This is a genomic window from Stenotrophomonas bentonitica, from assembly GCF_013185915.1.
Lineage (GTDB): Bacteria > Pseudomonadota > Gammaproteobacteria > Xanthomonadales > Xanthomonadaceae > Stenotrophomonas > Stenotrophomonas bentonitica.
Genome location: NZ_JAAZUH010000005.1, coordinates 1 through 88,199, shown reverse-complemented (window position 1 = coordinate 88,199; position 88,199 = coordinate 1). Strand labels below are relative to the sequence as shown.

At 66.8% G+C, this 88,199-nt stretch carries 92 protein-coding genes and 1 tRNA gene; 43 read left to right on the top strand and 50 right to left on the bottom strand.

The genetic code is table 11. The features are described from left to right. Positions 1-104 precede the first annotated feature (104 nt). Positions 105-1,475, bottom strand: coding sequence for a helix-turn-helix domain-containing protein (locus HGB51_RS19955; RefSeq protein ID WP_070208453.1), 1,371 nt, complete (start codon positions 1,473-1,475; stop codon positions 105-107). 113 nt (positions 1,476-1,588) lie between these two features. Here HGB51_RS19955 and HGB51_RS19950 point away from each other — a divergent pair, with 113 nt between their 5' ends. The 5 genes from HGB51_RS19950 to mmsB are packed head-to-tail and all read left to right on the top strand — an operon-like array spanning position 1,589 to position 7,146. Then, positions 1,589-3,094 (top strand): CoA-acylating methylmalonate-semialdehyde dehydrogenase, encoded by a 1,506-nt coding sequence (locus HGB51_RS19950; RefSeq protein WP_070208454.1) that lies wholly within the window; start codon positions 1,589-1,591, stop codon positions 3,092-3,094. Between the two features lie 41 nt (positions 3,095-3,135). Next, on the top strand, positions 3,136-4,290 hold the full coding sequence (locus tag HGB51_RS19945; protein ID WP_484600368.1) for an acyl-CoA dehydrogenase family protein: 1,155 nt from the start codon (positions 3,136-3,138) through the stop codon (positions 4,288-4,290). Beyond that, positions 4,287-5,087 (top strand): enoyl-CoA hydratase, encoded by an 801-nt coding sequence (locus tag HGB51_RS19940; protein ID WP_070208456.1) that lies wholly within the window; start codon positions 4,287-4,289, stop codon positions 5,085-5,087. Before HGB51_RS19945 ends, HGB51_RS19940 begins: the two co-directional genes overlap by 4 nt. Further along, entirely contained in the window at positions 5,084-6,259 is a 1,176-nt protein-coding gene (locus HGB51_RS19935; protein ID WP_070208457.1) for an enoyl-CoA hydratase/isomerase family protein, read from the top strand. The genes HGB51_RS19940 and HGB51_RS19935 overlap by 4 nt, the downstream gene beginning before the upstream one ends. Further along, positions 6,256-7,146, top strand: a complete 891-nt coding sequence (mmsB, locus tag HGB51_RS19930; protein WP_070208458.1) for a 3-hydroxyisobutyrate dehydrogenase — start codon at positions 6,256-6,258, stop codon at positions 7,144-7,146. Before HGB51_RS19935 ends, mmsB begins: the two co-directional genes overlap by 4 nt. Before the next feature lie 90 nt (positions 7,147-7,236). Here the strand turns inward: mmsB and HGB51_RS19925 are convergent, their stop codons facing one another. After that, positions 7,237-7,662 carry an organic hydroperoxide resistance protein gene (locus HGB51_RS19925; protein WP_070208459.1) on the bottom strand — a complete coding sequence of 142 codons (426 nt, stop codon included), beginning with the start codon at positions 7,660-7,662 and terminating at the stop codon, positions 7,237-7,239. A gap of 110 nt (positions 7,663-7,772) precedes the next feature. Here HGB51_RS19925 and HGB51_RS19920 point away from each other — a divergent pair, with 110 nt between their 5' ends. Then, positions 7,773-8,603, top strand: coding sequence for an AraC family transcriptional regulator (locus tag HGB51_RS19920; RefSeq protein ID WP_070208460.1), 831 nt, complete (start codon positions 7,773-7,775; stop codon positions 8,601-8,603). Between the two features lie 12 nt (positions 8,604-8,615). Here HGB51_RS19920 and HGB51_RS19915 read toward each other — a convergent pair whose 3' ends face one another. Beyond that, positions 8,616-9,572, bottom strand: a complete 957-nt coding sequence (locus HGB51_RS19915; RefSeq protein ID WP_070208461.1) for a cation diffusion facilitator family transporter — start codon at positions 9,570-9,572, stop codon at positions 8,616-8,618. A 107-nt stretch (positions 9,573-9,679) separates the two neighbouring features. On the opposite strand from HGB51_RS19915, the gene HGB51_RS19910 reads away from it, so the two are divergent. Beyond that, positions 9,680-10,147, top strand: coding sequence for a hypothetical protein (locus HGB51_RS19910; protein ID WP_070208462.1), 468 nt, complete (start codon positions 9,680-9,682; stop codon positions 10,145-10,147). Positions 10,148-10,173: 26 nt separating this feature from the next. Here the strand turns inward: HGB51_RS19910 and HGB51_RS19905 are convergent, their stop codons facing one another. Further along, entirely contained in the window at positions 10,174-10,470 is a 297-nt protein-coding gene (locus tag HGB51_RS19905) for a helix-turn-helix domain-containing protein (RefSeq protein ID WP_246233714.1), read from the bottom strand. Between the two features lie 185 nt (positions 10,471-10,655). Between HGB51_RS19905 and dusA the strand changes: the two genes are divergently transcribed. The 4 genes from dusA (at position 10,656) to HGB51_RS19885 (ending at position 14,434) form a co-directional block, all read left to right on the top strand. Next, a complete protein-coding gene (gene dusA / locus HGB51_RS19900; RefSeq protein ID WP_070208463.1) occupies positions 10,656-11,669 on the top strand; it encodes a tRNA dihydrouridine(20/20a) synthase DusA in 1,014 nt (337 codons plus the stop codon). A 189-nt stretch (positions 11,670-11,858) separates the two neighbouring features. Beyond that, positions 11,859-12,227 carry a hypothetical protein gene (locus HGB51_RS19895; protein ID WP_070208464.1) on the top strand — a complete coding sequence of 123 codons (369 nt, stop codon included), beginning with the start codon at positions 11,859-11,861 and terminating at the stop codon, positions 12,225-12,227. A 72-nt stretch (positions 12,228-12,299) separates the two neighbouring features. Next, entirely contained in the window at positions 12,300-12,986 is a 687-nt protein-coding gene (locus tag HGB51_RS19890; protein WP_070208465.1) for a response regulator transcription factor, read from the top strand. Between the two features lie 23 nt (positions 12,987-13,009). Further along, entirely contained in the window at positions 13,010-14,434 is a 1,425-nt protein-coding gene (locus HGB51_RS19885; RefSeq protein WP_070208480.1) for an ATP-binding protein, read from the top strand. Between the two features lie 7 nt (positions 14,435-14,441). On the opposite strand, the gene HGB51_RS19880 is transcribed toward HGB51_RS19885, so the two are convergent. Beyond that, the gene (locus tag HGB51_RS19880) at positions 14,442-15,224 is read right to left on the bottom strand and encodes a M90 family metallopeptidase (protein WP_070208466.1); all 783 of its coding nucleotides are present in this window, start codon (positions 15,222-15,224) and stop codon (positions 14,442-14,444) included. Beyond that, complete coding sequence (locus tag HGB51_RS19875; RefSeq protein ID WP_070208467.1) at positions 15,191-15,463, bottom strand: hypothetical protein; 273 nt, start codon at positions 15,461-15,463, stop codon at positions 15,191-15,193. Before HGB51_RS19875 ends, HGB51_RS19880 begins: the two co-directional genes overlap by 34 nt. A gap of 136 nt (positions 15,464-15,599) precedes the next feature. Between HGB51_RS19875 and birA the strand changes: the two genes are divergently transcribed. The 5 genes from birA (at position 15,600) to HGB51_RS19850 (ending at position 19,216) form a co-directional block, all read left to right on the top strand. Further along, positions 15,600-16,565 (top strand): bifunctional biotin--[acetyl-CoA-carboxylase] ligase/biotin operon repressor BirA, encoded by a 966-nt coding sequence (gene birA, locus HGB51_RS19870; RefSeq protein ID WP_070208481.1) that lies wholly within the window; start codon positions 15,600-15,602, stop codon positions 16,563-16,565. Beyond that, positions 16,562-17,299 (top strand): type III pantothenate kinase, encoded by a 738-nt coding sequence (locus HGB51_RS19865; protein WP_070208468.1) that lies wholly within the window; start codon positions 16,562-16,564, stop codon positions 17,297-17,299. Before birA ends, HGB51_RS19865 begins: the two co-directional genes overlap by 4 nt. 9 nt (positions 17,300-17,308) lie before the next feature. Then, a complete protein-coding gene (locus tag HGB51_RS19860; RefSeq protein ID WP_070208469.1) occupies positions 17,309-18,169 on the top strand; it encodes an SPOR domain-containing protein in 861 nt (286 codons plus the stop codon). A gap of 39 nt (positions 18,170-18,208) precedes the next feature. Beyond that, a tRNA-Thr gene (locus HGB51_RS19855) sits at positions 18,209-18,284 on the top strand. Between the two features lie 149 nt (positions 18,285-18,433). Further along, positions 18,434-19,216 carry a DUF3800 domain-containing protein gene (locus HGB51_RS19850; protein ID WP_141739171.1) on the top strand — a complete coding sequence of 261 codons (783 nt, stop codon included), beginning with the start codon at positions 18,434-18,436 and terminating at the stop codon, positions 19,214-19,216. 116 nt (positions 19,217-19,332) lie between these two features. Here HGB51_RS19850 and HGB51_RS19845 read toward each other — a convergent pair whose 3' ends face one another. The 4 genes from HGB51_RS19845 to HGB51_RS19830 all read right to left on the bottom strand — a co-directional run bounded on the left by HGB51_RS19845 (position 19,333) and on the right by HGB51_RS19830 (position 21,763). Next, on the bottom strand, positions 19,333-19,872 hold the full coding sequence (locus tag HGB51_RS19845) for a GTP-binding protein (protein WP_070208471.1): 540 nt from the start codon (positions 19,870-19,872) through the stop codon (positions 19,333-19,335). Further along, positions 19,869-20,819 (bottom strand): hypothetical protein, encoded by a 951-nt coding sequence (locus HGB51_RS19840; RefSeq protein ID WP_070208472.1) that lies wholly within the window; start codon positions 20,817-20,819, stop codon positions 19,869-19,871. Before HGB51_RS19840 ends, HGB51_RS19845 begins: the two co-directional genes overlap by 4 nt. A gap of 55 nt (positions 20,820-20,874) precedes the next feature. Beyond that, on the bottom strand, positions 20,875-21,234 hold the full coding sequence (locus HGB51_RS19835) for a hypothetical protein (protein WP_070208473.1): 360 nt from the start codon (positions 21,232-21,234) through the stop codon (positions 20,875-20,877). Positions 21,235-21,310: 76 nt separating this feature from the next. Then, positions 21,311-21,763: a roadblock/LC7 domain-containing protein gene (locus HGB51_RS19830; protein WP_070208474.1), complete on the bottom strand. Its 453-nt coding sequence runs from the start codon at positions 21,761-21,763 to the stop codon at positions 21,311-21,313. 251 nt (positions 21,764-22,014) lie between these two features. Between HGB51_RS19830 and rocF the strand changes: the two genes are divergently transcribed. The 3 genes from rocF to HGB51_RS19815 all read left to right on the top strand — a co-directional run bounded on the left by rocF (position 22,015) and on the right by HGB51_RS19815 (position 23,674). Next, positions 22,015-22,938: an arginase gene (gene rocF, locus HGB51_RS19825; protein WP_070208475.1), complete on the top strand. Its 924-nt coding sequence runs from the start codon at positions 22,015-22,017 to the stop codon at positions 22,936-22,938. A 171-nt stretch (positions 22,939-23,109) separates the two neighbouring features. Beyond that, a complete protein-coding gene (locus tag HGB51_RS19820; protein ID WP_068848583.1) occupies positions 23,110-23,247 on the top strand; it encodes an entericidin A/B family lipoprotein in 138 nt (45 codons plus the stop codon). Between the two features lie 205 nt (positions 23,248-23,452). Further along, complete coding sequence (locus HGB51_RS19815; protein WP_070208476.1) at positions 23,453-23,674, top strand: CsbD family protein; 222 nt, start codon at positions 23,453-23,455, stop codon at positions 23,672-23,674. A gap of 99 nt (positions 23,675-23,773) precedes the next feature. On the opposite strand, the gene HGB51_RS19810 is transcribed toward HGB51_RS19815, so the two are convergent. Next, complete coding sequence (locus tag HGB51_RS19810) at positions 23,774-24,598, bottom strand: hypothetical protein (protein ID WP_070208477.1); 825 nt, start codon at positions 24,596-24,598, stop codon at positions 23,774-23,776. 109 nt (positions 24,599-24,707) lie between these two features. On the opposite strand from HGB51_RS19810, the gene HGB51_RS19805 reads away from it, so the two are divergent. The 4 genes from HGB51_RS19805 to HGB51_RS19790 all read left to right on the top strand — a co-directional run bounded on the left by HGB51_RS19805 (position 24,708) and on the right by HGB51_RS19790 (position 29,102). Then, positions 24,708-26,006, top strand: a complete 1,299-nt coding sequence (locus tag HGB51_RS19805) for a tryptophan--tRNA ligase (RefSeq protein ID WP_171966945.1) — start codon at positions 24,708-24,710, stop codon at positions 26,004-26,006. Positions 26,007-26,066: 60 nt separating this feature from the next. Next, positions 26,067-26,405, top strand: a complete 339-nt coding sequence (locus HGB51_RS19800) for a hypothetical protein (RefSeq protein WP_070208549.1) — start codon at positions 26,067-26,069, stop codon at positions 26,403-26,405. Between the two features lie 37 nt (positions 26,406-26,442). Next, entirely contained in the window at positions 26,443-27,375 is a 933-nt protein-coding gene (locus tag HGB51_RS19795) for an MBL fold metallo-hydrolase (RefSeq protein WP_070208550.1), read from the top strand. Between the two features lie 74 nt (positions 27,376-27,449). Continuing rightward, positions 27,450-29,102 (top strand): M28 family metallopeptidase, encoded by a 1,653-nt coding sequence (locus tag HGB51_RS19790; protein WP_070208551.1) that lies wholly within the window; start codon positions 27,450-27,452, stop codon positions 29,100-29,102. 64 nt (positions 29,103-29,166) lie between these two features. Here the strand turns inward: HGB51_RS19790 and HGB51_RS19785 are convergent, their stop codons facing one another. Further along, entirely contained in the window at positions 29,167-30,501 is a 1,335-nt protein-coding gene (locus HGB51_RS19785; RefSeq protein ID WP_070208552.1) for an MFS transporter, read from the bottom strand. A 180-nt stretch (positions 30,502-30,681) separates the two neighbouring features. On the opposite strand from HGB51_RS19785, the gene yedA reads away from it, so the two are divergent. From yedA to HGB51_RS19770, 3 genes are all read left to right on the top strand, one after another. Next, on the top strand, positions 30,682-31,584 hold the full coding sequence (gene yedA / locus HGB51_RS19780; RefSeq protein ID WP_070208553.1) for a drug/metabolite exporter YedA: 903 nt from the start codon (positions 30,682-30,684) through the stop codon (positions 31,582-31,584). Next, positions 31,581-32,492 carry an EamA family transporter RarD gene (rarD, locus tag HGB51_RS19775; protein WP_070208554.1) on the top strand — a complete coding sequence of 304 codons (912 nt, stop codon included), beginning with the start codon at positions 31,581-31,583 and terminating at the stop codon, positions 32,490-32,492. The genes yedA and rarD overlap by 4 nt, the downstream gene beginning before the upstream one ends. 104 nt (positions 32,493-32,596) lie before the next feature. After that, the gene (locus tag HGB51_RS19770) at positions 32,597-33,043 is read left to right on the top strand and encodes a hypothetical protein (protein ID WP_070208555.1); all 447 of its coding nucleotides are present in this window, start codon (positions 32,597-32,599) and stop codon (positions 33,041-33,043) included. Here HGB51_RS19770 and HGB51_RS19765 read toward each other — a convergent pair. Next, a complete protein-coding gene (locus tag HGB51_RS19765) occupies positions 33,040-34,569 on the bottom strand; it encodes an MASE1 domain-containing protein (RefSeq protein ID WP_070208556.1) in 1,530 nt (509 codons plus the stop codon). The two genes, HGB51_RS19770 and HGB51_RS19765, sit on opposite strands and share 4 nt — an antisense overlap. 364 nt (positions 34,570-34,933) lie before the next feature. Here HGB51_RS19765 and HGB51_RS19760 point away from each other — a divergent pair, with 364 nt between their 5' ends. After that, positions 34,934-35,800, top strand: coding sequence for a hypothetical protein (locus HGB51_RS19760; protein WP_141739178.1), 867 nt, complete (start codon positions 34,934-34,936; stop codon positions 35,798-35,800). 59 nt (positions 35,801-35,859) lie between these two features. On the opposite strand, the gene HGB51_RS19755 is transcribed toward HGB51_RS19760, so the two are convergent. From HGB51_RS19755 to HGB51_RS19740, 4 genes are all read right to left on the bottom strand, one after another. Continuing rightward, complete coding sequence (locus tag HGB51_RS19755) at positions 35,860-37,170, bottom strand: ABC transporter permease (RefSeq protein WP_070208558.1); 1,311 nt, start codon at positions 37,168-37,170, stop codon at positions 35,860-35,862. An 11-nt stretch (positions 37,171-37,181) separates the two neighbouring features. Next, positions 37,182-38,339, bottom strand: coding sequence for an ABC transporter permease (locus HGB51_RS19750; RefSeq protein ID WP_070208559.1), 1,158 nt, complete (start codon positions 38,337-38,339; stop codon positions 37,182-37,184). 14 nt (positions 38,340-38,353) lie between these two features. After that, a complete protein-coding gene (locus tag HGB51_RS19745) occupies positions 38,354-39,043 on the bottom strand; it encodes an ABC transporter ATP-binding protein (protein WP_070208560.1) in 690 nt (229 codons plus the stop codon). 121 nt (positions 39,044-39,164) lie between these two features. After that, the gene (locus HGB51_RS19740; RefSeq protein ID WP_070208561.1) at positions 39,165-40,412 is read right to left on the bottom strand and encodes an efflux RND transporter periplasmic adaptor subunit; all 1,248 of its coding nucleotides are present in this window, start codon (positions 40,410-40,412) and stop codon (positions 39,165-39,167) included. A gap of 184 nt (positions 40,413-40,596) precedes the next feature. Here HGB51_RS19740 and HGB51_RS19735 point away from each other — a divergent pair, with 184 nt between their 5' ends. Together HGB51_RS19735 and HGB51_RS19730 are read left to right on the top strand one after the other, a co-directional pair. Next, on the top strand, positions 40,597-41,850 hold the full coding sequence (locus HGB51_RS19735) for a sensor histidine kinase (RefSeq protein ID WP_070208562.1): 1,254 nt from the start codon (positions 40,597-40,599) through the stop codon (positions 41,848-41,850). Further along, entirely contained in the window at positions 41,847-42,449 is a 603-nt protein-coding gene (locus HGB51_RS19730) for a response regulator transcription factor (protein ID WP_070208563.1), read from the top strand. The genes HGB51_RS19735 and HGB51_RS19730 overlap by 4 nt, the downstream gene beginning before the upstream one ends. Here the strand turns inward: HGB51_RS19730 and HGB51_RS19725 are convergent. The 9 genes from HGB51_RS19725 to HGB51_RS19685 all read right to left on the bottom strand — a co-directional run bounded on the left by HGB51_RS19725 (position 42,446) and on the right by HGB51_RS19685 (position 50,539). Continuing rightward, positions 42,446-42,988 carry a cytochrome b gene (locus tag HGB51_RS19725; RefSeq protein ID WP_070208564.1) on the bottom strand — a complete coding sequence of 181 codons (543 nt, stop codon included), beginning with the start codon at positions 42,986-42,988 and terminating at the stop codon, positions 42,446-42,448. The two genes, HGB51_RS19730 and HGB51_RS19725, sit on opposite strands and share 4 nt — an antisense overlap. After that, on the bottom strand, positions 42,985-44,091 hold the full coding sequence (locus HGB51_RS19720) for a catalase family peroxidase (RefSeq protein ID WP_070208565.1): 1,107 nt from the start codon (positions 44,089-44,091) through the stop codon (positions 42,985-42,987). Before HGB51_RS19720 ends, HGB51_RS19725 begins: the two co-directional genes overlap by 4 nt. 136 nt (positions 44,092-44,227) lie before the next feature. After that, positions 44,228-45,595: a leucyl aminopeptidase family protein gene (locus HGB51_RS19715; RefSeq protein ID WP_070208566.1), complete on the bottom strand. Its 1,368-nt coding sequence runs from the start codon at positions 45,593-45,595 to the stop codon at positions 44,228-44,230. Next, positions 45,592-46,329, bottom strand: a complete 738-nt coding sequence (locus tag HGB51_RS19710; protein WP_070208567.1) for an HAD family hydrolase — start codon at positions 46,327-46,329, stop codon at positions 45,592-45,594. Before HGB51_RS19710 ends, HGB51_RS19715 begins: the two co-directional genes overlap by 4 nt. 51 nt (positions 46,330-46,380) lie before the next feature. Further along, on the bottom strand, positions 46,381-47,490 hold the full coding sequence (locus tag HGB51_RS19705; protein ID WP_070208568.1) for an AI-2E family transporter: 1,110 nt from the start codon (positions 47,488-47,490) through the stop codon (positions 46,381-46,383). A gap of 138 nt (positions 47,491-47,628) precedes the next feature. Then, on the bottom strand, positions 47,629-48,102 hold the full coding sequence (locus HGB51_RS19700; RefSeq protein ID WP_070208569.1) for a protein sip-5: 474 nt from the start codon (positions 48,100-48,102) through the stop codon (positions 47,629-47,631). Then, positions 48,099-48,602: a hypothetical protein gene (locus tag HGB51_RS19695; protein WP_070208570.1), complete on the bottom strand. Its 504-nt coding sequence runs from the start codon at positions 48,600-48,602 to the stop codon at positions 48,099-48,101. Before HGB51_RS19695 ends, HGB51_RS19700 begins: the two co-directional genes overlap by 4 nt. Positions 48,603-48,608: 6 nt before the next feature. Continuing rightward, positions 48,609-48,974 (bottom strand): hypothetical protein, encoded by a 366-nt coding sequence (locus HGB51_RS19690; protein ID WP_070208571.1) that lies wholly within the window; start codon positions 48,972-48,974, stop codon positions 48,609-48,611. A 137-nt stretch (positions 48,975-49,111) separates the two neighbouring features. After that, positions 49,112-50,539 carry a Do family serine endopeptidase gene (locus HGB51_RS19685; RefSeq protein ID WP_070208572.1) on the bottom strand — a complete coding sequence of 476 codons (1,428 nt, stop codon included), beginning with the start codon at positions 50,537-50,539 and terminating at the stop codon, positions 49,112-49,114. 581 nt (positions 50,540-51,120) lie between these two features. On the opposite strand from HGB51_RS19685, the gene HGB51_RS19680 reads away from it, so the two are divergent. Further along, positions 51,121-52,056: a histone gene (locus HGB51_RS19680; protein WP_171966944.1), complete on the top strand. Its 936-nt coding sequence runs from the start codon at positions 51,121-51,123 to the stop codon at positions 52,054-52,056. A gap of 126 nt (positions 52,057-52,182) precedes the next feature. Then, entirely contained in the window at positions 52,183-52,869 is a 687-nt protein-coding gene (locus HGB51_RS19675) for a hypothetical protein (protein ID WP_070208573.1), read from the top strand. A 48-nt stretch (positions 52,870-52,917) separates the two neighbouring features. On the opposite strand, the gene HGB51_RS19670 is transcribed toward HGB51_RS19675, so the two are convergent. Then, on the bottom strand, positions 52,918-53,283 hold the full coding sequence (locus HGB51_RS19670) for a DUF1428 domain-containing protein (RefSeq protein ID WP_070208574.1): 366 nt from the start codon (positions 53,281-53,283) through the stop codon (positions 52,918-52,920). A 662-nt stretch (positions 53,284-53,945) separates the two neighbouring features. Between HGB51_RS19670 and HGB51_RS19665 the strand changes: the two genes are divergently transcribed. Then, complete coding sequence (locus HGB51_RS19665; RefSeq protein ID WP_070208575.1) at positions 53,946-54,518, top strand: OmpO family porin; 573 nt, start codon at positions 53,946-53,948, stop codon at positions 54,516-54,518. A gap of 116 nt (positions 54,519-54,634) precedes the next feature. After that, positions 54,635-55,060, top strand: a complete 426-nt coding sequence (locus HGB51_RS19660) for an NUDIX domain-containing protein (protein ID WP_343034398.1) — start codon at positions 54,635-54,637, stop codon at positions 55,058-55,060. 96 nt (positions 55,061-55,156) lie between these two features. On the opposite strand, the gene HGB51_RS19655 is transcribed toward HGB51_RS19660, so the two are convergent. Beyond that, positions 55,157-55,546, bottom strand: a complete 390-nt coding sequence (locus HGB51_RS19655) for a DUF6165 family protein (protein WP_070208576.1) — start codon at positions 55,544-55,546, stop codon at positions 55,157-55,159. 186 nt (positions 55,547-55,732) lie between these two features. Here HGB51_RS19655 and HGB51_RS19650 point away from each other — a divergent pair, with 186 nt between their 5' ends. Continuing rightward, entirely contained in the window at positions 55,733-56,428 is a 696-nt protein-coding gene (locus tag HGB51_RS19650) for a TorF family putative porin (RefSeq protein WP_084739048.1), read from the top strand. 1 nt (position 56,429) lies between these two features. Here HGB51_RS19650 and HGB51_RS19645 read toward each other — a convergent pair whose 3' ends face one another. Next, positions 56,430-56,900 carry a YehS family protein gene (locus HGB51_RS19645; protein ID WP_070208577.1) on the bottom strand — a complete coding sequence of 157 codons (471 nt, stop codon included), beginning with the start codon at positions 56,898-56,900 and terminating at the stop codon, positions 56,430-56,432. Positions 56,901-57,059: 159 nt separating this feature from the next. Here HGB51_RS19645 and HGB51_RS19640 point away from each other — a divergent pair, with 159 nt between their 5' ends. Then, entirely contained in the window at positions 57,060-57,563 is a 504-nt protein-coding gene (locus tag HGB51_RS19640) for a hypothetical protein (protein WP_070208578.1), read from the top strand. A gap of 70 nt (positions 57,564-57,633) precedes the next feature. After that, positions 57,634-58,383: an SDR family NAD(P)-dependent oxidoreductase gene (locus HGB51_RS19635; protein ID WP_070208579.1), complete on the top strand. Its 750-nt coding sequence runs from the start codon at positions 57,634-57,636 to the stop codon at positions 58,381-58,383. On the opposite strand, the gene HGB51_RS19630 is transcribed toward HGB51_RS19635, so the two are convergent. The 10 genes from HGB51_RS19630 to HGB51_RS19585 all read right to left on the bottom strand — a co-directional run bounded on the left by HGB51_RS19630 (position 58,380) and on the right by HGB51_RS19585 (position 67,230). Beyond that, on the bottom strand, positions 58,380-58,745 hold the full coding sequence (locus HGB51_RS19630; protein WP_216666937.1) for a VOC family protein: 366 nt from the start codon (positions 58,743-58,745) through the stop codon (positions 58,380-58,382). The two genes, HGB51_RS19635 and HGB51_RS19630, sit on opposite strands and share 4 nt — an antisense overlap. A 122-nt stretch (positions 58,746-58,867) precedes the next feature. Continuing rightward, positions 58,868-59,731, bottom strand: coding sequence for an SPOR domain-containing protein (locus tag HGB51_RS19625; RefSeq protein WP_070208580.1), 864 nt, complete (start codon positions 59,729-59,731; stop codon positions 58,868-58,870). Between the two features lie 18 nt (positions 59,732-59,749). After that, a complete protein-coding gene (argS, locus tag HGB51_RS19620) occupies positions 59,750-61,438 on the bottom strand; it encodes an arginine--tRNA ligase (protein ID WP_070208581.1) in 1,689 nt (562 codons plus the stop codon). A 152-nt stretch (positions 61,439-61,590) separates the two neighbouring features. Next, positions 61,591-62,283 (bottom strand): RadC family protein, encoded by a 693-nt coding sequence (gene radC / locus HGB51_RS19615; RefSeq protein WP_070208582.1) that lies wholly within the window; start codon positions 62,281-62,283, stop codon positions 61,591-61,593. An 82-nt stretch (positions 62,284-62,365) separates the two neighbouring features. After that, positions 62,366-62,716: a hypothetical protein gene (locus tag HGB51_RS19610; protein ID WP_070208583.1), complete on the bottom strand. Its 351-nt coding sequence runs from the start codon at positions 62,714-62,716 to the stop codon at positions 62,366-62,368. A gap of 121 nt (positions 62,717-62,837) precedes the next feature. After that, on the bottom strand, positions 62,838-64,262 hold the full coding sequence (locus HGB51_RS19605; protein WP_141739181.1) for an ankyrin repeat domain-containing protein: 1,425 nt from the start codon (positions 64,260-64,262) through the stop codon (positions 62,838-62,840). A 347-nt stretch (positions 64,263-64,609) separates the two neighbouring features. Then, complete coding sequence (locus HGB51_RS19600) at positions 64,610-65,020, bottom strand: hypothetical protein (protein WP_070208585.1); 411 nt, start codon at positions 65,018-65,020, stop codon at positions 64,610-64,612. Positions 65,021-65,192: 172 nt separating this feature from the next. Continuing rightward, on the bottom strand, positions 65,193-66,092 hold the full coding sequence (locus tag HGB51_RS19595; RefSeq protein ID WP_216666936.1) for an aspartyl protease family protein: 900 nt from the start codon (positions 66,090-66,092) through the stop codon (positions 65,193-65,195). Between the two features lie 149 nt (positions 66,093-66,241). Next, the gene (locus HGB51_RS19590; RefSeq protein ID WP_070208587.1) at positions 66,242-66,646 is read right to left on the bottom strand and encodes a membrane lipoprotein lipid attachment site-containing protein; all 405 of its coding nucleotides are present in this window, start codon (positions 66,644-66,646) and stop codon (positions 66,242-66,244) included. Positions 66,647-66,669: 23 nt separating this feature from the next. Then, positions 66,670-67,230 (bottom strand): hypothetical protein, encoded by a 561-nt coding sequence (locus HGB51_RS19585; RefSeq protein ID WP_070208588.1) that lies wholly within the window; start codon positions 67,228-67,230, stop codon positions 66,670-66,672. Between the two features lie 174 nt (positions 67,231-67,404). Between HGB51_RS19585 and coaBC the strand changes: the two genes are divergently transcribed. Genes coaBC through HGB51_RS19570 form a run of 3 tightly spaced genes read left to right on the top strand, consistent with a single transcriptional unit; the run spans position 67,405 to position 71,486 of the window. Next, positions 67,405-68,658: a bifunctional phosphopantothenoylcysteine decarboxylase/phosphopantothenate--cysteine ligase CoaBC gene (gene coaBC / locus HGB51_RS19580; protein WP_070208589.1), complete on the top strand. Its 1,254-nt coding sequence runs from the start codon at positions 67,405-67,407 to the stop codon at positions 68,656-68,658. Next, positions 68,655-69,128 (top strand): dUTP diphosphatase, encoded by a 474-nt coding sequence (dut, locus tag HGB51_RS19575; RefSeq protein WP_070208590.1) that lies wholly within the window; start codon positions 68,655-68,657, stop codon positions 69,126-69,128. The genes coaBC and dut overlap by 4 nt, the downstream gene beginning before the upstream one ends. A gap of 15 nt (positions 69,129-69,143) precedes the next feature. Next, on the top strand, positions 69,144-71,486 hold the full coding sequence (locus HGB51_RS19570; RefSeq protein WP_070208591.1) for a phosphomannomutase/phosphoglucomutase: 2,343 nt from the start codon (positions 69,144-69,146) through the stop codon (positions 71,484-71,486). A 21-nt stretch (positions 71,487-71,507) separates the two neighbouring features. Here the strand turns inward: HGB51_RS19570 and HGB51_RS19565 are convergent, their stop codons facing one another. From HGB51_RS19565 to pyrE, 8 genes are all read right to left on the bottom strand, one after another. Then, complete coding sequence (locus HGB51_RS19565; protein ID WP_070208592.1) at positions 71,508-72,227, bottom strand: response regulator transcription factor; 720 nt, start codon at positions 72,225-72,227, stop codon at positions 71,508-71,510. Beyond that, positions 72,208-74,868 (bottom strand): sensor histidine kinase, encoded by a 2,661-nt coding sequence (locus HGB51_RS19560; protein ID WP_070208593.1) that lies wholly within the window; start codon positions 74,866-74,868, stop codon positions 72,208-72,210. The genes HGB51_RS19565 and HGB51_RS19560 overlap by 20 nt, the downstream gene beginning before the upstream one ends. After that, entirely contained in the window at positions 74,865-75,506 is a 642-nt protein-coding gene (gene kdpC / locus HGB51_RS19555; protein WP_070208594.1) for a potassium-transporting ATPase subunit KdpC, read from the bottom strand. Before kdpC ends, HGB51_RS19560 begins: the two co-directional genes overlap by 4 nt. Next, positions 75,503-77,554 carry a potassium-transporting ATPase subunit KdpB gene (kdpB, locus tag HGB51_RS19550; RefSeq protein ID WP_070208595.1) on the bottom strand — a complete coding sequence of 684 codons (2,052 nt, stop codon included), beginning with the start codon at positions 77,552-77,554 and terminating at the stop codon, positions 75,503-75,505. Before kdpB ends, kdpC begins: the two co-directional genes overlap by 4 nt. Positions 77,555-77,565: 11 nt before the next feature. After that, on the bottom strand, positions 77,566-79,278 hold the full coding sequence (kdpA, locus tag HGB51_RS19545; RefSeq protein ID WP_171966943.1) for a potassium-transporting ATPase subunit KdpA: 1,713 nt from the start codon (positions 79,276-79,278) through the stop codon (positions 77,566-77,568). A gap of 12 nt (positions 79,279-79,290) precedes the next feature. After that, positions 79,291-79,383, bottom strand: coding sequence for a potassium-transporting ATPase subunit F (locus tag HGB51_RS19540; RefSeq protein ID WP_084739105.1), 93 nt, complete (start codon positions 79,381-79,383; stop codon positions 79,291-79,293). Positions 79,384-79,585: 202 nt separating this feature from the next. Beyond that, the gene (locus tag HGB51_RS19535; RefSeq protein ID WP_070209419.1) at positions 79,586-80,254 is read right to left on the bottom strand and encodes a hypothetical protein; all 669 of its coding nucleotides are present in this window, start codon (positions 80,252-80,254) and stop codon (positions 79,586-79,588) included. A gap of 15 nt (positions 80,255-80,269) precedes the next feature. Further along, on the bottom strand, positions 80,270-80,929 hold the full coding sequence (gene pyrE, locus HGB51_RS19530; RefSeq protein WP_070209418.1) for an orotate phosphoribosyltransferase: 660 nt from the start codon (positions 80,927-80,929) through the stop codon (positions 80,270-80,272). Positions 80,930-81,094: 165 nt separating this feature from the next. On the opposite strand from pyrE, the gene HGB51_RS19525 reads away from it, so the two are divergent. The 3 genes from HGB51_RS19525 (at position 81,095) to HGB51_RS19515 (ending at position 83,517) form a co-directional block, all read left to right on the top strand. Then, entirely contained in the window at positions 81,095-81,895 is an 801-nt protein-coding gene (locus tag HGB51_RS19525; RefSeq protein ID WP_070209417.1) for an exodeoxyribonuclease III, read from the top strand. Beyond that, entirely contained in the window at positions 81,892-83,187 is a 1,296-nt protein-coding gene (locus tag HGB51_RS19520; protein ID WP_070209416.1) for an AmpG family muropeptide MFS transporter, read from the top strand. Before HGB51_RS19525 ends, HGB51_RS19520 begins: the two co-directional genes overlap by 4 nt. Positions 83,188-83,289: 102 nt before the next feature. Then, on the top strand, positions 83,290-83,517 hold the full coding sequence (locus tag HGB51_RS19515) for a hypothetical protein (RefSeq protein WP_070209415.1): 228 nt from the start codon (positions 83,290-83,292) through the stop codon (positions 83,515-83,517). A gap of 111 nt (positions 83,518-83,628) precedes the next feature. On the opposite strand, the gene HGB51_RS19510 is transcribed toward HGB51_RS19515, so the two are convergent. Both HGB51_RS19510 and HGB51_RS19505 read right to left on the bottom strand, forming a co-directional pair. Then, the gene (locus HGB51_RS19510) at positions 83,629-84,753 is read right to left on the bottom strand and encodes an anhydro-N-acetylmuramic acid kinase (protein ID WP_070209422.1); all 1,125 of its coding nucleotides are present in this window, start codon (positions 84,751-84,753) and stop codon (positions 83,629-83,631) included. 72 nt (positions 84,754-84,825) lie between these two features. Continuing rightward, entirely contained in the window at positions 84,826-86,289 is a 1,464-nt protein-coding gene (locus tag HGB51_RS19505; protein ID WP_070209414.1) for a M23 family metallopeptidase, read from the bottom strand. Between the two features lie 166 nt (positions 86,290-86,455). On the opposite strand from HGB51_RS19505, the gene tyrS reads away from it, so the two are divergent. Next, positions 86,456-87,667, top strand: a complete 1,212-nt coding sequence (gene tyrS, locus HGB51_RS19500; RefSeq protein ID WP_070209421.1) for a tyrosine--tRNA ligase — start codon at positions 86,456-86,458, stop codon at positions 87,665-87,667. Positions 87,668-87,952: 285 nt separating this feature from the next. On the opposite strand, the gene HGB51_RS20195 is transcribed toward tyrS, so the two are convergent. After that, a partial coding sequence (locus HGB51_RS20195) for a hypothetical protein (protein ID WP_216666934.1) occupies positions 87,953-88,199 on the bottom strand: 247 nt, incomplete at its 5' end.

The window sequence follows — 88,199 nt, the reverse complement described above, 5'->3', positions numbered from 1 at the left end:
CCATGAAGTTCCAGATGTTGATCAGGGATGTCGTGAACAGCAGGGCCAGATGCCAAACACCCCTTGGAGCCGGCCGGCGGCCGGCACTACAGTTGCCGGGCGGGCTACGCCCGTCCCGGCAACTGCGCAAATGCACGCTGCATGCAATCCTGGCGCGGGCACACCCGGCAACCGGGTCCAATCGACACCGAATTGCCGGGGCTCTGGATATCCAGCCCGCGCGAATAGATCAACCGCTCGGCATGCTGCAGGTCGCAGCCCAGCGCCACCGCAAACGTCTTGCGCGGCTGCCCATGGCCCACCGGCCCACTGCTCACCTGCCGCGCCAGCCAGAAATGCCGGCGCCCATCGGGCATGCGCGCGGTCTGGGTCAACACCCGGCCCGGCTGGTTGAACGCCTCGTACACGATCCACAGCGGACACGAACCGCCCACCTGCGAGAAGTGGAAATCGGTCGCCGAATGCCGCTTGGACACATTGCCGGCACGGTCCACGCGGATGAAGAAGAACGGCAGCCCCGGCGCACTGCGCCGCGCCAGCGTGGTCAGCCGGTGGCATACCGCCTCGAAGCCCACGCCAAACCGATGCGCCAGCGCATCGATGTCGTACGCGCTGTGCTCGGCCGCACGCAGGAACTGCGCGTACGGCATCACCAGCGCACCGGCGAAGTAGTTGGACATGCCGATCCGCGCCTGCGCGATCTGCTCCGGTTCGCGGAAGCCCGCCCGCGCGATCACCGCATCGATCTGCGCCGCATAGCCCAGCAACGCCAGTTCGGCCGCCATCTGGAACGCCTGCTGACCCGCCTCCAAGTAGTCCGGCAGCCACAGCGTGCGGCTGCCGCCGTCGTACACCCGCTTCTCGCGCCCGGCCTGCAGCGGCGCCACCTCCACCAGCACCCCGTGGCGGTCGGCCAGCAGCTGGCGCAGGCGCGGCGCCACATGCCCGGCCACCAGCCCCCATTCGGCGAACAGCTGCTCGGCCAGGTCGTCCAGCTCGGGAATGTGGTTGTGCATGCGGTTGAAGAAGTCGCGCACCTGGTCGCCGGCCGGCAGTGCCTGCCCGGCGTGCGGGTCGCCCAGCTGGAACTCCAGCGCGGCGGCATGCTCGCGCAGCAGCAGGTGGCGGCGGTGCAGGTCGAGCAGGGCGTGGCTGATCTGCGGCAGGTTGCCGGCCATGGCGCGCAGATCGGTGCTGCTGACCTCGTCCAGGCCCAGGTCGCGCAGGGTCTGGCCCAGCGCTTCCTGCAGCGCACCGGGCTCATCCACGTCGAACAGGTCGGTAACGTCGCCCAACACCTCGCGCAGCTTGTGCTGCACCGCTGGAGTGAGCGGGCGCTTGTTGCGCTCGATCTGGTTCAGGTAGCTGGCCGAAAGCCCCAGCGCCCGGGCGAGCTCGGCCTGGCTGTAGCCGCGCTGCTCACGCAGGCGCAGCAGGCGCAGGCCGATCTGGCGTTGGGGGAGCTGGCTATTCACAGAATTAACAGAAATCGTAGCGGGCATTGGCCAGATTAAGCGTAGACAGCCCGGAAAGCGAGTAAGCGTATGTGAATAATGCCAATCACCTTTCGCACCCCGCCGGTATTGCCATGACTGTTGCAGCGCCCCGTATCCGCATGTTGATTGATGGCCAGTTCGTCGAATCGGCCAGCTCGCACTGGCAGAACGTGGTCAATCCGGCCACCCAGGACGTCCTGGCCCAGGTCCCGTTCGCCACCATGAGCGAAGTGGACGCCGCCGTGGCCTCGGCCAAGGAAGCCTTCAAGACCTGGCGCAAGACCCCGATCGGCACCCGCGCGCGCATCTTCCTGAAGTACCAGCAGCTGATCCGCGAGCACATGGGCGAACTGGCCCACATCCTCAGCGCCGAACAGGGCAAGACCGTGCCCGACGCCGAAGGCGACGTGTTCCGCGGCCTGGAAGTGGTCGAGCATGCCGCCGCCATCGGCAACCTGCAGCTCGGCGAGCTGGCCAACAACGTGGCCAACGGCGTGGACACCTACACCCTGCTGCAGCCGCTGGGCGTCTGCGCCGGCATCACCCCGTTCAACTTCCCGGCGATGATTCCGCTGTGGATGTTCCCGATGGCCATCGCCACCGGCAACACCTTCCTGCTCAAGCCGTCCGAACAGGACCCGATGGTCACCATGCGCCTGGTCGAACTGGCGCTGGAAGCAGGCATTCCGAAGGGTGTGCTCAACGTCGTGCACGGCGGCGAAGAGGTGGTCAACGCGATCTGCGACCACCCGGACATCAAGGCCGTTTCGTTCGTGGGTTCCACCCGAGTCGGCACCCACGTGTACAACCGCGCCTCGCTGGCCGGCAAGCGCGTGCAGTGCATGATGGGCGCCAAGAACCACGCCGTGGTGCTGCCGGACGCCAACAAGGAACAGAGCCTCAACGCCATGGTCGGTGCCGCGTTCGGCGCGGCCGGCCAGCGCTGCATGGCGGCTTCCACCCTGGTGCTGGTCGGCGAAGCCCGCGAGTGGGTGCCGGACCTGGTGGCCAAGGCCAAGACCCTCAAGGTCAGCGCCGGTAGCGTCGCCGGTACCGACGTCGGCCCGGTGATCTCCTGCGCTGCGCGCGAGCGCGTTGAAGCGCTGATCGCCTCGGGCGTGGAGCAGGGCGCCAAGCTGGTGCTCGACGGCCGCAACCCGCAGGTGGACGGTTTCGAGAAGGGCAACTTTGTTGGCCCGACCATCTTCGACGGCGTGAAGCCGGGCATGCGCGTGTACGACGAAGAAATCTTCGGGCCGGTGCTGGTCATCCTCGAAGCCGAAACGCTGGACGACGCCATCGAGCTGATCAATTCCAACCCGAACGGCAACGGCACCGCGCTGTTCACCCAGTCCGGCGCTGCTGCACGCCGTTTCCAGGAAGAGATCGACGTCGGCCAGGTCGGCATCAACGTGCCGATCCCGGTGCCGGTGCCGCTGTTCTCGTTCACCGGTTCGCGTGCGTCCAAGCTCGGCGACCTGGGTCCCTACGGCAAGCAGGTGGTCATGTTCTACACCCAGACCAAGACCATCACCGCGCGCTGGTTTGACGAGGAGACCCTGGGTCACGGCGTCAACACCACGATCAGCTTGAAGTAATTGCCTGCAAGGGCACGGAGTATTTTTTTATGAGCAACTCGATGACGACGGAACTCGAAGAAGCGCAGCAGGCCTATAGAGAAGCCGCGCGTGACTTCGCCCAGGCCGAACTGGCGCCGCACGCCGCGCGATGGGATGCGGAGGGCATCTTTCCGCGCGAGGCGATCGCCAAGGCCGGGGAACTCGGGTTCTGTGGCCTGTACATGGACCCCGATATCGGTGGCAGCGGTCTGACCCGTCTGGACGCCGCCGTCGTCATCGAGGAGCTCGCCAATGTGGACCCGTCCACCGGCGCCTTTGTGAGCATTCACAACATGGCCTCGTGGATGGTCTCCAAGTGGGGCACCGACGCACTGCGTGCCGAATGGGGCCAGGCGCTGTCTTCGGGCAGCAAGCTGGCTTCGTACTGCCTGACCGAACCGGGTGCCGGTTCGGACGCGGCCTCGCTCAAGACCACCGCCGTGCGCGATGGCGACCACTTCGTGCTCAACGGTTCCAAGGCCTTCATCTCCGGCGCCGGTGCCACCGAGCTGCTGGTGGTGATGGCGCGTACCGGCGGCCCGGGTGCCAAGGGCGTCAGCGCCATCGCGGTGCCGGCCGACCTGCCGGGCATCAGCTACGGCCGCAAGGAAGAGAAGATGGGCTGGAACAGCCAGCCCACCCGCGGCATCACCTTCGAGAACGTGCGCGTGCCGGTCGGCAACCTGCTCGGCGAAGAGGGCAGTGGTTTCAAGCTCGCCATGAAGGGCCTGGACGGCGGCCGCATCAACATCGCCGCCTGTTCGCTGGGCGCAGCGCAGGGCGCGCTGGACGCCGCACGCCGTTACATGGGCGAGCGTCGCCAGTTCGGCAAGCCGCTGGCCGACTTCCAGGCGCTGCAGTTCAAACTGGCCGACATGGCCACCCAGCTGGTCGCCGCGCGGCAGATGGTGCACACCGCTGCACGCAAGCTCGACGCCGGTGCCAGCGACGCCACCGTGTGGTGCGCGATGGCCAAGCGCTTCGCCACCGACGCCGGTTTCCAGATCTGCAACGACGCGCTGCAGATCCACGGCGGCTACGGCTATATTCGCGAGTACCCGATCGAACGCCTGCTGCGCGACAGCCGCGTGCACCAGATCCTGGAAGGCACCAACGAGATCATGCGCGTGATCGTGGCCCGCCACCTGCTCAACACCGAAGAGGAACTGCGATGATGGATTGGCGCACGCACGAACACGTTGGCCTGAAGGTGGAAGCCGATGGCCACACCGCCGTGGTCACGCTGGACAACCCGCCGGCCCATACCTGGACCGTGCACAGCCTGTCCGCGCTGCGCGACCTGGTCGGTGCGCTCAATGCCGACAACGGCATCTACGCGCTGGTGATCACCGGTGGCGGCGAGAAGTTCTTCTCGGCCGGTGCCGACCTCAAGCAGTTCGCCTCCGGCGACAAGGCGCTGGCCCGCGAAGCCGCACGCCGTTTCGGCGAAGCCTTCGAAGCGCTGTCCGGCTTCCGTGGCGTTTCCATCGCTGCCATCAACGGCTATGCGATGGGCGGCGGGCTGGAATGCGCGCTGGCCTGCGACCTGCGCATCATCGAAGACCACGCCCAGGTCGCGCTGCCGGAGGCCACCGTGGGCCTGCTGCCGTGCGCCGGCGGCACCCAGAACCTGCCGCGCCTGGTGGGCGAGGGTTGGGCCAAGCGCCTGATCCTGCTCGGCGAGCGCATCGACGCCGAGACCGCCGTGCGGATCGGCCTTGCCGAAGAGAAGGTCGGCAAGGGCGAGTCCAAGGCCCTGGCCCTTGAATGGGCGAAGAAGGCCGGCAAGCAGAGCCCGTCCAGCGTGGCCGCGTGCAAGACCCTGGTGCAGTCCACCCGCAGTGGCATGAGCCATGCCTCGGCGCTGGTTGCCGAGCGCGAGGCCTTTGTCGACCTGTTCGACCGCGCCGACCAGGCCGAAGGCGTGAACGCCTTCCTGGAAAAGCGCGCGCCGCAGTGGAAGAACGCATGAGCACGGCCGAGACCGCTGCGGAAGCACCAGTGCTGTTCGAAGAGCAGCGCGCTGCCAACGGCAAGCGCATCGGCATCGCGACGCTCAACGCACCGCGCACCCTCAACGGCTTCTCGCTGCCGATGGCGCACCTGCTGCACGAGCGCCTGACCGCGTGGGCAGCCGACGACGGCATAGCGCTGGTGGTTCTGCAGGGCGCCGGCGAAAAGGCCTTCTGCGCCGGCGGCGACCTGCACAGCCTGTACCAGAGCATGCGCGCCTACCGCGACGCCGGCCACAGCGACGTGCGCGACAACGCCTACGCCGCCGAGTTCTTCGACGTGGAGTACCGCGTCGACTTCGCCATCCATACCTATCCAAAGCCGATCCTGTGCTGGGGCCACGGCATCGTCATGGGCGGCGGTATCGGGCTGATGTCCGGCGCCAGCCATCGCGTGGTCAGCGAGCGCTCGAAGCTGGCGTTCCCGGAAATCACCGTCGGCCTGTTCCCGGACGTCGGTGGCAGCTGGCTGCTGCCGCGCGTACCGGGCAAGGGCGGTCTGTTCCTGGCCCTGACTGGCGCACCGCTCAACGCAGGCGACGCCATCTATGCCGGCCTGGCCGACATCCATATCGCCGAAGCCCAGCGTGCCGACGTGTTCAGCGCGCTGGCGCAGGTGCATTGGAGCGACGACGCCAAGCGCAACCACGAGCAGCTCACCAACCTGCTGCAGCAGCACGCCAGCGACGCCGCTACCGGTCCGCTGCTGCGCAACGCGGCCAGCATCGACGCGCTCTGCGAAGGCGACGACGTGGTCACCGTGGTCAACGCCATCGCCGCACTGCAGACCGAAGATCCGTGGCTGCAGACCGCGCAGGCCACGCTCGCCGCCGGCGCGCCCGGTTCGGCACGCCTGGCGTGGGAGCTGCAGAAGCGGGCGGAAGGTGCATCGCTGGCCGACGTCTATCGCTTCGAATACATCGCCGCACTGCACAGCGCCGCCCACGGCGATTTCGCCGAAGGCATCCGTGCGCTGCTGATCGACAAGGACCGCACCCCGCGCTGGCAGCCGGCCACCCTGGCCGAAGCCACCCCGCAGTGGGCGCAGACCTTCTTCGTTTCGCCCTGGAACGACGCCACGCATCCGCTGGCCGATCTGGGCGCCACCGTTCCTGAAAGGAGCCTTGCATGAGCCGTATTGCATTCATCGGGTTGGGCAACATGGGTGGCCCGATGGCCGCCAACCTGGCCAAGGCCGGTCACGCCGTGCGCGTATTCGATCTGGTGCCGGCCGCCGTGCAGGCTGCCGTCGACGCCGGCGCTACCGCCGCCAGCTCCGCGCTCGACACCCTGACCGACGCCGAAGTGGTGATCTCGATGCTGCCGGCCAGCCGCCACGTCGAAGGCGTGTACCTGGGCGATGACGGCCTGCTGGCCGACATCCCCGGCGGCGCGCTGGTGATCGACTGCAGCACCATTGCCCCGGCCACCGCACGCAAGGTCTCCGAAGCCGCTGCCGCACGCGGCCTGCAGATGCTGGACGCCCCGGTCTCCGGCGGCACCGCCGGCGCCCAGGCCGGCACGCTGACCTTCATCGTCGGCGGCGAAACGGACGCGCTCGAACGCGCCCGCCCGCTGCTGCAGGCGATGGGCAAGAACATCTTCCACGTGGGCGCCAGCGGCGCCGGCCAGGTCGCCAAGCTGTGCAACAACATGGCGCTGGGCGTGATCATGGCGGTCACCGGCGAATCCATCGCACTCGGCGTGGCGCACGGCCTGGACCCGAAGGTGCTGTCGCAGATGATGGCGGTCAGCACCGGCCGCAGCTGGGCCACCGAAGTATGCAACCCGTGGCCGGGCGTGCTGGAAAACGCGCCGGCATCGCGCGGCTACAGCGGCGGCTTCGGCAGCGACCTCATGCTCAAGGACATGGGTCTGGCAGTGGAAGCGGCCATGAGCGTAGGCGCCTCGATCCCGCTGGGCGAGCTGGCGCGCAACCTGTACTCGATGAATCACCAGGCCGGACGCGGCAAGCTGGACTTCTCCAGCGTCGTGCAGCTGGTAACCCCGGAAAAATAACCGGGACGCTTCAAATGCATCCCTGAAACGGGATCCACCGCGGTGGGATGGGCGGATGCATGGTCTTCGACCGGCATCCGCCAATTTTTTTTACACGATGGTCAACGTCACATCGATATTGCCGCGGGTAGCGTTCGAGTACGGGCACACGATGTGCGCCTTCTGCACCAGCTCCTCCACCTGCGCACGGTCCAGGCCCGGCACGTTGATCTGCAGTTCCACCTCAATGCCGAAGCCGGTCGGAATCTGACCGATGCCGACGTTGCCGGTAATGCTGGTCTCAGCCGGCAGCGCGACCTTGGCCTGACCCGCAACGAACTTCAGCGCGCCCAGGAAGCAGGCCGAGTAACCGGCAGCAAACAGCTGCTCCGGATTGGTACCCGGGCCGCCAGCGCCGCCCAGCTCGCGCGGGGTGGACAGCTGCACGTCCAGCACCTTGTCCGACGAGGTGGCGTGGCCTTCGCGGCCGCCGGTGGCGGTGGCATGGGCGGTGTAAAGAACCTTTTCAATCGACATTGGAATCTCCTGGCTGTGAACGGGATGGACCGGTTGGTGAGGTGTACTTTGCGCCTCCCGGGCGGACGTGTGGCAACATAAGGTCCAGAAAACTTGATCTGGAGTCCGAAATGGTCGACCGCCTGCAATCCCTGCTCGGCCGCTTCGCAGTCAACGCCGAGGTCTTCCACGCCGGCGCCCTGTGCGGCATCACCGACCTGCCGGCCGAAGGCGAGCGTGGTCAGCTGCATCTGATCCGTAACGGCCACGTCCGCGTGGAGCATCCCGACGGCAGCGTGCTCGAGATCACCGAGCCCAGCGTGCTGGTCTACCCACGGCCCATGGCGCACCGCTTCCTGACCGACCCGGAGGCCGGCGCCGACTTCGCCTGTGCCCACCTGCAGTTCGAAGGCGGCGGCAACAGCCCGGTCGCAGCCGCGCTGCCGCCGGTGATCTGCCTGCCCCTGCAGGAGCTCTATGGCGGCCAGCCGATCCTCTCGGTCCTGTTCGAAGAAGCCTTCGCCCAGCGCTGCGGCCGCCAAGCGCTGCTCGACCGGCTGTTCGAAGTCGTCCTGATCCAGATCCTGCGCGCGCTGATGGAAAGCGGCCAGCTCCGCGTCGGCCTGCTCGCCGGCATGTCCCACCCCCGCCTGCGCCACGCGCTGGTGGCCATGCACGAAGAGCCCGCCCAGGACTGGACGCTCGAACTGCTCGCCCAACGCGCCGGCATGTCGCGCAGCAACTTCGCCGACAGCTTCCGCGACACCATCGGCAGCACCCCCGGCCACTACCTGCAGGGCTGGCGCACACGCCTGGTCCAGCAGGCGCTGCGTAAAGGCCAGCCACTCAAGCGCATTGCGATTGATGTGGGCTATGGAAGTGAGGCGGCGCTGTCGCGGGCATTCAAGTCGCAGACGGGGCAGTCGCCGCGGCAGTGGAAGCAGGGGCTTCAGGCGGCGTAGCGCGTACCAGGCCTAAATGGTCCACTCGCGGTCAGTGGTGAACATGATCGTCAACCACCGATCGGTCGACTCCTCGCCCAGCGCCTCACCAATCTCATCGCGCAGCTTGTCCCATTCGACCAGCTGTCGCGGCGGGTCGCTCGCTGGTACCACAAAGAACAGCTCGATCTGATCGCCTCGGCCGACCTTCGCCACGTAGCTGCGATGCTCGATGAAGCCGTACTTGGCAACGATTCCGCGTGCCACTTCGTCAACATGGGCCTGCAGGTCGACCGGGGTGATCAGCAGGATGTCCGACAGCGCCTGGCGCACCGTGCCCAGCGGTGCTACCACCACGAACATGCAGACCACCAGCAGGATGGCTGGATCGATGTAAGGCACGATCCACGCCCATTCGGTGTCACCCAGCAACCAGCCGCCCCCGAAGGCCACCAGATAGGCGGCGGACATCGCGGTAGCCACCATCCAGTTCTTCGCATCCAATCGGACGAACTCCGAACCGATGGTCCGGTTGGCGCGGCGGATGAACAACGCCATGGCTGCTTCGGCAATGAGGGAGACTACCGCGAAGATGATCGCCGGTCCCAACGCAATCTGACGGCCCCCGGACATCAGTGCATCCACCGCGTTGACTGCAGCGTACAACGCCGCACAGATCATCAGCGTGCCGCTCACCCCAAGCACGATCGGCTCCAGGTGCCAGAAGCCCATGGTGAAGCGCTGGTTCAAGCGGGATTGCAGCGCGTCCACGTTGGTGGACAAGCTGATAAGCCGCACCACCAGCAGCGATAGCCAGGTCATCACCACATCGATCAGGCCATAGATGCCGTCAAAGATGATGAGCGACGAGTTGGCGAAAAGCCCGAAGGCCACGGCTGTAGCCGCGACCCCGAAAGAGGCTGCGATCGAAAGCCGCAGGACGCCCTGTTCGGTCGAGCTGTCGTAGGTGGAGCGGTTTAGAAAACTCATGGTGAATTCCGGAAAATCCTATCGGGATCCGTGACGACCATCGAAGAGGGAAGGCGACCTTTGAAAGTAGATTGCCCTTCTTTGGTTACACATACCAAGGCGGAGTCATGTATCCATTCTTGAAGCACATCCTGGCAGGCGCCACGCTGATGAGTGCTGCCTCAACGTCGGTTCAAGCGGTCGACTCGGCCCCGGAAATGCAAGTCATGTCATTCAAGGTATCAATCGATGGAAGGGAAGTGATGGCCCCAGTGCTGGGAATGCCCGCCGCGGGCCGTGCGGAAGTATCGATAAGCGACAGTGAAAGTGACCGCTACACGCTGGGCGTCAACCGGATGATGCCCGGTCATTCAGAGGGCAACGTTCCGGATCGACTGCACCTCATGCTCTGGCGGGGCTCGTCACACTCGGGCCAACCCTTGTTGGACCAGGCCATGGATGTGACTGCCAATGGCCCATCAAACAAACCGCGCAGCGTGGAGGTTGTAAACGGGCAGGGCGGCCTCAGAGAGCATGTGCGAATTGAGTTGGTGTCAGTTCTCACCGTGCGAGCTGACAGTTGGCCTCCCCGCTGAATCCAAAAGCGCAGCCTGGAAGCCTATCAGCTGGCTTCTGCAAGAACCCGAAGCGTTTCCTTTGGGTTCTTCATAATGACGTGCAGCAAAGCACGGGCGGGGCCGGTCGGATCCCGGCGGCCCTGCTCCCAGTTCCTAAAAGTGCCCACGTCGACGTGGATGATGCGTGCGAAGTTTTGCTGGGACAGGCCGGTGGCCTTGCGTATTTCGCGGACCTGCACCGGGCTGACATGCAACACCCGCGAGGGCGCACGCTTCCCCTGAAGGATCTCTTCCGCTTGCGTGACGCTGTCCATCAAATCGACGAAGAATTTTTTGGTCAAAGCTGCGGTCCCTGTCGGGGGCGTTCCGGAGGACACGGAGCGCTGTAACGCACAGTACGTCATTGGCGTACATGCGTCATTGACGTACGTCCCACTCCAGCCATCCCCGGCCCGGTTCAGGCCTCCGGTGTAAACTATTGATCGCGCTGGCAAACCCAGCACTTCCTTGCCAGACCCGACACCCCATGACCCTGCCTGCCGCCCCCGCAGACCGCTACGCCGCTTCCCTGCGCCTGTCCGTTGCTCCAATGATGGACTGGACGGACCGCCATTGCCGCGTCTTCCACCGGATACTGGCCCCGGGCGCGCGTCTGTACACGGAAATGGTCCACGCCAACGCCGTGATCCACGGCGACCGCGAGCGCCTGCTGGGCTTTGACGGCAGCGAGCATCCGCTCGCCCTGCAGCTTGGCGGCAGCGATCCGGCCCTGCTTGCGCAGGCGGCGGAAATCGCACAGGACTGGGGCTACGACGAGGTCAATCTCAACTGCGGCTGCCCCTCCGACCGGGTGCAGGCCGGCCGTTTCGGTGCCTGCCTGATGCGCGAACCCACCCTGGTGGCCGAGTGCGTGGCGGCCATGGTCGAGGCGGTCGACATCCCGGTCACGGTGAAATGCCGCCTGGGCGTGGATGAAGACAACGACTACGAAACCTTCGTGAACTTCGTCGATCAGTCCGCCAACGCCGGCAGCGCGATGTTCGTCGTGCACGCCCGCAACGCCTGGCTGAAGGGCCTGTCGCCGAAGGAAAACCGCGAAGTGCCACCGCTGCGCTACGACTGGGCGCACCGCCTCAAGGCCGACCGCCCGGACCTGAAGATTGTCCTCAACGGCGGCCTGGCCACGGTGGAGGCCTCCCAGGCGCAACTGCCGGCGCTGGACGGGGTGATGCTGGGCCGCGCGGCCTACCACGACCCCTACGTGCTGCATCAGCTGGAGGCGGCCCAGACCGGCGCGCCCCTGCAGTCGCGCGAGGCGCTGCTGCGCGCCATGCGCCCCTACATCGAGGCGCAGCTGGAGCGCGGCCTGGCCCTCAAGCACATCACCCGCCACCTGCTGGGCCTGTTCCACGGCCAGCCGGGCGGCCGCGCATTCCGCCAGGTGCTGAGCGAGGGCGCACACCGCCCCGGCGCCGACTGGGCGCTGATCGAGCAGGCGCTCACCATCACCCGCGACCAGGCCGAACGCGTCGCGGCTTGACACCGCCCAGCAAGACCCGGCAAGGTTCACTTAGATGAACGAAGCGAGGCGGGGGTCGGAAAAGTTCAGACCGGATTCACTGCGTAAAACCAAGAATTTGCAAAAGATTCGTAAAGCGCCGGCCCAGGCCGACGGTTGACGATTCACAACTTTTGAACGTTTTGACGCGCTCCGCTAGGATCAGACCTGATGCTCTCCGTGCCCCGCCATCGTCGAATTGCCGTTGCCGCCGTGCTGGCGACCTGTGCCCTTGCTGCCATTGGCAGCGCGGGTGCCCAGGCCCCGCAGCCCGATCCGGCCCGTGGCGAGATGGTGCGGGCGTCCCGTGGTGCCCCGCAGGAGCGGTCCCTGTCCGACGCGGTGCGCCGGGTCCAGCGCACCACCGGCGGCCACATCCTGGGCGCCGAACGGGTGCCATTCGACGGGCGGGACATCAACCGGGTGAAGTACATGGATGACCGGGGCCGGGTCCGCTACATGGACGACCCTGCCCAGCCGCGTTCACAGCCCCGCACGCCGCGTTCGGATATGTCATCACTACGCGGCGATAACCCCTGAACGGGGATAGTTGTCCGCAGTCATCTGTTAGCCACTGGCCCCAGGCCACACCCAGGACACTAGGGAGAGTTCATGCGTATCCTTCTGGTCGAAGACGAAGCCCCGCTGCGGGAAACCCTTGCAGCCCGGCTCAAGCGCGAAGGCTTTGCCGTCGATGCCGCACAGGACGGTGAGGAAGGTCTGTACATGGGCCGCGAAGTGCCGTTCGACGTAGGCATCATCGATCTGGGCCTGCCCAAGATGTCGGGCATGGAACTGATCAAGGCGCTGCGCGACGAGGGCAAGAAGTTCCCGGTGCTGATCCTTACCGCCCGCTCGAGCTGGCAGGACAAGGTCGAAGGGCTCAAGCAGGGCGCCGACGATTACCTCGTCAAGCCGTTCCACGTCGAAGAGCTGCTGGCACGCGTCAACGCGCTGCTGCGCCGCGCTGCCGGCTGGAGCAAGCCCACCCTCGAATGCGGCCCGGTCGCGCTGGATCTCGCCGCGCAGACCGTCAGCGTTGCAGGCAGCAACGTGGACCTCACCAGCTACGAGTACAAGGTGCTCGAATACCTGATGATGCATGCCGGTGAACTGGTCTCCAAGGCCGATCTCACCGAACACATCTACCAGCAGGATTTCGACCGCGACTCGAACGTGCTGGAAGTGTTCATCGGCCGCCTGCGCAAGAAGCTGGATCCGGACGGCGAGCTCAAGCCGATCGAAACCGTGCGTGGCCGTGGTTACCGTTTCGCGATTCCGCGCAGCAACGAGGGCTGAGCCGCTAGTGCGGTGATGGGATGATGTCAGGCCGTCTGTGGTTCTTTAAACGCTGGCGGCCGCGCTCCCTGCAGGCGCGCCAGCTGCTGGCCGCCAGTGTGAGCCTGATCGCCTTCCTGGCGATCGCCGGCTATGCACTGGACGCCGCATTTGCCGACACCGCCCGCGCCAACCTGCGCGAGCGGCTGAAGAACTACGCCACCGCGTACGCGGCCGGCATCGATTTCACCCGCGACCGCTCGCTGTACATCCGCGAGCAGCCGCCGGATCCACGCTTCGACGTGCCCGGCAGCGGGCTGTACCTCCAGGTGGTGATGCCGGACGGCAAGGGCAACTCGATGTCCGCCGAAGGCCCGATGCTGCCCACCGTGGGCGGCGGCCTGCTGGCCCCGCGCCAGGAAGTGTTCGAAGGCCCGCTGCCGATGATCCAGATCGACGGCAGCCAGGGCTCGGTGTACCGCTACGGCCTGGGCCTGGTGTGGGACGCCGACGCCGACCCCGCCACCGAGTTCCCGTACACCATCTACGTTATGGAAGACTCGCGCGCGCTCGGCGCGCAGCTGCGCGTGTTCCGTGGTCGCGTCTGGTTCTGGATGGGCGGCGCTGGCTTGATCCTGCTGCTGTTGCAGACGGTGATCCTGCAGTGGAGCCTGCGCCCGATGCGGCGCGTGATCACCGAGCTGACCAAGGTCCAGCGCGGCGAAACCGAGCGCATGAGCGAACGCCACCCGCGCGAGCTGGAACCGCTCACCGACAGCATCAACGCCTTCATCGAAAGCGAGCGCGAGAACCTCGAGCGCCAGCGCAACACGCTGGCCGACCTGGCGCACAGCCTGAAAACCCCGCTGGCGGTGCTGCGCACGCAGCTGGACAGCGGTGCCCAGGACCAGGACCTACGCGAGGAGTTCGACGTCCAGCTGCGGCGCATGAACAACCTGGTCGGCTACCAGCTGGCGCGCGCGGCATCGTCCGGGCACAAGCTGTTCTCGGCGCCGTTGCCGATCGAGTCCAATGCCGAGGAAATCGTGCGGGGTCTCGAAAAGGTGTACGCCTCCAAGGGCGTGCTGTGCGAGTTCGATATCGACGAGGCCGCGCGCTTCCACGGCGAGCCGGGCGACCTGCAGGAGCTGCTCGGCAACCTGCTGGAGAACGCCTTCAAGTGGGCCAACCGCCGCGTGCTGCTGACCGCCAAGCCGCTTACCGAGCGGGGCGTGCGTCGCGCCGGGTTGCTGCTCTCGGTGGACGATGACGGCCCGGGTATCGCGCCGGAAGACATCGCCAAGGTGCTGCAGCGTGGCGTGCGCGGCGACGAACGCGTGCAGGGCCACGGGATCGGGTTGTCGATCGTGCAGGACCTGATCAAGGACTATCGCGGCGAACTGCAGGTGAAGCGCTCGCCGGAACTGGGTGGCGCGCGGTTTGAAGTGAAGCTGCCGCCGGGCCCCTGATCGGGGTCTAGAAGGCGGGCGGCGCCCCGTAGAACCTGCGCAGATGCGCCGCCACCGCCGGCATTTCCTGCTCCAGAAGGTCCGGCGCAGAAAAGTGGTACTCGGTCGCCACCGCGAAGAACTCATCCGGCGCTTCGGCCGCATACGGGTCGATCACCGTCTCCTGGCCATCGTCCACCTGCGCGCACAGCGCATCGAAGGCCTGCTGGAAATCGGCCGCCCACTGCTTCTGCCAATCGCGCGGCAATGGCGGGGTGCCATCAAGCACCCCGTCCAGCACATCGATCCGATGCGCCATTTCATGCACCACCACGCAGGCGCCTTCATGCGGGTGCTTCAGCTCGGCCTGCACGTCATGCCAGGACAGCAGCAGCGGCCCGTTGTGCGAGACCTGGCCGATGGCCTCTTCTTCCCACTCGTGCAGCACCCCGTCTTCATCCATCTCGCTCTGCGGCACGATGAAGCCTTCGGGGTAGACCAGCACCTGCGACCAGCCGCGCAGTCCCACTTCGCCCAGTTCCAGCAGCGGCAGGCAGCACAGTGCGGCGATCAGCACGGCATCGTCGTCGCCCAGCTGCAGCCCGCCGATCGGCGTGATGGTCTTGTCGTGCAGGAATGCCGCTGACAATTCGCGCAGGCGCTGCCGGCGATCGGCCGGCAAGCCGCGCAGCCACGCGCTGCGCTGGCAGGTGCGCTGCCAGGACGTTTCGGGAATGGGGCGCGGTGCGGACCGCAGCCAGCGCAACAACGACTGGATCAGCGGAACATGCCCGGCAGGAAGCTGTGCCATTTCGGCGCACGCAGGCGCGGAATCACGTCATCGTCGCCGCCACCGCCGGTGCTCACTGGTGCAGCTGCGCTGGGCTTGACCGTGGCCGGCGCCGGGGCTGCCGGTGCCGCAGCCGGGGCCGGGCGCTCGCTTTCCGCTGCCGAATACACGCAACCGCCCCGGCTCGAGCTGGCCAGCGCATCGGACGCGTGCGCGGCAAGGGGAGCCAACAGCAGGATCAGGCAATGGGCGTGGCGCATCGTCAAAGTCCGTGAAGGGGCGAAAACGGTCAATCTTCGATTCTAGCCCGATTCACGGCGTCGATTGGAAGCCCCCCGAAAAGCGCGTTCGGCCGCTTTCCCGCATACTTTTCCCGATCAACCGATGGAAGCTGCCGTGGACGACCGCCAACTGCTGGCCAAACTGGGCGCCGGGCGACTGTCCGGCGACGCGCTGGCGCGCGAGCTGGGCCAGACCCGCGCCGCCATTTGGAAGCGGATTCAAGGACTTAGGGCGGCCGGCATCGAGGTGGATGGGCGTGCCGGCGACGGCTACCAGCTGCAGCAGCGGTTGGACCTGCTGGACGCGGCTGCGATCCTGAATGCGCTGCCCCCCGCGCAGCAGGCCGGGCTGGAAAGCCTGGATGTGTCCTGGTCGGTCGGGTCGACCAATACAGAATTGCTGCGGTGCAGCGCGCCAGAGCGCGGCGCGCGGGTGCTGCTGGCCGAGCGCCAGACCGGCGGCCGCGGCCGACGCGGGCGGGCCTGGGCCTCGCCGTTGGCGGCCCACGTTTACCTGTCGGTGCTGCGCGGTTTCGCCGGTGGCCTGTCGCGACTGGGCGGGCTGAGCCTGGTCGCTGGCGTGGCCGTGGCCGAGGCGCTGCGCGCGCACGGCGTGGCCAACGTGGGCCTGAAGTGGCCCAACGACATCGTGGTCGACGGCCACAAGCTCGGTGGCCTGCTGGTGGAAGGCGGCGGCGAATTCGCCGGCCCGGCACGCGCGGTAATCGGGCTGGGCATCAACGTGCGCATGCCGGCCGCGTTCGCGGTCGAAATCACCCAGCCGTGGACCGACCTGGCCACGCTGCTCGGCGACGAGGTCAGCCGCAATGACGTCGTGGCCTGGCTGCTGACCGCACTGCTGCCGGCGCTGGATGATTTCGAACGCGACGGTCTCGCGCCGTTCCTGCCGCGTTACGCTGCGCTGGACAGTCTGGCCGGACGCAACGTACGGGTGGACGATGGTGGCGTGCTGCATGAAGGGCAGGCACTGGGGCTGGCCGACGATGGCGCGCTGCGCGTGCGCATCGACGGCAGCGAACGCGTGTTCCATGCCGGGGAAGTCAGCGTGAGGGCGCAATGAGCGACTGGTTGTTCGACCTGGGGAATTCCCGTTTCAAGTTCGCACCGCTGCAGGGCAACCGCGCGGGCGATGTGCAGGCGTGGCCGCATGGCGCCGAAGCGATGCCGGCCGATGCGCTCGCGCTGCTGCCCAGCGGCGACACCGCGTATGTGGCCAGCGTGGCCGCTGCGTCGCTCACCGCCAGCATGCTCGAGGTACTGCGCGCACGCTTCAAAGAGGTACGGGTCGCCCGCACCGAAGCCAGTTGCGCCGGCGTGCGCATCGCGTATGCGGATCCGACAAAGTTCGGCGTCGATCGTTACCTGGCGCTGATCGCCGCGGCCGAACGCGGCCAGGCCGTGCTGGTGGCCGGGGTGGGCACCGCGCTCACCATCGACCTGCTCGACGCGGACGGACAGCACCATGGCGGACGCATCGCGGCCTCGCCCACCACCATGCGCGAAGCCCTGCATGCGCGCGCGGTGCAGTTGCCCGCGCTGGGTGGCGACTACAGCGAATTCGCCAATGACACCGCCGATGCGCTGGCCTCCGGCTGCGACGGCGCCGCCGTGGCGTTGATCGAACGCAGCCGCATGCAGGCGGCCACCACGCTGGGCGCGGTGCCGGCGCTGCTGGTCCATGGCGGTGGTGCGCCCGCATTGCTGCCGCTGCTGGGCGACGCGCAGTTCCAGCCGGCGCTGGTGCTGGATGGTCTCGCGCGCTGGGCGGTGCACCAGCCACCGGCGGCGCGGTAGGATCGCCGCATGCTTACCCGTGCCCTGATCGTCGTACTGGCCATCCTCAACGTAGGCGTTGCGCTGTGGTGGATGCTGCGCGGCGACGCTGCGCCCGCACCGCCCGCAGCCCCACCCACCGGCGTGGCGCAACTGCAGCTGCTCGACACGCCGAAGGCCGCCGCGCCGGCAGGCGCGCCAGCAGAAGCCCCGGTTGCCGCAGGTGCCGCATTGACCGACGCCACCCCGGCGGCCACCAACGGCGCTAAAAAGCCGGCCTCCGAAGTAGCGCCGGGCTCTGCCCGGCCGCCTGCACCGCCCGCAACCGCGCCGGTGCAAACTGCCTCCGTGGCTGCTGCTCCCACGGCCGCCCCCGCTGCGCCCACACCCGCGACGCCACCTCCGGCCCCGGCTCCCACCCCCGGCCCGCTTCAATGCATCAGCCTCGGCCCGTTTGCCGATCGCGACACCGCCATGGCTGCCCAGTCCAAGGCCGGCGCGCTGGTCCAGCGCTCGCGCCTGCGTGAGACGGCCAGGCCCGGCGCCAGCAGCACCTACCGGGTGATGATGCCGGCCGCCGCCAGCCGCGAAGAAGCGCAGGCCACGGTCAAGCGCATTGCCGCCGCCGGCATCAGCGATTACTACATCATGGCCCAGGGCGAAGACGCCAACGCCATCGCGCTGGGCCAGTACCGCAACCGCGAAGGCGCCGAACGCCGCCTGGCCGCCCTGAGCGCGGCCGGCTTCAGCGCCCGCCTGGTCGGCGGCAGCCAAGGCAGCGCACAATGGTGGGTCGACGCCGCCCTGGCCAACCAGGCCACCCCCAGCGCCGCCCGCCAGCGCAGCGGTGCCGCCCAGCAACGCTCGCTGGAATGCGCAGGCTTGCGCTAGAATCGCCCTCCGCGCCGGCCACGCCGCCGCGATGCCTTTGCCGGCATAGCTCAGTTGGTAGAGCAACCGCCTTGTAAGCGGTAGGTCCCCAGTTCGAATCCGGGTGTCGGCACCATCTTCCTTGCCTTATCGATAGATGCGCCCTTTGGGCGTTCGTCATTGTGCTGCGAAATTTCGATTGGCGCTTCCCGGGGGCGTCCTCGAAACTCCCCTGTTCAATTCGTCAGTTCGCCACGGGCGAACCAGGGAAGCTGCGTGTACTTGATGTACGTCGACGAGAGCGGCGATCCAGGCATGGTGAACTCACCCAGCAGATACTTCGTGCTGGCAGGAGTGGTCGTACACGAACGGGCCTGGCGGGCCACGCTGGAAGCGCTGGTGGCCTTCCGACTGCGCATCCGCGATCACTTCGAGTTGAAGCTCAGGGAAGAGGTGCATGCAGCTCTATTCGGACTGGGGTCCGAAGATCTGAAGCGGATCGCCAAGCATGATCGTCTGGCCATCCTTCGCCACTATGCCGATCAACTTGCCAGCCTCCCCGCAGTGGATCTGATCCACATCGTGGTGGACAAACAGGGGAAACCGGCCGAATACGACCCCTTTGAGAAGGCATGGCAGGCGCTGATCCAGCGCTTCGAAAACACCATCGCGTTCCAGAACTTCCGCGGACCTGCAGGGACCCAGGAACGCGGAATGGTCTTCGCGGATGGCGATCCACAGAAGAAGCTCACGCAACTGCTTCGAAGAATGCGTCGCCACAACCCTGTACCAAATCAGCAGGGTGGTTACAGATCGCTGGAGCTGGCACGCGTCCTGGAAGACCCGATCTATCGGGATTCGCGGCACTCGTTGATGATCCAGTCCGCAGACCTGTGCGCATACCTGCTCTATCAGCAGCTCGCTCCGAACGGCTACATGCGTAGAAAAGGGGGAATCACTACTTCGACCGCCTCGCCCCAATTCTCTGCAGGGCTGCCAGCGCTCAGAATCCGGAAGGGATCGTCAGGCTTTAGAAAAGAAAAAGGGCACCATTCGGTGCCGGGGTAGATCCTACTGGGCGGACGGGCCGCCGGTCAGATCTGGGTTCAACATACCACGTATTGGACGTTTGACCATTCAATTAAATCAATGGTTTGCCGGAAATTGATAGACAACGCCTAACGTCACTTCGTTTCCGCGTACCGATACGACAGCAGCGACTTCACCAGGAAGGTCACCTGCGTGGCCGAGCGCGCGTCCACGCGCATGACCGGCAGCCGGTGGCTGGCGTCGAACAGCGCATTGCGGAATTCGGGAATGAGCAGGGCGGGGTGTTCGTCCGTACGGGTCACGCCCACCGCCAGGCTTGCGTCCGGTGCGATACGCGAGAACTCCTGCAGCAGCTCCACCGTGGAAGCCACCGGGTCAGGGTGTGCAGCGCTGACCAGCACGATCACGCCGAGCGCGCCTTCGCAGACCATCGGCCACATGAAGTCCAGGTAGCGCTGGCCGGGCACGCCGTACACGTGAAGCAGTTCGCCGTCGTCCAGTTCGATCGAGCTGTAGTCGAGTGCAACGGTGGTTTCCACCTTGTCGCCCATCGCATCGCCGCTCATCGGCATTTCGGTGCTGACCGGCTCCACGTCGGAGATTGCACGCACCGCCGTGGTCTTGCCGGCGCCCATGCTGCCGACGAACACCAGCTTGTTGGCGGGCAGGCTCATGCCGAATTCCCCTGGAACAGGTTCAGTCCGAAACGACGCGCCACCCACGAGAAGAAGCGTGAGTCACCGGCATCGCGGCGGCGGGAAGGAGGTGTCACGGCAGGCTCCTGGTTCAGTGCGAGGCCACTGGCAACAGCAGCGCAGAAGAGGGATTGCACCGTGTGGCGCGGGATCTGGCAAGCGGCGGCGAGTGCATTCGCCTGCCACGGCCGCGCATGCAGGCAGGCGATGGCCAGCAGCCAGGTGCCGGGCACGTCCTCTGCGGTGAGGTCGGGCCAATGGCGCAGCTTCAGTGCGGTGTGCTCGGCCACCGGCGCCAGAAGCTCCGGACGATGGCGCGCAATGCAGAAATACAGCGTTTCGAACGAATGCCGCTGCGGCAGTCGATACGCATACTGGTGCTGGAAGGTGGAGGCATCGATCGCCTCGGCCGACCAAGCGATGTCATCCAGCTGCGCCACGACATCGGCCAACGTGGTCGACGGCGCCAGCGCGATGCTGCGCGTTGCGGTATCCACCAGCACGGTGATGCCGCCGCGTTGCAGCAGGTGCAATGCCGGGCCGCCGGCCGCCGCCAGCTGCAGCAGCAACGGCACGCCCTGCACCGGGCGCTCCACGCTGGGCGCGGCCAGCAGCAGGCTGGACAGTTGTTCGTTGATGGCGCGCACGGTGGCGCCGTGCGGCAGGCGGCCAGGCGCCGGGTCGGCAAAGCGGCGCGCGATGGAAAGGACCGGCACGTTCAATGCGTGCGCTTCGCTGAGCGCGCGCGCCGAATCGGCATGGTCCAGTCCAATCACCAGCAGGTCGCAGCTGTCGGCGGACCACGGCTGCAGCACCACGTCCATGCGCTCGGCGAGCAGCATCGAACTGGCCAGCTTCAGGCGGGTCTGGTGCAGCACGTCCAGCCCTGCGGCGGCGATGCGGAAGGAACGGGTGGGGGTATTCATGGGGGTGTGGCGCAGAACGGGTGCAACGGCCGCGGCGCGGCCGTTGCAGCGTCGATCAGCTGAAGTCCAGGGTCTTTTCGAAGGCCTTCAGTTCGTGGCGCGACATGGCCAGGTTGGCCTTGCTGCGGTCCATCACCACGTACAGGAACAGCAGCGGGTTGCTTTCCAGCGGACGGATCAGGTGGTACTGCGTGGTCAGCGTGATCAGCAGGTCTTCCAGCGTGTCCGACAGGCCCAGCGACTCGGCCACGCGACGCTTGGCACGCACCACTTCGGTGTTGCCGGCCGCAGCCAGTTCCAGGTTGATGTTGCCGCCGCCGACCATGGCCAGGGCCATGCCGCTGTCACCGTCGACCAGGGCGGCGCCGACGAAACCGGCGAGCGAATTGAGCTTTTCCAGATTGAGATTGGGCACGTAAATCCTTTTTACTTCAGGCAGTGGGAGGGGCAGGCGAAGGCCTGCCGGAAGGGCACAACGAAATCGGAGGGGCTCAGGCCGCGCGGTCGCGCAGCACGGCATCAAGACGGTTGGCGCACTCGCGCGCATGGAACAGCAGCACGGCCATGTTGACCTCGTGGCTGGCCACGGCGGTCAGGGTCAGCGGCTTGTCGGCGGTGATGCGGATCAGCACCACGTTGCCCAGCTTGGTGCAGATGGTGGCGTAGTCCGCATCGCTCAGCGCCAGTTCGCGCGACACGGTCTCGCCCAGGGTCAGGAACGAATTGGCCATCGCCGCCAGGCGGCGACCGTCCACGCCCAGCGAGGAATCTTCGGCCACGGCGCGGCCGTCGGCGGTGGAGAGCATCAGCAGGCTCAGCCCGCGTTCGCGCTCGCGCGACTGCTGGAACACCTGTTCGATGGCGGCCACGTCATACAACTGCCGGGCCGGCTGGCTCTCGCCACTGGCATTGCGGACGATCTGGTGGATGGTGCTGCGCTGCACGTACTGCCCCCTGAGACAAAACGAAAGACGGACCAGCCCGTTGCGGGTTAGTCAATCAGTACTGCGAAGAAGTGTGAAATGTAGCACGTAAATTTCGCCAAAACGGGTAACGTAAGATGAACCGCCCGCGCCTTTGCAATGTGTCAAACCATTGACACATAAGGCTTTCACGCCGGACTGCTGCGCCGCCGCGCGTGTTTCGGCGGCACCGTCACTAGACTGGTCTGATTTTCCGTGTGTGTGGAGTCAGCATGAGCAAGCGTCAACCTGCGGTGTCCCTGATCGGCGTGCCGACCGATATCGGTGCCGGCCACCGGGGCGCCAGCATGGGCCCGGAAGCCCTGCGCATCGCCGGCCTCGTCGAAGCGCTGGAGGCGCGCGGCGTGGACGTGCGCGATTGCGGCGACCTGGTGGGCCCGCGCAATCCGTGGACGTTGCCGGTCGAGGGCTACCGCCACCTGGACGAAGTGGTGGAGTGGAACCGCCTGCTGATGGACGCCACCTACGCCGAGCTGCAGGCCGGCCGCCTGCCGATCATGCTCGGCGGCGACCACTGCCTGGGCATCGGCTCGATCACCGCCGTGGCGCGCTGGTGCCGCGAGCAGGGCCGCAGCCTGCGCGTGCTGTGGCTGGATGCGCATTCGGACTTCAATACCAGCGAGGTGACCCCCTCGGGCAACGTGCACGGCATGCCGGTGGCCTGCCTGTGCGGGCTGGGCCCGGACGCGCTGACCCGGCTGGGCGGCGACGCCCCGGCGATCTCGCCGCAGCAGGTACGCCAGATCGGCATCCGCTCGGTGGACCAGGAAGAGAAGCGCCTGATCAAGCAGCACAAGGTCGATGTGTACGACATGCGCTACATCGACGAAGTCGGCATGAAGCGCGCGGTGGAAGCGGCGCTGGAGGGCGTGGATGAAAACACCCACCTGCATGTGAGCTTCGACGTGGACTTCCTGGACCCCAGCATCGCCCCCGGCGTGGGCACCACGGTGCCGGGCGGGGTGAACTACCGCGAGGCGCAGCTGGTGATGGAAATGATCGCCGACACCGGCCGCATGGGCTCGCTGGACATCGTTGAACTCAACCCCATCCTGGACGACCACAACGCCACCGGGTCGCTGGCGGTGGACCTGGTGGAGAGCCTGTTCGGCAAGTCCACCCTGATGCGCGACTGACCTTCCCGGCCGGTTCCCGGCGCGTGGCTGAACAGCCGCGCACCGCGTTCACATCGATTGCACGCGCCAGACCCCAGATTGCACATCACGCGGGGGCAATGCCACCGCGATCTGCCAGAGGCAGGTGGGGCCGGAATTCGGTAGTGACGTTGAACTAATCAGGAGAACCCTATGAAGCGTGTTATTGCACTGATGCTGTTGTCGATGGTTTCGCTGGCCATGCTGTCGGGTTGCAACACCGTTGCCGGCGCCGGCAAGGATGTGCAGAAGGCCGGGCAGTCGGTTGAAGACGCCGCCAAGGGCAACTGATCCAGCGATGCAGCCAGCCCCGTGCTGGCATGCAACGAAGAATGGCCGGGAATTTCCCGGCCATTTTTTTGTGCGATTTCCGCCGCTGCTTCTTCCATTCAATGAAGTGAGCGTGCGCTTCATCCGCGCTTGACCGCCTGAAAACACGCGTTATTGCATCCTGTTTCTGCGGCGACATTGCCGTTGCACTACAGGACGCGAACCCATGAACAAAGACATCATTTCCGGCAAGTGGACGCAGCTGAAGGGTAAGGCGCAGGCAAAGTGGGGCGACCTGACCGATGACGATTTCAAGGTGGCCGAAGGCAATGCCGAATACCTGGCGGGCCGCCTGCAGGAGCGCTATGGCTGGGCGCGCGATCGCGCCGAAAGCGAGGTCAAGGACTTCGAAGCCTCCATGCGCAAGGATTACCCGGATTTCCACTGACCCGCAGCGCGGGCCAGCGCGGTGCAGTACCGCGACGAGGGTATGAAACCGGAACGGGCCGCATCGCGGCCCGTTTTTTTGCGTCCGTACCCGTCCGGCTCAGCGCCAGCCGTAGGCGGGCGGGTCCGGCACGAAGCTGTTGGGAAACGCCTGCGGGCCACGCTCGCCGCCGCGGTAGCGGGCCGGAATGACGCCCCGCGCCACCAGGTTGCGCTCACTGTCATAGCGGATGTCCACGCGCTGCGCTGGCAGGCGGCTGGCGCGTTCGAAGGTGGTGCTGCCCGAATACGACGCTTCGCGCTGGCCGTGGCCAGTGCCCAGCGCGGGCGCCGGTGCAGCAGCCACTGAGCCGCTGGCCCGGGCCGAGGGCATCGCGCTGTCGGCGGCCGCTTCAGCCGATGCCTGCGCCTGCACCCGGCTCTTTTCCCGTGCCACCGGCGGCGCGCGCGGGGTAGGTGGCACCCAGCGCTGGGCCTCGTTGAACACCGCGATGCCGATCACGCCAATGTTGTCCGGGCGCCCGGTACGGTCGGCGTAACTGTTGCCGGGGCTGGTGAACACGAACTGCGTCACATCCCGTTGCGACTTGCGCCAGCCGGTGATGTCCGCGCTCTGCCACGGCTCGAGCACGTAGCCGGTCTGGTCGGGAGAGGCCACCTCGCCGTTGATGACGTTCAGGCCGTCCACCGACAGCACCACCAGCACCCGCTCGGGGCTGTTGTTGCGCAGGCGCACCGCATACGGCGTGCCCTGGCTGCCGGCCACCCAGCGCTGGCCGCGGTGCTGCCAGGTGGGCAGTTCCCGCTGCTGGTCGCGGTCGACCAGGCTCAGGGTGACCGGACCGGCGTCGGCACGCGGCGGAACGGCGGGTTTGAAGCCACACAGGGCCAGCACGGCAAGCAGGGGCAGGGTCAGGCGTTTCATGGCAGGGGCCTTCGCGGTTGGGTATGACCTTCAACGCGCCGGGCCGGCCAACGGGGTTGCGCGCGGGCAGGTAAACTGGGGGCGTTCAACTGCCTGTAATGATTCCCACATGACCACCCGCGTTCTCACCGGTATCACCCCCTCCGGCACCCCCCACCTGGGCAATTATGTCGGCGCGATCCGCCCGGCCATTGCCGCCAGTGCCGCCTCGGACATCGAGAGCTTCTTCTTCCTGGCCGACCTGCACAGCCTGATCAAGGCGCAGGAGCCGGAGCGGACCCAGCGCTCGACCCTGGAGATCGCCGCCAGCTGGCTGGCGTGCGGGCTGGACCCGGACAAGGTCTGGTTCTACCGGCAGAGCGACATTCCGGAAACCACCGAGCTGATGTGGTTCCTCACCGCCATCGCCAGCAAGGGCATCCTCAACCGGGCCCATGCCTACAAGGCGGCGGTGGACAAGAACCGCGAAGAACAGCTGGACGAAGACGCCGGCATCAGCGCGGGGCTGTTCATGTACCCGGTGCTGATGGCCGCCGACATCCTGATCTTCAAGGCCAACCAGGTGCCGGTGGGCCGTGACCAGATCCAGCACATCGAAATGGCGCGCGACTTCGCGCAGCGCTTCAACCACGTGTACGGCAAGGAATACTTCCCGCTGCCGGAGGTGGTGATCGACGAGCAGGTGGCCACCCTGGCAGGCCTGGACGGCCGCAAGATGAGCAAGAGCTACCACAACACCATTCCGCTGTTCGCCCCGCGCGCGGAACTGAAGAAGCTGGTGTTCTCCATCCTGACCGACTCGCGCGCACCGGGCGAGCCCAAGAGCACCGAAGGCTCGGCGCTGTTCCAGATGTACCAGGCCTTCGCCAGCCCGGCGCAGACTGCGGCGTTCGCCCAGGCCTTCGCCGACGGCATCAGCTGGGGCGACGCCAAGCAGCAGCTGTTCGAGCGCATCGACGCCGAACTGACCCCGCTGCGCGAGCGCTACGACGCGCTGATGGCCGAGCCGGAGAAGATCGAAGCGCTGCTGCGTCGTCGCGGCCAGCAGCTGCGCGAGCAGTACGCCATTCCGCTGCTGAAGGAGCTGCGCCACGCCGTGGGCCTGCGCGACCTATCCACTGCCGGCAGCATCGCCGCGGAAGACGGTGGCGTGGCGCGCGCTGCACCGCCGCTGTTCAAGCAGTACCGCGAAAAGGACGGCCGCTTCTACTTCAAGCTGCAGGCCGGCGACGGCACGCTGCTGATCCAGAGCGAAGCCTTCGATTCCCCGCGCGATGCGGGCCAGCTGATCGGCGTGCTCAAGCAGGCCGAGCAGGGCGACCAGCTGCAGAGCGAGCTGTTCAAGCTGGAAGCGGAAGTAGACGTGGTGCTGGCCGCGCTGCAGGAGCTGCGCGACCAGGCCGCCTGATGCGGCGCGTGCGGTAGCCATCGACCGCTGGTCGATGGAATCGTCAACGGAGGAAACACGATGGCCTGGTTGTCGTTGGTGTTGTTCCTGCCCTGGTTCATCCTGCTGGGCACGTTGTACTGGATGTTCCCCCGCCAGCCGCGCGACACCGCGCGGCGCCTGTTCGACAGCGCCGCGCTGGTGCTGGCGTTCGTGCTCAGCATTGCCGCCATGCTGTGGGGCCACCATATCGGTGTGGTGCAGAGCGACGCCGGCCCGATCTGGCGCCAGGTGCTCGCGGTGCTGTATGCCTACGGTGCGTTCCTGGGGGTGATGGTGGCCGCGCTGCTGCTGCGCGGCAGCTGGCTGGCCCAGCGTGCGACCAAAGCCGCATCGAAGTCGGCCGCCGGTTCGCCCTAGACTGGGCAGGCATACCGTTTCAGCCAGGGATGAGCCGATGTACGTGGACCCCAGCATTTTCACCATCGATACCGCGTTCCAGCGCAATGACTTCGACGCCGCCTACCTGATCGTCGAACACGGCCGCGCCGCGTTCATCGACTGCGGCACCGGCCTGGCCGTACCGGCCATGCTTGCCGCGCTGGCACGTGCGGGCTGCACCCCGGAACAGGTGGACTGGCTGGTGCTCACCCATGTGCACCTGGACCATGCCGGCGGCGCCGGCCTGCTCATGCAGCAGCTGCCCAACGCCACGCTGGTGGTGCACCCGCGCGGCGCACCGCACATGATCGACCCCACCCGCCTGGTCGCCGGTGCCACCGAAGTCTATGGCGCCGAGGAAATCGCGCGCAGCTACGGCCCGGTGCTGCCGGTGCCGGCCGCGCGCATCGTGATTGCCGAAGACGGCCACCGCGTCGACCTGGCCGGACGCAGCCTGCTGTGCCTGGACACGCCCGGGCATGCGCGCCACCACCTGTGCGTCTGGGACGAACGCAGCCGCAGCCTGTTCACCGGCGACACCTTCGGCCTGTCCTACCGCGAGCTGGACAGCGCCCGTGGCGCCTTCATCGTGCCCACCTCCTCGCCGGTGCAGTTCGACCCCGAACCGCTCAAGCAGTCCATCGCGCGCCTGCTCGCACTGGAGCCGCAGGCGGTGTATCTCACCCACTACGGTCGCGTGGAGGGCATACCCGCGCTGGCTGCCGACCTGGTGGAGCAGATCGATGCGATGGTGGAGATCGGTCGCCAGTGCGATGAGCGTCCTGATCGCCACCGCTGCCTGGTTTCAGCACTCACCGCGCTGTACCTGGAGCGCGCGCAGGCGCACGGCTGCCGCCTGGACGATGCCGCAGTGGAGCGCATCCTCGCCATGGATATCGAGCTCAACGCACAGGGCCTGGCCTGCTGGCTGGACCGCGACCGGCGCTGAGGCGTGCACGGTAACTGAAGTGTCACGTTACACTTTGGCATTCCGTTCTTTTTCTGGTGTCTGCCGTGAATCCGATGCGCATGCTGCTGTTGTCGTCCTGTCTGTTCGTCGGCGGGCTGGCCCACGCGGCCAATGACCTGCCGGGCGGCGGCATCGACCCCGAAGCGCTGTCGCGTCACGTGCGGATCCTGGCCTCGGACGAGTTCGAAGGGCGCGCCCCGGCCTCGCCCGGCGAAGAGCGCACCGTGCAGTACCTGATCGAGGAATTCCGCAAGTCCGGCCTGCAGCCGGGCGGCCCGGACGGCAGCTGGGTGCAGCCGGTGCCGATGGTGCGTGCCTCGGTCGACGGCCCGGTGCGCGCGGAGCTGCGCCAGAAGGGCAAGGCGCGCGCGCTGGAAAACGGCGTGGATGTGACGATGCAGAGCCTGCGCCCGCAGGCGTCGGTGGACATCAGGAATGCACCGCTGGTGTTCGTCGGCTACGGCATCGACGCGCCCGAGCGCCAGTGGGACGACTACAAGGGCGTGGACCTGCACGGCAAGATCGCCGTCATGCTGATCAACGACGCCGATTTCGAGTCCGAACGCCCCGGCGCCTTCGACGGCAAGGCGGTCACCTACTACGGTCGCTGGACCTACAAGTTCGAGGAAGCGGCGCGGCGTGGCGCGCAGGGCGTGCTGATCGTGCATGAAACCGCCCCGGCGGCGTACGGCTGGGCCACGGTGAAGAGCTCGGGCACCTCGCCGCTGTTCGACATCGAACGCACCCCGGAGCAGGCGCTGGCGCAGCACGTTCCGCTGCGTGGCTGGATGCAGCGCTCGGTGGCCGAGCAGGTGTTCCGCGACGCCGGGCTGGATTTCGAAGCGGAGAAGCGCAAGGCCATGACCCCTGGCTTCCAGCCGGTGGTGCTGGGCGACGCTACGCTGTCGGCGCAGTTCAAAATCAAGCGCGAGCAGGTGGTCACCCGCAACGTGGTGGCCAAGCTGCCGGGCGGCGCGCACGCCGACGAAGCGGTGATCTTCTCCGCGCACTGGGACGCGTTCGGCATCGGCCAGCCCGACGCCAAGGGCGACCGGATCCGCCGTGGCGCGATCGACAACGCCACCGGCGTAGCCACCGTGCTGGAGCTGGGCCGCGTGTTCGCGGCCGGCCCGCAGCCGCAGCGCACGCTGTACTTCGTGGCGCTCACGGCTGAAGAAAAGGGCCTGCTCGGTGCCAACTACTACGCCGCGCATCCGCTGGCGCCGCTGGAAAAGACCGCCGCGGTGATCAACATCGAGATGTTCAGCCCGGACGGCCCCACCCGCGACATTGCCTCGTGGGGCAAGGGCCGCGTCTCGCTGGAAGGGGACCTGGAGCGCGTGGCCAAGGCCCGTGGCCGCAGCTACAGCCCCGACCCGAACCTGGAAGCGGGCTTCTTCTACCGCGCCGACCACTTCGCCTTCGCCCGCCTGGGCGTGCCGGCGATCACCATCGGCCCGGGCCTGGACAAGCTGGAAGGGGGCGTTGAAGCCGGCAAGGCACTGCGCGAGAAGTACTTCGCCGACTGCTACCACCAGGCCTGCGACGCCTGGACCCCCACCTGGGACCCGGCCGGCCACGCCGCCGACACCCTGCTGGTCTACGACCTGGGCGCCGAACTGGCCAACAGCCGCCGCTGGCCGCATTGGGAAGAGGGTTCGGAGTTCCGCAAGACCCGCGAACAAAGCGAAGCCGCCCGCCGGTAACGGAACGCGAAACAAAAAAAAGGCCGGGGCATGCCCCGGCCTTTTTCATTTTTCCGACCCTGAATTATTTCAGGGTGCCATCCAGATAGTTCGGCCCCTTGTTCTTCAGGAAGAACACATACACAACCAGCGACACCGCGATGATCGCCGTGACGTAGATGGCGAAGTCGCCCACCCGGTCGGTCTTCAGCGCGCCCTGGTACAGCAGTGGCGCGGTACCACCGAACAGCGAGTTGGCCATCGCGTAGCCGAAGCCCACGCCCAGCGCACGCACGTGGGTCGGGAACAGCTCGGCCTTCACCACCGCGTTGATCGAGGTGTAACCGGTCAGGATCACGAAGCCAATGGCCAGGGTCAGGAACGCCCACAGCGGGTCATGCTGGTTCGGCAGCTGGGTGATCAGGTACCAGCTGTACAGCACGCCGCCCACGCCGAAGAACACCAGCAGGCTCTTGCGGCCCACGATGTCCGAGAGCCAGCCGCCAATCGGCTGCAGCACCATCAGGAAGGTCAGCACGCCCAGGTTGATCAGCGTGCCGGTCATCACGTCGGTACCGGCAAACGCGCTCTGGATCATCTTCGGGCCGTTCACCGAATAGGTGTAGAAGGCCACGGTGCCGCCGGCGGTGATCAGGAAGCACAGCAGCAGCGGGCGCCACTGGTGCACGAACAGTTCGTACATCGAGCCCGACGCCTTGGCGCGGCCTTCGCGGGCGGCTTCGATGGAGTCTTCCGTCAGCGACTCATCCATCGAACGACGCAGCCAGAACACCACGATGGCGGCCAGGCCACCGATGCCGAACGCGATGCGCCAGCCCCAGGCCGAAATTTCCGGCTTGTCCCAGAACAGCAGCATGGTGAACAGGGTCAGCTGTGCCAGCACGTGGCCACCGACCAGGGTGACGTAGTGGAACGAAGACAGGAAGCCACGGCGGCCCGGCAGCGCGGCCTCGGACATGTAGGTGGCGCTGGTGCCGTACTCGCCACCGGTGGCGAAGCCCTGCAGCAGGCGCGCGAACAGCAGGATCAACGCGGCCCAGCCCCCGATGGTGGCGGCAGTGGGGGTCAGCGCGATCAGGAACGAACAGGCGGCCATCATGGTCACCGACACGGTCAGCGCCAGGCGGCGGCCGTAACGGTCGGCGAAGCGGCCGAAGTACCAGGCGCCGATCGGGCGCATCAGGAAGGTGGCGGCGAAGATCGCCCACACATACATGGTGGAGTTCTTGTCGGCGGCCGAGAAGAACTGGGATTCGAAGTAGACCGCGAACACCGAGTAGACGTAAACGTCATACCACTCGACCAGATTGCCGGCCGAGCCCTTCAGGGTGTTGGAGATCGAACGTTTCAGCGCGGCCTTGTCATTGGCGGGCGCGGAAAGGGTAGGGGAGATGCTCATGCTGGAAAACGGTCCTCACGGTGGAGCGGTGGTTCTAGGCAGTTTTTACCTTACCCCACGTGCATGACCGGTGGGCATTGCACCATGTAACTAGTCCGGGCACGACAGCGTGCCACCAGAAGGCATGCCGCGCCTGCGGCAAAGCCCTAGAATCCCCTCTCCCCCTCCCGCTGGTCCCGTATGGCCGCTACCCCCGCACCCCCGCAGGCCGCTCCCCGCAGTGGCCTGGTCGTCCTGGCCCTGCTGCTGGTGTACGTGGTCTGGGGGTCCACCTACCTGGGCATCCGCTTCGCCCTGGAGGGCGGTGCGCTGCCGTTGACGACAGTCTCCGGGGCCCGGTTCATCGTGGCCGGCAGCCTGATGTACGCCGTGCTGCGCTGGCGCGGCCTGCCCGCGCCGACCGGCCGGCAGTGGCGCAACCTGGTCATCATGGGCCTGACCATGCTGGTGCTGGGCAACGGCATGGTGGTGCTGGCCGAGCGCACCGTCTCCTCCGGTCTGGCCGCCACCGCCGTGGCCTCGGTACCGCTGTGGATGGCCCTGTTCGGTGCCATGCGCGGCCAGCACGCCACCCGCGGCGAGTGGCTGGGCATCGCCATCGGCTTCCTCGGCGTGGTCTGGCTGAATGCGGGAAGCAGCCTCACCGCGTCTCCGCAGGGCTTGATCCTGCTGCTGATCGCCCCGATCGGCTGGGCGTTCGGCTCGGTCTGGGCGCGCGGCCTGGACCTGCCCAGCCCCTTCATGACCGCCGCCGGGCAGATGCTGTGCGGTGGCGTCATGTTGGTCGCGCTCGGCCTGGCCACCGGCGAACGGCCGACCACCTGGCCCAGCATGAATGGGCTTCTGGCCGTGGCGTACCTGTGCATGTTCGGCTCCATCGTGGCCTTCACCGCCTACGTGTGGCTGCTGCAGAACGTGCGCCCGGCGCTGGCCGCCAGCTACGCCTACGTCAATCCGGTGATCGCGGTGCTGCTCGGTGCCCTGATCGGCCATGAGCACTTCGGCCCGCATGACCTGCTGGCCATGGGCGTGATCCTGGCGGGCGTGCTGGTGCTCACCCTGGCCCGGACCCGCCGCAAGTGAGCGCAGTGGAAAGGACGCCCCTGCAGGAACAGCGCCGTGGCCTGGCCATCACCGCCTTCACCTTCACCCTGTGGGGCCTGGTGCCGGTGTACTGGCACCTGCTCAAGGCGGTGCCTTCGCAGCAGATCATCGCCCACCGCATCATCTGGAGCACCGTGCTGGTGGTGGCGTGGCTGCTGATCAGCAACGGCACCGGCTGGTGGAGGCAGATCGCCGCGCAGCCGCGCGCGCTGCCCACGCTGGCGCTGAGCAGCATGGCTATCGCCTTCAACTGGGGCCTGTACATCTGGGCGATCAACGCCGGGCATGTGATCGAAACCAGCCTGGGCTACTTCATCAACCCGCTGGTGAGCGTCGTACTGGGCGTGGTGGTGCTGAAGGAACGCCTGCGCGGCCTGCAGTGGCTGGCCGTGGCCTGCGCCGCGCTCGGCGTGACCTGGCTGACCATCGACGCCGGCACCCCGCCGTGGATCGCACTGGGCCTGGCCTGCTCGTTCGGCCTGTACGGCCTGCTGCGCAAGATGATCTCGGTAGACCCGGTGGCGGGGCTGGGCATCGAAAGTCTGTACCTGTTCCTGCCGGCAATCGGCTTCGCGTTGTGGAGCGAGGCCGGCCACGGCGGCGGCTTCTTCGGCGGCTGGGGCTGGCGCAACGACCTGCTGCTGATCCTCGGAGGCGCGGTCACCGCCCTGCCGTTGATCGGCTTTGCCTATGGCGTAAAGCGCATCCCGCTCTCGCTGGTCGGCATCCTGCAGTACATCGCTCCCAGCCTGGGCCTGTTGCTGGGCGTGTTCTTCTTCCGCGAACCGTTCGACAGCGCGAAGGCGATTGGTTTCGCCGCGATCTGGGTAGGCCTGCTGCTGTTCGTCTCCGACAGCGTGTACCGCTCGCGAAAAATCCCCCGGTAGAGCCACGCCCTGCGTGGCTGCGCCAATTTCCGATTTTGTTCAACGTGCTGCAGAACCCGCGCGCATAGCATCGCGCGCACCAGCCATTGAAGAATCGGAGGTGCATGGTGCTGAAACTGTCTGCGCGTTACCTGTGTCCGCTCATCCTGATGATGACGTCCCCGCTCCCCGCATGGGCGCTGTGCTGCCCCGGCGACATTAAGGACCCCATGTCTGCGAGTAGCGGGATAGGGCAGGTTCAACCGTCCGAGACAAATGTGAGCCTTGATCGGCAGTGGGCCGTTCATACGTTCGAACGTGACGGAGTTGGATACCTGCAGGTCAGTGAACAAGCAGGAGCGGTGCAGTTCATCATCGGGCGATCGGGAACCTACTACTGGGTGCTGCCCGCCGGCCCGACGGACACCAGCATCGCCTTACCTTCGGACCATCGCCCATCCGCGCCGGCGCATGCGCGGGAGGTGTACCGGCATCCCGATTTCAGGCTGCTGGTGAGTGGTTGGGGAAGCGCTGCAAACTGGTGGGTGGAGAACGCCTCCGAGCAGCCCTAGCACGTTGACGGATCAGCGAACGACATCCGGATGCGATTACGAAGGCACTGAACGGTTCCGCCGTAGGCTTGGGTCCGGCCACTTAACCGACCAATCGCCATGGTCACTGTGCTCCTGGATAGCCTGTGCCGAACGTCCGCAGCGCCGATGGTAACCACCACGCCCCGGGTGGTTCCATGGCGACCGCATCTGGCGCGGATCAACAGGTTTCCCTTCTCGTATTCCAGCAGCAGGGAAACCGCCTCTGTCATTGCGCGATAGACGTTGAGCTGAAGATCCAGGTCCAACCGGCAAGGATCGCCTGAAAGATGAAGCCGCTCCAGCCTGGCTGTCTGTTGCCAGGCATCACCGACTCCTCCGATCTGAAGGGCCAGGTAGAGCCCCACATGCTCCATGCTGGTTGGGTAAACCATGCTGGTCTGCTCCCGGAACTTCCTCGAGTGAACGGTTGCAACGTGCAGAAGACTTGAGGCCATGTCGTGGTGTCCGCGAACTTTCAGCCAATCGATGGTCTCGCTCAGCGCGGACTCAAGCCCGTCCCCAATCCGCCTAAGATCCATTGCTCGATTGCGGAGCTCGCGTTCACCCACGCTATTGGAGGTGCGAGCGTTCGAGATGGCCTGCCGGCTGGCGCTCGCATGAAAAGTGCACTGATGGTAGAAGTGCGTGATCCGTGAGCCAAGGGCAAGCAACGCCGTACCTGACAGGGCTGCAATCAGCTGTACGTTGAATGATTCCAGATCAAACGAAGAGGGAAGTCCGGTGACCGGGGTACCAACGCGGACGAAGAGATTCATCAAGGGCATTCCAATGGCTGCCCCCAGCCAGCCCTGCAGGCAGGTCAGCGCGATGACAGGTGCCGCCATTAGAAGTTGAGCAGTCGTTCGTTCGACTGAACCTTGGGGAAGAAGGATCGAGACGAAGCCGCATGCCAGAAGTGCAAGTAAGCCGTATGTGGTCCGTGAGTCCAGAAACGACGGCCAGTCGACATCCATCCGCTGTCTCCACAGCGCCGCCAGTGGCACAACAGTCAGGATCGCTACGTAGTCGCCAAGCGTGCTTCTGAACGCAATTGACGCGATCCCTCCGGCCGGCGGTACGGGCCAAAGGAGATGGGCAATGAGAACCGTGCCTGTTCCGATCAGTACTGCTGAAGCAGTCGCGACCGATAGCATCCATGTATCCGTCTGGCGAGCGATATGTCGCCGATGCAGGTAGACGACCCACGCCGCAGTTGGAAACTGAAACGCGGAGGAGATCAGGACCCAGGAGAGGCCATACTTCTCGATCAGGGGAAGTCTCAGGTGACCATAGTAGGCGTACTCGCCCAGCAACAGGTATGGCCAGAACCGAACAGGGCATAGGATCAACGCTGCGACTCGTATGCCTGCCGGTATGAAAAACTGATCCAGTGAAACCTGCCTGGTCGCCCAGCACGTTGTGGCGAACAGCCCAGCAATCAGCAGCCCTTCGGGCAAGGTTCGTAAGCCTGATCGAAACGCGCCTGAAATCTTCTGTGTCGACATCCACACCCTCCGTAGGTCGGGCGATGTCGCAATTCGTCCGCGACGCACGCCCATTCCGAGGGCGCGAAAGTATCCACGGGGTGCCGCATTCGCAATGAAGATTCGGACTTTTCAGACAAAGACGAGGCCGGTTGTCTGCTTCCATTGAACTGCGTCACACCGTAGGCATGATCCGCGTTCCAAAACGTAGGCGTGAACCCGGTTGCGGCGATGACGTATTGCGCACTCCTGTCATGGAGTGTGGGTTGCATCATTCCGGATGATGCATCCGAGGCGTCGCGTTTCGCCTCATTCCGATAGTCACCCCTTCCGCCTGTTGCTGAACTGCCTGTACCCGCGTGTGCGGGCAATCAGGGAGCAGATGATGAAGAAGGTGTGGTGGTTGCTATTGGCCGCGTTGCCGTATCCGGCAGTGGCGTCGGTGGAGGATCCTCTTGCCCGGCCCTGTTACATGTGCACTGCCAGTGAGATGTATGAGCGTGCAGAGTCGCTTGGGGTCGGACAGCACTACATTTACAACGGCGCGAGTTGGACCAATATCCAGGGCTTCGATGTGACCGAGGTCAATGGCCAACGCGTGGCGACCCATTTCGTGCCGGAGCCATGGATACGCACGCAGTACAACCAGATGATGAGGCTGTACGACGAGAGGCGGGACGAATTCGTTGATCCATGGGGGACGGTATCGTTGCAGCCGCCGGGTGCGCCCCATGTGGCCCTGGAACAGCCGCAAAGCAGTACCATCCTGTGGGGTCATCACGTTGCGGGCGTCAATCCCAGACATCTGGAAGCCCGCGAAACGGCGCGGCGGATGATAACGCGCGCAATTCGCTTCGACTATCTCAACGCGGATACCGAACACGGGCGCGTGCTGCGCATCGAATCCCCGTGGGGAGGGATAACGCCTCTCATCTCCCGCCTCAACATCATTACCGCGTATCTGGGATTCATCGAGTTCTACTTCGACCATGAAACCCGTCGTTGGGAATATCTGGAATCAGGTGACCGTTATGCGCGAATGCAGGAAACGCCAGAGGACTTCCTGCATGCAGACGGTGCGCCGCGCGAGTTTCTGTATCGCAAGGAGTACGCAGCGCTTAGGCCCTTCTTCATGGACCGCGCCAAATGGGCGGGCGTGGAGGTGATCGGCGAGCTGCCCGGCTACGTGGACATGGTCTTTTCCTGCAGTCGCGTCCAAGGAAAGCCCCAGTGCCGGATCGCGAACTACTAGTGGTAGCTACTGCGACGCAACCGACCGTGCCCCCCCCGGGGCACGGTCTCTGCCAGCAATCAGGTCTCCCGCAACGCGGTAGTAATCGGCAGCCGCGCCGCGCGCAGTGCGGGGAACAGCCCGCCCACCAGCCCGATCCCCAGCGCCCACTTCAACCCGCTCCACAGCAGCTCGGGTGAGACCTTGAACTGGAACACCACCTGGCTGAAGTTGCTGCCGATGGTGGAGACGCTGTAGCCGTTGAAGATGGCCCAGGCCACCAGCCCGCCCAACAGGCCGCCGATCAGCGCCAGCAGCATGGTTTCCAGCATGATCGCGGTGACCACCGGCACGCCACGGAAGCCGATGGCGCGCATGGTGGCGATCTCGCGCGCGCGGGTGGCGACCGCCGCGTACATGGTGTTGAGCGCACCGAACACCGCACCCACCGCCATGATCGCGCCGATCACCGTGCCCAGCACCTTGATCAGCGTGTTCAGGCCACCGCCCTGCTTGGCGTAGTACGCCTTGGTGGTTTCCACGTCCAGCTTCAGGCGCGGGTCGGCGGCGACGCCGGCCTTGAACTGCTTGAAGCCTGCCTCACCGTCAGTGCGCACCGTGATCGACTGCCAGGCACTGCGCTGGTAAGTGTTGGCCAGGGTTTCAGCGTCGGTCCACAGCTCCGAATCGTGCGCGTCGCCGGAGTTGAACACCCCGACCACCGTCCACTGCTGGTTGCCCAGGTTGAGCGTCTTGCCCACCTCCAGCCCACGGAACTGTCCCTGCGCACCCTTGCCGACCACGATCTCGCGCAGGCCGGGATTGAAGCGCCGGCCTTCGGTGATCTTGACCTTGTCGTGCACCGCCCAGGCCATCTCGCCCACGCCACGGAACTGCGCGTTGACGTCGGTGCCGTCGCCCTTGGAGACCAGGTTCACCACCTGCGAGAGCTCCGGCGAGATCATCGGCTTGCCCTGCGCGTCCTTGGTCACGCCCGGCACCGTGGACAGCAGCGGCACCTGGTCGCGGGTGATCACCGAATTGGTTTCCGCCTGCGAACCGCCGCGCAGCACGATCGCGGTGCTCTCATCTCCGGTGCTGTTAAGGGTGGCCTGGAAGCCCTGGCCCATCGCCAGCATCGCCACCAGCACGCCGACCACGCCGGCAATGCCCACCACCACCACCGAGGACGCGCCCCAGCGCTGCGGAAGGCTGGCCACGCCGATCCGCGTGGCGGCCAGCGCCAGCCGCCCGCTGCGGGTGAGCAGCAGCCACAGCACCACGGCTGCAACCACCGCCAGCACCGCCGGCCACGGCAGCATGATCCACACCACCAGCGCCACCGCGAGCAGCAGCACCGACAACAGATTGCCCAACCATTGCTTCTTCATGTCGGTTCTCCTCAGCGGCCCGCGAGGGCGTCGACGATCTTCAGCCGCTTGGCGCGCAGCGCCGGCAGCAGGCCCACCACCACGCCGATGACCAGGATCAGCGCCACGCCCATCGCCCAGGTCTGGGTCGGCACGTGCGGCGGCAGCAGGCCCTGTGTCTTCGGCGACAGGATCGGCAGGATGGTGGCAGCCAGGGCCATGCCGATGGCACCGCCCAGCCCGATCAGCAGCACCGCCTCGATCATCACCAGTACCAGCACCGTGCTGTCCTTGAAGCCCAGCGTCTTCAGCGTGGCCAGCTCCGGCACCCGCTCGCGCACCGCCTGGGCCATGGTGTTGCCGGTGAGCAGCAGCAGGGTGAAGAACACCGCGCCCATGATCGAGGTGACGATCAGCCCGATGTCGGCGAACTGCTTCACGAACGCCTGCTGGAAGGCAGACTCGGTCTGGGTCTTGGTTTCATGGTCGGAGTTGGCCGAGATCGCATCGATGGCCTGGGCCACGCGCGAGGCATGGTCCGGGTTGTCCAGGGTGACCGTGAACCAGCTGACCTGGTTCTTGATGTAGTCGTTGGACTCGTCGAAGTACTTCCAGTTCATCATCAGCTGGCGTTCTTCATTGGCCGCCAGGGTGCGGTCCTTGGAGCGGAACACGCCTACCAGCTGCAGCGGCCAGTCGTTGCTGCCCCCGCGCGGGAAGATGGTGGCCTGCAGCGGAATGGTGTCGCCGATCTTCCAGCCGAACTCCTTGGCCAGGGTCTCGCCGACCACCGCGCCGGTACGGGTGTCCTGGAAGGCCTTGAGCTGGTCCGGCGGCAGCTGCAGCTCGCGGTACACGTCGAAGTAGTTCGGCGCCACCGAGAAGTTGGGGAAGAAATTCTTCGGGTCCTGGTAGATGCCGCCGAACCACATGCCCGAGGTCACGTCCTTCACCCCTGGTACTTGGCGCACCTGCGGTTCCAGGCGGATCGGCAGCGACTGGGTGATGGACAGGCGCGAGGCCACGATCAGGCGGTTGGCGCCTTCCACGCTGCCGCCCGAGCTGAAGGCCACGCGCACCGAGTCGAGCATGCCGAACAGCAGGAACGCGGCCACCACCGAAAGCAGGGTCAGCAGGGTCCGCGTCTTGCTGCGGAACAGCTGCGCCCATATGAGCGAGAAATACTTCATCGCAGTGACCTCCGTCAGTGGGCCGCAGGCGCGTCGGCCAGCTCGCCCTTGTCCAGGTGCACCGTATGCGTGGCGTACTCGGCGGCCTTGGGGTCATGGGTGACCATGATGATGGTCTTGCCGTGCTCGCGATTGAGCTGCTGCAGCAGCAACAGGATCTCTTCGGCCGAGGCACGGTCGAGGTCGCCGGTCGGTTCGTCGCAGATCAGGAAGGTCGGGTCGGACACGATCGCGCGGGCGATCGCCACGCGCTGCTGCTGGCCGCCGGAAAGCTCGTTGGGGCGGTGGCTGCGGCGGTCGGCCAGGCCGACCAGGGTCAGCGCGATCTCCGCATTGCGCTTGCGCTGCGCCGCGCCCAGGTGGGTCAGCAGTAGCGGCAGCTCCACGTTCTTCTGCGCGGTAAGCATCGGCATCAGGTTGTAGAACTGGAACACGAAGCCGACGTGGTGGCTGCGCCAGGTGGAGAGCTGGCCGCCGGACATGCGGTCGATGCGCTCGCCTTCGATCTCGATCTCACCGCCGCTGGGCGTGTCCAGCCCGCCGATCAGGTTGAGCAGGGTGGTCTTGCCCGAGCCGGAGGGGCCCATCAGCGCGACGAAGTCGCCCTTCTGGATGTCCAGGTCGATGCCGTGCAGGACCTGCACCTTCTCGGGGCCGCGCTGGTAGGTCTTGGTGATGTTGCGGAGCGAAACCAGGGTGGACATGGGTGGTTCTCCGTAAATCGATGAAGAGGAAAAAGATCGCGGGCAGCCGCCCACGCGCGCGCCGGGACGGCACGGGAATCGCACTAGCTCGGCTCGCGACCAGGTCGCGGCACCGCCCTGCTTACTGCGGTTGCTTTTCCACTACGGCACTGCCGTCGCGCAGTTCCGGGGGTGGGTTGTTGACCACCTGCTCGCCGGCGCTGAGGCCGGCGGTGACCTGGCGGTCGTTGTTGAGGGCCACGCCGACCGTGACCGGCACCTGCTGCACGCGCTTGTCGTCGCCGACCACGAAGGCCACGGTCTTCTGGTCGCGCTCGACCAGCGCCGAGGCCGGTACGCGCACGCCCTTGGGTGCAGCCGCCTGGGTCGGCGCGGCCGCTTCCAGGAAGCTCACCCGCACGCCCATTTCCGGCACGATGCGCGGGTCTTTCACCTTCAATGCGATGCGCACCTTGACCGTGGCCTTGCCGCGGTCGGCGGTGGGAATGATGGCGATCACCTCGGCCGGGATCTTCCATTCCGGGTAGGCGTTGAGGGTGGCTTCCACCGGCATCTTCGGCTGCACGCGGCCGATGAAGGCCTCGCCCACTTCAACTTCGATCTCCAGCGAGTCCATGTCCACGATGGTGCCGATACCGGTACGGGTGAAGCCGCCACCGGCCGACAGCGGCGAGACGATCTCGCCCGGCTGCGCGGCCTTGGCGGTGACCACGCCGGAGAACGGCGCGCGCACGGTGTTGTTGTCCACGCCGAGCTCGGCGATGGCCAGCGCGTCGCCGGCCACGCGGGTATTGCGTTCGGCGGTCTTGAGCTGGGCCCGCAGGCTGTCGCGCTGGGCCATGGCAAGGTCGTACTGCGAACGCGAGACCAGCTGCTGGCCGACCAGCTTCTGCAGGCGACCGGCTTCGGCATCGGCCTGCGCCACCTGCGCCTTCAACCCGGCCAGCTGGCTGCGCGCCGCTTCCAGCTGCGAGGCCGAGAGGCTGCGCTGGGCGTTGGCGTCGATCGGGTCCAGGGTGGCCATCACCTGGCCTTCTTCCACCCGCATGCCTTCCTCGATCATCACCTCGCGGACCTTGCCGGTGATCTTGGCCGAGACCGTGGCCATGCGCCGGGCCACCACGTAGCCGCTGGCGTCGAGCACCGAGCTGCTGGCAGTTCCCTGCTGGATCGCCACCACCGGTACGGTGCTGACCTCGATGGGGCGCTCTCGGCCGAACAGGAACCAGGCGATACCGCCCAGCACCAGCAGCGCGACGATGGCCAGACCGATCCACAAGCCACGGCGGGGCGAGCCCGACGGCGGCGGCGCCGAGGCCTTGTTGCGGTCGATGCGGAGTTCCTTGAGCAGTTCAGCGGATGCGTTCATCGTGAGTCTGGACGTGGAATCGGGCCGAGTGTGACCGCAACCATCGTTGCGGGCAAACCGGCGGGGTGCCGGGTGGGGCACAGGATGCCCGGCAAAGCGGCGCCGCGGGCAGTGACAGCTGTCACCCGCTTGGGGTGATCGGGACCACTGGCCGGGCCGATGGCGACGCGCGAAACTGGGTGCCATGATCGCGCTCGATCCCCACGCCAAGGACGTTCCCGTGCTGCCCAGCTGGCTCTCTTCGCGTTTGCGCCCCGCACCGGACTCGGCCGTGGCTGACAACCTGCGCAGCGGCAAACCGGCCTGGTCCGACGCGGTGCACCTGCTGTGGACCGGCTGGGTGTTCCTGACCCCGATCTTCGGCGGCGGCTTCACCGCCACCTGGGTGTGGCTGACGGTGCTGAGCTACCCGGTGTTCCTGGCGCTGTACGGCCGCCAGCTGCTGGCGCCGCGCAGGCAGGCGCCGCGCCTGGCGTTGGCGATGGTGGCCATGGGCCTGGCGCTGCTGCCGTGGTACCCGTCGGGCATCAGCTATTTCATCTTCGGCTGCGTCACCCTGCGGGTGTGCCGCATCGGCAGCGCCTGGCGTTACCTGGCCCAGCTGGTGGCGCTCAACGCGCTGTTCGTGGGCATCGCGCTATGGGTGGGCTACCAATGGCAGCTGGTGGTGTGGATTCCGGCGATGGCGATGATCATCGGCATCATCATCAACGTGGAAAACACCAACAAGGACCGCGAGGCCGCGCTGCAGCTCTCGCAGGACGAAGTGCGCCGGCTCGCCGCCACCGCCGAGCGCGAGCGCATCGGCCGCGACCTGCACGACCTGCTGGGGCATACCCTGTCGCTGATCACCTTGAAGCTGGAGCTGTCGCGCAAGCTGTTCGACCGCGACCCGGAGCGCGCCCGCGCCGAAGTGACCGAAGCCGAAGCCGTCGCCCGCCAGGCCCTGGCCGAAGTGCGCAGCGCGGTCACCGGGATCCGCGCCAGCGACCTGGCCGCCGAACTGGCGGCCGCGCGGCTGCTGCTGGAGTGCCAGCACGTACACCTGGATTACCCGCCGCCGCCACCGATGCCGGTGGAGATCGAGCGTGGGCTGGCGCTGGTGCTTCGCGAAGCGGCCACCAACATCGTGCGCCACGCGCAGGCGCACCAGGCCTGGGTGGCGTTCGAGCAGGACGGGCGCATGCTGTCCATGCAGATTCGCGATGACGGGCAGGGCGGCGTGCACGAGGATGGCAACGGCCTGACGGGCATGCGCGAGCGGGTGGCGGCATTGCGCGGCACCCTGCTGGTGACCTCGGTGCGCGGGCAGGGCACCACCGTGGCGGTGCAGGTGCCGTTGCCGGCGGCGACGCGCTCGGTGCCGCCGGCGGCTGAAGCATCGCCGGTGGCACCTGTGTCCCTTTCGCTGTCGACATCCTCTACGGTGATCCAATGATCCGCATCGTCCTCGCAGAAGACCAGGCCATGGTGCGCGGCGCGTTGTCGGCGCTGCTGGGGCTGGAGCCGGACATCGAAGTGCTGGGCGCTGCCGCCGATGGGGAAGCAGCGTGGCGGATGCTCCAGCAGCTGAAGCCGGACATCCTGGTCACGGACATCGAAATGCCCGGACTCTCCGGGCTGGAGCTGGCGCAGCGCATCTCGCGGCATGAACTGCCGATCAAGGTGGTGATCGTGACCACCTTCGCGCGCTCGGGGTTTCTGCGCCGCGCGCTGGATGCCGGCGTGTGCGGCTATCTGTTGAAGGACGCACCGGCGGAAAAGCTGGCCGACGCGCTGCGCCAGGTGCAGCACGGCGGCCGAGCCATCGACCCGCAACTGGCGCTGGATGCCTGGTCGCAGGCCGACCCGCTCAACGACCGCGAACGCCAGGTGCTGCGCCTGTCCGGCGACGGCCGCTCGGCCAGCGAGATCGCCACCCAGCTGGGCCTCTCGCACGGCACGGTGCGCAATTATCTGTCCGAGTGCATCGGCAAGCTGGGCGTGGCCAACCGGATCGAGGCGTACCGGTTGGCGCGGCAGAAGGGTTGGCTCTAACGCCGCTCAGGCCCTTTCGCCATCGCCTGGAACACGCCATCGCGGCGTACCCACAGGTGGAACAACGCGGCACTCAAATGCAGCACCACCGTGGCGAACAACACATACGCCAGCACGCTATGCGCACCGCGCAGCGCCGCATACAGCGCCACGTCATGCGGAAGAATCGGCGGCAACAACACCCCCTTCCACATCTGGATCGGATAACCACCGGCCGACAACATCGCCCAGCCCACCAGCGGCATCGCCAGCATCAACCCGTACAGCATCCAATGCGAGGCATGCGCGGCAAACTTCTGCCATGCCGGCAGATCCGCCGGCAGCGGCGGCGGACGATGACGCAGCCGGTTCACCAGCCGCACCACGGCCAGCAGCAGGATCGCGATACCCAACGGCCGGTGCAGGTCCACCAGCATCGGCCGCCAGTGCAGCGAGGCGACCATGGTCACGCCCACGAACAGCATGGTCAGGATCAGCACCGCCATCAGCCAGTGCAGCACCCGCGCAGTCAGATTGAAGTGCCCGTTGTCCGCCTTCATCGACGTGCTCCCCCGGCCGGCGCCGCACCGCTCGCCGTCTCGCGCTCGCGGCGGTTGAACGACTCCGAATACACCGCAGACCGCGCGGCCAGGATCGGGTCATCGGTACCGGCGATCCCGCTCGGCAGGATCAGCGGATCGAAGTTCACGTTATTGCAGGCGCCGTTGGCCTGCGGCTGCATCGCGGTCAGGCTGAGCGTGCCGGCCTTGACCCGGCGGCGGGTATCCGGCCACGGGATGGAAGGATCATTGATCGCATCACCCGGCTCGGCCAGCGTGATCCACATATCCCAACGCACCGGTCCCTGCGCCAGCCGCTGCGCGAACTCGTCGGCCAGGTAATCCACGCTCGCCTGCGCGCGCTGCTCGGGGCTCATCGCCTCGAAGGCAGCCTGCGGCACCATGCTCCAGCGCACTGCCTGTTCTGTACCGTCGGCGGCGGTGAAGCGGAAACTGTTCACCCCGTTGTAATCGGTGTTGGCCCAGCTGGTGGACCACGGCGCAGACTTCGCCCACGCCCCGAACGCACGCGCCGACGGGTACTTCGCGGCAATGGCCGCCTGTTTGGCCGGGTCCGGCTTGCCGGTGGCCGGGTCGGGAATGCCGGCGCGGGTCTGCTCCAGGAACGCCTCAGTAGTGGGCACCGCAAAGAACGGGAAGCTGTTCATGGCGGTGCGCCATTCCTGGCCATCATCGGTGACAAGCTGCAACGCCATGCTGCGCACCCGCGCGCTGGCATCGGCACCATGCGGGTCGCCGCCGCCGATCGAGAGGCGGCCCAGCACCGGCACCTGCTGCTGGCGGAACACCCGCGCCGAGCTGAGCGCGGCGCCGTCCGGCGTGCCCTGGAAGCTGCCGCTCACGCACACGCCCTTGCTGTGCGCGCGGCGGAACCCCGCGTGCTTGGCGCCGGTGGCTTCAATGGTGTCGGTGAAGGTCTGCGCCGTCACCCGGTCGCGCCCGATCCAGCCGGCCAGCCAGGCAAAGGCCAGCACCACCGCACCGGCAATCAGTGCGATCAGGCCGATCCACAACAGCGGCGAATGCGGCGGGCGCGGCGAATCCGGCTCGCGACCGGCGCGGGTATATCGAAAGAGCGACATGAGCCTGCCTTCAAGGTGGGTCACGCGCATGGTGGCAGAACCCCCGCCACACCGATATTCACATTTTCGACAACCTTTAACGGCAGATCCCCGCCGAGGCGGGGATCCGGGTTGTCAGGCATGCCAGGACCGGCGCTTACAGATACCGGCCCTTCAACATGGCCCACGCCGAGCGCAACGCCAGCGCCTCGCCACCGGCCGGGCGGCCCGGGCGCTCGCCGTCGTTCCAGGCGTACACGTCCAGATGCGCCCACACCTGGCCTTCGGCAATGAAGCGCTCCAGATACAGCGCGGCGGTGACCGAACCGGCCATGCGCGAGCCTGCGTTGGCCAGGTCGGCAATGCCGCTGTGCAGGTAACGCAGGTACGGGCGCCACAACGGCATGCGCCACACCGGGTCGCGCGTGGTGTCACCGGCCTGCAGCCACTGCTGGGCCAGCGTGTCGTTGTTGCTGAAGAGCGCCGGCAGGTCCGGACCCAGCGCAATGCGCGCCGCGCCGGTGAGCGTGGCGAAGTCCAGCACGATCTCCGGCTTCTGTTCGCTGGCGTAGGTCAGCGCGTCGCACAGCACCAGCCGGCCTTCGGCGTCGGTGTTGTCGATCTCGATGCTGAGGCCCTTGCGGGTAGCGATCACTTCGCCCGGGCGGAACGCGTCCGGCCCGATCGCGTTTTCCACCGCGGCAATCAGCAGGGTCAGCTGCACCGGCAGGTCCTGCGCCATGATCAGCCCGGCCAGGGCCAGCGCGTGCGCGGCGCCGCCCATGTCCTTCTTCATGTTGCGCATGCCGTCGGCCGGCTTGATGTCCAGGCCGCCGGTGTCGAAGCACACGCCCTTGCCGACCAGCGCCACGTGCGGACGACCGGCCTGCCCCCAGCGCAGTGCGATCAGGCGCGGCGCACGGTGCGAGGCGCGGCCCACCGCGTGGATGGCCGGGAAATTCTGCTCCAGCAGTGCGTCGCCGGTGATCACCTCCACCTGCCCGCCATGCGCGGCGGCCAGTTCACGGGCGGCGTCTTCCAGCTGCTGCGGGCCCATGTCTTCGGTGGGCGTGTTCACCCAGTCGCGCACGCGCAGGCTGGCGGTGATCACATCGCGCACTTCGGCAGCGGGGGTGGCCACCAGCTGCGCCGGGGCGCGGTTGGGCTTGCGGTAGCGTGCGAAGCGGTAGCTGCCCAGGCCCCAGCCCAGGTGCAGCAGGGTTTCAATCGGCGCCGGCAGTGCGTCGGCCAGCTGCCACACGGTGCCTTCGGGCAGCGCGAACGGGGCATGCGCGTAGGCATAGGCATCGCCGCTGTCGCCCACGCCGACGATCGCCCCGGCCAGGCCGTGTTCGCCCGGCAGCAGTACCACGCTGCAGCCGCTGCCGTTGAAGTGCTGCGCGTCCAACCAGGCAACCAGCGCCGGCGCCTGCTGCGCGCGCCATGCCGCGAACTGCTCGCGATTCATTACGTGCAGCAGCAGGGCGTTGGCCGAATCGGTGGTGAAACCGGTGATCTGGGTCATGCGGGGTCGTGCTCCGTTCGTGGCTGCGCCTGCTGCGCCGATGCATTCGCATCGAGCCAGTCGGCCAGCCCGGTCAGGGTGTCGAACTGCAGGTCGGGCTGCAGCGAAGGATGGTGCCAGGTGTGTTCAACGCGGTTGATCCAGCAGCCGCGCAGGCCGGCCTGCATGGCGCCGACCACGTCCATTTCGACATGGTCGCCCACATGCAGCACGTGCGCCGGGGCCACGCCCAGGCGTTCGCAGGCGGCGTGGAAGATGCTGGCGGCCGGCTTGGCCGCGCCGTGTTCGCGCGAGCCCAGCTGGAAGGCGAAGTGGTGGTCCAGCCCGATCCGGGCCAGGTCGGCGTTGCCGTTGCTGAGCGCGGCCACCGGCACGCGGGCGGCGATGCGGGTCAGCGCCTCGATCGCGTCCGGGTAGCACTCCACCTGGTTGCGCGCGGCGTAGAACGCTTCGTAAGCCGGTTCCAGCAGGGCCAGGTCGGCCCCGCTGTTCTCCAGCGCCTCCTGCAGGGTCAACCGGCGCAGCGCGCTGAGGTCGTAGTGCAGGTGCGGGTTATCGCGGAAGGAGCGCTCACGCAGTTCGCGCATCGCCGCCACCGGGTACATCGCGGCGGTGGCGGGGCTGTGCTGGAGCATCCATTCGTACAACACCTGGTCGATGCGGGCGCCGATGGGGGCGAACGGCCACAGGGTGTCGTCGAGGTCGAGGGTGATGGCTAGGACTGGGAAATTCACCCGGCCATTCTACGCCTGTGGGGGCAGCCACGCAGGGCGTGGCTCTACCGGTTACTCCAGCAGCTTGGCCCAGCCCTGGGTGCCCTCGAGCCGCGCCAGCACCAGCTTGATGCAGACCAGCAGCGGGACCGACAGCAGCAGGCCGATCATGCCCCACAGCCAGCCGAACACCATCAGCGCCAGGATCAGGATCAGCGGCGAGATCGCCATCTGCCGGCCCAGCACGATCGGAGTCACCACCTGGCCCTCGATGGTGTGCAGGGCCAGGTAACAGGCCGCAGGCAGCATTGCCTGGAACGGGTCGCTGAACTCCACGAAGCCCATCAGCAGCATCAGGGTCACCCCGATCAACGGCCCCACGTAGGGCGCGAAGTTCAGCAGCGCGGCCACCGTGCCCCACAACAGGGCCTCCTGCAGGCTGATTCCGAGCAGCAGCAGGATCCCGGAGAAAACCAGCCCGACCAGCGCATTGATCACGGTGATGGTCAGCACGTAGCGCGACACCTCGCGCTCGATCGAACGGAGGATGTCGGCGGTGAAACGCTGCTGCTGGCGGCTCGGGAACAGCGCGATGGCGTGCTTCTGCAGGTTCTGCCCGTAGATCATGAAGAACAGGGTCAGCAGCACCACCGCCAGGATCGACGCGGCCAGCCGCGGCGCGCGGGTCAGCACCTTGTAGGGGTCGTCCAGCTGGGTGCGTACCACCTGCACGCGGCGGGCGCTTTCGCCGCCGGCCACGCGTGCGAAGTTCTCTGCCGCCTGGTTGGCCTGCTGCACCGGCTTGGTCAGGTTCTGCACCTGGCGCGCCACCTTGCGCAGCTGCTGCGGCGCTTCCTGCGCCCAGTCCATGGCCGGGCCCACCAGCTGCACGCCCAGCGCGGTGGCGCCGCTCAGGCCGACCCCGATCACCAGCACTGCGGCCAGGAAGCGCGGAATCCACAGGCGGCCCAGCAGGCGCAGGATCGGGTTGCCCACCAGGGCGAAGAACATCGCCAGCAGGATCGGCAGGACGATGTCCTGCGCGGCCCACAAGGTGAAACAGACCGCCAGGAAGGCGAGCACCACCAGCGACATCGGCCCGCGTGGGCGCGGAGTGTGCGGCGGGGCGGGTGGTGCGACGAGGTCACCGTCGGCAGCAGGGGAGGTCACGGGAACGCTCATGCAGGTCGCACGCTGGTTGGGTCACGCATTATTGGGCACGCCCGGTAGGTGCGGCGTGTGTAAAACGCTGGGTAGATCCAGGATGCGGCGAACCGCGCGCCCGGTGGCGCCCTGCCGTTGGCAGGGCGATTGCAGCATCTAACGTTCGGACATGTCCGTCGCCGCTTCCGCCGGCTGCGGCTGCGCCGCCTCCTGCGTGGCGGTCACCTGCGCACGCGGCGTAGCCACGGGCGCAACAGCAGGTGCTGCAGCCCGAACCGGCGCTACGGGGGCCTGGTCCACGGCTTCATCCACCTTGTCGGCCGCCTGCTCGGCGGTCTCGGCCGCGTCACTGGCCTGCATCGAGGCCACTGCTGCCTGCGCGCTGGCCAGCAGATTCGACACCGACCCGATCATCTGCAGCCAACGTGCACCGTGGAAACGGGCGCCGCCCGGTTCCAGCTTGCCGGCCAAAAAGCCGCCAGCCAAACCCACGCTGACGATGCGCAGCGGCGTCCAGCCCTCGCGCCAGGCCTGGCTGAGGGTGAACCAGCTGCACTGGGTCTCGTCGACCCGCACCGAGACCACTTTTTCCGCACGCTTGACGCGGTGGCGCAACGCTTCGAACTTCATGGCGAACGCTCCGTCTGCTCCGGCTGCCCTTCGGCATCCTCGTCGGTGGGCTCGTCGAACAGGCCCAACCGCGCCAGCTGGCGCCGGGTGGCGTGCATGCCGGTGTGGCGGAAGAAGAACGACACCCGCCAGATTGCATAGCCGGTCATGGCCAGGCTGATCAGCGAGGTGATCAGCAGCGAATGGAACCAGGACAGGCCCCACCGCTGCATCAACGCGATCACCGTGCCGGCCAGCAGCAACCAGGCCGAGGCGCCGAACACGATCGCAACCCCGCTCCACGCCAGGGCCCGGCCAAACGCGCTGCGCGCCAAGGCGAACTCGAACGACGCCAACCGACGCAGCGAGCGCAGGGTGTGCTTTGCCGAATCCACCGTGGCGCGGCCGGCCTGGCCAACGTCGCGGATGCTTTCATCCAGGCGCGGGGCGCGCGGCGCCGCATCACCGTCCGGTGGAGGCGTTGCTCCACCTTCCGGCGTCGACTGTGCTTGATCGCTCACGCCGACTTACTTGTCGCCGCCGCTGCGGGCCAGCTTGGCGATGATCCAGCCAGCCGCGAAGGCCACGCCGAACGAAGCCAGCGGGCGCTCACGGATCAGCTCGGCGGCGCTGTCGACCAGGTCCTTGCCCTTGTCCATCAGCGCGTCGACCTGCTCCTTGGCAGCGGCGCCGCCGAATTCAGCAGCGGCCAGGCCGGACAGCGCGGTGTCGGACAGCTCGGCCTTGACGTTGGCCCGGCCGATGCGCAGCTCATCGCCAGCAGCGCCGGTGGCGCCCTTGATCGCACCGCCGGCAGCGCTGGCGGCCGACTTCAGGTGCGAACCGGCTTCGCCCAGGTGTTCCTTGAGGTTTTCGGTATTGGTGGGGCTCATCGTGACTCTCCGTTATGTAATCGATGGGGAAGGTGACCGCGGATGAACCCGTCGGCAACGAATACAAGGTAATAGCACCGGCGGGGTGTAGAGGGTGTCAGCTGGCGTGATCCGCACGCGAAGGCCGGCTGACCGGTTCAGCGCATCACCAGGTCACCGCGCGCGTTGCCCCGCACGATGCGCAGCACCAGCTGCTGCGGTGGCTTCTGGAAATTGGCGCGCCAGCTGGCCAGGTCGGCGAACTCACCCACGCTGGACTGGATGATCAGGTCGCCCGCGGCCAACCCCGAGTTGGCCGCCCGGCTGCCGCGCTTGACCTCGCTGACCATGACGCCGCCGTCGCCGGCCTGGCGCAGCGTTTCGGGCAGGTCGACAAAGGTCGCGCCGGCCAGGCGCGGGTCCAGCAGCTCGCCGGCCACCGCGCGCGCCTGCTCTTTCAGCGTGGCCTTGAGCTGCAGCGGCTTGCCGTCGCGGCGCACGTCCAGGCTCAGCGCGCTGCCCACGGGCTGCAGGCCTTCCACGTTGTGCAGCGCCTGCGCGCTGTCCACCCGCTGGCCGTTGGCCGACACCACAACGTCGCCCGGCTTCAGCCCGGCTGCGGCTGCGCCCGAACCGGCCAGCACGCGGGTGACCAACGCGCCGCGCGCTTCGCTCAGGCCCAGGTTCTGCGCCAGCGCCTGGGTCAGGTTCTGCGCCTCGATCCCGAGCGTGCCGCGCACCACCACGCCGTGCTTGACCAGCTGGTCCACCACGTCGCGCGCCAGGTTGGTGGGAATGGCCAGGCCCAGCCCGATGTTGCCGGCCATGCTGCCCTGCGGATTGAAGCTGGCGGTATTGATGCCGACCAGCTGGCCCTGCAGGTTGACCAGCGCGCCGCCGGAATTGCCCGGGTTGATCGACGCGTCGGTCTGGATGAAGTTCTGGTAGCCCAGCCCGCGGATACCGGTACGGCCGACTGCCGAGACGATGCCCGAGGTGACCGTCTGGCTGAAGCCGAACGGGTTGCCGATCGCCACCACGAAGTCGCCCACGCGCAGCTGCGCGCTGTCGCCCAGCGGCAGCGCGGTGAGCTTGTCGGCCGGAATGCGGATCAGCGCCACGTCGGTGTCGCGGTCCGAACCCAGGAACTCGGCCTTGACCGTGCGCCCGTCGGACAGGGTCACCTGCACGTCGTCGGCGTTGTCGATCACATGGTGGTTGGTCAGCACCAGGCCCTCGGCGGCGTCGATGATGACGCCCGAGCCCAGCGACTCGTTGATCCGCTCCTGCGGCACTTCCGGGAACAGTCGGCGGAAGAACGGGTCGTTGAAGTAGGGGTTGCGCACCCGCACCACCTGCTTGGTGTTGACGCTGACCACCGCCGGCATCACCCGCTCCAGCATCGGCGCCAGCGACGGCACCGGCTGCCCGGCCACCGAAGCCGGCAGCGCGGCCGTGGCCGGAATCGCCAGCGACGCCGGTGCCGCCTCGGCACGGTTGTCCAGGTTGGCATTGATCGCCGAGGCGACGAAGCCACCGAAGGCGGCAGCAAGTGCGAGCGTAAGCAGGGTCGGAAGCGGTCGCATGGGAGTCCGGTGGGTGCGGGGGACGGGTATACGGTAATTCAAGCTGAATGAGTCTGTCTCGGGACGCCTGAAACTGGGGTGAGCGGTAGGGGTGCTAGCGGGTATTACAGGCATCGGTCCGGGTCTGCACGGACGCGACGCGCGGACGATGCGCGGTTGAACCGCAACGGACCGTCGCACCGGTAGGGTCGGTTCCCAAACGACCGCCGATATCGCTGACAGGCCCTTTAACGCATGGACCAAAAACCGGAAACGCGCTTTGCCAACACACGTCCACCTACCTGCAAACCCGCGCACTTGCAGAAAAATTGGCAACAAACCGAGCGCACACAACGACCAATTACGCCGCACGCATCCCCGCATCACCGCACCCGAACACAACCGTCGCCGCGCATCTCCGCAACAACCGCACAGCTGTTTTAAAGCACTTTCCAACAAACCACCTACCCACACCCGCACCCAACCACCCACCTCCCCAACACACCCGCGACTCAAAACCTGCGACAAGACCGTTCCACCACGGACAACTCCGGTATAGCATCGCCAGCGAAATCACTGACCAGGCCCCTCAGGAGGGCAACATGAGCAACGGAAATGGTGTGACCGCGACCCTGTCGCAGGGCGTCGACAGCGTAAAAGAGACGGCCGAGAACGTTGGCGAAACCATCGCCCACACCGCTGAAGAAGTGGTGGCCTCGGTGAAGAAGACCGCCAAGCGCGCCCGCAAGGCCGCCACCACCCAGGTTGCCAAGGTCAAGAAGGCCGTCAAGAAGGCCGAGAAGACCGTCGCCAAGAAGGCTGACAAGGCCGCCAAGTCGGTCGGCAAGACCCTGGCCAGCGCCAAGAAGAAGCTGGAAGCGGCCAAGACCAATGCCAAGGCCGAAGCGGCTGCTCTGAAGAAGCAGGTTGCCAAGAAGAAGGCCGCCGCCGAAAAGTCCGTGACCAAGACCACCAAGGCTGCCAAGAAGGTTGCCGGCAAGAAGGTCGCCACCGCCAAGAAGGCCGTGACCAAGAAGACCGCCGCTGCCAAGAAGGCCGTGACCAAGAAGACTGCCGCCGCCAAGAAGGTCGTGGGCAAGAAGGTCGCCACCGCCAAGAAGGCCGTGACCAAGAAGACCGCCACCGCCAAGAAGGTCGCGGGCAAGAAGGTCGCTACCGCCAAGAAGGCTGTCGCCAAGAAGTCGGCCACCGCCCGCAAGGTCGCTGGCAAGAAGACCGTGGCCGCCAAGAAGGTTGTCGGCAAGAAGGTCGCCACCGCCAAGAAGGCCGTAGCCAAGAAGTCGGCTGCCACCAAGAAGGCCGTTGGCAAGAAGACCGCCACCGCCCGCAAGACCGTCGGCAAGAAGGTCGCTACCGCCAAGAAGGCTGTCGCCCGCAAGTCGGCTGCCACCAAGAAGGCCGTCGGCAAGAAGACCGCCGTGGCCCGCAAGTCGGTCGCCCGCAAGGCCGCTCCGGCCAAGCGCGCCGCCAAGACCGTGGCCCGCAAGGCCCCGGCCAAGCGCGTCGCCCGCAAGTAATAGCGTCAAGCACGGCGCCTGCCTTCGGGCGGGCGCCGTGAGCACCCTGGTGCACACGCCGCGGCGACGCGGTCTCCGGTAAAACGCAGAGGCTTTCCCGCCGGTACGACAGGGAGTCTGCACACCATGCGCAACCTGGATTTCAGCTCCTGGCAGGCCATGCTCTCGACCCTGGTCGGGTTGGCTGTCATTACGCTCATAGGCGTGGGTATCCGCCTGGTCTTCATGCAGACACTGCAGCAGCGCCGCGAGCGCGAGAACCGCCAGATCAACGAGCGGCTGCGTACCCTGATTGCCGCCTACAAGACCCTGGGTGGGTCATTCACCGGGGCACTGCACGTGGACCCGCGCCACCTTCGCGACCTGCGGCAACTCGAAGCAGACAGCGACGAAGGCCTGGACCTCCCGGTCAGTGCCGGCAGCGACCGTGCCCGCCGCATACGCGATGCCGTTGAAGCGGCCCTCTCCGACATCGTGCTGCTCGGCACCGACGAGCAGGTGCGCCTGGCCGCGCATGCCGCCAACGAACTGGCCGAAGGCCGCGCCGTGCCCACCGCCGAACTGGTGGTGTCGCTGCGCGACTTCATCCGCGAAGCCCTCGACCTGGCGCCGATTCCTGCAAGCGTCACCATTCCGCGCCAAGGGCCCGCCCGGCCTGCGCCGGGTGGCGCACGCGGCAACACCGGCGGTGACGATCGCGCCGGCGGAAGAGGGGGTGGCGGTGGAGGGGGAGGAATGGGCGGCGGTGGCGGCGCAGGCATGGGCATGGGCGCGGCCCACCGCCTGGACGACGACAGCAGCCACACCCGCTGACCGGGGCGATGGCTGCATGCGTCGTCGTCGTCGCCGCGTGGCGGCGTGTTACTTCTTGCCGTTCAACTCCACGATCGGGACGAAGCCGGCATAGATCATCCGCTTGCCGTCGAACGGCATCGGATTGTTGGCCGGATCCATGCGCGGGTCGCTCATCATCTTCTCCATGCCGGCATCGCGGGTGGCCTTGTCCGGCCATTCGATCCAGGAGAACACAATGGTCTCATCGTCCTTGGCTTCCACCGCGCGGAAGAAGTCGGTCTGCTTGCCGTGGGTGACATCGTCGCCCCAGCATTCCACGACGCGGGTGGCACCAAACTCGATGAACACCGAATCGCCTTCATTGGCGTGTTTGATGAACTTCTCTTTATTGGCGGTGGGTACGGCCAGTACGAAACCGTCGATATAGGACATCTGCAGCCTCCGGTAACCGGTGCGCCAGAATGGGCACCTTCAATGGGTACGACGCGGGGGAGTGAGGGAAATCGACAATGCGCCCGAGATCCGTCAGATCCGGTGACGACCACGTGTGCACGCGGTGTCATGACCAAGAATCAAGCAGTTGCATGACGGAATCGACCCATTTCCGCCGGTCAGGGTCAGAAAATCCCTAACATTAGTGGGGAACATTCTGATGTTAATGGGCGCCGATTCAGCCCACTATTCAAGGGCCGGGCAGGACGCTCCCCAAGAGACCTGCGGTGTGACGCCCCAGCTGCGTCAGCCGGTGCACTACGGAAAATGGGCGCGTTAGCCGACTACTCCCCAAGAGCGGCTTCCCCAACGCGCGACGCCCCGCAAGGGTATCGTCGTGACCACATTTCCTTCTTCTCCTCGCGTCAATCCTCTTACTGCGTGATATCCATGCGCGGTTCATGCATGCGCGTGCACGCACAAAACACCTGAAAAATGCAGCGCGCGCGTATGCCAGAGCGCGACTGAACCGTTGCCCAAAATCCACGGTGTTGAAAGCGGCGTACTTCAGGGCGCGTTGTGTCGAATAACGGAGAATTTACATTCCCGATGCAGAAGCCGCTTGCGCCACTGCACGAACGAACAAGAAAAGGTGTACCCCCATGAAGACTTCCCTGATTGCCCTGGCGCTGGCCGCCGCCCTGCCGTTCGGCGCTTCCGCTGCCGAAGGCCTGTCCTACAATTACGCCGAAGGCGATTACGTCAAGACCGATGCCGACGGTGGCAAGGCTGACGGTTGGGGTGTAAAGGGTTCGTACGCGTTCCACCCGAACTTCCATGCGTTCGGTGAGTTCAATCAGCAGAAGACCGACATCGGCGACTTCAAGGTCGACCAGTGGCGCGTCGGCGTGGGCTACAACCAGGCCATCGCTGCCAGCACCGATTTCGTGGGCCGCGTTGCCTACAACAAGTTCGACCCGAAGGAAGGCCTGGACTTCAACGGCTACAGCGCTGAAGCCGGTATCCGTACCGCGTTCGGCCAGCACGCCGAAGTCTATGCAATGGCCGGCTACGAGGACTACAGCAAGAAGCACGGCATCAACCCGGATGGCGCCTTCTATGGTCGCCTGGGTGGCCAGGTGAAGTTGAACCAGAACTGGGGCATCAACGGCGACATCAAGATGGATCGCCACGGTGACAAGGAATGGTCGGTCGGCCCGCGCTTCAGCTGGTAAGCGGCGTCTGATCGCTTCGCTACGCGCGGTACCGGCGTAGCGGCAGGGGCCCGGCAGTTTGCCGGGCCTTTTTTATGCGCGCTGGGGCGATAATGCGGCGACTTCCGGAGATCTCCATGTCTGAGTCCATCCCGTTGCAGCAACCCCGCGTCGGCTGCGGCGCCGTCATCCAGCGCGCCGACGGTGCGGTGCTGCTGGTCCAGCGCGGGCGTCAACCCGAACAGGGCCACTGGGGCCTGCCCGGCGGCAAGGTCGACTGGATGGAAAAGGTCGAAGACGCGATGGTGCGCGAAGTGCTGGAGGAGACCGGCCTGCAGGTCAGCGTGGAAAGGCTGCTGTGCGTGGTGGACCATTTCGAGCCCACACTCGGCCAGCACTGGGTCGCCCCGGTCTACCTGGTGCGCGCACCGGCCGACGCACAGGCCCTGCACCTGGAGCCGGAGGCGATCCTCGCGCTGGACTGGTTCCAGCCGGATGCGTTGCCGGCCCCGCTTACGCGGTCCGCTACCGCGGGCCTGGCGCGGCTTTCGACGTCTGGTTGATGCATTCCGGAGCAGCCACGCAGGGCGTGGCTCTACCCGAGGTTGCCTACCGCCGGTAGAGCCACGCCCTGCGTGGCTACGGCGCCCCGGCCTGCATCACTCGCCCTGGTACTGCTTTTCCTCAACCAGCTGCGATCCCGCAATCCGGTTGATCTCGTTCTTCACCTTCACCCGCTCGCCATTGGTGCCATACACCCCGCGCGCCAGCTGGATGAACTGATCGTCGAACACCTGCGCTGCTTCCTTGTCACGCAGCTGGTCCTGGATCACCCACATGCGCTCGTTGATTTCCTTCAGCTGCGTCTTCAGCGCGGCCAGGCCCGGCTGCGCGCCGACCTGTTCCTGCCACAGCGGCAGCAGGCCATCGAGTTCGGTGCGCACGTTCGCCACTTTGCCCGCATCGGTGATGCGCTCGGCCTTGATTTCCAGGATGGTGATCTTGTCGATCAGCTCGCCAATCGATACCGGGGTCAGGATCGCGTCCACGCCATACTCGCTGCAGGTCAGTCAGGGCGGCCATGATAGCGCGGCCCGGCTGAAGGCCTGGTAGGCAGCTTTTACGCCGAATTTGCGCGCCCCGCGCTTGCACCGCATGGCGCCTTTACGCCCCCGCTCACCACACTGTGCGCTTCAACGGCGAGGCCGTTTCCTGGAGTTGCACACGTGGTGGAAATGCTGGATACACGGCGCGCGCTGCGCCGTATGGGTACGCTGGTGGTGGGCCTGGCCCTGAGTGGGTCGGCCCTGGCCGGCGTGAGCGGCAACGCCACGCTGACCTCGGACTATGTCTGGCGCGGCAGCTCGCAGACCCTGGAAGACCCGGCGGTGCAGGCGGGCATCAAACTGGCCGGCGAATCGGGCTGGTACGCCTCGGTGTGGGGCTCCGGGGTGTCGTTCGAACCGGACGCCGGCGCGCGCAGCGAGTTCGACATCGTGGCCGGGTGGAGTGGCCAGCTGGCGCCGGACTGGGCGCTGGACGTGAACCTCACCCATTACCTGTATCCGTCCACCGACGTGGACCTGGACTGGACCGAGCTCAACAGCACCCTGGCCTGGAAAGAGCGGGTGTGGGTCAGCGTGGGCGTGTCGGACGATGCATTGGCCGGTGGTCGTACCGGCACCTACGCCCAGCTCGGTGGGCGGCTGCCCTTGAACGATCAATGGCGCCTGGAAGGCGCGGTCGGCCAGTACTGGCTCGACAGCGCCTACGCAGACGACTACCTGCATGGCCAGCTCAGCGCCATCTGGACCGTGCACGGCCCGTGGGAACTTCGCCTCACCGCCCACGACACCGACCGCGCCGCCAAGCGCCTGTTCGGCAGCAACGCCGGGTCCCGCGTGGAGTTCGCGGTGCAGACCGCGTTCTGAATCAACTGCCGCGAACGCGCAGGGTCAGACCCTTGAGGAAATTGCGCAGCAGCTGGTCGCCACAGGCTCGGAAGTTCTTGTGGTCCGGCTGCCGGAACAGCGCCGACAACTCCGGCTTGGACACCGGGAAACCGGCGCTCTCGAAAATCGCGTGCATGTCCACGTCCTTCAGCTCGAAGGCCACGCGCAACTTCTTCAGCACCAGGTTGTTGGTGATGCGCTTTTCCACCGGGCGCAGCGGCTGGCTTTCATCGCGGCCGCGATTGAGCACGATCAGGCCGTCAAGGAAATGCGCCAGGGTGCGGTCGTCGCAGGCTACGAAGCCTTCTTCGTCTTCCTTGCGCAGCCAGCCGGGCACGTCGGCCTTGTCGACCACGAAGGCCGGGTCGGCGAGGGCACAGATCTCGGCAATCTTGCCGTCGCTGAGATCGAGCATGTAACGGATGCTGCGCAGTACATCGTTGTTGATCATGGGGGACGTCCAATACCGCCATCGCGGCTGCGTGGCTGGCGGCCATTTTACCCCCAGCCGGGCACCCGGCCCGGAAAGCGGTGTCTGGCCTGTCATCTGAGTGCCATGAAAGTGAAGCACAGTGCGCTCCTCAGGCACTTACAGGCAGTGGAGCGGGCAATGCGCAGGTGGCAGGTTCTGGCGGGTGTGGGCATGGTCTGGCTGGCCGCGACGGCCTCGGCGCAGGCCCCGTATGTGGCGATCGAGCAGCGCGTGGACCCGCAGCAGCTGGCCGACGTGGGCCTCACACCGGCCCAGCTGCAGACCCTCAACCGCCTGCTGCGCGAGGCCGAGGCCCGTGCACCGGCGCCGGTGGCGGCCGCCCCGATGGCCCCGGCCGCTGCTCCGGCGCCGCTGCCCGGCGCGCCCACCCCGGCCCCGATGTTCCCCGGCCTGGACGACGGCCCCATCCATGCCAACGTCACCGGCCAGGTCGACGGCTGGCAGCCGGGAACCGTGTTCACCCTGGACAACGGCCAGCAGTGGCAGGTGCTCAAGGGCGAGCTGAAGCTCAAGGCCAGCCGCGCCAACCCGGCCATCGTGGTGGTGCCGGGCATCGCCGGGCGCTGGTTCCTGCAGGTGGACGAAGACCTGCCCAAGGCCCGCGTGTTCCGGATCCGCTGATCCGCCAGCGGGCGCCAACACAGCGGCGCGCAGGGTGCGAAAATGGTCGGGAATTCCACGGAGACCCGCGATGACCCGTACCGCTCTGATCACTGGCGCCACGTCCGGCTTTGGCGCCGCCGCCGTCCATCGTTTCGCCCAGGCCGGCTGGCGGGTCATCGCCACCGGGCGCCGCGCCGAACGGCTGCAGCCGCTGGTCGACGCCTACGGCCCCGAGCGTGTGCACGCCGCCGTGTTCGACGTCCGCGACACCGCCGCGATGGAAGCTGCGCTGGCCGCGCTGCCGGCCGGTTTTGCCGATATCGACCTCCTGGTCAACAACGCCGGCCTGGCTCAGGGCACCGCCCCGGCCCAGAGCGCGTCGCTGGAAGACTGGCGCACCATGATCGACACCAACGTGACCGCGCTGGTCACGCTGACCCACCGCCTGCTGCCGCAGCTGGTGGCGCGCAAGGGCGCGATCATCAACATCAGCTCGGTGGCCGGCGTGTACCCGTACCCGGGCGGCAACGCCTACGGCGGCACCAAGGCGTTCGTCAGCCAGTTCTCGCTGGGCCTGCGCTCGGACCTGCACGGCACCGGCGTGCGCGTGACCACCATCGAACCGGGCATGGCCGAAACCGAATTCACCCTGGTCCGCACCCACGGCAACCAGGCCGCCTCGGACACGCTCTACACCGGTGCGAACCCGATGACCGCCGACGACATCGCCGAGCAGATCCTGTGGGTCGCCAACCTGCCGGCCCACCTCAACATCAACCGTCTCGAAGTGATGCCGGTCAGTCAGTCCTTCGCCGGCTTCCAGGTGGCGCGCGACTAAGCCGCGGTCCACACCGCCAATTCATACCCATCCGGGTCGATGAAATGGAACCGCCGCCCGCCCGGGAAGTCGAACGCCGGCGTGGAAATCTTCGCGCCGGCGCCTTCCACCCGTGCCTCGGTCGCCTCGAGGTCATCCGCATACAGGATGACCAGTGGTCCGCCGCTGCGTACCGGCCCATCGGTGGTGAATCCACCGCGCAACCGTCCGTCGTTGAACTCGGTATAGCCGGGGCCGTAGTCGGTGAAGGTCCAGCCAAACACCGTGCCGTAGAACGCCTTGCTGCGGGCAATGTCGCCCACGTTGAATTCGATGTTGTCGATGCGGCGGTCGTTGCCGTTTGAACTGCCCATGTGCGCCATCCATTTCCCGGGAGCGCCAGCATAGCGTCAAAAGAAAAAGCCCCGCGATGCGGGGCTTTTTCATGGCTCAAGGCCAGATAGGTGAAGCTACGGGCTCGGAGGCCAATGGAGCGATTCTACCGTTACTGCGCCTTGATCGCCATCGCCTGCAAACCAGTGCCATCCAGCTTCTGCTTGGCTTCGGCCAGTTCGCCGGCACTTCCGTACGGCCCCATGCGCACGCGGTAGACCGTCTTGCCGTTGATCTGTGCCGATTCCACCCGTGCAGCCAGGCCGATCATCGCCAGCTTGGCCTTGGTGGCTTCGGCATCACCCGACGCGCCAAAGGCACCGGCCTGCAGGATATAACGCACATTGCTGGCTGCCGGTTGGGCAGCGACTGCGGCCGGCGTGGCTGCAGCCGTGGTCGTCGCTTCCGGCTTGGGAGCGGTGGTCTCTGCAACCGGCTTCGGCGCCGCTGCAGCAGCCGGGCGCTCGGCGACCGGCGCCGGCAACGGGGCCGGTGCTGCGGTGGTCGTGGCTGCGGTTGCGGCCGTAGTCGTCGGTGCCGCTGCGGCGGCCGGTACCGGGCGGCCTTCCAGGGCAGCCTGTGCGCGCTGCGCTTCCGCCTTGGCCTTGCGCTGCTCTTCCGCGCGCGCACTGGCGGCCAGTTCCGCGTCGGACATTTCCACTTCCTTGCCGGGCAGCAGGGTGTAGAAGTCGTACTGCGTCGCCGCCGGCTTGGCCGGTTCGGCAGGCTTGGCCGCACCGGGCTTGGGCAGCTCGGCGCCCACGTCGGTGTCGGCGTCGCTGACCGGGGCCGGCTGCGCGTTCGGGTCCGGCTGCGGGCCTACCCGCAGGAAGCCGTCGCCATCGTTCTTGAACAGGTTCGGTGCCGCCAGGAACACCACGGCCGCAATCGCCACACCGGCCACCAGCCATACCCATCCGGGCGTGCCTTGGCTGGTGTTGCGTCGCGCCTGGCTCTTGCCGCGTCGTGCTGCCATTTACTGCTTCTCCACTGCTTACATTTTTTCCGGGGCGGAAACGCCCAGGATGTTCAGGCCATTGGCCAGCACCTGGCGCGCCGCGCAGGCCAGCGTGAGCTTGGCATTGCGTTCGGCGTCGTCAGCCACCAGCACCTGGGTGCCGTGATACCACGTGTGGAAGGCATGCGCCAATTCACGCAGGTACTGCGCCACCAGGTGCGGTTCCAGCGCCACACCAGCCGCTTCCACCACTTCCGGGAAGCGCGACATTTCCACCATCAGCCACAGCGACGGTTCGTCGGTCAGCGACGCCACCCCGGTCATGCCTTCGGCCGGGGTGTACGACAGCTTCTTTTCCTGCGCCTGGCGCAGCAGGCTGCACACCCGGGCGTGCGCGTACTGTACGTAGAACACCGGGTTGTCGTTGCTCTGCTGGCGGGCCAGGTCGATATCGAAGGTCAGCTGCGAATCGGGCTTGCGTGCGATCAGGAACCAGCGGGTCGCGTCGCGGCCGGCTTCGTCGATCAGGTCGCGCAGGGTCAGGTAGCTGCCGGCACGCTTGGAAAGCTTCACTTCCTCGCCGCCGCGCATCACCGTCACCATCTGGTGCAGCACGTATTCCGGCCAGCCCTTGGGAATGCCCACGTCCAGCGCCTGCAGACCGGCGCGCACGCGTGCCAGCGAACCGTGGTGATCCGCGCCCAGCTCGGTGATCGCGCGCTCGTAGCCGCGCTGCCACTTGCTCAGGTGGTAGGCCACGTCCGGCAGGAAGTAGGTGTAGGTGCCGTCGGACTTGCGCATCACGCGGTCCTTGTCGTCACCGAAGTCGGTCGAACGCAGCCACAGCGCGCCGCCTTCTTCATAGGTATGGCCGGCCGCATTGAGCTGCGCCACGGTCTCTTCGACCTTGCCGTCCTTGTACAGCGAGCTTTCCAGGAAGTAGATGTCGAAATCCACCCCGAACGCGGCCAGGTCCTGGTTCTGCTCGTTGCGCAGGTAGGCCACGGCGAAGCGGCGGATCGCATCCAGGTTGTCCGGGTCGCGCTCGCCCACCACCGAATGGCCTTCCAGCTCCACGGTGGCGCCGGCCAGGTAGGCCTTGGCCACGTCTTCGATGTAGTCGCCGCGGTAGCCGCCTTCCGGCCAGCCGGCGTCGTCGGGCTTGATGCCCTTCGCGCGCGCCTGGGTGGAAAGGGCCAGGTTCTCGATCTGCACGCCGGCGTCGTTGTAGTAGAACTCGCGCTTGGCGTTCCAGCCGTTTACTTCCAGCAGGCGCGCCAGGCTGTCGCCGATCGCCGCCGCGCGGCCATGGCCGACATGCAGCGGACCGGTCGGGTTGGCCGAAACGTATTCCACGCCCACGGTGCGGCCGTTGCCGCTCAGGTTGTGGCCGTATTCGGCGCCTTCCTTCAGCACGCTGGCCGCTTCACGCTGGTATGCGCTGGGGGCCAAGTGGAAGTTGATGAAGCCCGGGCCGGCGATTTCCACGCGCAGCACGTCATCGCTCTTGGGCAGTGCATCGAGCAGCGCCTGAGCCAGGGCGCGCGGATTGCTGCGCGCCGGCTTGGCCAGCAGCATCGCGGCATTGGTGGCGAAATCACCGTGTTCGCGGGTCTTCGGGCGTTCCACCACGAATTCCGGGGTCAGGGTATCGGCCGGCAAGGTGCCGTTGGCGCGCAAGGCTTCAATGCCCTGGCTGATCAGGGCGCGGAGGAGATTTTTCACAAGGCCTGCTTTGGGACTGGAGCGGCGGAATCGGTAATTTTAGCCCAGAAGCCGCCCCGATCCATTGAACCGGGGCAGAGCGGGTGGCAGGGAGGCCCGGGGGGCGGGTTTGTGGGCGCTATTGGGGCCGGGGGCTGAGCAGGCCGTTCAGCTCAGGGGGCGGGGCCGGCCCGCAGCCACCCCCGCTGGGCCATGGAAACCGCCGGGCCATCCCCCACCACGATGTGGTCCACCAGCCGCATGCCCACCAGCGCCAGGGCTTGGTGGAGCTGGTGGGTGATCTGACGGTCGGCCGCCGAAGGTTCAGCCCGCCCGGACGGGTGGTTGTGGCTGACGATCACCGCCGCCGCGTTGTGCAGCAGGGCCCGGCGAACCACCTCGCGCGGGTAGACCGCCGCCTCGTCCACGGTGCCGGTGAAAAGTTCTTCGTAGGCCAGAGTCCGGTTCCGGGTATCCAGGAACAGCGCGGCGAACACTTCCTGCGGGCGCGGGCGCAGCCGCAACTTGAAGAACCGCGCGGCTGAGTCTGGGTCGCAGAAGCTGTCGCCCCGTTCAAGGTCGGACAGGACATGGCGACTGGCCAGCTCCAGTGCGGCGACCAGTTTGCAGGCGCGGGCCGGCCCCATGGTGGGCAGCTTCATCAACGTGGCCGCATCCAGATCGAGCAGTCGGCGCAACGGGCCATGTTCGTCCAGCAGTCGCCGGGCACTCTGCACCGCATCCATCCCGCCACTGCCGCTGCCGATGAACAGCGCGAGCAGTTCGGACTCAGATAGTGCGCGCGGACCGCGCGTCAGCAGCTTCTCGCGAGGTCGGTCGTCCTCGGGCCAGTCTTTGATTGCCATGCCGGCAGTATTCTTTCGCCGACAGGCAAGCAGCCATGGGAAATCGCCGCTCCAGCGGGTGAGGAAATCGCAGTCTGGTCGGTCAGTCGAAGATCACCCACGGGTTCATCTGGTAGTGCGGGAACCAGACGATTCCGTGGCGTTCCAGAAGAATTTTCGACTGCGTAGCCGCTATGAAGTGGCTGCTACCTCGGCCACTGATACCGCTGCAAGCGGCAATATTTTCCGCCTCTGATCGCGCCCCTCGGATTGTCTCGCTGAACTGTGGATCCAGCTCCAGTGGATCTTTCAGGATTCGCTCGCCGGGCGGGCGCTGCGCGATCGCCAGCATGATGCGTTCCCGAAGAAGGGGGGCCATCTCGGCCAGCAGCTTCTTTGCCGCCATCACCGGATAACCGGTAGCCACATGAAACGTCCAGAGCTCATTGTCCATGCGTCCACCGTCTCGGGGTCAGGTTGAAAGTCCAGTACTGCTGCAAGGGGCCGTTCCGTTTTCGGTGATCCGCTTCAGCACATCATCGAACGACCTGCCAAGGTCCAGCCAAAGCGGCTCGTCAGCCCGGCAATTTGAAGTAACGCGCACTCATCTGCCCCACCACGTCCGCCACCGCCTCCACGCTCGGCTGCTGCTCCGGCGAGATCGGCATGAAGATCTCCTCGCGGCAGGCCAGGTCGTCGCCGTCCAGTTGCGAGTAACTGATCCGCAACGTGTTCCAGTTCAACACATCCGGCTGCACCGTCACCACGCCGCTGCGGCTGATCCAGTCCTTGGTCCTGGACAACCGCAGGGTGCGCATCGTGTCGGTGTAATCGGCATACAGCCGCTGCGAGGGAATGGCGGGATGGGGATCGCTGGCCAGGTGCTCGAACAGAGCCTTGTTGAACTCACAGAACCAGGCCGGTCGCTTCCACGCTTCCGGATGATTCAACTCCTGGAGGGCGCGGGCCCACGAAGCGGCCTGGGCGGCGCCTTCGGGCTTGGGCTGCTTCCTGGGTGGCTTGCTGGTGCGTCCGGTCGTTTCCAATGCGGCTGCCTGTCCCTCGAACGCCGTTCCCTTGAAGCGGCGGACGTCGGCTTTCAGGAGTTTGCCCTGAGCGGAGATCGCTTCAGCCAGGACCATCGCCACGTCTTCGTTGCCTGCGTTCAAGGCCAGTGCCAGTGGCGTGCGGCCGCGCTCGTTGGCAGCTGAGGGATCCACGCCCCATTCGAGGAGCAGACGGGTGGCAGCCACGGGATCGCCCAGGCGGTGCCAGGTGGTGGAAAAGCCGCCACGGCTGGCCTTGAGCCCGTCCACGTCGCCGGCTGTGTACATCAGGGCGTTGGAGCCGGCCGGATTGACCACCTGCACGTTGGCGCCGCGCTCGGCAAGGAAGCGCAGGAGGGGCGCACTTCCCATGTACGCGGCCATCAGCACCGGCGTATACATCTGCCGGTGGTCCATGGCTTCAATGCTGGCGCCGGCCTGCAGCAGTGCGTCGACGGCCTGGAAGATGAGCTCCATTTCAGCCGGATCCGCGTCCGGCTCGAACGCACTGTTGAACACCTCGCCACGCATCTCGCGCAGGCCGATCGCGGTGCAGATCGGGGAATCCTTGGTCAGGCGCGGGTTCGCGCCGGCGGCCAGTAACAGGCGCAGCTTCTCCACTGCCTGTGCGGTCGGACCGAAGATGAGGTCCCGGCAGGTGGTGGAAAGCGGGGTGGCGCCACGGCCTGCGGCCTTGTTCGGGTCCGCGCCATGTTCCAGCAGCAGGGAGACCAAGGCCACATGCGCATCGAGGCGTCGCGCCACCCTGGCCTCATCCGGGCCATCGCCGTGCAGCATGCTGTTGTTGCAGACCCAGTACAGGGCGCGTTCGTTGTGGTGCAGCCGGATACGGTCCGGGTGCACGCCCGAACGAGCGAGCCGCTCGATCTCGGCGAAGGCGTCCTCGCAGGTGGGGAAGGCATCCAGAACAACGGGCGAAGACGAAGTGGCCACGAGCATCGATCCTTGATTACGTGGACCAATGTTAGCAATCGGGAGTCGTCAAGTACTGGACAGGATGTCAAGTTCTGCCCCCGACTGTCCTGGTCAGTTCTCCGGAGTTCGGTTCTTTCGCCGCTGGACCTCTTTGCGTGTCTCCACCATTGTCCAGATCGCGAGTCCTACTGCCACCAATGCATAACCGCGGTCGAGGCGACGAGAATTGTTGTCATGCAGATATCAGTCCGCGTCAATGCGCTTCCGTTGCGGCGGGCTCTCGTTGGGGGAATGCAGCAGAGTCCACATGCCGAAGCCTAGGGCGAATGCGGCAATCACCACGGTGGCTGCCACAAGGATTGTTGTCATGGTCGATGCTCCACATCAATTTGCTGGAATTTTGAGATGCGATTGAACAAGCAGTAACTGATGAAGAGTGACCCCAATGCGATAACGCCTACGCAGGCCATGATGGACTGTTGATCAACCGCGTCTCCACCAATCGGTGTTAAACAGAAGAGTACGCCATGAATCGCAATGAAGAAGGCGGCAACGGCGTTCTGGACCGTTTTCCATGACCTATCTGCTCCGATGAGGTGTTCAATCTCGTTGATGTTCGAGATATGGAGAACGAGCCCGAATGCGATGAAGTCCTGTGGAGAAAAGGGTTCGATGCTTCCCTCTTTGGTCACCAGCCAGATCAGGAACCTCGAGAGGATCGGAATCAGGCCCACAAGGACGGTGTAGGAAAGCCACTTTGTCTTGACTGTCTTCATAGCCGACCCTGACTCTGAGAACACGCTCCTCGATAGGATGCGAAGTCTACGAGCGGCTCCCGGTCTGACGTAGGACAGTCGTCGCACTATTAGAAGATTCAATCGCTCCGGAACACGATGTGTCGGAACAGGCGCCGCCGCACGCGTAATGAGCGACAGCTTTACCTTTCGCTCACCGGCAAACGGCCACCACCTGACTTCTCTGGTCGATCAGCACCACCGCGTCTTGCAGCGCACGCGCGCCCACCAGCACTTCCGGGTACTTCGGGGAGACGCGCACCTCAGCCAGGGCGTGGGTCGTCTGCCCCACGCGGATCGGCTGCTGAACCGTCCCACGCCAGCTTTCCAGCTGGCCGTTGGTCAGTTGCGAACGCACCACCTCACCCAAAGGCAGCTCTGAGACCTGTTCGTAAACAGACTGCGGCAGCACGAAGCCGACGTTGGCGCCTGTGTCGAGCTGGGCAACGAAGGTATGTCCGCCTACCGATACCGGAATTCGGAATGCCCGCATATAGGTAAGGGCATTGGCAGCAGCCGGGTCCAGCTTGAGCGTTCGGGTGAACGCCAGGGTCCGGTTCGGGTAATCGATCCGCAGCAGGCCGTCGGCAAAGAAGCCGCGGGCGAGGATTCCGTCGAATGCGGCCTCGGGTGCGTTGCGTGCGTTGTAGTCGCGGGCGATCACTTCCACGTTCCGGTGCACCACCCCACCCAGTTCCAGCTCATCGATCCGCACTGTGGCGACAGCGGCCTTGCTCACGCCATCAGAGGTGGTGGCATCCCCGTGCCACGGCAGCTCAAGCGCCGAGACCAGGCGCATGTCCGCCCGGCCGATGCCGCTGGCGCCGGTGTCCACCGCAAACCGGTAGGGGCCTTGGCCATTGACCCGCGCCTGCACATAGACACGACCGTCTACGCTTTCGAACGGCGTCTGCACCAGTGCGTCTGACATCGATCGATGAGCAAGATGGCAAGTATCACCCAGCTCAGGTGCAACAGGCACAGGGGATGCCCCCGTCACCGAAGCCATCAGCATGAGCAGGGACAAAATCAGGCGGGTCAGTGCAGGGGGCATGGTGCGTTCCTTGCGGCCAAGTCAGGTGTGACGGAGCATGGCGCGATTCCAGTTCACTTGTTCCTGGCGTGCGACGAACAGGCCCTACGGCCGACAGAACCCTGGCTGGAGGGCGCGAGTGCAACCTATCCAGCCAGTCTGGTGCCTGACTACCCTTGTTTCTTTGGCGCGATGTCGACCGAGCCGCAGTAGCCACCCTCCGTCGAGATGTGCGCGACCTGCCGGGCACGGTTGACGGCAACATGGATCTCGCATCGGGAGTCGTACTTCACGTCGCCCCACGACTCGACATGCACCAGTTGCCCGTTTTGCGGACCTGTATATGTGCCAAGCGCCTCGCGCCGCACGTAGGACGTACTCCTGTAATACACCAGAACCACCCATTGCTTCTCGGCCACCGGATCGATCCGGTACGGCGCGCCAAACTGGTCAATGGCTTCACCAACCGGGCGACCCTGCCACGCAGCGTTGGCGCGCATGTCAGGCAAGTTGGGCATGCTGGAGCAGGCGCTCAGAGCGAGCATCAGAAGGGCGGGGGCGAAAATCCTTTTCATTCGCGTATTCCTTGTCGGTCGGTTCACGGCTGGGGCATCCGGGCGAAGGCGTCATCGATCTCTTTCAGGATGGCCGCCCTGGCCTGCTCGCGCCCGAGCACGGTGAAATAGGCCCTCACGGCGTCGATCATCCGCAGCATTTCCATACTGCCGATTGGGATCATCCCCTCGCCCGTGCGCTGTTGCGGCTGGCAGATGAAATCCCGGCTATTTACAAGCCAAGCTTCGGGCTGGGTCTGCCACGCCGATGAAATTTTGACCGGCCGCACCCCGCCCATTGGCCCGTCGATCTCGTCGGCACGCTTGATGCGGACACGTTTCTTCGCGCAGTCGACCTCGATCTCATGGGCCGTCAGGAAACCGTTGCCGGTGTTCTGGTAGACCTTGTGTACACCCAGCGATACGACGCCGCCGGCCCGTTTCGAGATATGGGCGGGATCGGCGTCGGCAACGAAGGCCAGATTGTTCCCGGCGGAGCCTTGACTATGGATGATCCAGTAGTCGCCGTCGGTCTCGATGGCCTGGGCCGCCAGCGGGAAGCACAGCAGCAGGGCAGGCAGCAGGTACCTGGGGGATATACGCATGACGGATCAGTCCTTTGCCGTAAGTGCCAACGAACGTAGGCGGAGGAGGCAGCGGCGTCAACCCGGCGCCCGCCCGCTCATGACAAAAAACACCGTTCTCATGCCCCTGGCGCATCAGGGCCGCAACAGAGCATCGGGTAAGCTACCCGCCTCAGATAGACAGGAATTCCGCAGGTGGCTGACTCCCCCCAGGCTTCCCCGGCGCAGGCGCGCCCGCTGGCAGGCCAGAAGCTGTTGTTGTGCGTGGGTGGCGGCATCGCGGCCTACAAGTCGCTGGAGCTGGTGCGACGCCTGCGCGACGCCGGGGCCCAGGTGCAGGTGGCCATGACCGCCGGCGCCCAGCAGTTCGTGACCCCGCTGAGCTTCCAGGCCCTGTCTGGCCAGCCCACCCGCACCACCCTGTGGGACAGCGCGGCCGAGCAGGCCATGGGCCATATCGAGCTGGCCCGCTGGGCCGACCGCATCGTGGTGGCCCCGGCCACCGCCGACCTGCTGGCGCGCCTGGCCAACGGCCACGCCGACGACCTGGTCACCACCCTGTGCCTGGCCACCACCGCGCCGCTCACCGTGTGCCCGGCCATGAACCACCGCATGTGGCTGCACCCGGCCACCCAGGCCAACATCAGCCTGCTGCGCGAGCGCGGTGCGCAGGTGATCGGCCCGGAAGACGGCCCACTGGCCGAAGGAGAATCCGGCCCCGGCCGGCTGACCGAGCCGCACGCCATCGTGGCGGCGCTGGCCAGCCTGCAGGACCCGGCCGCCCCCGAGGTCGCCCAGGAACTAAAGGGCCTGCGCGTGGTGATCAGCGCCGGTCCCACTTATGAGGACCTGGACCCCGTCCGCTACGTGGGCAACCGCAGCAGCGGCAAGATGGGCTACGCGCTGGCCGCGGCCGCCGTACGCCAGGGCGCCCAGGTGGTGCTGGTCAGCGGCCCGGTGCACCTGGCCACCCCGGCCGGGGTGCAGCGGGTGGACGTGCGCTCGGCCGCGCAGATGCGCAGCGCCGTGCTCGACGCGTTGCCGGCAGACATCTATATAGGGGCGGCAGCGGTGTCGGACTACACACCGCGCCAGATCGCACCCCAGAAGCTGAAGAAGACGGCAGGTACGCAGACGTTGACGCTCGAACTGGTCCGCACCGCCGACATCCTGGCCGAAGTGGCCGCGCAGACCAACGCGCTCAAGCTGGTGGTCGGGTTTGCCGCTGAAACCCATGACGTGGAGAAGTACGCGCGCGGCAAGCTGGTCGACAAGCGATTGGACCTGGTGATCGCCAATCAGGTCGGCATCACAAACGGCGGCTTCGAAAGCGACGAGAATGCAGCGACGGCGTACTGGCAGGGCGGGGAGCAGGTGTTCCCCGGCACCACCAAGGCGCTGCTGGCCGAACAACTGTTGTCCCTGATTGCCCAGAGGTTGCACGCATGACCCAAGCCCCGTCCCTGCAGCCGCTGCAGGTGAAGCTGCTCGATCCACGCTTTGGCGACGACTGGCCCATGCCGGCCTACGCCACCGAAGCCAGCGCCGGCCTCGACCTGCGCGCCGCGCTGGAAACCGAACTGACCCTGCAGCCGGGGGACACCGCGCTGATTCCCAGCGGTATCGCCATCCATATCGAAGACCCGAACCTGTGCGCGGTGGTGTTGCCGCGTTCCGGGCTCGGGCACCGGCACGGCATCGTGCTGGGCAACGGCACCGGCCTGATCGATGCCGACTACCAGGGCCCGCTGCTGATCAGCGCCTGGAACCGCGGCCGCGAGGCCTTCACGCTGCAACCCGGTGACCGTATTGCACAGTTGGTCGTGCTGCCGATTGCACGCGTGGACCTGCAGGTAGTGGATACTTTCACCGACAGCGCCAGGGGAACGGGTGGATTCGGCCATACCGGGGTGCGCTGACAGGGGGTAACACCGATGAGCAAGGCAACGGCGGAAGGACAGCCGCGACTGACAAGCAAGCGTAACGGGCTGGTGCTGGTGGGGCTTCTGGTCCTGATGGCGGTGTGGTTTGCCTGGAGCGGGGTGCGCCAATGGCGACAGGCCTCGACCGGGCAGGCGCTGGAACTGTCCCGCGACGAGATCGTGCAGGGCGTGCAGAACGCGCTCAACGGCCAGACCACGCAGCTGCGGACCTTGGTCAAGAGCGAGCGGGTCAGCACCGCGCTGGCCGCCGGCGACGCCGACGCCACCGCGCTGGCCGTGCGTGAAGGCTGGCCGGGCACCGAGGAGGTCGAGGTGTTCACCACCGATCTCGACCAGGCCTATGCCGACCCGAAAACCTTCGGCTATGCGCGCCTGGCGCTGATGGAAGCGGCCATTGCCGGCGACACCGTCACCGCGCGCGTGGTGCGCGATGCCGGTGGCCAGCGCCTGGGCCTGGCCGTGCCGGTGCAGCTGGGCAGCCAGGGACCTGCGGTCATCTATGTACGCCAGCCGCTGCTGCGCCTGACCGACACCTTCGACAAGGTGCGGGTGCCGTCGGCCGGCTACCTGGCGCTGCGCCAGGGCGGGCACAACATCATCGAACAGGGCGACACCTCGCTGTCGCAGGGCGCCGAAGGCCTGGCCCGGCCGATCGGCAAGACCGGCCTGCGCCTGTCGGCGGCGGTGCCGGACATCGAGCCGGGCCCGCTGGGCCTGGGCGCGATCCCGTCGTTCATCGTGGCCGCGCTGCTGCTGGCCATTGCCGGCATGCTGCAGTTCGGCAAGGGCAAGGTGAAGCTGCCGCGCCGCCGCACCGAGGTGGCCGAAGGCGAGCACGGCCCGACGCTGCGCGAGAGCCTGGAGCTCGACCCCGTGCCGGAAGCGACATCTGCTGCCAATGAGGCCGGCGCGCCGCCGCCGCTGCCCAGCGGTTCCGGCAACGAGGTCGCCGAAGGCATCTTCCGCGCCTACGACATCCGCGGCGTGATCGGTCGCGAGCTCACTCCGCAGGTTGCGGTGCTGATCGGCCAGGCCATCGGCTCGGTGCTGCAGGTGCAGGGGCTGCGTGACATCGTGGTGGGCCGCGACGGCCGCCTGTCCGGCCCGGAACTCAGCGCCAGCCTGATCGAAGGCCTGCGCCGCGCCGGCTGCGACGTCACCGACATCGGCCTGGCCCCGACCCCGGTGGTGTACTTCGCCAGCTATCACCTGCGCGCGGGCAGCTGCGTGGCGGTGACCGGCAGCCACAACCCGCCGGACTACAACGGGTTCAAGATCGTAGTCGGTGGCGAAACCCTCTCGGGCGACGCCATCACCGAGCTGTACCAGCGCATCCGCGACGGCCAGCTGCACGTGGCCGCCACGCCGGGCAGCCTGCAGCAGCGCGACGTCAATGCGGACTACATCCAGCGCATCGCCGACGACGTGCAGCTGGACCGCCCGATCAAGGTGGTGGCCGACGCCGGCAACGGCGTGGCCGGCGAGCTGGCCCAGCCGCTGCTGGAGGCGATCGGTGCCGAAGTCATTCCGCTCTACTGCGACGTGGATGGCACCTTCCCCAACCATCACCCGGACCCGAGCGACCCGGACAACCTGGAAGACCTGATCCAGACCGTGAAGCGTTTCGACGCGGACCTCGGCCTGGCCTTCGACGGCGACGGCGACCGCCTCGGCGTGGTCACCAAGGAAGGAAAGATCATCTACGCCGACCGCCTGCTGATGCTGTTCGCGGCCGACGTGCTGCAGCGCAATCCGGGCGCGCTGGTGATCTACGACGTGAAGTGCAGCGGCAAGCTGTCCGACTACGTGCTGCGCAATGGTGGCAGCCCGATGATGTGGAAGACCGGGCACTCGCTGATCAAGGCCAAGATGCGCGAGACCGACGCCGAGCTGGCCGGCGAGATGAGCGGCCACTTCTTTTTCAAGGAACGCTGGTTCGGGTTCGACGATGGCCTGTATGCCGCCTCGCGCCTGCTGGAGATCCTGGCCCAGCGCGAAGAGACGCCGTCGGAAGTGCTGGACGAGCTGCCCGACAGCGTGTCCACGCCGGAACTGAAGGTGCCGGTGGACACCGGCACGCCGCATGCGCTGGTGTCGCTGTTCGTCACCGCCGCGCAGGCGGACGACTCACCGTTCTTCGGCGCGCGCCTGTCCACCATCGACGGTCTTCGTGCGGACTTCCCGGACGGCTGGGGCCTGGTGCGCGCCTCCAATACCACCCCGGTGCTGGTGCTGCGCTTCGAGGGCAACGACGAGGCGGCGCTGGAACGCATCAAGGCGTTGTTCCGCGAACAGCTGCAGCCGTTGTTGCCTGGGGTTGAGTTGGGGTTCTGAGGAGCCGGCCAGCGGCCGGCACTACCCTTTGAAGCGCAGACCCACGCCCGGTTCGGTAAACAGGTACTTCGAATCGAGCGCGGAGTCGCCCAGCTTGTGGCGCAGCTTGCCCACCAGGATGCGCAGGTAATGCGTGTCGTGCTGGTGGGTCGGCCCCCAGATCTCGGCCAGGATCTGCGGCTGGGTCACCACCCGGCCGGCGTTGCGCAGCAGCAGCGACAGCAACGCATATTCCTTGCGGGTCAGCGCCACCGGCGCACCGTCCAGGTGCACCTCGCGGCGGACCAGGTCGATATGCAGGCGGCCGTCGTCGAACTGCGGCAACACCCCGTCGGCCGACACCGTGCGCGTGCGCAGCAGCGCCCGCACCCGCGCCATCAGCTCCTGGGTGCCGAACGGCTTGGTCACGTAGTCGTTCGCGCCGTTGTCCAGCGCCAGCACCTTTTCGGTTTCGCTGGCGCGCACGGTGAGCATGATCACCGGCACCTGGCTCCACTGGCGCAGCTCGGCCAGCACCTGGTGGCCTTCCATGTCGGGCAGGCCGATATCCAGGATCACCAGGTCCGCGCCTTCGCCTACAAGCTGCTCCAGCCCGTCCTGCCCGGTGGCCGCCTGCAGCACGCGGTAGCCCTGCGCGCGCAGGCTGATCTCCAGGAAGCGGCGGATCTGCGCTTCGTCGTCGATCACCAGCACGCGCGCCGGCGGTACGCCGTGGGAAGCCTCAGGATTCGTCGTGGTCATCGGCAGGGTGCGGTTGCAGCAGCGGGAGCGTGATGCGGATCAGGGTACCGCGTCCGTCGCGGCCCGGCAGCGCCTGCACGCTGCCGCCGTGCGCGCCGATCATGCCCTGGGTGATGGTCAGCCCCAGCCCGGTGCCATGCCGGCCGCGGTCGCCGCGCTCCACGCTGTAGAACATGTCGAAGATGCGCGCGCGCTCCTCATCGGGAATGCCCGGCCCGGCGTCGAGCACGTCGATGCGCAGCTCGCCGTCCACCAGCCGCGCCTGCACCTCCACCGCCGCGCCGGGCGGGGAGAACTTGGCGGCGTTCTCCATTACGTTGAACACCGCCTGTTCCACCAGCGCCGGGTGCACCCAGATCGGTGCCAGCGTGCTGGGAATGTCCAGCTGCAGCCGCACCTCCGGCTGGTAGCGCTGCAGCCGGCGCGCGGCCGAGCCCGCCAGTTCGTCCACCCCGATCCAGTCGCGGTTGATCTTCAGGCCCTCGTGGCCCAGCCGGGTCATGTCCAGCAGGTTCTGGATGTAGCGGTCCAGCCGCTCGCCTTCCACCAGGATGGTGTCCAGCAGCGCCCGCCGGTCGCGTGCGTCCATCGCATCGGCGTAGCTGGAAAGACTGTCGGCCGAACCGATCATCGCCGCCAGCGGCGAGCGCAGGTCGTGCGACACCGATGACAGCAGCGCCGAGCGCAGCCGCTCGGTCTCGTTGCTCACGTGCGCCTTTTCCAGGTCGGCCACCAACCGCGTGCGCAGCGCCGCCTGCGCGATGTCGTCCACCATCGCTTCGGCCAGCTGGCGCTGCTCCGGGGTCAGTCGCGGCGCACTGCGTGGGAAGCGGATGCCGGCCACGCCGATGGTCCGGTCGTCGCCGTCGAGCAATGGCAGGAACCACCATTCCGCGCCGGCCAGGGTGTCGGTGAAGCGGCCGCTGGGCTGGCCATGGCGCTGCGCCCAGTCGGCGGCGGCCAGGTCGGTCTCGCCCGGCGCGGCGCTGCCGCTGGTGCTGGTGTCGGCGCCGATGCGCAGCCAGGCCGGTGCATCCAGCGCCTGTTCCAGCGCCTCGCGCCCGGCCTGCGCCACCTGCTCGTTGCTGGCCGCGCGGGTCAGCTGCCCGCCCAGCACCTGGCGCGCATTGGCATGCCGGTTGGCCGCGCGCAGCGCCACCACCTGCATGCGCAGGCGCGAGGCCAACCGCCCGGCCACCAGCGCCGCGACCAGGAACAGGAACACGGTGATCACGCCCTGGCGCGCGCTGATCGCGAAGGTGAAACGGGGCGAGATGAAGAAGAAGTTGTAGGCCAGGAAGCACAACGCGGCCGCCATCACCGCCGCGCTGGTGCGGCTGCGTGCAGCTACCACCACCACCGCCACGATGAACACCATCGAGAGGTCGTACAGCCCCACCCAGCGCTCGGCCACCAGCGCCACCAGGCAGGCCAGTGCGGTCGCGGTGAGGGCGAGCAGGGAATCGCGGCCGGTACTCAGGGTCGGCATCGAAAGACCATGGCGACGCGCATGCGCGCGCGCCTGGGGGGTGCCGATGATGGTGATCTCGTAGTGCGCGCCGCGCTGGATCAGCTGCTGGGTGAGGGTGCGGTTGAGCATGCGTGCGAACGGCCGCTCGCGGGTCCGGCCCAGCACCAGGGTGGAGACGCTGTTGTGCGCGGCATGGTCGAGCAGGGCGTCGGCAATGCTCGGGCCGTGCAGCAGCTCGGCCTCGCCGCCCAGCCGCCGGGCCAGCGCGAACGCCGCGTCGATCTCGCGGCGGGTACCTTCGTCCTCGCGTCGGCGTTGCACGGTCACCACCGTCCACGGTGCATCGCGGCGCTCAGCGATACGCCGGCCCACCCGCACCAGGTACTCGCTCTGGCCGCCGCCGTCGATTGCCACCAGCACCCGCCGCCGCAGCGGCAGGTTGCCTTCTCCGCGCGCGGCACGGGTTTCGCGCAGGCTGGTGTCGACCCGGTCGGCCGCTTCCTGCATGGCCAGCTCGCGCAGCGCGGTCAGGTTGGCCGGCGAGAAGAACGCCTGCAGCGCCTGTGCGGCCTGCTCGGGCACGTACACCTTGCCCTGCTGCAGGCGCTCGATCAGTTCGCGCGGCGGCAGGTCGACCAGCACGATGTCGTGCAGGCGGTCCAGCACCGCATCGGGCACGGTCTCGCTGACCCGCACCCCGGTGATGCGCATCACCACGTCGTTGAGGCTTTCCAGGTGCTGGATGTTGATCGTGGTCCAGACGTCGATGCCGGCGTCCAGCAGTTCCATCACGTCCTGCCAGCGACGCTCGTGGCGGCTGCCCGGCACGTTGCGGTGGGCCAGTTCGTCCACCAGCACCAGTGCCGGGTGGCGCGCCAGCACCGCGTCCAGGTCCATTTCCTGCAGCGCATGCTGCTGGTAGGCGCGCTGCAGCAGGGGCACCTGCGGCAGGCCGTCCAGCAGCGCGGCCGTTTCCGCGCGGCCATGGGTTTCCACCAGCCCGACCACCACGTCCACGCCCCGGCGCAGCTGCTCGTGCGCGCGCCCGAGCATGCTGTAGGTCTTGCCCACCCCGGGCGCGGCGCCCAGGAACACGGTCAGCTTGCCACCGGCCTCGCGCTGAAGGCTCTCCACCAGTGCATCGGCCTGTCGTGTGCGGGAATCGGTCATGGGTGCAGAGTGTGATCCAACGCCGTATTGAGCTCCATCACATTCACCCGCGGCTGCCCGAACACCCCCCACTGCGGCCCCTCCGTATGCGCGGCCACCAGGGCCTCGACCTGCGCGGCGTCCACTCCCCGCGCACGCGCCACCCGCGCCACCTGCACGGCTGCGGCCTGCGGCGAAATCTCCGGATCCATGCCGGCACCGGACTGGGTCACCAGGTCGCCGGGTACGGCACTGGTGGGCACGCCCTCGCGAAGCGCGACCGCCGCGGTCGCCTCACGCACACGCTCCTGCAGCGCCGGGTTGCTGCGCGCCAGGTTGCTGCCGGCGGCCGCCATCGGATCAAAGCCGGCCGCCGAGGGCCGGGTCTGGAAGTAACCGTTCCCGGCAAACGGCTGCGCGACCAGGCGCGAACCGCGCACCTGGCCGTCGACGACCAGCAGGCTGCCATCGGCCTGTGCGGGGAAGAGGGCGCGGCTGACCGTGGTCGTGCCCACCGCGTAAGCCAGGCCCAGCACCAGCAGGCTGGCCACGCCCAGGCCGAGGGCCGGGCGCAGCGCACCGTGCTGCTGCAGGGAAGCAGACGTGGCGGCGCGGGTGCGCGCCGGACGGGAAAGCGAAACAGCAGCAGAGCGGTTCATGCGCCGAATACCGAGAAGAGGAGGAGGTCGATCAACTTGATGGCTGCGAACGGCAGCAGCACGCCGCCCAGCCCGTACACCAGCATGTTCCGGCGCAGCAGCGCGGTGGCCGTGGCTGGGCGGAAGCGCACGCCGCGCAGCGCCAGCGGAATCAGGGCCGGAATCACCAGCGCGTTGAAGATCAGCGCCGCCAGCACCGCGTTGCGCGGGCTGGACAGCTGCATCACGTTCAACGTCGCCATCGCCGGCAACGTGGCGGCGAACAACGCCGGCAGGATCGCGAAGTACTTGGAGACGTCGTTGGCCAGCGAGAACGTGGTCAACGCACCGCGCGTGATCAGCTGCTGCTTGCCCACTTCCACCACCGCCAGCAGCTTGGTTGGGTCCGAATCCAGGTCCACCATGTTGCCCGCTTCCTTGGCGGCCTGGGTGCCGGAGTTCATCGCCAGGCCGATGTCCGCCTGGGCCAGCGCGGGCGCATCGTTGGTGCCGTCGCCGACCATCGCCACCAGCCGTCCGCCGGCCTGCTCGGCGCGGATCCGGGCCAGTTTGTCCTCCGGGCGCGCCTCGGCGATGTAGTCGTCCACGCCCGCTTCGGCCGCAATGGCCGCGGCCGTGAGCGGATTGTCGCCGGTGATCATCACCGTGCGGATGCCCATCGCACGCAGCTGCGCGAACTTCTCGCGCATGCCGTGCTTGACCACGTCGCTCAGCTCGATCACGCCCAGCACGTGGCGGCCTTCGCACACCACCAGCGGGGTGGCGCCGTTGCGCGCCACCTGTTCCACCCGCCCGGCCAGCTCGGCCGGCACGCTGCCGCCCAGCTCGCGCACATAGGCGGTGATCGCATCGGCCGCGCCCTTGCGGATGCGCCGGCCGCCGCGCAGATCCACGCCGGACATGCGGGTCTGCGCAGTGAAGGCGAGGTATTCCGCTTTGTCAGGCTCGCCCGTGGTGCAGCCCTGCTCACGCGCAAGGCGCACGATGGATTTGCCTTCCGGGGTCGGGTCGGCCAGCGAGGACAGCAGCGCCGCTTCGCGCAGCTGGGTCGCCTCGATCCCGGCCAACGCGTGGAAGTGGCTGGCCTGGCGGTCGCCGTGGGTGATGGTGCCGGTCTTGTCGAGCAGCAGCACGTCTACGTCGCCGGCCACTTCCACCGCCTTGCCGCTCTTGGCCAGGATGTTGGCGGCCAGCGCACGGTTCATGCCGGCGATACCAATGGCCGGCAGCAGGCCGCCGATGGTGGTCGGAATCAGGCACACCAGCAGCGCGATCAGCAGCAGCGGGTCGACCTTCACCCCGACAAACGCACCGATCGCCGGCAGCGTGGCCACCACCACCAGGAAGGTCAGCGTCATCGCCGCCAGCAGCAGGGTCAGGGCCACTTCGTTCGGCGTCTTCTGCCGGTTGGCGCCTTCCACCAGCGCGATCATGCGGTCCAGGAAGCTGTGCCCCGGCTCGGCGGTGATCTTCACGATGATCTGGTCGGAGAGCACCTTGGTGCCGCCGATCACGCCGCTGCGGTCGGTGCCCGCTTCGCGCAGCACCGGGGCCGACTCGCCGGTCACCGCCGCCTCGTTGATGGTGGCCAGCCCGTGCACGATCTCGCCGTCGGCGGGCACCAGTTCGCCGGCACTGACGATCACATGGTCGCCCGGGCGCAGCTCGGCGGCCGGTACCTGGGTCTCACTGGCACCGGCATGCGCGGCCGCAAGGCGGCGTGCGCTCAGGTCCTGGCGCGCACGGCGCAGCGACGCGGCCTGGCCACGGCCACGCGCTTCGGCCACGGCTTCGGCGAAATTGCCGAACAGCACGGTCAGCAGCAGGATCGCGGTCACCGCCAGGCCGAAGCCCAGCGGCGCGTTGCCGGTCAGCGTGACCAGCAGGCTGACCAGCGTGCCCACCATCACCACCGCCATCACCGGGCTGTGCAGCAGGTGGCGCGGCGACAGCTTGACCACCGCATCGCGCAGTGCCCGGCGCAGGCCGGCTGCATCGAGCAGGCGCGGGCGGCGGGAGGAAGAAACATTCAGGGGATAGGTACTCATGGTCTCGCGTCTCAGCGCAGCGTCAGCGACAGGTGGTCGGCAACCGGGCCCAGCACCAGCGCCGGCATGAACTGCAATACGGTCAGGATGACGATCAGCGCGATCAGGGTCAGCGCGAAGGTCGGGGTTTCAATCTGCAGCGTGCCGGCCGATTCCGGCGCACGCCGCTTGGCCGCCAGCTGGGCGCAGACGATCAGCGGAATCACCAGCACCGGGTAGCGGCCCAGCAGCAGCACCAGGGTGCAGCTCAGGTTCCACCACGGCGTGGCATCGCCCAGTCCTTCGAAGCCGGAGCCGTTGTTGGCGAACGCCGACACGTACTCGTAGAACACCTGGCTGACCCCGTGGAAGGCCGGGTTGGAAGTGCCGGTGATCGAGGGAATGGCCAGCGTGATCGCGGTGAAGGCCAGGATGGTGATCGGCTGCAGCAGCACCAGCAGCGCGAGCAGGCGCACCTGCGGGGTTTCCAGCTTGCGGCCGAGCAGTTCCGGGGTACGCCCGGTCATCAGCCCGGCCAGGAACACACCCAGCAGCAGATACACGATGAACTGCTGCAGGCCGCAGCCGATGCCGCCCCAGATCGCGTTGATCAGCATGTTCACCATCGGCACCGCACCGGCCAGCGGGCTGAGCGAATCGTGCATGCCGTTGACCGAACCGTTGGAGACCTGGGTGGTGATCGCCGCCCACAGCCCGGTGCCATCGGCGCCGAAGCGCACTTCCTTGCCTTCCATCAGCAGGGGGCTGGCGGCCGTGGCCGAATGGCCTTCCAGCCACACCGTGGCGGCCACCGACACGCTCGACATCGCCAGCATGCAGCCGAACACCAGCCCGGCCAGTCGCTTGCGCCCGGTGAAGGCGCCGAGCATGAACACCACCGCGATCGGGATCAGCAGGATGCCGATCAGTTCCAGTGCGTTCGACAGCGGGGTCGGGTTCTCCAGCGGCATGCTGCTGTTGGGGCCGTACCAGCCGCCGCCATTGGTGCCCAGCTGCTTGGCCGCGACCATCGCCGCGACCGGGCCCAGCGGCAGTTTCTGGCTGTCCATGCCGGCCGCTGCGTCGATCGGGGTGGCGGTGGGGCCGCCGGCCAGCGTGGAGGGCACGCCCTGGCTGGTCAGCAGCACGGCCCACAGCAGGCACAGCGGCAGCATGAAGCGCACGCACGAACGCACCACGTCGGCGTAGTAGTTGCCGACGTCGATGCGGCGGTCGGCCGGCAGGACAGGGTCGGCGGATTCGCCTTCCGGAGCGGTACCGAACAGCGCCCGCAGCGTGGCCACCACCAGTGCCAGGCCCATCATCGGGGTGACGACCTGCAGGCCGGTGATCGCGGTCATCTGCGAGAAGTACGACAGCTGCGCTTGGCCAGAGTAGTGCTGCTGGTTGGTGTTGGTCAGGAACGAGACCATCGTGTGCAGCGCGGTGTCCCAGCGCATGTTGGGAATCTGGTCGGGGTTGAACGGCAGCCAGGCCTGGGTCATGAACACCGCCTGCACCAGCACGGCAATCACCAGGTTGCTGAGCAGGAAGGCGCCCACGTAGCCACGCCAGGACATGCCGCGCAGCGGGTTCACGCCCAGCACGCGGTACAGCGGCTTCTCAATCCAGGCAAACAGCGCGTCGCCGCGCATCGGCCCACCGCGCATCACCCGGGCCAGGTACAGCCCAAGCGGAAAGGCCAGCACGATGCTGGCCAGCAGGATCAACAGGATCTCGGTCATGGTCGGCTCCGGTCAGAACTTTTCGGGCGCAAGCACGACGTACAGCAGGTAGGCGGCGGCAACGAGCACCAGCACCCCGCACACCAGCGAAAGCCAGGCAGGCAGGGTAGGGCTCGCCGCGGCGGCGGCAGCAACAACAGGCAGGGTCAGGCTCATGGGACGTCCAGGTGGAACCACTCCACGTCAGGCCGTCATGGTGGTCCCCGGGCGCGTAAACGCTCCACGCCCAAGCCGGGCCGTGGGCGTAAAAAGGGCATAAAAAAACGGACGCTTTCGCGTCCGTTCTGTCTTGCATCACGCCCCGCCGTCAGCCGCGCGGGTCGGTCTCCACACCCTTCAACAACCGGTACCGCTGCAGGGTCTCCTCGATCTCCGCATCCAGCGCCTTGCGCTGGTCCAGGTACGAGGCCTGCATGCGCTTCTGGGTCACCAGTTCGGCGTGCCGCAGGCGGATATCCTCGGCCTGCTTCGGCAGCACGGGCTGGCCGGCCAGCTCGCGGTCGCCCGCGCTGCCCAGCAACGTCACCAGCGCGTCGCGCAGGCTGGCCACGTTGTAGTTGGCGGTGTTCACGTTGTTCTCCAGGATCCCGGTGCGCTCCACGAACACACGGCGCAGGTCGGCTTCGTCCTCGTAGGTGGAGAGCATCGCCTGCTCGGTGCGCTTGCGGGTGTCTTCCGCCGCCTGGTCAAGCTGCGCCTGTGCCGCAGCCACGGCGGCATCGGCACGCTCTTCCTCGGTCAGGGTGCGCTCCACGCCACCCTTGCGCAGCCCGCTGCTGACGCTGAACTCCTCGCGCGCGCTGTTCACCGCGTCCTGCGGCAGGGCATCGCTGCAGATCCGCTCACTGCCCTTGTTCCAGCAGTACAGCTTCTTGGCCTTGGCATCGGTGCTGCTGCGCTTGGTCTGCGCCTGTGCGCCGAGCACGGGCGCGGCCAGCAGCAGGCCGATCATGGTGAACGTGGCAATCCTGGACATGGGAGCCCCCTGCTCTCAACGCGTAGGACGGCTGCCGTAGCGGGACCGATAGTCCTCCAGCGGCTGCCGGTACCCGACAAGTTCCGGATTTCCGGAGGCAAAATCAAGCAGGTCGCCCAGCGTGGCCACGGCCACCACCGGAATGCCGGCTTCTTCGGCCACGGCCTGGGCGGCCGAACGGCGGTCTTCTTCCGAGGCGATCTCCTGGCGGTCCAGCGCCACCACGATGCCGGCGGGGGTGCCACCGGCCTGCTTGATGATGGTCAGCGCCTCACGGATGGCGGTGCCGGCGGTGATCACGTCGTCCACGATCAGCACGCGCTTGCCGTTCATGTCCGCGCCGATCAGGTTGCCGCCCTCGCCATGCGCCTTGGCTTCCTTGCGGTTGAAGCTCAGCGGCAGGTCGCGGCCGCGCTGGGCGAACTCGCAGGCGGTGGCGGTGGCCAGCGGAATGCCCTTGTAGGCCGGGCCGAACACAACGTCGAACTTCAGTCCGGTGGCTTCCACCGCATCGGCGTAGCAGGCGGCAAGCTGGGTCATCTTGGCGCCGGAATCGAAACGGCCGGCATTGAAGAAGTAGGGGCTCAGGCGGCCCGACTTGAGGGTGAACTGGCCAAAACGCAGCGCATCGGCGGTCAGCGCCAGCTGCAGGAAACGGTAACGGTGGTCGCTCATCTGAAGCTCTATTCAATTCTCTTGGAGCGCAGATGCTAATGCATCCCTGCCAATTCAGGCTCGTGACCCCCTGCCGCAGGCCGCTGCGATGGCCGGATCCGGCCAGCCGATGGGCCGGGCAACCCGGTATGCTTTGTCGGTTACCGCTCTTGTATCCGGGTCAGCATGCGCATCATCAGTTTCAACGCCAATGGCATCCGTTCCGCCGCCACCAAGGGCTTTCTCGAGTGGTTCCGTGCCCAGGACGCCGACGTGCTGTGCATCCAGGAGACCAAGGCGCAGGAAGACCAGCTGACCGACCCGATGTTCCGTCCGGACGGCCACCACTGCTTCTACCGTGACGCAATCACCAAGAAGGGCTACAGCGGCGTGGCCATCTACAGCAAGCGTGAGCCCGACCAGGTCATCACCTCGCTGGGCTGGGCCCCGTTCGACGACGAAGGCCGCTACATCGAGGCCCGCTACGGCAACCTCAGCGTGGTCTCCTTCTATATCCCCTCGGGCAGCTCGGGCGACCTGCGCCAGGGCTTCAAGTACGAAGTGATGGAATGGCTGCGCCCGATCCTGGCCGAGTGGCTGGCCAGCGGCCGCGACTACGTGCTCTGCGGGGACTGGAACATCGTGCGTTCGGCGCTGGACATCAAGAACTGGAAGTCCAACCAGAAGAACTCCGGCTGCCTGCCGCCCGAGCGCGACTGGCTCAACGGCCAGTGCGTGGACGCCGGCCAGGCGCTGGATGTCGGCGCCGGCCAAGGCTGGACCGACGCCTACCGCCTGCTGCATCCCACCGGCGAGGACTACACCTGGTGGAGCAACCGCGGCGCGGCCCGGGCCAACAACGTGGGCTGGCGCATCGACTACCAGTTCGTCAGCCCCGGCCTGCGCGAGCGCCTGCGCGGCTGCTCGATCTACCGCGATGAGCGCTTCTCCGACCATGCCCCGTTCACGGTGGACTACGCCCCATGAGTGAAGCGGCGGCGCCGGTGTCCTACAAGGGCTGGGCCGGCATCAAGCGCGCGTTCGGCACGCCCTCGGCGCTGACCATGGCGTTCCTGGGCTTTGGCAGCGGCCTGCCGTTCCTGCTGATCGCCTCGCAGACCCTTTCCACCCGCCTGCGTGACGTCGGGCTGGACCTGGGCAGCATCGGCCTGATCAGCCTGGCCAGCTTCTTCTACCTGCTGAAGTTCGTCTGGGCGCCGCTGATCGACCGCTACGCGTTCCCGCTGATCGGCTTCCTCGGCCGCCGCCGTTCCTGGCTGCTGGCCTCGCAGGTCGGCGTCACCGGCGGCCTGTTCGCCCTGGCGTTCGTGCGTCCCGAACTGGGCGTTACCCCGCTGGTGCTGTGGGTGCTGGTGGCCTCGTTCGCCGGCGCCACCCAGGATTCGGTGGTGGACGCGTACCGCATCGAAATCGCGCCGGAGAGCGCGCAGGCCGCGCTCGCCGCCACCTACACGCTGGGCTACCGCATCGGCCTGATCCTCGCCGGTGCCGGCGCCCTGTACCTGGCCCAGTTCGAAGGCTGGATCGTGGCCTACCTGGCCATGGCCTCGCTGATGGTGCTGCCGATCGCCACCACCCTGTTCTGCCGCGAGCCGGCCCAGCCGGAAGTGCGGATGCAGCGCCGCATCGATTTCTTCGGTGCGTTCTGGCAACCCATCGCCAGCTTCTTCACCACCAACGGCGTGGTACTGGCGCTTGTGCTGCTCGCCTTCGTGGGCCTGTACAAGTTCCCCGACCAGGTGATCGGCGTGATGGCCGGCCCGTTTTACCTGGACTCGGGCTTCACCAAGGCGGATATCGCCACGGTGTCCAAGCTGTTCGGGGTCTGGATGGGCATCGGCGGCGCGTTCGTCGGTGGCATCGCGGTGGCGGCCTTCGGCTTCCGTCGCATGTTGCTGGTGGCCGCGCTCGGCGTGGCGCTGTCCAACCTGGCGTTCCTGTTGATGGCGCACAACCCCGGCCAGCTGTGGGCGTTCTACGCCGCACTGAGCGCGGACAACCTGTTCCAGGGTTTTGCCGGCACGGTGCTGGTAGCCTTCATGTCCTCGCTGACCGACCGCAACTTCACCGCCACCCAGTACGCCCTGCTGGTCTCGCTGGCCAACCTGCCCGGCAAGTTCGTGGGCGGCGCCTCCGGCTACATCGTCGAAGCCACCTCCTACAGCACCTTCTTCATCCTCAGCTCGGCCACGGTGCTGCCGACGCTGCTGCTGCTGGTCTGGCTCTGGCCGCGCATCCGCGACCGCAGCAGCACCTGACCATGGCTCCGCCGGGACCCGTGGTTGCCCCACGCCGCTGCGTGGGCCATGATCGACCCCGTGGTGCCGTGGGGGCGGTGCGTTGCCAACAGGGGAAAACACATGGCTGACTTAGTGCTGCGCGACCTGGATCCGCTGCTCAACGAGCGCATCCGCCGGGTTGCCGTCGCGCGCGGCTGGACCCGCGAGCACACCTGCATCGTCCTGCTCGAACAGGGCCTGTTCGCCAGCGAACTGGAAGTCCGCAGCGGCTTCCACGACCCCGAAGTAAACGCCCTGGCCGAAGCCATCGCGGCCCTGCAGGCGCTACCCGACGTCAAAGCCTTCTGACTCCCCCGCTGCGCACGCTGCTTCGGTAGGGTCGCACCCCAGTCGACCGCCGACGCACTCCCCACAACCGATTACGGCATGACCCCGGATCGACACCGGCGCTTCACCGCCTCAAGCCGGATAAATCGCCCCCAAAATCCGCGGCCCGCGCGCCCCGGTAACGCTCGGCAGATTCCCAGGCAGCCCCCGCAAGGTCCGGTGCGCCAACCAAGCAAACCCCATCGCCTCCAGGTAGTCCGGGTCCAGCCCGTGCAGGGCACTGGACTCCACAACCACCTCCGGCAACCGCGCGCTGAGCCGCCGCAGCAGCTGCGGATTGCGCACCCCGCCACCGCACACCAGCACCCGCTTGGCCCCCGGCAGGTTCGCCAGCAATGCATCGGCCACGGTGGCCGCCGTCAACTCCAGCAGGGTCGCCTGCACATCCGCCGGCGCCAGCCCGCGGCCTTCCAGCGCCGCCTCGGCCCACGCCAGATGGAACTGCTCGCGCCCGGTGCTCTTCGGCGGCGGCAGCGCGAACCACGGCTCGGAACGCCACTGCGCCAACACCTCCTCATCGACCCGCCCACTGGCCGCGAACGCCCCGTCCGCATCGAACGGCACCCCGCGATGCCGCTCGCACCACGCATCCATCAACGCATTGGCCGGGCCGGTATCGAACCCGCGCGGGGTTCCCTCGCGCGGAATCAGGGTCAGGTTGGCGATCCCGCCCAGGTTCAACACCGCGCGGTCTTCATCGGCGGTGCCCAGCATGGCCAGGTGGAAGGCCGGCATCAGCGGCGCCCCATGCCCGCCGGCGGCCACGTCGCGGCGGCGGAAATCGGCCACGGTGGTGATCCCGGTCAGCTCGGCAATCCGGTTCGCATCGCCCAGCTGGCAGGTGAAGGCCGGATCGGCCAACGGCCGGTGGCGCACGGTCTGCCCATGCGAACCAATCGCCGCCACCCGGGTCGGGTCCAGCCCGGCCTGTTCCAGCAGCCGGTTGGCAGCGGCCGCGAACGTAATGCCGATCTGCGCGTCGATCCGGCCCAGCGTATCCAGTGAACCCAGCTCGCCGCCTTCGCCCAGCGCCACCAGCTCAGCGCGGAGGGCCGGGTCCCAGGCATGGGTCAGGCCCTGCACGAAGCGGCAGCCGCCGCGCTCGGGAAACTGCACCAGCGCGGCATCGATGCCATCGGCGCTGGTGCCGGACATCAGGCCCAGGTAGAGCGGGGTAGCGGAATCAGGTGCGGTCATGGCCAGGCGGTTCAACAGGGTGCGTGCAGCTTCCGCGCAACCTGTTGCCGCCGTCAATGCACCACCCAGCGATCAGCCGCGGGTGCCCTTGGCCGGCTTGGCGGCGCTGGCCGTGGTGGTCACGGCCTTGTCGGTCTTCGGCGCCGGGCTGGCGTCGGCGTAGATCAGCTTCTCCATGCCCTGGATGCGCGCCAGCGCCGGCGCGGTCTGCGCACGGAAGGCGACCAGCTCGCTGCCCTGCAGCGGCTCCGGCGGTGGCATCGTCACCGACAGCGGGTTGCGGTGCACGCCATTGACGCGGAATTCGTAGTGCAGGTGCGGGCCGGTGGCCAGGCCGGTCGAGCCGACGTAGCCGATCACCGTGCCCTGCGCCACGCGCTGGCCGGTCTTGATCTTGCCGAAGCGCGACATGTGCCCGTACAGGGTGGTGTGGCCCTTGCCGTGGTCAAGGATCACCACGTTGCCGTAGCCGCGCTGCACGCCGGCGAACTGCACGCGTGCATCGCCGGCGGCCATGATCGGGGTACCGGTGCGCGCGGCGTAGTCCACGCCCTTGTGCATGCGCATCTTGCCCAGCACCGGGTGCTTGCGCGCGCCGAAGGTGGAGCTCAGGCGCGCGAACGGGATCGGCATGCGGATGAAGCTCTTCTTCAGCGGGCGGCCGCTGACGTCGAAGTACTCGCTCTTGCCGTTGCGGTCGAAGCGGAAGCCGCTGTAGGTCTTGCCGCCCGAGGTGAAGGTCGCCGCCAGGATCTTGCTGGTGTCCACCTTCTCGCCTTCGCGCCAGGTTTCGTCCATGACCACGCTGAAGCGGTCGCCCGGCTGCAGGTCCTTGGAGAAGTCGATGTCGTACTTGAAGATCTCGTCGGTCATGGTCGCGATCGCCGACGGCGACAGCCCGGCCTTGCGCGCGGCCGCATACAGCGAACTGGTGATCTCGCCGCTGGTCACCACCCGGCGGGTGGAGCTCTCGCGCTTGCTGACCTTCTCGGTGATCTTGCCGTCCTTCAGGCTCAGCTCCACGCGGTTGTCGCCGTCGCGGTCATAGCGGATGGTGCGCAGCTCGCCGGACAGCGGCAGGTCGAAGCCGATCTCGGTACCGGGGCGCAGCTTCACCAGCGAATCGCGCACGCCCGGGTGGTCCAGCACCTGGTGCATCACCGTGGCCGGAATGCCGGCCTCGTCGAACAGGTCGCTCAGGGTCTGGCCGCGCTGCACGCGCAGCACCTGCCAGCTGTCGCCGGGCACCTGCTTCATGCGCTCCTGGGACAGCGGCGGCAACGGCAGGGCGAGCGTGGAATGGCTGAGGGAGTAGGGGGCGTCGATGGTGTGCGAGAAGCCCGGCACGATCGTGGCCACCAGCGCGCCGATGGTGGCGAACAGGCTGGCATGCATCCAGTGGCGGCGGGTCCAACGCTCGTTGAAGGCCGCGGGAAGGTGCTGGCGAAGCTTCCGATGCAGGGCGGTGTCGTGGAGAACGTGAAGGCGTTCCTTGAAGCGCTGCTTGCGCGCTCGGCCTTGATCGGTATTCAGCATCGTCGATAAGTTCCTGGCTGACCCGGATCACGGGCCCAAACGTCGGTAACATAGACAGGTATAAATACCGCGTCAAACCCTTGTGCCTATTGGCTTTTGTGAAGCGCTTGCGGTTAACTTGTACTTAACGTCATTCATGTAAATAAGGCATCGCCGGGAGTTGCACGTGTCCTCGATTGAACAAGCCCTTGCCCAGATCGGCCGTGGCGCCGACGAAGTCCTCAAGATCGAGGAGCTGCGCCAGCGGCTGGAAAGCGGCCGCCCGCTGCGGGTCAAGGCCGGCTTCGACCCCACCGCCCCGGACCTGCACCTGGGCCACACCGTGCTGCTCAACAAGCTGCGCCAGTTCCAGGACCTCGGCCACCAGGTGATCTTCCTGATCGGCGACTTCACCGGGATGATCGGTGACCCCTCCGGCAAGAACGCCACCCGCAAGCCGCTCAGCAAGGACGACGTGCTGGCCAACGCGCGCACCTATGAAGAGCAGGTGTTCAAGGTGCTGGACCGCGAAAAGACCGAAGTGCGCTTCAATTCCGAGTGGTTCGGCAAGATGGGCGCGGCCGACATGATCCGCCTGGCCGGCCAGCACACCGTGGCGCGCATGCTCGAGCGCGACGATTTCGCCAAGCGCTACGCCGCCCAGCAGTCCATTGCCCTGCATGAGTTCCTGTACCCGCTGGTCCAGGGCTACGACTCAGTGGCACTGGAAGCGGACGTCGAACTGGGCGGCACCGACCAGAAGTTCAACCTGCTGATGGGCCGTGGCCTGCAGGAGCACTACGGCCAGAAGCCGCAGATCGTGCTGACCATGCCGCTGCTGGAAGGCCTGGACGGCGTGGCCAAGATGTCCAAGTCGCTCAACAACTACATCGGCATCAGCGAGCCGGCCATCGACATGGTCACCAAGACCATGAAGATCGGCGACGACCTGATGTGGCGCTGGATCGAGCTGCTGTCCTTCGACATCAGCCAGGCCGAGGCCGTCAGCCTGCGTGAGCAGGTCGCCGCCGGCAGCCTCAACCCGCGCGAGATCAAGCTGCGCCTGGCCCGTGAACTGACCACCCGCTTCCATGACGCCGACGCTGCCGAACTGGCCATTGCCGGCTGGAACGCCGCCGTGACCGGGCAGGGCGACGTGACCCTGCTGCCGCTGCAGGAAGTGGCGATTCCGGCCGAGGGCCTGCGTATTGGTGCGTTGCTGACCGCCGCTGGCGTCACCCCGAGCAATTCCGAGGCCTCGCGCAAGCTCAAGGAAGGCGCGGTGAAGGTGGATGGCGTAGTAGTAGCCGACGCCCAGCAGTTGTTCGTGCCCGGCTTTGAAGGCCTGCTGCAGGTCGGCAAGCGCAACTTCGCCCGCGTGTTGCTGGTGGCCGCCTAAGCGCCACAAGGGTTCCGCGCCTTCGAGCGCGGGGCTGGCATGAATGAATGCACAGTTTCGTGAAAAAAAGTCACGGACCCCCTTCACAAACGACCCGGTTCGGGACATACTTTCCCTCCCCCGACGCAGGGGCCACCGCAAGGCGGCAACCGCGAAGGAACAGGACGCCAAGTTCTTCGAAAGAAGGTGTTGACGGAAACGAAAAGCCTGACATAATAGGCGGCTCGCTTCGACGAAAAGACCTTCGGGTTGCAACGACGAAGCAGCATCGGCAACAACGTTTCGCTACGGCGAAACGGCCTTGAAAAAAGGTGTTGACGAAGCGGATTTGCCGGCTATAATGGGCGGCTCGCAACGACGGAAACGTCGGGGCACACGGAGGAAGGCGCTGAGGCCGACTCCAAGGTTCTTTGACAGTATGCGCAGGTATCTTGTGAAGGCGCCTGCAGGAAGGATGTATGTCCATCTTGCAGACGTTTGATCAAGCAACATATCAATTGTTTTAAAGCAAGCGAAACGTTGCCAGCGGTCA

Coding starts and splice junctions, on each gene's coding strand:
- HGB51_RS19950 (WP_070208454.1), top strand. CDS start 1,589: ATGACTGTTGCAGCGCCCCGTATCCGCATGTTGATTGATGGCCAGTTC.
- HGB51_RS19945 (WP_484600368.1), top strand. CDS start 3,136: ATGACGACGGAACTCGAAGAAGCGCAGCAGGCCTATAGAGAAGCCGCG.
- HGB51_RS19940 (WP_070208456.1), top strand. CDS start 4,287: ATGATGGATTGGCGCACGCACGAACACGTTGGCCTGAAGGTGGAAGCC.
- HGB51_RS19935 (WP_070208457.1), top strand. CDS start 5,084: ATGAGCACGGCCGAGACCGCTGCGGAAGCACCAGTGCTGTTCGAAGAG.
- mmsB (WP_070208458.1), top strand. CDS start 6,256: ATGAGCCGTATTGCATTCATCGGGTTGGGCAACATGGGTGGCCCGATG.
- HGB51_RS19925 (WP_070208459.1), bottom strand. CDS start 7,662: ATGTCGATTGAAAAGGTTCTTTACACCGCCCATGCCACCGCCACCGGC.
- HGB51_RS19920 (WP_070208460.1), top strand. CDS start 7,773: ATGGTCGACCGCCTGCAATCCCTGCTCGGCCGCTTCGCAGTCAACGCC.
- HGB51_RS19915 (WP_070208461.1), bottom strand. CDS start 9,572: ATGAGTTTTCTAAACCGCTCCACCTACGACAGCTCGACCGAACAGGGC.
- HGB51_RS19910 (WP_070208462.1), top strand. CDS start 9,680: ATGTATCCATTCTTGAAGCACATCCTGGCAGGCGCCACGCTGATGAGT.
- dusA (WP_070208463.1), top strand. CDS start 10,656: ATGACCCTGCCTGCCGCCCCCGCAGACCGCTACGCCGCTTCCCTGCGC.
- HGB51_RS19895 (WP_070208464.1), top strand. CDS start 11,859: ATGCTCTCCGTGCCCCGCCATCGTCGAATTGCCGTTGCCGCCGTGCTG.
- HGB51_RS19890 (WP_070208465.1), top strand. CDS start 12,300: ATGCGTATCCTTCTGGTCGAAGACGAAGCCCCGCTGCGGGAAACCCTT.
- HGB51_RS19885 (WP_070208480.1), top strand. CDS start 13,010: ATGTCAGGCCGTCTGTGGTTCTTTAAACGCTGGCGGCCGCGCTCCCTG.
- HGB51_RS19880 (WP_070208466.1), bottom strand. CDS start 15,224: ATGGCACAGCTTCCTGCCGGGCATGTTCCGCTGATCCAGTCGTTGTTG.
- HGB51_RS19875 (WP_070208467.1), bottom strand. CDS start 15,463: ATGCGCCACGCCCATTGCCTGATCCTGCTGTTGGCTCCCCTTGCCGCG.
- HGB51_RS19865 (WP_070208468.1), top strand. CDS start 16,562: ATGAGCGACTGGTTGTTCGACCTGGGGAATTCCCGTTTCAAGTTCGCA.
- HGB51_RS19860 (WP_070208469.1), top strand. CDS start 17,309: ATGCTTACCCGTGCCCTGATCGTCGTACTGGCCATCCTCAACGTAGGC.
- HGB51_RS19850 (WP_141739171.1), top strand. CDS start 18,434: ATGTACGTCGACGAGAGCGGCGATCCAGGCATGGTGAACTCACCCAGC.
- HGB51_RS19845 (WP_070208471.1), bottom strand. CDS start 19,872: ATGAGCCTGCCCGCCAACAAGCTGGTGTTCGTCGGCAGCATGGGCGCC.
- HGB51_RS19840 (WP_070208472.1), bottom strand. CDS start 20,819: ATGAATACCCCCACCCGTTCCTTCCGCATCGCCGCCGCAGGGCTGGAC.
- rocF (WP_070208475.1), top strand. CDS start 22,015: ATGAGCAAGCGTCAACCTGCGGTGTCCCTGATCGGCGTGCCGACCGAT.
- HGB51_RS19820 (WP_068848583.1), top strand. CDS start 23,110: ATGAAGCGTGTTATTGCACTGATGCTGTTGTCGATGGTTTCGCTGGCC.
- HGB51_RS19815 (WP_070208476.1), top strand. CDS start 23,453: ATGAACAAAGACATCATTTCCGGCAAGTGGACGCAGCTGAAGGGTAAG.
- HGB51_RS19810 (WP_070208477.1), bottom strand. CDS start 24,598: ATGAAACGCCTGACCCTGCCCCTGCTTGCCGTGCTGGCCCTGTGTGGC.
- HGB51_RS19805 (WP_171966945.1), top strand. CDS start 24,708: ATGACCACCCGCGTTCTCACCGGTATCACCCCCTCCGGCACCCCCCAC.
- HGB51_RS19800 (WP_070208549.1), top strand. CDS start 26,067: ATGGCCTGGTTGTCGTTGGTGTTGTTCCTGCCCTGGTTCATCCTGCTG.
- HGB51_RS19795 (WP_070208550.1), top strand. CDS start 26,443: ATGTACGTGGACCCCAGCATTTTCACCATCGATACCGCGTTCCAGCGC.
- HGB51_RS19790 (WP_070208551.1), top strand. CDS start 27,450: ATGCGCATGCTGCTGTTGTCGTCCTGTCTGTTCGTCGGCGGGCTGGCC.
- HGB51_RS19785 (WP_070208552.1), bottom strand. CDS start 30,501: ATGAGCATCTCCCCTACCCTTTCCGCGCCCGCCAATGACAAGGCCGCG.
- yedA (WP_070208553.1), top strand. CDS start 30,682: ATGGCCGCTACCCCCGCACCCCCGCAGGCCGCTCCCCGCAGTGGCCTG.
- HGB51_RS19770 (WP_070208555.1), top strand. CDS start 32,597: ATGGTGCTGAAACTGTCTGCGCGTTACCTGTGTCCGCTCATCCTGATG.
- HGB51_RS19765 (WP_070208556.1), bottom strand. CDS start 34,569: ATGTCGACACAGAAGATTTCAGGCGCGTTTCGATCAGGCTTACGAACC.
- HGB51_RS19760 (WP_141739178.1), top strand. CDS start 34,934: ATGAAGAAGGTGTGGTGGTTGCTATTGGCCGCGTTGCCGTATCCGGCA.
- HGB51_RS19755 (WP_070208558.1), bottom strand. CDS start 37,170: ATGAAGAAGCAATGGTTGGGCAATCTGTTGTCGGTGCTGCTGCTCGCG.
- HGB51_RS19750 (WP_070208559.1), bottom strand. CDS start 38,339: ATGAAGTATTTCTCGCTCATATGGGCGCAGCTGTTCCGCAGCAAGACG.
- HGB51_RS19745 (WP_070208560.1), bottom strand. CDS start 39,043: ATGTCCACCCTGGTTTCGCTCCGCAACATCACCAAGACCTACCAGCGC.
- HGB51_RS19740 (WP_070208561.1), bottom strand. CDS start 40,412: ATGAACGCATCCGCTGAACTGCTCAAGGAACTCCGCATCGACCGCAAC.
- HGB51_RS19735 (WP_070208562.1), top strand. CDS start 40,597: ATGATCGCGCTCGATCCCCACGCCAAGGACGTTCCCGTGCTGCCCAGC.
- HGB51_RS19730 (WP_070208563.1), top strand. CDS start 41,847: ATGATCCGCATCGTCCTCGCAGAAGACCAGGCCATGGTGCGCGGCGCG.
- HGB51_RS19725 (WP_070208564.1), bottom strand. CDS start 42,988: ATGAAGGCGGACAACGGGCACTTCAATCTGACTGCGCGGGTGCTGCAC.
- HGB51_RS19720 (WP_070208565.1), bottom strand. CDS start 44,091: ATGTCGCTCTTTCGATATACCCGCGCCGGTCGCGAGCCGGATTCGCCG.
- HGB51_RS19715 (WP_070208566.1), bottom strand. CDS start 45,595: ATGACCCAGATCACCGGTTTCACCACCGATTCGGCCAACGCCCTGCTG.
- HGB51_RS19705 (WP_070208568.1), bottom strand. CDS start 47,490: ATGAGCGTTCCCGTGACCTCCCCTGCTGCCGACGGTGACCTCGTCGCA.
- HGB51_RS19700 (WP_070208569.1), bottom strand. CDS start 48,102: ATGAAGTTCGAAGCGTTGCGCCACCGCGTCAAGCGTGCGGAAAAAGTG.
- HGB51_RS19690 (WP_070208571.1), bottom strand. CDS start 48,974: ATGAGCCCCACCAATACCGAAAACCTCAAGGAACACCTGGGCGAAGCC.
- HGB51_RS19685 (WP_070208572.1), bottom strand. CDS start 50,539: ATGCGACCGCTTCCGACCCTGCTTACGCTCGCACTTGCTGCCGCCTTC.
- HGB51_RS19680 (WP_171966944.1), top strand. CDS start 51,121: ATGAGCAACGGAAATGGTGTGACCGCGACCCTGTCGCAGGGCGTCGAC.
- HGB51_RS19675 (WP_070208573.1), top strand. CDS start 52,183: ATGCGCAACCTGGATTTCAGCTCCTGGCAGGCCATGCTCTCGACCCTG.
- HGB51_RS19670 (WP_070208574.1), bottom strand. CDS start 53,283: ATGTCCTATATCGACGGTTTCGTACTGGCCGTACCCACCGCCAATAAA.
- HGB51_RS19665 (WP_070208575.1), top strand. CDS start 53,946: ATGAAGACTTCCCTGATTGCCCTGGCGCTGGCCGCCGCCCTGCCGTTC.
- HGB51_RS19660 (WP_343034398.1), top strand. CDS start 54,635: ATGTCTGAGTCCATCCCGTTGCAGCAACCCCGCGTCGGCTGCGGCGCC.
- HGB51_RS19650 (WP_084739048.1), top strand. CDS start 55,733: ATGCTGGATACACGGCGCGCGCTGCGCCGTATGGGTACGCTGGTGGTG.
- HGB51_RS19645 (WP_070208577.1), bottom strand. CDS start 56,900: ATGATCAACAACGATGTACTGCGCAGCATCCGTTACATGCTCGATCTC.
- HGB51_RS19640 (WP_070208578.1), top strand. CDS start 57,060: ATGCGCAGGTGGCAGGTTCTGGCGGGTGTGGGCATGGTCTGGCTGGCC.
- HGB51_RS19635 (WP_070208579.1), top strand. CDS start 57,634: ATGACCCGTACCGCTCTGATCACTGGCGCCACGTCCGGCTTTGGCGCC.
- HGB51_RS19630 (WP_216666937.1), bottom strand. CDS start 58,745: ATGGCGCACATGGGCAGTTCAAACGGCAACGACCGCCGCATCGACAAC.
- HGB51_RS19625 (WP_070208580.1), bottom strand. CDS start 59,731: ATGGCAGCACGACGCGGCAAGAGCCAGGCGCGACGCAACACCAGCCAA.
- radC (WP_070208582.1), bottom strand. CDS start 62,283: ATGGCAATCAAAGACTGGCCCGAGGACGACCGACCTCGCGAGAAGCTG.
- HGB51_RS19610 (WP_070208583.1), bottom strand. CDS start 62,716: ATGGACAATGAGCTCTGGACGTTTCATGTGGCTACCGGTTATCCGGTG.
- HGB51_RS19600 (WP_070208585.1), bottom strand. CDS start 65,020: ATGAAGACAGTCAAGACAAAGTGGCTTTCCTACACCGTCCTTGTGGGC.
- HGB51_RS19595 (WP_216666936.1), bottom strand. CDS start 66,092: ATGCCCCCTGCACTGACCCGCCTGATTTTGTCCCTGCTCATGCTGATG.
- HGB51_RS19590 (WP_070208587.1), bottom strand. CDS start 66,646: ATGAAAAGGATTTTCGCCCCCGCCCTTCTGATGCTCGCTCTGAGCGCC.
- HGB51_RS19585 (WP_070208588.1), bottom strand. CDS start 67,230: ATGCGTATATCCCCCAGGTACCTGCTGCCTGCCCTGCTGCTGTGCTTC.
- dut (WP_070208590.1), top strand. CDS start 68,655: ATGACCCAAGCCCCGTCCCTGCAGCCGCTGCAGGTGAAGCTGCTCGAT.
- HGB51_RS19570 (WP_070208591.1), top strand. CDS start 69,144: ATGAGCAAGGCAACGGCGGAAGGACAGCCGCGACTGACAAGCAAGCGT.
- HGB51_RS19565 (WP_070208592.1), bottom strand. CDS start 72,227: ATGACCACGACGAATCCTGAGGCTTCCCACGGCGTACCGCCGGCGCGC.
- HGB51_RS19560 (WP_070208593.1), bottom strand. CDS start 74,868: ATGACCGATTCCCGCACACGACAGGCCGATGCACTGGTGGAGAGCCTT.
- kdpC (WP_070208594.1), bottom strand. CDS start 75,506: ATGAACCGCTCTGCTGCTGTTTCGCTTTCCCGTCCGGCGCGCACCCGC.
- kdpB (WP_070208595.1), bottom strand. CDS start 77,554: ATGAGTACCTATCCCCTGAATGTTTCTTCCTCCCGCCGCCCGCGCCTG.
- kdpA (WP_171966943.1), bottom strand. CDS start 79,278: ATGACCGAGATCCTGTTGATCCTGCTGGCCAGCATCGTGCTGGCCTTT.
- HGB51_RS19535 (WP_070209419.1), bottom strand. CDS start 80,254: ATGTCCAGGATTGCCACGTTCACCATGATCGGCCTGCTGCTGGCCGCG.
- pyrE (WP_070209418.1), bottom strand. CDS start 80,929: ATGAGCGACCACCGTTACCGTTTCCTGCAGCTGGCGCTGACCGCCGAT.
- HGB51_RS19525 (WP_070209417.1), top strand. CDS start 81,095: ATGCGCATCATCAGTTTCAACGCCAATGGCATCCGTTCCGCCGCCACC.
- HGB51_RS19520 (WP_070209416.1), top strand. CDS start 81,892: ATGAGTGAAGCGGCGGCGCCGGTGTCCTACAAGGGCTGGGCCGGCATC.
- HGB51_RS19515 (WP_070209415.1), top strand. CDS start 83,290: ATGGCTGACTTAGTGCTGCGCGACCTGGATCCGCTGCTCAACGAGCGC.
- HGB51_RS19510 (WP_070209422.1), bottom strand. CDS start 84,753: ATGACCGCACCTGATTCCGCTACCCCGCTCTACCTGGGCCTGATGTCC.
- HGB51_RS19505 (WP_070209414.1), bottom strand. CDS start 86,289: ATGCTGAATACCGATCAAGGCCGAGCGCGCAAGCAGCGCTTCAAGGAA.